This is a genomic window from Actinomycetospora sp. ABD4_176, assembly GCF_056311855.1.
This window is the reverse complement of the sequence record NZ_CM149974.1, coordinates 2,087,827-2,201,226: the sequence shown is the minus strand read 5'-3', so window position 1 is coordinate 2,201,226 and position 113,400 is coordinate 2,087,827. Positions and strand designations below refer to the sequence as shown.

Here is a 113,400-nt window from a genome sequence, read left to right as displayed (position 1 = left end):
TCGCCCTGCGCGGGCCGTCGACGTCGTACGACCTCAAGCGGGCGGTCGGGCGCTCCATCGGCTACTTCTGGCACTTCCCGCACGCACAGCTTTACTCCGAGCCGCAGCGGCTGGTCGAGCTCGGCCTGCTCGAGGCCGAGACCGAGACGGAGGGCCGGCGTCGCCGGACGTTCCGGCTCACCGACGCCGGCCTCGCCGAGCTGCGGGCGTGGCTGGCGGAGCCGACGCCCGAGCACTTCCAGATGCGCGACATCGCCGAGCTCAAGCTGTTCTTCAACGAGGTCGGCGAGACCCGGGACGTCGTGCGCCTCGCCCGCGAGCAGGTCGCCGCGCACCGCGAGCGCATCGCCGTCTACGAGGACATGCAGGCGCGCTACGCCGACCTCGACGCCGTCGCCAAGCGCATGATCACGTTGCGGCTGGGCCTGGAGATGGAGCACGCCGCGCTGCGGTTCTGGTCGTCGCTGCTCGACGAGGTGACCGAGGAGGAGTCGGCGTGAACGACGACGACCGGACGGACGACCTGGTGGCCGGCCAGCCGCGCCGGGCGCTGCGGACGGCGCTGGCGCACCTGTCCACGGTCCGCAACGACGACGGCTCGCTCGAGCTCGTCGGCGAGGTCCCGCCCGAGCTCGCCGACCCGCTGGTGCGCGCCCTCGAGCGCGTCGCCGGTGAGCTGGTGGCCGACGACGAACGCCGGGGCGCGGTGCCCCGCAGCGGCGGGCGGCTGCACGCGGATGCGTTCGTCGCCCTGCTGCTGCGGGTCACCGACACTCCGGCGGACCAGGCGTAGACCGGCCTCAGCGCTCCTCGCGGAAGTCCACGTGCCGCCCGACGCGGGCGTCGTACTTGCGCAGCACGAGCCGGTCGGGGTCGTGGCGCCGGTTCTTGCGGGTGACGTAGGTCGTCCCGGTGCCGGCGGTCGAGCGCAGCTTCACGATCGGTCGGACGTCGTTGCGGGCCACGGCTTCCCCTCCTTGTTGAACATGATTATCGTTCACTGGAACGCACGGGAGAGGAGCCGTATGCCCGAGGGACACGGGACGGGACTGACGCTGGTCACCGGCGCCGACCGCGCCGCGACGGCCGCGGTGGCGGCGGCGGTGCGCCCGCCGGGCGGAGTGCTCGTCGCCCACGACCTGCGCGCCCTGCGCGAGGGCGTGGTGCACCGCCGCCTCGTCGACGACGACGGCGCCCGCGACGAGGTGCTCGAGCTCGCCCACGGCTGTGTCGCCTGCACCCTGCGCGAGGACCTGCTCCCGCTGCTCCTGCGCCTCGCCCGCGACCCGTCCGTGCGGGACGTCGTCCTGCTGCTCGACCCCGGCATGGAGCCCGAGGCCGTCACCGAGGCGCTGCACGCGCTCGTCCCCCCGGGTGCCGGCGGGCCGCTCGCCGAGGTGCTCGCGCTGCGCGGGGTCGTCGGCGTGCTCGACGCCGTGACCTGGCTCGACGACGCCGGCGGCGACGACGCGCTGGTCGACCGCGGGCTCGGGCTCGCCGCCGACGACGAGCGCACGGTGGCCCAGATGGTGGTGGCCCAGGCCGAGCACGCCGACGTCCTCGTCGTCGCCGGTCGCTGCCCGTCGCCGTGGGACCGCGTGCGCCTCGACGCCGTCCTCGACCGCCTCGCCCCGCGCGCGGTACGCCTCACGGTGGCCGACCCGCCCGCGAGCGCCCCCGCGGTCGTGGCGGACCTCGGTGCCGAGGTCGTCGCGCGGCTCGCCGCCCTGCCCGCCGACGCCCGCCGCGGCGTACCGGACGACGCCCACGCGCCGCTGCTGCGCGGGCAGCCGCCGCTGGCGGGCGACGCCGGGGTGTCGCTGCTGCACGTCGGGCACCGCCGCCCGTTCCACCCCGAGCGCCTGCACGCCGCGGTCGACGTCCTGCTCCACGGCACGATCCGGGTCCGCGGACGGGTCTGGGTCGCGTCGCAGCCCGAGCACGTGCTGTGGCTCGAGTCCGCCGGCGGCGCGCTGCAGGTCGGGCACGCGGGACGGTGGCTGGCCGCGGACGACGGCCCCGAGGCCTGGGACGACGTCGACGACGAGCGCCGGGCCGCGGCCGCCCTGCGCTGGGACGATCGCTTCGGCGACCGCGAGCAGGCGCTCGTCGTGCTCGTCCACGACGCCGACCCCGCCGGCATCGTCGAGGCCCTCGACGCGGCGCTGCTCACCGACGCCGAGCTGGTCCGCGGGGAGGCGGCCTGGCGCCGGTTCCCCGACCCCTTCGGGCACCGGCACGCGGACCCGTGCGACGACCTGCCCGGCGGGGTGGAGAGCGAGCACGGACGTCGCGAGGGAGGGTCCCGGTGAGCGGTCCCACCACCGGCACCGTCGGGTTCACCGCCGTCTACTGCGGCAGCGACGGCTGCCCCCACCACCAGCGCCCCGCCCCGGACCGCGACGCCGTCGGGGAGGCGCTGCGCGGGACCGTGCGCCGGTGCCCGCACGGGATCCTGGTCTCGACCGCGTGCCTGACGACGGCCGCCTGCGCCCACGGCACCGCCCCGCACGGCGCGGGCGGGCTCGTCCTCGTGCAGCCCTGCGACCACACCCGCACGCCGACCGGCCCGGCCGTCGTCGCCGGCCCGCTGCACGAGCCCGCCGACGTCGACGACCTCTGCACCTGGCTCGCCGGTGGCGTCGAGCACCCGCCGCCCGAGCACCTGCGCGCGATGTAGGGCTGTGGCAGCGTCGGGGCGTGACGGACGTCCGCGAGCCGAGCGGCCCGATCGCCCCGACCGGCCCGACCGCCGCGACCGCACCGACCCGGGCCCGTGCCGGCGCGGTCGTGATGGTGCTCGTCGGGCAGTTCTCCGTGCAGTTCGGCGCGGCGGCGGCGACGGGGCTGTTCGCCCGGGTCGGGCCGGTCGGCGCGGTGTCGCTGCGGCTCGCGTTCGCAGCGCTGGCGCTCCTCGTGGTCTGCCGGCCCCGCCTGCGCGGGCGCAGCCGCCGCGACTGGGCGCTGGTCGTCGGGTTCGGCGTCGCCCTCGCGGGCATGAACACGCTGATCTACGAGGCGATCGCGCGCATCCCGCTCGGGGCGGCGGTGACGATCGAGGTGCTGGGCCCCCTGGTCCTCTCGGTGGTGGCCTCGCGTCGGGCGTCGAGCTGGCTGTGGGCAGCGCTCGCCCTGGCCGGCGTCGCGCTGCTGGGTCGCGCCGGGCTCGCGGGCCTGACGGTCACCGGGGCGCTGTTCGCGCTCGGCGCGGCGACGATGTGGGCGGCCTACATCCTCGCCTCGCAGCGCGCCGGCGGGCGCTTCGACCGCCTCGACGGGCTGGCGCTGGCGATGACCGTCGGCGCCGTGCTCACCCTCCCGGTCGGGGTCGTGGCCGGCGGCTCGGCGATGGCCGACCCGGTGGTGCTCGGGTGGGGCGCGGCCGTGGCGCTGCTGAGCTCGCTCGTGCCCTACAGCCTCGAGCTGCTCGCCCTGCGCCGCCTGCCGACCGCGGCGTTCTCGGTGCTCATGAGCCTCGCGCCCGCGATCGCCGCGACCGCCGGGTTCCTCGTGCTGGGCCAGGAGCTGACGCCCGTCTCGGCCCTGGCGATCGGGATGGTCGTGGTGGCGAGCATCGGGGCGGTGCGGCAGTCCCGGCCCGCGACCCCGGCGTAGGCGTCGCCGACCGTGCGGCTCCTCACCAGGTGTCCACGACGGGGTGGCGGGGCGGGCGGTCGTCGCCGGCGGTGTCGAGCGAGGCGAGGACCACGTCACGGGTGGCGGCGGGGTCGATGACGTCGTCGACCTCGAACACGCTCGCCACCGACAGGCCCTTGCCGCGCTCGTAGTACTCGCCGACGAGCTCGTCGAAGCGCTGGCGCCGCGCGTCCCCGGTGAGCGCCTCGAGCTCCTGGCGGTAGCCCAGGTGCACCGCGCCCTCGAGGCCCATGCCCCCGAACTCCGACGTCGGCCACGCCGCGGTGATCACCGGGCGGTGCAGGTGCCCGCCGGCCATCGCCATCGCGCCCAGCCCGTAGCCCTTGCGCAGCACGACGCACACGAGCGGGACGCGGGCGTTGGCGCCGGCGACGAACATCCGCGAGAACTTCCGCACGGTCGCCGTGCGCTCGGCGTCGGGGCCGACCATGAACCCCGGGGTGTCGCACAGCGAGACCACCGGCAGCCCGCGCGCGTCGCAGAGCTGCAGGAACCGCGCGGCCTTCTCCGCCGCGGGCGCGTCGATCGCCCCGCCGAGGTGGCGCGGGTCGTTGGCGAGCACCCCGACCGGTCGGCCGCCGATGCGGGCGAGCGCGGTGACGATGCCGACGCCGAACTCCGGGCGCAGCTCCAGCACCGTGTCGGGGTCGGCGAGGGTGTCGAGCACCGGGCGGACGTCGTAGACGCGCAGCCGGTTCTCGGGGACGGCGTGGCGCAGGGCGCGTTGGTCGTGGGGCTCCGGCGCGGCCGTGCGCGCGGTACAGAGCCCCAGGTAGCGCCGCGCGACCTCGACCGCGGCCGCCTCGTCGTCGACGAGCACGTCGAGCACGCCGTTCGGCCCCTGGACGCCCGCCGGCCCGACGTCGCCCGGCGCGACCGACCCGAGCCCGCCGCCGGCGATCATCGCCGGCCCGCCCATGCCCAGGGACAGGTCGCGGGTCCCGACGAGCAGTTCCGCGCACCCGGCCAGCGCGGCGTTGCCGGCGAAGCAGTACCCGGCGACGATCGCGACCGACGGCACCCGCCCCGACAGCCGCGCGAACAGCGCGAACGTCTCGACGTCGAGGCTCGCGACGGCCGTGGTGTCGGTGTCGCCGGGGCGCCCGCCGCCGCCCTCGGCGAACAGCACGACGGGCAGGGCGTGGTCGAGCGCGAGCCGCAGGAGCCGGTCGGTCTTGGCGTGGTTGAGCACCCCCTGGGTGCCGGCGAGCACGGTGTAGTCGTAGGCGAGGACCGCGACGCGGCGGCCGTCGACCGTGCCGGTGCCGGTGACGATGCCGTCGGCCGGGGTGCGCGCGACGAGGTCGTCGAACGCCCGCCGCCGGCGCTGCGCGGCCACCGTCAGCGCGCCGTACTCGACGAGGCTGCCGTCGTCGAGGAGGTCCGCGAGGTTCTCCCGGGCGGTGCGCCGCCCGACGTCGCGGCGCCGGGCGACGGCCTGCGGGCGCGCCTCGTCGGTGGTGCGGCGCCGGCGCTCGAGGGTCTCGGCGAGGTCGGGGCGGACGTGGTCCGGGTCGAGGGCGGCGGCGTCCTCGGCGGCCGCGGCGTCGGCGTCGCCGGGGCGCAGCACCGCGAGCACCGTGCCGGCGGTGACGTCGTCGCCGACCGCGACCCGCACGTCGTCGACCGTGCCGGCCCCCGGCGAGGCGACGACGTGCTCCATCTTCATCGCCTCGAGCACGAGCAGCGTGGCGCCGGCGCCGACGACGGTGCCCGCGGGGCGCTCGACGGCCACGACCACGCCGGCGGTGGGGGCGCGGACCGTCAGCGCGTCCTCGCCATCGGGGACGTCATCGGGGACGCCATCGGGGCCGTCGTCGGGGACGTCCCCGGCGGGCGGCGGGTCGGCGAGCTCCGCGGCGTGGCGGTCGACGAAGCCGGTGTCGAGGGCGCCGGGCTCGTACCGGTCGAGCAGCGCGGTGAGCACGCCGAGGTTGGTGGCGACGCCCGCGACGTCGAAGGCGCGCAGGGCCCGGGTGGCGCGGGCGAGGACCGTCGCGGGCCCGCCGGCGGGGTCGTGGACGACGACCTTGGCCAGCAACGAGTCGTAGCGCGGGCTGACCGTGTACCCGGACCGGCCGTGGGTCTCGACCCGGATGCCGCGCCCCGTGGGCGGCGCGAAGCGCTCCAGCGTGCCGGCCTGCGGGGTGACCGCGCCGTCGGCGCCGAGCGTCTCGGTGCAGACCCGTGCCTGTACCGCCGTGCCCCGGGACGCCGGCACCGGGTCGAGGCCGGCCGCGCGCAGGTCGGCGCCGTCGGCGAGACGCAGCTGGGCGGCGACGAGGTCGATGCCGAGCACCTCCTCGGTGACCGTGTGCTCGACCTGCAGGCGCGGGTTGACCTCGAGGAACGCCGTGGTGGCCTCGTCGGACGTCGCCCCGTCGACGAGGAACTCGACCGTCGCGAGCCCCCGCAGCCCCACCGGCGCGACGATCCGGCGCGCGGCGTCGTGCAGGCGCGCGCGCACGGCGTCGTCGAGGCCCGGCGCCGGGGCGATCTCGACGAGCTTCTGGTGGCGGCGCTGGGCGCTGCAGTCGCGGTCGCCGAGCACCACGACGTCGGTCCCGTCGCCCGCGACCTGCACCTCGACGTGCCGGGCGCGGGGTAGGAGGCGCTCGACGAGGACGGACGGGTCGCCGAAGGCCGCGGCCGCCTCGGAGGAGGCGCGGTCCAGGGCGTCGGCGAGCGCCGCGGGGTCGTCCACCGCCCGCATCCCGCGCCCGCCGCCCCCGGCGACCGCCTTGACCATGACCGCGCCGCCCGGCCCCAGACCCTCGAGGAACGCCCGCGCCCGGTCCGGCGTCGTCGCGTCCAAGACGTCGACGCCCACGGAGCGGGCGTGGTCGCGGGCGCGGGCCTTGTCGCCGCAGAGCTCGAGCACCGCGGGGGAGGGGCCGACGAAGGTGATCCCGGCGTGGGCGCAGGCCCGCGCCAGCGCCGGGTTCTCGGACAGGAACCCGTAGCCGGGGTGCAGGGCGTCCGCCCCGGACCGCCTCGCCGCGGCCACGACGCCCTCGACGTCGAGGTAGGCGGCGGGGCCGGCCCCGGGGAGCTCGACCGCGTCGTCGGCGGCGGCGACGTGACCGGTGGCGCGGTCGTCGGCGGGGGCGACCGCGACGGTGGCGACGCCCAGGTCGGCGGCCGTGGCGAGCACGCGCAGCGCCACCTCGCCCCGGTTGGCGACGAGCAGGCGGATCACGGCACGAGCCCGGGGCGTCCCACGGCCCGCGACCCTACGGCGCCGGCGGACGAGGTCTCAGCAGACGGCGAGCAGGCGGGCCCGGATCGCCGCGCCGCGCTCGGCGAACCCGCGCTGGGCGGCGGCGTACTCGGCCTTGCCCTCCGGGGTCTCGATGCGCACCGGCGCGTAGCCCTGGTCGGCGAGGTCGTAGGGCGAGGCCCGCATGTCGAGCACCCGGATGTCGCGGGCGAGGGTGAAGGCGTCGAGCAGCAGCTCGCCGGGCACGAGCGGGCCGAGCTTGTCCGCCCACTTGTAGAGGTCCATCCCGGCGTGCAGGCACCCGGGCTGCTCGAGCTCGACCTGGCGCTCCCTGGTCGGGGTGACGGCGTTGCGCGGGGCGGCGTCCGCGGTGAAGAAGCGGAAGGCGTCGTAGTGCGAGCACCGGATCCGGTGCGCCTCGACGACCGCGTCGGTACCGGCCGCGCCGAGGCGCAGCGGGACGGGGTGCCGGGTCTGCCCGTCGCGGTAGACCATGGCCCACTCGTGCAGCCCGAAGCAGCCGAGCTGGGCCGGACGCCCGGCCGTGGCGCGCAGGAGGCCGCCGACGAAGGAGATCGTCGCAGCGCGCTCGTCCCGCAGCGTCGCCTCGTCGACACGGACGCCCCGGTCGTCGCGGGTGTAGTGGCGCCAGGTGGCGCGCTCGTCGGCGTCGGCGAGCACCACCCCCGCGCCCGGGTGCCAGCGCCGCAGCCGGGACGGGCGGGTGGGGTAGTAGGTGTAGAGGAAGTCCTCGACGGGGTGCGCCTCGCCGCGCGCCTTGCGCGCCCGGTGCCCGGCGGTCAGCGCGTCCGCCCGCGCCGCGTGCGCGTCGGCCCGCGGCCGCCACTCCCGCGCGTCGAGCACCTCCGTCACGAGCCCATCCTCCCAGTGGCTGTGCCAGCGATGCGGCTTCGCTGGCACTCGACGCCAGGATCGCCACATCCTCGACGCGGCGACACGCCGTCGCGGCTGCGTCGATCCAGACCGCGTCTTGGTCGGGGTGACCGGGGTAACCGCCCGCACCGCCGTCGAAGGAGGTCACCGATGACCGAGCCCACCGATCCCGCCACCACCGTCCCCGACGCCGCACAGCTGCGGGGCGAGTCCGTCGAGGACCAGCCCGACGCCTCCGAGGTCCTGCCGTCGGGCCGGGCCCTCGAGATCGACCACGTGGTCGAGGACGACGACCGGGGCTGATCAGCGAGCCCGCCTGGCGGAGGGCGCCCCTCGCCCGTCTATGCGAGCGAAGGGGCCCTTCGGTCAGCACCAGGGGCCGCAGCACCGCCCACACCCGATCCCGCCCGGCGCGCACCCGCCGGCCGGGTGGATCCTGGTGCGCGTGAGCGAGACCAGCGCACCGACCGACGCCGTGCCCGCGGGCGGGTCCCGGGAGCCGCAGCCCGGCGACCGGGCCACGGGGCTCGGCTCGTGGCCCGGCACCGACCTGCGCGAGGCCGCGCGCACGATCGTCGGCGAGCTCCCGGGCCTGCCCCACGTCCCCGAGCTGCCCGCGCGGGGGGTCGGCGCGGACATGGTCGGGCGGACCGCCGGGCTGCTCGTCGACCTCGCCGTCGAGGTGTGGCCCTCGGGCTACCGGGTGGCGCGCCGCGCCGGCGGCGACCACCGGCGCGCCGTCGAGCTGCTCGCCCGCGACGTCGACGCCCTCGACGAGGCGCTGGGCGAGGCGGGCGTGACCCCGCCCGGCGTGAAGTGCCAGGTCGCGGGCCCGTGGACGCTCGCCGCCGGCGTCGAGCTGCGCTCCGGGCACCGCGTGCTCACCGACCGCGGCGCGCTCGCCGAGTTCGCCGCGAGCCTCGGCGAGGGTCTGCGCACCCACGTCGCCGAGCTCGCCCGGCGCACGCAGGCGCCCGTCGTCGTGCAGATCGACGAGCCGACGCTGCCCGCCGTCCTCGCCGGCTCGCTCCGAACCCCCTCGGGGTACGGGACGGTCGGCGCGGTGCCCGGCGCCGAGGTCCGCACGCTGCTCGAGGGCGCGGTCACCGCGGCCCGGCAGGCGGGCGCCGCGGAGGTCGTCGTCCACTGCTGCCACCCGACCCCGCCGCTGGCCCTCCTCCGCGCGACCGGGCCCGACGCCGTCGCCGTCGACCTGGGTGCGCTCGGCGGCGCCGATGCGCCACGAGAGGTCCTCGACGCCCTGGGCGAGCTTTGGGAGGGCGGCACGGAGCTGTGGCTCGGGATCGTGCCCTCGACCGACCCGCCGGCGGAACCCGAGCTCGCCGACCTCGCCCGCCCCGCCCTCGACCTCGCCGACCGTCTCGGCTTCGACCGCGCCCGCCTCGCCGACCGGGCCGTCGTCACCCCCGCGTGCGGCCTCGCCGGCGCGAGCCCGGGCTGGGCGCGGCGGGCCACGGGCACGACCGTTGAGCTGGCCCGGGCCTTCGCCGACCCGCCGGAGCGCTGGTGATCGGCCCGGTCCGATACTGACCGGCGTGCGGATCGGACTGGTCGGCGGCGGGTTCGCCGCCCTGCGCGGTGCCCTCGAGGCGGCGTTCGACGAGGTCGGATGGGACGGCGTCGAGATCCTCGACCTGCCCGTCGAGGTGCCCGCGGGCGGCCTGGCGCACGTCGACGTCCTGTGCCCGATGGGCAGCACGATCTCCGGCGCGCTCATGGACGCGACGACGCCGCGGATGGTCCAGCAGTTCGGCGTCGGGCTGTCGGGGGTCGACCTCGACGCCGCCGCGACGCGCGGGCTGCCGGTCGACAACGTCTCGGGCGCCGAGTCCGGCAACGCCGTCGCGGTCGCCGAGGTCGCCCTGCTGCTCCTGCTCGCGCTGCTGCGGCGCTACGAGGAGGCGCGGGCGAACGTGGCGAAGGAGCTGGTGGGCGAGCCGTCCGGGCGCACGCTGGCCGGGCGCACGGTCGGCGTGCTGGGCGTCGGCGACATCGGCGCCGAGGTCATCACCCGCCTGCGGGCCTTCGACGCCCGGCCCGTCGGGATCGGCCGCCGCCCGCGCGCCGAGACGCCGCGCGCGGCGGATCTGCTCGACGACGGGCACTACCACCGGACCGACGACCTCGTCGCCGCCCTGACCCGCTGCGACGACCTCGTCGTCGCCTGCCCCCTGACCCCGCGGACCCGCGGGATCGTCGGCGCCGGGGCCCTCGCCGCCCTGCGCCCCGGCGGCCACGTCGTCAACGTCGCCCGCGGCCCCGTCGTCGACCACGACGCCCTGCTCGCCGCCCTGCGCTCCGGGCACCTCGCCGGCGCCGGCCTCGACGTCACCTGGGTCGAGCCGATCGACCCCGACGACCCGCTGCTGGCGCAGAACGTGCTCGTCACCCCGCACGTCGGCGGCGTCACCGAGACCTCGTACGCCGGCATCGCGCGCGGCTTCGTCGCGTCGGTGGAGCGACACCTCGGTCGGGCTGACAGGGGAGCACGCCGATAGGGGTTGGCTGTCGGGGTGCCCGGCTAATCTCGGCGCTGTGACCAGCACGGACCAGACCGACGTGCCCACCGACGTGCCCACCGACGCCGCCCAGCGCCACCGCGAGCTCGCCGAGGTCGTGGCCGACCACCAGTTCCGCTACTACGTGCTCGACGCGCCGATCGTCACCGACGGGGAGTTCGACGAGCTGTTCGGCGAGCTGCAGGGGCTCGAGGAGGCGCACCCGTCGCTGGTCACGCCGGACTCGCCGACGCAGCGGGTCGGGGGCGGGTTCTCCACCGACTTCGTCGCGGTCGACCACCTCGAGCGCATGCTCTCGCTCGACAACGCGTTCACCGGCGAGGAGCTGCGCGAGTGGGTGCTGCGGGTGCAGCGCGAGCTCGACTTCCCCACCGAGGAGCTGCTCTACCTCTGCGAGCTCAAGATCGACGGGCTGGCGGTCAACCTGCTCTACGAGAACGGCCACCTCACGCGGGCCCTCACGCGCGGCGACGGGCGCACCGGCGAGGACATCACGCTGAACATGCGCACGCTCGCCGACGTGCCCACCGAGCTGACGGGCACCGACGAGTTCCCGGTGCCCGAGCTCATGGAGGTCCGCGGCGAGGTCTTCTTCCGGCTCACCGACTTCGAGGAGCTCAACGCCGGGCTGGTCGCCGCGGGCAAGCAGCCGTTCGCGAACCCCCGGAACTCGGCGGCCGGCTCGCTGCGGCAGAAGGACCCGCGGGTCACGGCGACACGGCCGCTGCGGCTCATCTGCCACGGGCTGGGCAAGCGTCGCGGCTTCACGCCCGAGCGCCAGTCGCAGGCCTACGACGCGCTCGCGGCGTGGGGCCTGCCGGTGTCGACGCACACCCGGGTGCTCCACGGCGTCGACGCGGTCATCGAGCACACCCGCTACTGGGGCGAGCACCGCCACGACGCCGAGCACGAGATCGACGGCGTCGTGGTCAAGGTCGACGACGTGGCGCTGCAGCGGCGGCTCGGGTCGACGTCGCGGGCGCCGCGGTGGGCGATCGCCTTCAAGTACCCGCCGGAGCAGGCCACCACGACGCTGCGCAACATCAGCGTCAACGTCGGGCGCACCGGGCGCGTCACGCCGTTCGCGGAGATGGACCCGGTGCTGGTCGCGGGCTCGACGGTGTCGCTCGCGACGCTGCACAACGCGGGCGAGGTCGAGCGCAAGGGCGTGCTCATCGGCGACCGGGTGATCATCCGGAAGGCCGGCGACGTCATCCCCGAGGTGCTCGGCCCCGTGGTGGAGGCGCGCACCGGCGACGAGCGCGCGTTCGTCATGCCCACCCACTGCCCGGAGTGCGGCACCGAGCTGCGCCAGATGCGCGAGGGCGACAAGGACCTGCGCTGCCCCAACGCCCGCTCGTGTCCCGCGCAGCTGCGCGAGCGCCTGTTCCACGTCGCGGGCCGGGGCGCCTTCGACATCGAGGTGCTCGGCTACGAGGCGGCCACCGCGCTGCTCGACGCGGGCGTGGTGCAGGACGAGGGCGACGTCTTCCGGCTCACCGAGGACGACCTCGTCCAGGTCGACCTCTTCCGCACCAAGGCGGGCAACGTCTCGGCGAACGGGCGCAAGCTGCTCGCCAACCTCGAGACCGCGAAGCGCCGCCCGCTGTGGAAGGTGCTGGTCGGGCTGTCGATCCGTCACGTGGGGCCCACCGCGGCCCAGGCGCTCGCGCGCCACTTCCGGTCGATCGACGCCATCGACGCGGCGAGCGAGGAGGAGCTCGCCGCCGTCGACGGCGTCGGGCCGACCATCGCCCACGCCGTGCGGGAGTGGTTCTCGGTCGACTGGCACCGCGAGGTCGTCGAGAAGTGGCGCGCGGCGGGTGTGGCGCTCGCCGAGGAGATCGACGAGTCGACGCCCCGGACGCTCGAGGGCCTGTCGATCGTGATCACGGGCTCGCTGCCGACGTTCTCGCGCGACGAGGCCAAGGAGGCGATCCTCGCCCGCGGCGGGCGCGCGGCGGGGTCGGTGTCGAAGAAGACGGCGTTCCTCGTGGTCGGCGACGAGCCGGGCTCGAAGTACGACAAGGCGGTCGCGGCCGGGGTGCCGATCCTCGACGAGGACGGGTTCCGGGTGCTGCTCGCCGAGGGCCCGGAGGCGGCGGCGGGCGCCGCGGTCGACACGTCGGTCGACGGGAACGGCGACGGGGAGGGCGGCGGGGACGGCGGAGCCTGAGAGGCCCGCGATCCCGGGGCGTGCACGGATGAGAGGCGTAGCGTCCATCTGAGAGTCCCCGCGTGCATCCGCACGTGCATCGGGCACACTCACACCGTCGGGTGACTGCGCGTACGACCGTCCGGGTGGCTCTCGCGATCCGACGGCCCTGGGGCCCGGGACGCCGTCGGCTCGCCGTTGCCCTCGTCGTGCGCAGCGTCGAAGCTGGACCCCCCGGGCACGTGACGGGGTCGGGAGAGGGAGAGGGGAGGACGCCGCGGTGCTGCAGTGCTGCCCCAACGGTGCCCGTCCCGCCGACGTCTACCCGGCGGTGCCGATGAGCCCGCGCCACCTCGCCCGCGACGCCCGCGCGGTGTCCCTGCTCGGCGTCCAGAGCCTGCACGTGCACCCCCGCGACCGCGACGGTCAGGAGAGCCTCGACCCGCGCGTCATCGGCACGGTCGTCGACACCATCCGCCGCGAGGCCCCCGATCTCGAGATCGGCGTCACGACCGCGCGGTGGGTGGAGCCCGACCCCCTCAAGCGCACCGAGATCATCGGCCAGTGGGGGCGCCTGCCGCGGCACGCCCGCCCGGACGTCGCGTCGGTGAACGTGCACGAGCGCGGCTGGCAGCGGGTCTGCGCGGCCCTCGACGCGGTGGACATCGGCGTCGAGCTGGGCGTGTGGACCACCGGCGACGCCGTGCAGCTCAAGCAGGCCGGCCTGCCGCGGGGCACGGTCCGCGTGCTCGCCGAGGTCACGGTCACCGACCCGGACACCGCCGTCGCCGAGGCCGTCCGCATCCTCAAGGCCCTCGGCCCCGTGCCCGCCCCGATCCTCCTGCACGGTGAGGAGGCGGGCGCGTGGCCGGTGCTGGAGTACGCCAAGCGCAACAACCTCGACACCCGGATCGGCTTCGAGGACACGCTCAAGGGCCCCGACGGCACGTGGCTCGCCACCGGCAACGAGGAGCTCGTGCGCTACGCGCTGGGCCATGACGTCGGCGGGCGCTACGAGCGGCGCCGCAGCGGCCCGCGCAGCGGGGGGCTGCGCTCGTCGAGCCTGTGGCCGGGCTCGCGCGCCGAGCACCGCCGCTGACCCCTCTCCGCGCGCGACCGTTCACCCTTCGCCGTTCCCGGTGCACACCGAAGGCGCCGGAATACATCACGTCACCGAATTGTCGTTCAGTTCCGAGAATGGCGCCGGAACGACACTTCCGGAGCAGCGCGCAGATACGGAGAGGCTCGTACCGTCATCCATCCCGGCCACGGCGGAAGGAGCCCACGATGACCCAGGTCATGTCCCGATTCGACGATCTGCGGACGGCCCTCGCGGGCATCGTCGTCACCCCGGACGACCCGGGCTACGACGAGGCCCGGCGGGTGTGGAACGCCGACGTCGACCGACGCCCCGCTGTCGTCGCCTACTGCGCGAGCGTGGACGACGTGGCGAGCGCGGTGCGGTTCGCTCGCCAGGAGTCGCTCGAGGTCTCGGTGCGCAGCGGCGCCCACTCCAGCTCCGGGGCGTGTGTCGGCGACGCGGGCATCGTCATCGACCTGAGCCGCATGAACGCGGTCGAGGTGGACCCGGAGGGCCGCCGCGCAACGGTGGCCGCGGGCGCCCTGCTGCGCGACGTCGATGCGGCGACGCAGATCCATGGGCTGGCGCTGCCGAGCGGGGAGATCGGGCACACCGGGATCGCGGGCATCGCCCTCGGCGGCGGGATGGGATGGCTGACCCGTCAGGGTGGGCTGACACTCGACAACCTCGTCGCGGCACAGATGGTCCTCGCCGACGGCCGGATCGTGCGCGTGGCGACGGACGAGAACCCGGACCTGTTCTGGGCGATCCGTGGCGGCGGCGGCAACTTCGGCATCGTCACGCAGTTCGAGTTCACGCTGATCCCGGTAGGACCGCAGATCGAGCTCGCGATGCTCTTCTACGGCTTGGACCAGGCAGCCGACGCCCTGCGCGTCGCCCGGAGCGTGATCCCGGACCTTCCGCCGGACGTCAGCTTCCAGACCGTCGCGATGCATGCGCCGCCGGAGCCTTTCGTCCCCGAGGAGTTCCACCTCCGGAAGGGGTTCGCACTCGTCGTCGTCGGCCTCGGTGCCGAAGAGAGCCACCGGGACGTGGTCGAGCGCGTGCGGCGGGCCCTTCCGCCGCTGTTCGAGATGGTCACCCCAATGCCGTTCACGGCGCTGCAGCAGATGTTCGATGAGGCGTACGCGTGGGGAGTGCACGCCTACGAGAAGGCGCTCTACCTCGAGACGATCTCGGATGCAGCCATCGAGGTCCTCGTGGAGCGGGCCGCCGTGATGCCCTCACCGATGTCGGTCGTGCACCTCTACACGCTCTCCGGCGCCTACTGCACGCCCGACGAGGCGGGGACCGCGTTCAGCGGCGGCCGGTCTCCCCGACTGGGGGTGTTCATCATCGGGATGACCCCGGACGCGGAGTCGCACCCGGTCGAGCGCGCGTGGGTGCGGGGTTTCTTCGACGCCCTCGCACCGCACGGGATGGGGCGGGGCGCCTACATCAACGGCATGTCAGGCGACGACGCTCACCGCGTCCCGAGCTCCTACGGCGACAAGTACGGCCGTCTCCAGCAGATCAAGGCGCAGTACGACCCGGAGAACGTCTTCCACCGGAACACGAACATCCTCCCGGCGTCCTGACCGGCCTCAGCCGGTGATCGTGGCGACGATCCCGGCCAGGTGGGACAGGCGGGCGAGCTCGGACGGCCGGAAGGCGGGGCCCCCGGGGCGGCCGACGACCACGGCGCGCTCCGGGCGGCCGAGCGGCGCGGCGGCGAGCTCGGTGTCGAGGTCGGTCCAGGCCTCGGGCACCGTGTGGCCGCCCGCGGGGTCGAGCACCGTCGCCTTGTCCAGCGGCAGCCAGGACAGCTCGGCGGCCTCGGTCTCGGGGGCGGCGTCGCTCGCCGCGACCCGGCGCACGCGCGCGCCGTCGCCGGTGCTCTCGGTGACCAGTGCCCACGCCGAGCGGAACAGCCGCGGCACGCCCTCGGCCAGCAGGGAGACGCCCTCCTCGGGGCGCGCGGCGATCGCCTCGACGAGCTCCAGCTCGCGGGTGGTGTCCAGCGCGCCCGCGAACGGCCGCACGGACTCGACGACGACCCCGTTGACCGCCTCCGCGGCCGTGATGAGCACGTCCGGCGGGCGGGAGCTCGGCATGTCGACGACGAGGTCGTCCACCGCCGATCCCGCGCCCCGCTCGACGACGTCGACGGAGAGGATGTCCGCACCCTCGGCGCCGAGTGCGGAGGCGAGTGCCCCGAGTGTGCCCGGACGGTCGGGCAGCACCACGCGCAGCAGGTAGGTCACGACCCTCCTCGACTCCGGGACCGGCGCATCCTCCCAGGCGCACCCCCGCGGGTGCGAGCAGTGATCAGGCCCGACCGCCGGGAAGCCGGTCGCGGCCGGTCCTAGACTGGGTGTTCGCGCTCCCGGGAGTCGACGCGGACCGGAGCCCGACCCCGAACGACGTGCGCACGACCCCGGAGGGACATGTCCGACATCACCCGCGACGACGTCGCCCACCTCGCCCGGCTCGCCCGGCTCGCCGTCTCCGACGCCGAGCTCGACGTGTTCTCGGGGCAGATCGACGCCATCGTCGACACGGTGTCGAAGGTCGGCGAGATCCCCGACGACGTCCCGCCGACCGCGCAGGTGGTGCCGCAGACGAACGTGCTGCGCCCGGACGAGACCGAGCCGTCGCTGCCGCGTGACGTCGCGCTCGCCGGCGCGCCGGCCGCCGAGGAGGGCCGCTTCCGCGTGCCGCGCATCCTGGGGGAGGAGCTGTGAGCGGGGCGAGCGGAGCGACGGGGCGTCCTGCCGAGCTGATCGATCTCGACGCCGCCGAGCTCGCCCGCCGCATCCACGCCCGCGAGGTCTCCTCGGTCGAGGTCACCCGGGCGCACCTCGAGCGCATCGAGGCCGTGGACGGTCCCGCCCAGAGCGGCGTGCACGCCTTCCTGCACGTCGACGCCGAGGGCGCGCTCGCCGCCGCCGAGGCCGCCGACCGCGCCATCGCCGACGGCACGCCCGCCTCGTCGCTGGCCGGGGTGCCGATCGCGCTCAAGGACAACCTCACCACGACGGACATGCCGACCACGTGCGCGTCGCGGATCCTCGAGGGCTGGCGCCCGCCGTACGACGCGACCGTCGTGGCCCGGCTGCGCGCCGCGGGGCTGGTGCCGCTGGGCAAGACCAACCTCGACGAGTTCGCCATGGGCAGCTCGACCGAGAACTCGGCGTTCGGGCCCAGCCGCAACCCGTGGGACCTCACGCGCATCCCCGGCGGCTCGGGCGGCGGGTCGTCGTCGGCGGTCGCCGCCGGCGAGGCGCCGCTCGCGCTCGGCTCGGACACCGGCGGCTCGATCCGCCAGCCCGGCGCGGTCACCGGCACCGTCGGGGTCAAGCCGACCTACGGCACGGTCTCGCGCTACGGGCTCGTCGCGTTCTCGTCGTCGCTGGACCAGATCGGCCCGTGTGCGCGCTCGGTGCTCGACGCCGCGCTGCTGCACGAGGTCATCGGCGGGCAGGACAGGAACGACCAGACCTCGGTGAGCGCGCCGCTGCCGCCCGTCGTCGAGGCCGCGCAGGCGGGCGCCCGCGGCGACCTCGCCGGGGTGCGGGTCGGCGTCGTCACCGAGTTCTCCGGCGAGGGCTACCAGCCCGGCGTGCTCGCGGCGTTCACCGACGCCGTGCGGGTGCTCGGGGAGCTGGGCGCCGAGGTCGTCGAGGTCTCGTGCCCGTCGTTCGCCTACGCGCTGCCCGCGTACTACCTCATCGCCCCCAGCGAGGCGTCGTCCAACCTCGCCCGCTTCGACGCCATGCGCTACGGCCTGCGGGTCGGCGACGACGGCGAGCACGCGAGCGACGAGGTCATGTCGCTGACGCGCGAGGCCGGCTTCGGCGCCGAGGTGAAGCGCCGCATCATGATCGGCACCCACGCGCTGTCGGCCGGCTCGTACGACGCGCTCTACGGCAAGGCCCAGAAGGCGCGCACGCTGATCGTCCGCGACTTCACCGCCGCGTTCGAGACCTGCGACGTGCTCATCTCGCCGACGACGCCGACCACCGCGTTCCCCATCGGCGAGCGCGCGGACGACCCGCTGGCGATGTACCTCGCCGACCTCTGCACGATCCCGTCGAACCTCGCGGGCAACGCGGCGCTGTCGGTGCCGTGCGGGCGCTCGGCGGACGACGGCCTGCCCGTCGGCCTGCAGGTCATGGCCCCGGCGCTCGCCGACGACCGTGCCTACCGGGTGGCCGCCGCCTACGAGGTCGCCCGTGCCTCGTCGTCAGGCGGGAGCGACACCGCCCCCCGCATCCCGGAACTGCGTGCCCTGGAGACGTCGCGATGACGGCTGTGACCACCCCTGGCGTCGAGTCCGCCCCCTACACCGTGGAGGAGGTCTGCGAGCACTTCGACCCCGTCCTGGGTCTCGAGGTGCACGTGGAGCTCAACACCGCGACCAAGATGTTCTGCGGCTGCGCCAACCGCTTCGGCGCCGAGCCGAACACCAACGTCTGCCCGGTGTGCCTCGGCCTGCCCGGCTCGCTGCCGCGGGTCAACGGCACGGCCGTCGAGTCCGCCATCAAGATCGGTCTGGCGCTGAACTGCCGAGTCCGGGAGCGCTCCGGGTTCGCCCGGAAGAACTACTTCTACCCGGACATGCCGAAGAACTTCCAGATCTCCCAGTACGAGGACCCGATCGTCTTCGACGGGTACCTCGACGTGCCGCTCGACGACGGCTCGACGTGGCGGGTGGAGATCGAGCGCGCGCACATGGAGGAGGACACCGGCAAGTCCCTGCACATCGGCGGGGCCACCGGGCGCATCCACGGCGCGGACCACTCGCTGCTCGACTACAACCGCTCCGGCGTCCCGCTCATCGAGATCGTCACCAAGCCGATCACCGGGGCCGGCGTGCGGGCCCCCGAGGTCGCGCGGGCCTACGTGACGGCCCTGCGCGACGTGCTGCGCGGGCTCGGTGTCTCCGACGTCCGCATGGACCAGGGCTCGATGCGCTGCGACGCGAACGTCTCGCTCATGCCCACGGGCACCTCGACGTTCGGCACCCGCACCGAGACGAAGAACGTCAACTCGCTGCGGTCGGTGGAGCGTGCCGTGCGCTACGAGATGGGCCGCCACGCCGGCGTGCTGCTCTCGGGCGGGTCGATCCGCCAGGAGACGCGGCACTTCGACGAGCAGTCCGGCACGACGTCGCCCGGCCGCCCGAAGGAGACGTTCGCCGACTACCGGTTCTTCCCCGAGCCCGACCTCCCGCCGCTCGAGCCGTCGCGCGACTGGGTGGAGACGCTGCGCGCGGCCCTGCCCGAGCGCCCGTGGGAGCGCCGCGCCCGCATCCAGACCGAGTGGGGCCTGTCCGACGAGGAGCTGCGTGACCTCGTCAACGCCGACGCGCTCGACCTCGTCGCCGACACCGTCGACGCCGGCGCGCCGCCGGAGTCCGCCCGCTCGTGGTGGGTGTCCTACCTCGCGCAGCAGGCGAACGCCGCCGGCGTGACGCTACCCGAGCTCGCGATCACGCCCGCGCAGGTCGCGCGGGTGGTGGCGCTCGTCGCCGAGGGCACGCTGACCAACAAGCTGGCGCGCCAGGTCGTCGACGGGGTGCTGGCCGGCGAGGGCGAGCCCGACGACGTGGTGGCCGGGCGGGGTCTCGCCGTCGTCAGCGACGAGAGCGCGCTGACCACCGCGGTCGACGAGGCGCTCGCCGCGCAGCCCGACATCGCCGAGAAGATCCGCGCGGGCAAGACGAAGGCCGCGGGCGCCATCGTCGGGGCCGTGATGAAGGCCACCCGCGGGCAGGCCGATGCGGCTCGCGTGCAGGAGCTGGTGCTCGAGCGCTGTCGCTGAGGTGACCCGCCCCGGATCTCGATCATGTTTTCCGTGATCTACCCGTAACCCGGACGAGTTCCCTCCGTTGGGGGATTCAGGGAGCAGCGTGTAGCGGCTCCTCGACCGGGCGTCACCGTGGCTCGCAGTGCTGCGACCGTCCGGTCCATCCCCCGAGACCGAACGATGGACAGGAGGGTCCGCATGGGTGCACACCGTGCCCGTCAGACCAGCACGGTCGGCAAGGTCGCCGGCCGGGGCGCACTGACCGCTGCCGCCGCGCTCGCCCTGACCGGCGGGACGGCGTCGCTCGCCTTCGCCGACGAGGCCCCGAGCTGGGACAACACGTCGAGCACGGTCACGGACGTCGTGTCCGGCTCCGCCGACAGCGTCGCGGAGCTGCCCGAGACCGACGTCCCGACCACCGTCAAGGGCGGCGAGGAGCTCGTGGGCGGCCACGCCTCCGAGGTCCAGCACGGGGTGAACCGCATCGCCTCGGCGGGGACCTCCGACCTGCAGACCCACCTCAACGACGCCGGCGTCCCGGTCGGCAGCTCCCTCACCGACGGCGAGCAGGAGCTCTCCGGCTCCGTCTCCGAGGTCACCGGCCAGGTGCACGACGCCACCGGCGCCGGCGCGGCCGAGCTCGACGAGGCCCTCGCCCAGGGCTCGAGCGTGCTCTCCTTCGGCTGAGCGCACCCCGCCCGGTCCGCTCCCCAGACCGGGCGAGCCTGCGGCCCCGTTCCTCCGGACTCCCACCCGGAGGAGCGGGGCCGCGGTGCGTCCGGGTGGTGTCAGCGGAGTGGCTCCGCAGACGTTGAGTGTCCGTATCGCCACTCCGTCACCGGTCGGACCGGCTATTCCGCCCCGCTCGCGCCGCCCGACGGCGGCCGGATGCGCACGACACGGTCGTCGGTCGGCGTGACGGGCCCGCCGCCGCCCTTGTTGGCCGTGGTGAACCAGATGAGGCCGTCGGAGGCGACGTCCGTGGCCGTGATGCGCCCGTAGGTGCCGGCCAGGACCGACTGCGGGGTGCCGACGAACGAGCCCTGCGGCGTGGGACGCAAGACGAACATCGCGCTCGCGCCCTCCAGCCCGACGACGAGCGTGCCCGGCAGCGCCGCGCACCCGGCCACCCCGGGCCGCTCCGGCCACGTCCAGGCCGGCGCGGTCGCCGCACCCGGCCCGGGGGCCTCGCCCGGGCGGACCGCGAGGAGGACGTCGCGGGGACCGGCGCGGTCGGTCACCCAGCTGACGCCCGTCGCCGGGTCGGCGCACACGTCGCCGGGCGCGTGCAGCCCGCTGCCGACGATCGGCGAGCCGGGGGTCGGCGTGCCCGGCGCGGGGCGCCCGAACGGGTCGATGCGCAGGAGCTTGCCCGCGAGCGAGGTCGGTGAGGCGGCCGCGGCCCGGTCGCCGCCGTCCCCGGTCGCGACCAGCAGGGTGCCGTCGGGCTCGACGCCGACCGCGCCCCGGTTGCCCGACTCCCCGCGCGGGATGCCGCCCAGCACGGTCTTCGGGACGTCGCCGGGCGCGATGCGCACGACCGCGTTGCTGCCGCCGGTGGTGGCGTAGGCGTAGAGGAGCTGGTCCTCGGCGTAGGTGGGGGAGAGCGCGAGGCCGGTGAGCCCGCCGCCCCCGGCGGCGTCGACGGGGACGGTCGCGACCGGTTCCGGCGGCTCGTCGGGCGCGACGCGCAGGATGCGCCCGGTGGTGCGCTCGGCGACCAGCGCCGCCTGACCACCCGGCAGGGTCACGACGGCCGACAGCGGCGCGAGGCAGGTGGCGACGACCTGCGGGTCCGGGTCGACGCACGGCGGCGGCACGGACGGCCCGCCGGAGTTCGGGGCGGGGGTGGGCTCGCCGGTCTCGGGCAGCTGGGGCTGCGGGGCCCGCTCGGCGCCGAGGTCCGGGCGCTCGCGCCACGGGGCCTGCCCGGCGTCCGGGAACTGGGCGCACCCGGCCAGCAGAGCGGCCAGCACCGCCAGGGTCGCGAGGATCCTCGCGCGGGCGACGGTCACGGGCACGGGTGGACACAGTAGGCGTCCGCGGCTGTGCCGGCCGTGAGACGGGGTGCCCCGCGGTGGACTACCCTCCGCGCACCGTGGCCCAGGAACCCGTGACCGTCCTCGTCCCGCACGCCGAGGGCGAGGAGGCGCTCGCCGACATCGAGGGCCTCGAGCTCGTGCGCTACGACGAGCAGGCCGAGTCGCTGCCCGACGCCGCCGACCGCGCCGCCGTGCTGATCCCCGGCTTCCTGGCCACCACGGATGCGCTGAAGCTCGTGGAGCGGTGCCCGCGGCTGGGGCTGGTGCAGCTGCTCTCGGCCGGCGCGGAGATGTGGGTCGGGCGCCTGCCCGAGGGCGTGCAGCTCTCCGACTGCCAGGGCGCGCACGGCGGCGTCACCGCCGAGTGGGTGCTCGCCGCGACGCTCGCGGTGCTGCGCGAGATCCCGCCCTTCGTCCGCGCGCAGGACGAGGGCCGCTGGGACCAGCACATCACCGACACGCTCACCGGCAAGCGCGTCCTGCTCGTCGGCGCGGGCGACCTCGCCGACCAGACGGCCCGCCGCCTCGAGACCTTCGACGTCGCCGCGATCACGCGCGTCGGCCGGCGCGCCCGTGACGGGGTGCACGCGACCTCCGAGCTGCCCGACCTCCTGGGTGACCACGACGTCGTCGTGCTCCTCGTCCCGCTGACCGACGAGACGCGCGGGCTCGTGGACGCCGACTTCCTCGCGGCCATGCCCGACGGCGCGCTGCTGGTCAACGCCGCACGCGGGCCGGTGGTGGACACCGACGCCCTGCTCGCGGAGCTGCGTGCCGAGCGCCTGCGCGCGGCCGTCGACGTCGTCGACCCCGAGCCCCTGCCCGCCGACCACCCGCTCTGGTCGGCGCCGAACCTGCTCATCACCCCGCACGTGGGCGGCAGCGTCCCCGGGCACCTGGAGCGCGCCTACCGCGTCGTGCGCACCCAGCTCCAGGCCGTCGCCCGCGGCGAGGACCCGCCGAACCTGGTGGTCGACGGCTACTAGCCCCCGCGTGCCCAGCTGACGGCCGAGAGGTCCCCGAGCAGGGAGCGGGGGGCCGAGGCGAGGGTGTCGGCGAAGGCGGCGACCGCCGCCGCCCGCGGTCGAGCGGGGTCGTGGTGCAGCCGCACGTGCCGGGCGACCGTGGGCCGCAGCGGCACCGCGCGCAGCCCGGCGAACGCGATGAGCGGCAGGACGAGACCCGGCACCGCCGTGAGGCCCAGGCCCGCGCCGACCAGGCCCGCGACGGCGGCGACGTTCTGCGCCTCGTGGACGCTGCCGGGCACCGCGCCCGCGTCCTGCAGGGCGCGCTCCACGGGCGCCCGGATGCTGCTGCGCGGACCGAACACCACCAGGGGTTCGCCGTCGAGCTCCGCCCAGTCCACCGCGTCCCGCTCGGCCAGGTGGTGGGCGGGGTGGGCGGCGAGCACGAACCGGTCGCGGCACAGCGGGGTCCCGTCGCGGGGACCGGTCACGCCCGTGTGCACGGTGACCGCCAGGTCGACCTCGCCGCGCGCCAGCAGCTCGGCCACGGTGTCGGCGAGCCCGTCGCTGACCCGGACGTCGACGTCGGGGTGGCGGCGACGGTGGGCGGCGATCACCGGCGGCAGGAGGATGGCCGCGACCGACGGGAGGGCCGCCACGGTCACGGTGCCCCGGGTACCGGCGAGGTAGCCCTCGAGGTGGTGCAGGCCCGCGTCGAGGTCGTCGACGAGGCGCCGGACGACCGGCAGGAGGGCGCGCCCCTGGTCGCTGGGCGCGACGCGGCGGGTGGTGCGCACGAACACCGGGGTGCGCAGCCGGCGTTCGGCCTCGGCGACCGTGCGGCTGACCGCCGACTGCGTGGTGCCGAGACGCTCGGCGGCCGCGGTGAAGCCGCCCGTGTCGGCGACCGCGACGAGTGCCCGCAGGTGGTGGATGCCGAGATCGAGCACGGCCGCCCGCCCCCATCCTTGCGTCGAGCGCATGAATCTATGCGGTATTGATGGTAGATGGAGGTGAAGTACCTGCGAACACTGTCGTGCGCACCACTCCCCGACGCGGAGGCGCACCGATGCTCGCTGCTCTCGGCTTCCTGACGATCGGCCTGATCCTCGTCCTGCTCCTGTGGAGCCGGACCGCGGCCGTCGTCGCGCTCGTCGGGGTGCCGCTCGTGGCCGCCCTGGTCGCGGGCTTCTCGCCCGGGGAGGTCGGCGACTTCGTCGGCGACGGCCTCGAGGGCGTCGTCGGCGTGGCGACCATGTTCGTCTTCGCCATCGTCTTCTTCGGCGTCATGCGCGACGCCGGGCTCTTCGACCCGATCATCCGGCGTCTCGTGGGCGCGGCGGGCAGCGCCCCGGTCGGGGTGTGCGTGGCGACGACCGCGCTGGCCTGCGTCGTCCACCTCGACGGCGCCGGCGCGACGACCTTCCTCATCGCCGTGCCGGCGATGCTGCCGGTCTACGACCGGCTCGGCATGAGCCGCCTCGTCCTCACCACCTGTGTCGGGCTCGGGGCCGGGGTGATGAACCTGCTGCCCTGGGGCGGGCCCACCGCCCGGGCCGCCACGGTGGTGCAGGCCGACGCGACCGATCTGTGGGTGCCGCTGATCCCGGCCCAGATCGCGGGCATCGTGGCCGCGCTGGGTGTCGCGGCGCTGCTGGGCGCACGGGAGCGCCGCCGCCTGTCCGCCACCGGCTCCTCCGCGCCGCCGGCGGACGACGTCACGCGCGAGCGGGCCGTCGACGACGACGCCGGCGGCGACGCGCCCGCCGGGCTCTCCGAGGGCGGCGCCGGACCGACCGGTGACGGCGCGTCCCGGGTGGCCGGGGAACCGACCGCGACGGTCGGCCTGGCCACGGCCGAGCGCGACACCGCCGAGGAGGACCTCACACGCCCGCGGCTGCGCTGGGTCAACGCCGGGCTGACGCTGCTGGTGCTGGTCGCCCTCGTCCTGGGCCTCGCCTCGCCGGAGACGGTGTTCCTCGCCGCCGCGGTGCTCGCCCTGGTCGTCAACTACCGCGGCCTGCACGCGCAGACCGCCCGGATCCAGGCCCACGCCCAGGGCGCGATGCTGATGGCGACGACCCTGCTGGCGGCCGGTGTGCTCCTCGGGGTGCTCGACGGCACGGGGATGGTGACCGCGATGGCCGGCACCCTCGCCGGGGCGGTGCCCGGCTGGCTCGCGCCCGCCCTCCCGCTCGTGGTCGGCGTGCTCGGCGTGCCGCTGAGCCTGCTCTTCGGGCCCGACGCCTACTACTTCGGCGTCCTGCCGGTGCTCGTGGAGGTAGGCAACCAGGTCGGGGTGAACGGTCTCGACCTGGCCCGGGCCTCGCTGCTGGGCGAGGAGACCGTCGGCTTCCCGATCAGCCCGCTCACCGGCGCGTTCTACCTGCTCGTCGGGCTCGGCGGGGTCGAGATCGGACGGCACATCCGGTCGCTCATCGGCTGGGCCTGGCTGGTCTCGCTCGTCATGCTCGTCGTCGCCGCCCTCACCGGTGCGGTGGCCCTCTGGTGAGCGACGGGACACTGCGCCTCGGCGCGGGTGCGGGCTACGCCGGCGACCGGATCGACCCCGCCGTCGACCTCGCCCGGCGCGGCCGGCTCGACCACCTGGTGTTCGAGTGCCTCGGTGAGCGGACCATCGCGGCCGCCCACGCCCGGCGCGCGAGCAGCGGCGAGCCGGGGGCCGGGGTCGACCCGCTGTGGGCCCGCCGGGTGCGCGCCGTGCTCGGGCCCTGCCGCGCGGCGGGCACGAGGATCGTCAGCAACGCCGGTGCGGCCGACCCGCCCGCGGCCGCCGACCTCACCCGGGCGGTGGCCCGCGAGCTCGGCCTGCCCGGAGTCCGGGTCGCCGCCGTGACGGGGGACGACGTCCTCGACGCGGCCCGTCGCGTCGACCCGGAGGTGTGGGAGACGGGGCGGAAGCTCTCGGAGCACCCCGAGGAGCTGGTCGCCGCGAACGCCTACCTGGGCGCGGAGCCGATCGTGCAGGCGCTCGAGGAGGGGGCGGACGTCGTCGTCGCCGGCCGGGTGGCCGACCCGGCGCTGTACCTCGGTCCGATCGTCCACGCGTTCGGGTGGTCGTGGACCGACGACCCCGCGCTGCTGGGACGTGGCACGGCCGTCGGGCACCTGCTCGAGTGCGCCGGGCAGCTCACCGGCGGGTACTTCGCCGACCCGGTGACGAAGCCCGTCCCGCGGCTGGCCGAGCTCGGCTTCCCGTGGGCGGAGGTGGCGGCCGACGGGTCGGCGGTGCTGGGCAAGCTGCCCGGCACCGGTGGCCGCCTCGACGTCGACACCGCCACCGAGCAGCTGCTCTACGAGGTCGGCGACCCCGCCGCCTACGTGACACCGGACGTCGTCGCGGACTTCTCGGGGGTCCGCTTCGACCAGCTCGGACCCGATCGCGTGCGGGTCTCCGGCGCCGCGGGGACAGCGCGCCCGGATGCCCTCAAGGTCACCCTCGGCTTCCGCGGCGGCTGGGAGGGCGAGGGGCAGATCACCTACGCCGGACCCCGGGCGATGGACCGCGCGCGCCTCGCGGCCGACGTCGTCGTGTCCCGGCTCGCCGCCGTGCACGGCATCGACGGGGAGGACGTCCACATCGAGTACATCGGGGCGGGCGCGGCGTTCCGTGGTCTCGCCGAGGTCCGCGACCCGCTCGAGGTGCGGCTGCGGGTGGCCGCCCGCACCGACGACCCCGACGCCGCCGACGCGGTGGGCTGGGAGGTGGAGTCGCTGTACACGAACGGCCCGGCCGGCGGTGGTGGCGCACGTCGAGGGACCCGCGAGGTGGTGACCGTCCGCTCGTGCCTGCTCGGCCGCGGCGAGGTCCGGCCCGAGGTCACGGTGGGGGAGACCTGAGGATGCTCGTCGACGACATCGCGCACGTCCGGGCCGGCGACAAGGGCGACACGCTCATCCTCGCCCTGCGCCCCCGCGAGCCGGGTGGACTCGCCCGGCTCCTGGACCTCGTGACCCCCGAGCGCGTCGCCCGGCACTTCGCGGGCGTGCTGACCGGGCCCGTCGAGCGCCGGGAGGTGACGGCGGCGGGCGCGCTCGTGCTCGTGCTGCCGGGGGCGCTGGGCGGCGGGGTCACCGGTTCGCCCACGCTGGACGGGCACGGCAAGACCCTCGGCTACCACCTGCTCGCGATGTCCGTCGACGACCCGGGCTGAGGACCGGGGCAGGACGGGTCAGATGCTGCGGACCGCGCCCGTCGCGCCCGAGGTCACGAGCCTGGCGTAGGCACGCAGCGCGCTGGTGAGGTTGCGGTGGCGCTCGACGGCGGGCTGCCAGGGGCGCTCGGAGGCCTCCATCTTCGCGCGGCGCTCGGCGAGCACCTCGTCGTCGACCAGCAGCTCGATGCGCCGGCCGTCGACGTCGAGGAGGATCTCGTCGCCGTCGGCCACCAGCCCGATCGCCCCGCCGGCCGCGGCCTCGGGGGAGACGTGGCCGACGCTGATGCCGGACGACCCGCCCGAGAACCGACCGTCGGTGACCAGCGCGCACACCGCGCCGAGGCCCGCGCCCTTGAGGAACGCGGTCGGGTGCAGCATCTCCTGCATCCCGGGCCCGCCCGACGGCCCCTCGTACCGCACGACGAGCACGTCACCGGGCTGCACCTGCTTGCCGAGGATGACCGAGACGGCCTCCTCCTGGCTCTCGACCACGCGCGCGGGGCCCCGGAAGAACCGCCCGTCCTCGGGCAGACCCGCGCTCTTGATCACCGCGCCGTCGGGGGAGAGGTTGCCGCGCAGCACCGCGAGCCCCCCGTCGGCCGAGAACGCGTGCTCGGCGTCGCGGATCACGCCCGCGGCGGCGTCGGTGTCGAGCGAGGACCAGCGGTTGGTCGTCGAGAAGGGCTCCACGGTGCGCACCCCACCGGGCGCGGCGTGGAACAGCTCGAGCGCCTGCGGCGACGGCCGGCCGCCGCGGATGTCCCAGCGCCCCAGCCACTCGGAGAGCGACGGCGCGTGCACCGCGTGGACGTCGCGGTGCAGCAGCCCGGCGCGGTCGAGCTCGCCGAGGATCGCGGGAATGCCGCCGGCGCGGTGCACGTCCTCCATGTGGTGGTCCGAGTTCGGCGCGACCTTCGCCACGCACGGGACCCGGCGGCTGACCGCGTCGATGTCGGCGAGCGAGAAGTCCAGGTCGGCCTCGTGGGCGGCGGCGAGGATGTGCAGGACGGTGTTGGTCGAGCCGCCCATCGCGACGTCGAGCGCCATCGCGTTCTCGAACGCGTGCTTCGAGGCGACCTGGCGCGGCAGCACCGAGTCGTCGTCCTGCTCGTAGTACCGGCGGGCGAGGTCGACGACCGTGCGGCCGGCCTGCAGGAAGAGCTCGCGGCGCGCGGCGTGCGTCGCCAGCGTCGAGCCGTTGCCCGGCAGGGAGAGGCCGAGGGCCTCGGTGAGGCAGTTCATCGAGTTGGCGGTGAACATGCCCGAGCAGGACCCGCACGTCGGGCACGCGGAGCGCTCGACCTCGGTCAGGCCCTCGTCGCTGACCTGGACCGACGCCGATGCGGAGATCGCGGTGATGAGGTCGGTCGGCGCCTGCGCCACACCGTCGACCACCACGGCCTTGCCGGCCTCCATCGGCCCGCCCGACACGAACACCGTCGGGATGTCGAGCCGCATCGCGGCGTTGAGCATGCCCGGGGTGATCTTGTCGCAGTTCGAGATGCACACCAGCGCGTCGACGGCGTGGCCCTGCACCATGTGCTCGACCGCGTCGGCGATCACCTCGCGGCTGGGCAGCGAGTGCAGCATCCCGCCGTGGCCCATCGCGATGCCGTCGTCCACCGCGATCGTGTGGAACTCGCGCGCGATCCCGCCGGCCTCGCGCACCGCGCCCGCCACCAGCTCGCCCAGCTCCTTGAGATGCACGTGCCCGGGCACGAACTGGGTGTAGGAGTTGGCGATCGCGACGAGCGGCTTGCCGAAGTCGGAGTCGGTGAGGCCGGTGGCGCGCCAGAGGGCCCGTGCCCCGGCGGCGTTGCGGCCCTGGGTGGTGACACGCGAGCGCAGCGGCGGCACGGCTGACCTCTCAGGGGTGGATCAGGGGTGGATCAAGCGGTGGGCTGCCGGCGAGGCTACGCCCGCTCGTCGGGCGCCTCGGCGGGGTCCGGGTCGGCACCCCGCTCAGCACCGTGCCCACCGTCCTGCCCACCGCGCTGCCCACCGCTCTCCTCCGCCTGCCGCTCGCGCAGCCGGGCGATGCGCAGGCGGGTGGCCTCCAGCTCGCGCTCGCGGTCGCGCGCCTCCGCGACCTCCTCCGGGGTCGGCATGTCGATGCGCCCGCCGCTCGCCGCGGCGACCCGGCCCAGGTCGCGCGTGCGGACGCCCACCAGCGCGACCTCGTCCTCGTCGCGGCCCTCGTCGCGGCGCACGGCGCGCACCCAGCCACGGTCGACGACCCGCAGCGTCGCCACCTCGTCCCACCCGACACGGCGCGTGCCCCACACGAGCAGCACCCGCAGCGCCTCGCCGTCGACGACCGTCCGCGTGCGCAGCAGCCAGCCGGCGATCACGAGCGGGACCAGGAACACCAGGAACCAGGCGGCGCCCTGGAACGCGATGGGGGAGAGCCCGAGGGCGACGAAGCCGACGGCGACCAGCGCCGGCAACGGCACCGGACGGAAGGTCGCGGGCGCCGTCGGTGCGGTCGGTGCCGTCGGTGCGGGCTGCGCGGTCTGCGGCGCCGCGTCCCTCGTCGCCTCGGTGGTCTCCTCGCTCGTCACACGTCGATGGTGCCACCGGCGCAGCAGGGGGACCCGGTTTGACGACCCGTCGACCGGCCACCTACTCTCGCCGTCGTGATCCAGCGGCGAATTCTCGTACTCCCGGGGCGCGTCAGCGCCTGACGGGCCGACGAGCCCGCCGCGAGAACTGCTGACGCGCCTGCCCTCTCCGCCTCGAGGCGGTGGGGGCTTTTTCATGTCCGGCTCCTGTGACGCACCCGGCGACCCTCCCGAGGCAGACACCCGATGACCCAAGCCAGACCCACCCCGGCCCCCGGCACCTCGGGGCCGGTGGCGAACGGCGCCGCGCGGCGACCCGCACCGCGTGCCGGCGCCCCGACCGAGCAGCAGGACACCGTGCTGCAGACCCCCGTGGCGCCGGACGCGCCGCGTCCCACCCGCGTCGACCCCGAGCCCGCGACGGGCGCGCAGTCGCTGGTCCGCGCGCTCGAGGCCGTCGGCTGCGACGTCGTGTTCGGCATCCCGGGCGGGGCGATCCTCCCGGCCTACGACCCGCTGTTCGACTCGCGGCTCGTGCGCCACATCCTCGTGCGCCACGAGCAGGGCGCGGGCCACGCCGCCACCGGCTACGCCCAGGCGACGGGCCGCGTCGGCGTCTGCATCGCGACCTCCGGGCCGGGCGCGACCAACCTCGTCACCCCGCTCGCGGACGCGATGCTCGACTCGGTGCCGCTCGTCGCGATCACCGGGCAGGTGGGCCGCAAGCTCATCGGGACCGACGCGTTCCAGGAAGCCGACATCTGCGGCATCACGATGCCGATCACCAAGCACAACATGCTGGTCACCGACGCCGCCGACATCCCCCGGGCGATCGCCGAGGCGTTCCACATCGCCGCCACCGGGCGTCCCGGCCCGGTGCTGGTGGACCTGCCCAAGGACGTCCTGCAGGCGCAGACCACCTTCAGCTGGCCGGTCGAGACCCGGCTGCCCGGCTACCGGCCGACCACCCGGCCGCACAGCAAGCAGATCCGGGAGGCCGCCCGCCTGATCGGCGAGGCGCGTCGTCCCGTCCTCTACGTCGGCGGCGGTGTGATCAAGGCCGAGGCCTCCACCGAACTCCTCGACCTCGCCGACGAGACCGGCGCGCCCGTGGTCACCACCCTCATGGCCCGCGGCGCCTTCCCCGACGGCCACCGCCAGAACCTGGGGATGCCGGGCATGCACGGCACCGTCGCCGCCGTGGCGGCGATGCAGAAGGCCGACCTGCTCATCGCGCTCGGCGCCCGCTTCGACGACCGGGTCACCGGTGACCTGTCGACGTTCGCCCAGGGTGCGAAGATCATCCACGCGGACATCGACCCGGCCGAGATCGGCAAGAACCGCACCGCCGACGTCCCGATCGTCGGCGACGCCCGCGAGGTCGTCACCGAGCTGACCGCCGCGCTGCGCAGCTCCGCGGTCGACCGCGACACCCGTCACGAGCAGCTGCGCGGGTGGTGGGAGCAGCTTGAGACCTGGCGGCAGACCTTCCCGCTCGGCTACGACGACCCGGCCGACGGGACGCTCTCGCCCGAGTACGTCATCGAGCGGATCGGCGCCATCGCCGGCCCCGACGCCATCTACGCGGCGGGCGTGGGCCAGCACCAGATGTGGGCCGCGCAGTTCATCGCCTACGAGAAGCCCCGCACGTGGCTCAACTCCGGCGGCGCCGGGACCATGGGCTACGGCGTGCCGGCGGCGATGGGCGCGAAGGTCGGCTGCCCCGACACCACCGTGTGGTGCATCGACGGCGACGGCTGCTTCCAGATGACCAACCAGGAGCTCGCCACCTGCGCGATCGAGGGCATCCCGATCAAGGTCGCGGTCATCAACAACGGCAACCTCGGCATGGTCCGCCAGTGGCAGACCCTGTTCTACGACGAGCGCTACTCCAACACCGAGCTCGGCACGCACAAGCACCGCGTGCCCGACTTCGTCCTGCTCGCGCAGGCGCTCGGTTGCGAGGGGCTGCGCTGCGAGTCGCGCGACGACGTCGACCGCGTGATCAACCAGGCCATGGAGATCACCGACCGGCCCGTCGTCATCGACTTCACCGTCGGTGCCGACGCGCAGGTCTGGCCGATGGTCGCGGCCGGCACCGGCAACGACCAGATCATGGCCGCCCGCGACATCCGCCCGCTGTTCGACGACCCGGAGACCGGTGGATTCCGACGAGGTGACCGCGTGACCACGACCCACACGCTCTCGGTGCTCGTCGAGGACAAGCCCGGTGTGCTCGCGCGCATCTCCGGGCTGTTCTCCCGGCGCGGCTACAACATCCAGTCGCTCGCCGTGGGCCCCACCGAGGAGGAGGGGATCTCGCGCATGACGATCTGCGTCACCGTCGACGACTTCCCCCTCGAGCAGGTCACCAAGCAGCTCAACAAGCTCGTGCACGTCATCAAGATCGTCGAGCTGGAGCCGGCCTCGTCGGTGCAGCGGGAGCTCGTGATGATGAAGGTCCGCGCGGACGCCCACGTGCGCTCGCAGGTCCTCGAGGTCACGCAGATGTTCCGGGCGAAGGTCGTCGACGTCTCGCCGGAGGCGGTCACCGTCGAGGCGACCGGCACCGAGGACAAGCTCGATGCGCTGCGCCGGATGCTCGAGCCCTACGGCATCCGCGAGATCGTCCAGTCGGGGATGGTGGCGCTCTCCCGTGGCCCGCGCTCCATCGCCGCGCACCACCGATAAGTTCTGCTCAGTACGCATTCCCGGAAGGAAGTAGTCCCGCATCATGAGTGCCGCCACCGGCCCCACGTCCACTGGATCGGCCGAGGTCTTCTACGACGACGACGCCGACCTCTCGATCATCCAGGGGCGCAAGGTCGCCGTCATCGGCTACGGCAGCCAGGGCCACGCCCACGCGCTGTCGCTGCGCGACTCGGGCGTCGACGTGCGGGTGGGCCTGCCGGAGTCGTCGAAGAGCCGCGCCGCGGTCCAGGAGGAGGGCCTGCGGGTCGTCACGCCGGCCGAGGCGGCCGCCGAGGCCGACCTGATCATGATCCTGGCCCCGGACACCAAGCAGCGGTTCATCTACGCCGACGACATCGCGCCCAACCTCGAGTCGGGCAACGCGATCTTCTTCGGGCACGGCTTCAACATCCGCTACGACCTCATCCAGCCGCCGAAGGACATCGACGTGGCCATGGTCGCGCCGAAGGGCCCGGGGCACCTGGTGCGCCGCCAGTTCGTCGACGGCAAGGGCGTGCCGTGCCTCATCGCGGTCGAGCAGGACGCGACGGGCGGCGCCCAGGCGCTCGCGCTCTCCTACGCCGCGGCCATCGGCGGCGCGCGCGCCGGCGTCATCAGGACGACGTTCACCGAGGAGACCGAGACCGACCTCTTCGGCGAGCAGGCCGTGCTCTGCGGCGGCACGTCGGCGCTGGTCCAGGCCGGGTTCGAGACGCTGGTCGAGGCCGGCTACCAGCCCGAGATCGCCTACTTCGAGTGCCTCCACGAGCTCAAGCTGATCGTGGACCTCATGTACGAGAACGGCATCTGGGGCCAGCGGTACTCGATCAGCGACACCGCCGAGTACGGCGACCTCACCCGCGGCCCGCGCATCGTCAACAGCGCCGTCAAGGACGAGATGCGCAAGATCCTGGGCGAGATCCAGGACGGCACCTTCGCCCGCGAGTGGGTGGCCGAGGACGACGCCGGCCGCCCGAACTTCACCAAGCTCGAGGACGAGGGCAAGGCCCACCAGATCGAGCAGGTCGGCGCCAAGCTCCGCGGCCTCATGCCCTGGATGGCGCGCCCGACGAGCTGAGGCTCGCCGAGTCCGGAGCGAACGGGTATCTCGCCGCTTCTACGCGCGCGAAGTCCCCGTTCGCTCCGGGTCGGGGTCCCCGGGTTCGGCCTGTGAACCGGTTCACGAGCGGTCGGTATGGTCCCGGTGAGTGCGGGACAGTGACCCGCGAGCACGTCGGGGTGCGCCCGCGGAGCAGATGCGACGGTCGTCGGCGTGCCCGTCCCAGCCGCCGATCTCCGGGAGCGAACGCATCGTGACCACCGCCGCCAGCAAGCCCGTCGTCCTGATGGCCGAGAAGCTCGCGCCGTCGACGCTGGAGGTGTTCGGCGACGAGGTCGAGATCCGCTCGGTCGACGGCACCGACCGGGCGGCCCTGCTCGAGGCCGTGGCCGACGCCGACGCGCTGCTGGTGCGGTCGGCGACGCAGGTCGACGCCGAGGTCTTCGACGCCGCGAAGCACCTGAAGATCGTGGGGCGCGCCGGCGTCGGGCTCGACAACGTCGAGGTGCCCGCGGCCACGTCCCACGGCGTCATGGTCGTCAACGCGCCGACGTCGAACATCGTCTCCGCCGCCGAGCACGCGATCGCGCTGCTGCTGGCCACCGCCCGCCACATCCCGCAGGCCGACGCGAGCCTGCGGGCCGGCAAGTGGGAGCGCAGCAAGCTCTCCGGCGTCGAGATCCAGGGCAAGACGGTCGGCGTCATCGGCCTGGGCAAGATCGGGCAGCTGGTCGCGTCGCGCATCGCTGCGTTCGGCACGCACGTCATCGCCTACGACCCGTACCTGCCGCAGGCCCGCGCCGGCCAGCTCGGCATCGAGCTCGTCGAGCTGGACGAGCTGCTCGCCCGCGCCGACATGATGACGATCCACCTGCCGAAGACGCCCGAGACGCAGGGCCTCATCGGCAAGGAGGCGCTGGCCAGGACCAAGCGCGGGGTGATCATCGTCAACGCGGCGCGCGGCGGGCTGGTCGACGAGGACGCGCTGGCCGAGGCCGTGCGCTCCGGCCACGTCGCCGGTGCCGGCATCGACGTCTACGTCACCGAGCCGACGACGTCCTCGCCGCTGTTCGAACTGCCGCAGGTCACCGTCACCCCGCACCTCGGCGCCTCCACCACCGAGGCCCAGGACCGGGCGGGCACCGACGTCGCACACTCCGTGCTCGCCGGGCTGCGCGGCGACTTCGTGCCCGACGCGGTGAACGTCTCGGGCGGCGCGGTCGGCGAGGAGGTCCGGCCGTGGCTGGGCATCACCCAGAAGCTGGGCACCCTGCTGTCCGATCTCGTCGGCGCGCCGGGCGAGCTGCAGGTGCTGGTGCGCGGCGAGCTCGCCCACGAGGACGTCTCGGTGCTCTCGCTCGCGGCGCTGCGCGGGGTGTTCGGCGAGGTCGTCGACGAGCCCGTCACGTTCGTCAACGCCCCGGCGCTCGCCGAGGAGCGGGGCGTCGGCGTCACCATCGAGACGGCCACCGAGAGCCCCAACCACCGCAGCATGGTCACCCTGCGGGCCGTGCGCGACGACGGCGAGGCCGTGACCGTGTCCGGCACGCTCACCGGCGAGGACCTCGTCGAGAAGCTCGTCGAGATCAACGGCCGCAGCTTCGACCTGCGCGCCGAGGGCCACGTCCTGCTCTTCGAGTACTCCGACCGTCCGGGCGCGATGGGCACCGTCGGGACCAAGCTGGGCGAGTCGGACGTCAACATCGAGGCCGCGCAGCTCTCGCAGCTGCGCGACCGCTCGTCGTCGATCATGCTGCTGCGCGTCGACCGGTTCGTGGCCCCCGAGGTGCTGGAGCCGATCGGCAGCACCCTCGAGGCGCGCACGACGCGGCTGATCAGCTTCGGGTGATCACTCGGGTGATCACGTTGCTCCCGGCGGAGGAGCGGTCCCGCCGCCCAAACTCCGCCGGGCGCAGCAACCCCGACCGAGGGCGGATTCCTACGATTCGGCGATCCGGTTCCGTGATCGACCGACACGCCTAGTAGTCTCCGCGGGTCGGCCCCGGTCACCCCGTCGCGGGGCGACCCGCTCGTGGAGGTTGGTGCGGATGCGACTCGCGGTGGTGCCCGGCGACGGCATCGGACCCGAGGTCATCGGCGAAGCGCTCAAGGTGCTCGACGAGGTCGCCCCGTCGGTCGAGACGACCCAGTACGACCTCGGTGCCGCGCGGTGGCACTCCACCGGGGAGCTGCTGCCGGAGTCCGTCCTGTCGGAGCTGCGCGAGCACGACGCGATCCTGCTCGGCGCGGTCGGCGACCCCTCGGTGCCCAGCGGGATCCTCGAGCGCGGGCTGCTGCTGCGCCTGCGCTTCGAGCTCGACCACCACGTCAACCTGCGCCCCGCCCGGCTCTACCCGGGCGTGCGCGGGCCGCTGGCGGGCAACGCCGAGATCGACCTCGTCGTCGTGCGCGAGGGCACCGAGGGCCCGTACGCGGGCACCGGCGGGCTGCTGCGCAAGGACACGCCGCAGGAGATCGCGACCGAGGTCAGCGTCAACACGGCGTTCGGCGTCGAGCGGGTCGTGCGCGACGCCTTCGCCCGCGCCGCGGCCCGCCCGCGCCGCAAGCTGACGCTGGTGCACAAGACCAACGTGCTGACCCACGCCGGGTCGCTGTGGTCGCGCGTGGTCGAGGAGGTCTCGCTCGAGCACCCCGACGTCTCGGTGGACTACCAGCACGTCGACTCGACGACGATCCACCTGGTCACCGACCCGTCCCGCTACGACGTGATCGTCACCGACAACCTGTTCGGCGACATCCTCACCGACCTCGCGGCGGCGGTGACCGGCGGCATCGGGCTCGCCGCGTCGGGCAACCTCGACGTCTCGCGGGCCAACCCGAGCATGTTCGAGCCGGTGCACGGCTCGGCGCCCGACATCGCGGGCAAGGGCATCGCCGACCCGACCGCGGCGATCCTCTCGGTGGCGCTGCTGCTCGACCACCTCGGCGAGCCCGAGCTGGCGCGCCGCGTCGAGGCGGCCGTGGCCTTCGACCTCGCCACCCGCGACCACGCGAACCCCGGCGGCACCCACGCGGTCGGCGACCGCCTCGCCGCCCTCGTGTCCTCGGCCGCGGGCACCCGCACCCCGGCGTAGAGACGCACCGGCCGGTGCGAGCGATGCGGCATTGCTGGCGTCTGACGCCCGGATCGCCACATCCTCGATGACGACACGCCGATGGCAGCTGGTCGTCGCCGTCACGGAGGCGGCCTGCGGTCTCGCTGCCGCGGCGTACTCCGTCGTGCTCGGCCTGACGAGCGAGGGTCCCGACCGCACGGCTCTCGACCGCGCGTTCCCGTACGTGCTCGCCGCTGCCGCGCTCGGCGTGCTCTGGACGATGGCGTGGCGCAGCCTGCGCCGTGCTCGCTTTTTGCGACATGATCGATGTGACGATCCTGGCGTTGAACGCCAGCGACGCCGCATCGCTGGCACACCCCGTGTGCCACCGCCCGAGCCGGTGCGCCCGGAGCTGTCGGCGCAGGGGCGGGCGGAGCTGGAGCGCGTGGTCGGGGCGCTCGCCGGCGCCGGGGTGCTCGGACCCCGGGTGCCGGCTCTCGAGGACCTCGTCGAGGGCGTCGCCGACGCCGGGGAGCCGGTGACCGCGGGCTCGGTGCTCGGCGCCGTGGGGGAGGCGGACTTCTGGCACCCCGGGTTCCGCGCCGAGGACCACCTCGCGCCCCTCGCCTTCCACGACGGCCACGTGGAGCAGTTCCCCGACACCCTGGGGAGCAGGTCGACGACCTCGCCCGGCTCGTCGGCGACGCGCTGACCGTGCGCCTCGAGCACGTCGAGGTCACCGACGAGGGCCGCCACCGCCTGCGCCTGCGCCTCGGCGACGCCGTCGAGGCCCTCGAGTACCCCGGCCACCCGACGTACCTCAGCACCGTCGTGCACGTCGCCGTCGCCCGCGCGGCCCGGGGCGCCGGCACACGGCTCGCCGGGCTCTGGGACGACCAGGGCGTGTGGCTCGTCGTGCCGCGCGCGGGCCTCGAGGAGCTGAACCGCGGCGCCCCCCACCACGAGCGCTGGGGCTGGGTCGACGAGGAGGAGCCGGTGGCCGCGGGCGCGCCACGAGCGCGCGGGTGACACGGGCGGCGGGATAGGGTCCGGCGCCGTGCGCCTCGCCCGGATCGCCCACGCCGACGGAGTCTCGTTCGCGGCCCTGCAGTCGCCGACCACGGCCGGCGGTGAGCCCGAGGGCGGCGACGTGTGCGCCGAGATCGCCGAGCACCCCTTCGGCGACCCCACCTTCACCGGGCGCACCTGGCCGCTGGCCGACGTCCGGCTGCTCGCGCCGATCCTGCCGACCAAGGTCGTCTGCATCGGCAAGAACTACGCCGACCACGTCAGCGAGATGGGCGGCGAGACTCCGCCCGCGCCCCTGATCTTCATGAAGCCCTCGACCACCGTCATCGGCCCGGGCCTGGCGATCCAGATGCCGCCGGACTCGCAGCGCGTCGACTACGAGGGCGAGCTGGCCGTCGTCATCGGCATGCCGTGCCGCGACGTCCCCGAGGCCCGCGCCCGCGACGTCGTGCTCGGCTACACCGTGGCCAACGACGTCACCGCCCGCGACCTGCAGCAGGCCGACGGGCAGTGGACCCGCGCGAAGGGCTACGACTCGTTCTGCCCCCTCGGGCCGTGGATCGAGACGACCATCGACCCGGGCGACCTCGCGATCCGCACCGAGCTCGACGGCGAGGTGCGCCAGGAGTCGCGCACCCACCTGCTGCTCCACCCCGTCGAGGAGCTTATCGCCTACATCTCGCGGGTCATGACGCTGCTGCCCGGCGACGTGATCCTCACCGGCACCCCGGCCGGCGTCGGGCCGATGAGCGCGGGCCAGCAGGTCAGCGTCACCGTCGAGGGCATCGGCACCCTGACCAACCCGGTCCAGGCGCGGTAGGGCCCCGTACCCTGGGCGGGACCGATCCAGGGAAGGGGTACGCGCAGGTGGCGCAGGAGTCGGGGCCGGAGCCGGACTGGGTGTCGCGGATGGCCGACGAGGTGATCGAGGCCGCCGCGCGACGGAGTCCGGGACAGAAGATCGTGTGCGCGTCGGGGCTGAGCCCCTCGGGGCCGATCCACCTGGGCAACCTCCGCGAGGTCATGACCCCGCACCTGGTCGCCGACGAGATCCGCCGCCGTGGTCACGACTGCGAGCACCTGATCTCGTGGGACGACTACGACCGCTTCCGCCGCGTCCCCGCCGGCATCGACCCGTCGTGGGACGAGCACATCGGCAAGCCGCTCTCGGAGGTCCCCGCGCCGACCGGCAGCCCGTACGCGAACTGGGCCGAGCACTTCAAGGCCCCGATGATCGCCGCGCTCGCCGACCTCGGCGTGGAGTTCCGCGGCATCAGCCAGACCGAGATGTACACCTCGGGCGCCTACCGCGACCAGGTCCTGCTCGCGATGCGCGAGCGGCGGGAGATCGACGGCATCCTCGGCCGGTTCCGGACGAAGAAGAAGGACGGTCCGGAGGGGCGCGCGAACGACGACGAGGACGACGCCGGCCAGGACGGGGCGGGTGGTCGCGAGTACTACCCGTTCAAGCCGTACTGCGGCGGCTGCGGGCGCGACGACACGACGATCACCGCGTACGACGACGACACCACGGCGATGACCTACACCTGCGCGTGCGGGTTCTCCGAGACGGTGGCGCTGCGCGAGTTCACCCGTGGCAAACTCGTCTGGAAGGTCGACTGGCCCATGCGCTGGGCCTACGAGGGCGTGCACTTCGAGCCGTCGGGCGTCGACCACTCCTCGCCCGGCTCGTCGTACCAGGTCGGCGGGCTGATCGTGGACGAGGTGTTCGGCGGCGAGGCGCCGATCGGCCCGATGTACGCCTTCGTCGGGATCACGGGCCAGGCGAAGATGTCCAGCTCGCGGGGCTCGGTGCCCACGCCGGGGGACGCCCTGGAGATCCTCGAGGTCCCGGTGCTGCGGTGGCTGTTCGCCCGCCGCCGGCCCAACCAGGCGATCAAGGTCGCGTTCGACCAGGAGATCCACCGCCTCTACGACGAGTGGGACGCGCTCGAGCGCAAGGTCGCGGCGGGTACCGCGGGCGGCATCGAGACCACCGGCCACGTCCGGGCCGTCAGCACCGCCGAGCGCGGGCTCCCGCGCACCGAGCAGCCCGTCGCGTACCGGACGCTGGCGTCCGTGATCGACGTGACCGCGGGCGACGCGACCCAGCTCGAGCGCATCCTCGCCGGCCTCGGCGCAAGCCTCGACGGCGCCCGCCCGCGCCTCGACCGCGCCGCGCAATGGGTCGAGGGCTACATGCCCGACGACGCCCACACGCGCCTGCGCGACGAGCCGGATACCGAGCTGCTCGTCGCGCTCGACGAGCAGGACCGCGAGGCCGTCGCCATGCTGCGCGACCACCTCACCGACGACTGGTCGCTCGACGGCCTGACGACGCTGGTCTACGGCGTGCCGAAGAAGCAGGCCGGGCTGCCGCTGGACGTCAAGCCCACCGACGAGCTCAAGGCCGCCCAGCGCCGGTTCTTCGTCGTCGTCTACCGGCTGCTGGTCGGCGCGGAGACCGGCCCACGCCTCCCGACGCTGCTGCTCGCCGCCGGCCCCGAGCGCGTCCGGCACCTGCTGGCGGTCTGACCGCTAGCTGAACAGCCCGCCCAGCACCCCGCCGCTGCCCGACTGCTGGCCACTGCCGTGGCCGCCGAGCGCACCGGTCGGCGGCTCCTCGCTGGGCTGGACGATGACGAAGCCGCGGCCCTGGAAGCCCATGGTGTAGGCCTCGCCCGTGGTGCGGCCGAGCAGGGTGCCGAGGCCGAGCTGGTCGGCGCGGTGCACGCCGACCTGCAGGCCCGCCGACCACGCGACCGCCGCCTGGGGGTCGGCGTAGGTCGGCTGGTCGACGTCGAGGACGACCGGCGAGCCCTTGCACGTGATGGCCAGCCGGCCCTGCCCGCTGAACACGCAGTTGAACAGGCCCGAGCCCGACATCGACGCGGCGCCCTGCACCATCTGGATGTCGTAGGACAGCGTCGGCTCGAACGCGAGCACGTTCGCGCCGTTGATCGACAGGGCGTCCTGCGGGCCCTCGAGGTCGATGAGGTGCACGTCGGCGGCCGCGTCGGCGAGGAACACGTCGCCGCGCCCGCTGACCTTCATCAGCGGCACGCCCTCGCCGGTGAGCTGTTGCTTGAGGAACCGCCCGATGCCCCCGGAGCCCTTGGCCTCGAAGTGCACCTGGCCCTGGAACGCGACCATCGAGCCCTGCCGGGCCAGGCACTCGCCGTTGAGCTCGATCTTGAGCATCTTCGAGTTCTGCAGGCGCAGACCCGGCTGCGCGGACTCCTGCTCCTGGTTCTCCGGGGCGAACAGGTTGCTGCGCATCGGGTCTCCTCGTGACGCTCGGTGCTCGATCGGCCGAGAACGCGCCGAGATCATCCCCTCGGCGAACACGCACCGTCAACGAGCACGGGTTGAACGGAGTTCCCCGTCGGGCTCACCGGGGAGACGCGAAGGCGACGACGTTGTCGACGTACGACCGCGTCTCCCGGTCGAACGCGCCGCCGCAGGTGACCAGCCTCAGGGCGGGGCGGCCGTCGCCCGCGCCGTAGACCCGCCCGGTCGGGAACTCGTCCTTGCCGAAGCGCTCCACGGAGTCGACGACGAAGTGCGCCACGCTGCCGTCGCTGCGCGGGACGTCGATCGCGTCCCCCGGGCGCAGGTCGCGCGCCCGGGCGAACACGCCCGGCCCCTGCCACGAGTCGACGTGCCCGACGAGCACCGCCGGTCCCGGCGCGCCGGGAGCCGCGCCGCCGGTGAACCAGCCGACCTCCTGCGGACCGGCCGGCGCCTGCAGCGCGCCCGCACCGTCGACGGCGAGGTCGACGAGGTGGTCGACGTCCACGCCCGCGGCCGGCACGGACAGCCCGACCGGTCGCGGCAGCGACCGCTGCGCGGCGGGGAGGGCGATCACCGGCATCGGCTCGGCGAGGGGGGCCGCCGCGGCCGGATCGGACGCGAGCCCGCCGAGGCCCGCCGGGACGCCGCCGCTGGGGGTGCGGCGCGTGCGCCGGCCGGGCCTGGAGGGTGTAGACGCCGGGCGTGGCCGTCAGGTAGCCGGTCAGGCCCCGGTAGGAGACCCCGGACGCCACCGTGGTCTGCGGCATCCCCGGCCCCTGCGCGTACATGTCCACCGCGCCGGTGGAGGGGGAGAGGTGCGCGACGCGCAGCAGCCCCTGGCCGCTCGGGGCGGCCTGCGTCGTCGGCGTCGGACTCAGCGACACGACGCCGGCCTGCGCGGCGAGACCCGTGCCGCCGACACCGAGCGCCGTCGTGACGAGCGCGAGGGCCGCGGTGCCCGCGCGGCGCCCGATGAGGTGCCCCGTTCGTGGTGCCATGCCGCCGTCCCCTGCTGCTCGCCGTGCCCATGGCCGTGTCCCGACGCGCATCGTTCGGCCAACCGGGCTAACTGGTTCGCTAGAACGAGACGACGTGGGTCACAACGAGCAGTGCCGAGCGAGGGTGCGCGCCGCGGGGCACGATCACCGCGTGACCTCTCTCCCGCTGGACGGTGTCCTGGTGGTGGCCTGCGAGCAGGCCGTGGCCGCGCCGCTCGCGACGCGCCACCTCGCCGACCTCGGCGCCCGCGTGATCAAGGTCGAGCGGCCGGGGCGCGGCGACTTCGCCCGCGACTACGACACCGTCGTCGGTGGCCTGTCCAGCCACTTCGTCTGGCTGAACCGGGGCAAGGAGAGCGTCACGCTCGACCTCAAGGGCCCCGACGCGCTCGCCGCCCTGCACCGGATGCTCGCCCGCGCCGACGTGTTCGTGCAGAACGTCGCTCCCGGTGCCGCGGAGCGTCTGGGGCTCGGCGCCGCGGAGCTCTGCCGGGAGCACCCGCGCCTCGTGCACTGCAGCATCTCGGGGTACGGCTCGTCGGGCCCGTACCGCGACGCGAAGGCCTACGACCTGCTCATCCAGGCCGAGACGGGCCTGGTGACGATGACCGGCACTCCCGAGCACCCGGCCAAGGCGGGCATCCCGGCCGCCGACATCGGGGCCGGCATGTACGCCTTCTCCGGCATCCTCGCCGCCCTCTACGAGCGGGAACGCACCGGCGAGGGCGCGGCGCTGGAGGTCAGCCTCTTCGACGCGCTGAGCGAGTGGATGGGCTTCCCGCTGACCTACGCAGCCGGTGCCGGTCACGCGCCCCGTCGCGCGGGCACCTCCCACCCCGCCATCGCGCCGTACGGGACGTTCGCCGCGGGCGACGGCACCGAGGTCGTCCTGGCGATCCAGAACGAGCGGGAGTGGGCGCGCTTCTGCGCCGAGGTCCTCGGCGACGAGGGCCTCGCGACCGACGACCGCTTCGCCACCGGCTCGGCGCGCCTCGAGCACCGCGACGAGCTGCACGCGGCCATCGACGCCGTGCTGGGCCGGCTCGACGGCGCGGAGGTCGTCGCACGCCTCGCCGGCGCCGGCATCGCGCACGCCCGCCGGCGGGACCTCGTCGGCGACGACGGCGTCCTCGCCCACCCCCAGCACGCCGCCCGCGACCGCTGGCGCACCGTCGGCTCGCCGGTGGGCGAGGTGCCGGCGCTGGTGCCGCCGATCGGGCTCGCCGGCCGGGAGCTGCGGATGGGCGCGGTCCCCGACGTCGGCGAGCACACCGACGCGGTCCTTTCCGAGTTCCGGGAGACCTGAGCCGCGCTGTTGCCCCGCCCCACCCGCGTGCGCTTCCCTGCCTGACCATGGCCGCTCCCTCGCGCCGCAGCATCTTCGCGGCGAGCTTCGTCGGCACGTCGATCGAGTGGTACGACTACTACATCTTCGGCACCGCCGCGGCGCTGGTGTTCGGGAGCCTCTTCTTCCCGCAGTTCTCCGCGGTGGCGGGCACGCTCGCGGCGTTCGCCACCTTCGCCGTCGGGTTCGTCGCGCGCCCCCTCGGGGCGGCGGTCATCGGGCACTTCGGCGACCGCATCGGCCGCAAGGCCATGCTCGTGCTGACGCTGCTGCTCACCGGCGGGGCGACCGCGCTCATCGGCGTGCTCCCGACCTACGCGGCGATCGGCATCGCGGCCCCGCTGCTGCTCGTCCTGCTGCGCCTCCTGCAGGGCTTCGGGGTCGGCGGGGAGTGGGGCGGCGCCGTCCTCATCGCCACCGAGCACGCCTCGAGCCGCCGGCGCGCGGTCTACGGCAGCTTCGCGCAGTTCGGCGTGCCGATCGGCGTGCTCACCTCGAACCTCGCCTTCCTCGCCGTCGCCGGGCTGTCCGACGAGGCGTTCCGCTCGTGGGGCTGGCGCATCCCGTTCCTGCTCTCGGTCGTGCTCGTCGTCGTCGGCTTCGTCGTGCGCAGCCGGCTGCAGGACGCGCCGGAGTTCGAACAGGTCAAGCAGCGCCGCGAGACGAGCACGGTGCCGGTCGCCGACCTCGTGCGGCGCCACCCCAAGGTGCTGGCGCTGGCGAGCCTCGTCTCGATCGCACCGCCGGCGGTCGGCTACACCGTCATCGTCTACATGCTGAGCTACGGCACGACGGCGCTCGACTACGAGCGCACGACGCTGTTGACGCTGATCATGCTGTCGACGGTCGTGTGGGTGGCGACGATCGTGGCGGCGGCGATGCTGTCCGACCGGTTCGGCTCGCGCCGGGTCTTCGTCGTCGGCGCGCTGACGGCCGTCGCCTGGCCGCTGCCGATGTTCGCGCTGGTCAACACGGGGTCGGCGGCCCTCGCCGGGCTCGCGTTCGCGGTCGCGGCGATCGTCCAGGGCATCATGGCCGGCGCCCAGGGCGGCCTGTTCGCCGAGATCTTCCCGGTGCGCGTGCGCTACAGCGGCATCTCCATCGCCTACCAGGTCGGCGGCATGGTCGGCGGGGCCGTGACGCCGCTCGTCGCCACCGCCCTGTTCGGCGCCACCGGCTCGTCGACGCCGATCGCGCTCTACGTCACCGCGCTCTCGCTGCTCAGCCTCGTCGCGGTGTTCGGGCTGCGCGAGGGGTCGGCCCGCTCGGCGACGACGCCCGACGAGGTGCCGGCCGGCTGACCCCCGCGCCCGTCAGACCCCCGCGGCGGGGGCGGCGGGGGCGATCGCGACGGCCAGCGCCAGGTCGTCGGAGCGCGCGGCGGCGTCCCCGTTGACGGCCCCCTCGGTCATCTCGACCGCGAGGACCTCCTCGGCGATGGTGCCGGCGTGGGCGCGCACGGCGTCAGCGACGTCGGCGCGCTCGGCGGCCCAGGTCAGCACGATGCGGTCCGAGACCTCGAGCCCGCGGGTCTTGCGCGCCTCCTGCACGACGCGCACGACGTCGCGCGCGAGGCCCGCGGCGCGCAGCTCGTCGGTGAGCTCGGTGTCGAGGCCGACCGACAGGCCACCCTCCGAACGGACCGCCCAGCCCTCGCGGGGCGTCTCCTCGACGACGATCTCGTCGCCGGAGAGCGCGATCTCCGCGCCGTCGACGACGACCGTCAGCGTCCCGTCGACCGGGGCGTCGGTGGAGGCCTTGACCGCCTCGGCGACGATCGGGGTCTGCTTGCCGAAGCGCTTGCCCAGCGCCCGGAAGTTCGGCTTCACGGTGACCTCGACGAGGTCGGACCCCGCCGCCTCGACGCGCCCGACGTTGAGCTCCTCGGCGATCTCGGCGAGCAGCCCCCTGCCCTCGTCGTCGGAGCCCAGGTCGGCGAACCCGGGCGCGGCCACCACCGCGCGCGACAGCGGCTGGCGCGTGCGCACCCCGCTGGCGGCGCGGGTCGACCGGCCCAGCTCGACGATCCGCGCCACGAGGGCCATGCGCTCCGCGAGCACCGGGTCGATCGCCGCCTCGTCGACGACCGGCCAGTCGGCGAGGTGCACCGAGTCGGGCGCGCCCTCGACGACGTCGCCCTGCAGCCGCGTCCAGAGGTGGTCGGTGGTGAAGGGGATGAACGGCGCCATGAGCCGCGAGAGCGTCTCGACGCAGCGGTGCAGCGTCGCGAGCGCCGTCGTGTCGCCCTGCCAGAAGCGCCGGCGCGAGCGGCGGACGTACCAGTTCGACAGCCCGTCGACGAACGACGAGATCGCGCGGCCGGCGCTCGAGGAGTCGAAGTCGTCGAGGGCGCGGGTGACCTCGCGGACGCAGGTCGCCAGCTCGCCGAGCACCCAGCGGTCCATGGGGTGGTCCGACGCCACCGGCTCGCCGGTCGGCCGCCACCCCGAGGCGTTCGCGTAGGTGACCAGGAACGACGCGGTGTTCCAGTACGTCAGGAGGATCTTGCGGACGATCTCGCGCAGCGCCTCGTGCCCGACGCGCCGGTCGACCCACGGCGAGCCCTGGGCGAGCATCAGCCACCGCACGGCGTCGGCGCCGTGGGACTCGAAGAGCTCGAACGGGTCGAGCACGTTGCCCAGGTGCTTCGACATCTTGCGGCCCTGCTCGTCGAGCAGCAGCCCCAGGCACACGACGTTCTCGTAGGACGACCGGTCGAACACCAGCGTCCCCACGGCCATCAGCGAGTAGAACCAGCCGCGGGTCTGGTCGATCGCCTCGCAGATGTACTGCGCGGGGTAGGCCGCCGCGAAGTCGGCCTCGTGGTGGTGCGGTGCGCCCCACTGGGCGAACGGCATCGCGCCCGAGTCGTACCAGACGTCGATGACGTCGGTGACGCGGCGCATCGTGCCGGTCCCGCTCGGCGCCGGGAAGGTCACGTCGTCGACGTAGGGGCGGTGCGGGTCGAGCTCGGAGAGGTCCTCGCCGGCCCACGACGACAGCTCGGCCAGCGAGCCGACGCACACCATCTCCGCCGGGTCGGCGTCGTTGCGCCAGATCGGCAGCGGCGTGCCCCAGTAGCGGTTGCGCGAGAGCGCCCAGTCGACGTTGTTCTCGAGCCATGCGCCGTAGCGCCCGTGCTTGATGTGCGGCGGGTACCAGGTGGTCCGCTCGTTCTCCTCGACCAGGCGGTCGCGCACCGCGGTGGTGCGGATGAACCACGAGGGCAGCGCGTAGTAGATCAGCGGCGTGTGGCAGCGCCAGCAGTGCGGGTAGGAGTGCTCGTAGGACTCCGAGCGCCACAGCACGCCCCGGGCCCGCAGCTCCTCGACCAGCGTCGGGTCGGCGCCCTTGAAGAACATGCCGCCGACGAGCGGGACGTCGGCGGCGAAGTGCCCGTCCGGCCCGATCGGGTTGACCATCTCGAGGCCCTCGGCCTTGGCGACGAGGTGGTCCTCCGCCCCGAAGGCGGGCGCCATGTGCACCAGCCCGGTGCCGGCGTCGGTGGTGACGTGGTCGCCGTGCACGACGCGGTGGGCGTCACCGAAGCGCTCGTCGGGGATCAGGTCGAGCGGGCGGCGGTAGTGGCTGCCGAGCAGGTCGGCGCCGGTGAGCCGGTCGGTGACCTGCGCGTCCTCGCCCAGCACCCCCAGGAGGTCCTCGGCGACGACGAGGTCGTCCCCGTCGGCGGTGGTCGCGCGGACGTAGACGATGTCGCGCGCGACGGCCACGGCGGTGTTCGACGGGAGCGTCCAGGGCGTCGTTGTCCAGACCAGCAGGTCGGCGCCGGCCCAGACGCCGTCGGTGAGCGGGAAGCGCACGTAGACCGAGGGGTCGACGTCGTCCTCGTAGCCCAGCGCCACCTCGTGGTCCGAGAGCGGCGTCTCGTCGCGGGGGCAGTAGGGCGTCACGCGGTGGTCCTCGACGAGCAGCCCGTCGTCGAAGATCTTCTTGAGCGACCACCAGACGCTCTCGACGTAGCGCGGCGCCATGGTCAGGTAGGCCTCGTCGAGGTCGACCCAGTAGCCCATGCGCTCGGTCATCGCGGCGAAGGCCGAGACGTTGCGCAGCGCCGACTCGCGGCAGGCGGCGTTGAACTCGGCGATGCCGTAGGTCTCGATGTCGCCCTTGCCGGTGAAGCCGAGCTCCTTCTCGACGGCGAGCTCCACCGGCAGGCCGTGGCAGTCCCAACCCGCGCGGCGCGGCACGTGGTAGCCGCGCATGGTCTTGAACCGCGGGAAGAGGTCCTTGAACGCGCGGGCCTCGACGTGGTGGGTGCCGGGCTGGCCGTTGGCGGTCGGCGGTCCCTCGTAGAAGATCCACGGCTCACCGCCGGCGGTGCGCTCGAGGCTGCGCCGGAACACGTCACGGTCGGCCCAGCGGGTCAGGACCTCGCGCTCGATCGCGGGCAGGTCCACGCTCGCGGGCAGGGGTGCGAACGCGGGCTGCCCCGCGGCGGTGGACGGCTGAGAGCTCACGTCTCGATCTTCCTCGTCGTGCGGTGGCCCAACCCGGCCAGGCTACCGGGCAGGGCACGGCGGCCCGCGGGCCGCGGGCCCGGGGCGTCAGCGGGGGGTGTCGAACCGGGCGGCGGCGATGTCCTAGACTGGTCCAGGTCGTCGGGCAGGACGTGCTGCGTCACGCTCGGTGATCGCCATGGGGTATGGTGTAATTGGCAACACGGCTGATTCTGGTTCAGTTGTTCTAGGTTCGAGTCCTGGTACCCCAGCTGCGAGCGGTGGCGGACCGTGATCTAGAGTCGTCGCCGTTCTCCTAGGGCCCCGTCGTCTAGCGGCCTAGGACGCCGCCCTCTCAAGGCGGTAGCGGGGGTTCGAATCCCCTCGGGGCTACTTCCACGGACGCGGTGCACCGGTTCCCGGTGCGCCGCGTTCGTCGTCTCCGGGGAGTGCTGCCGTGTCGTCCACCTACGTCCTCGTCCACGGCGCGTTCGCCAACGCCTCGCACTGGGGCCCGGTCTCCCGTGCCCTGGCGCTCGCCGGCCACCGGGCCGTGGCCGTCGACCTGCCCGGGCACGGGCTCGACGCCCGCCCCGGGGGCATGGCCGGCCTGTCGACCCCCGACGACGTCGCCGCGGTGGTCGGCGTCGTCCGCGCCGCCCGCGAGCACGGGCCCGTCGTGCTCGTCGGTCACAGCCGCGGCGGGATGACGGTGACGGCCGTGGCCAACGCGGTACCCGAGCTGCTCGACCACGTCGTCTACGTCTCGGCGTGGTGCTGCGTCGACGCCGGCCCGTCGACCTACCTCGCCGACACCGGGCCGTCGGCCCTCGACCGGATCGCCCCCGGCCTCATGACCGCCGACCCCGCCGAGGTCGGCGAGCTGCGGGTCGACCTGCACACCCACGACCCGGCGGCCCTCGACGCGCTCCAGGACGCGCTGCTCGCCGACGGCACGCGGGCCGAGCTGCTCGCGCTGCTCGCGGCGATGGACGTGCGCGAGGCCCTCGCGATCGACGAGGACCTCGTGCGCGTCGACCCGGAGCGCTGGGGCCCGCTCCCGCACACCTACGTGCGCCTGTCCGAGGACCGCGCGCTGTCGCCGGCGCTGCAGGACCGGTTCGTCCGCGAGGCCGACGCCGCGCTCCCGGTGCCCTTCGCTGTCGTCGACGTGCCCGCCTCGCACGCGGGAGTCCAGCTGCACCCCGCGCCGCTGGTGGAGGTGCTCACGGGCCTGTCGTCGAGCTGAGGTCGGGCCGCCGCTCGGGCGGCTCGGCCCACCGGATCAGCGCGACGGCGCCGACGACGAGCACCCCGCCCGCGACCTGCGTCGCCGTCGGTTCCTGGGCCACCAGCCACCAGGCGCCGAGCACGGCGAAGAGCACCTCGCTCAGCCCGACGAACGACGCCAGCCGCGAGCCGAGCCGCCCCACCGCGGCGATCCCGGTGAGGTAGGCCAGCGCCGTCGACAGGGCCGCGACGAGCAGGACACCGACCCACCACGGAGCGCCCCACCCGCCGAGGTCGATGGGCGCGGTCGTCGCGGTCAGCGGCAGCAGGCCGACGAGCCCGAGCAGCGCGACGACCACGCTGCCGACGACCGCCCCGCCCGCGGTGAGCACCAGGGCGGGCGGGCCCTCGGCCCCGCCGGCGTCGGCCGAGAGCCGGAAGTACGCCGCCAGGCACACCGCCGCGCCCAGGCCCCACAGGACGCCGACGACGTCGACCTCCGCCCCGCGCGCGACGTCGAGGACGAGCACGAGGCCCGCCACGGCCAGCGCGGCGCCCGCCAGCGTCAGGGGCCGGGGGCGGACGGCGGTGCGCGCCCACGTCCAGGCGAGCAGCAGGACCGGCGCGGTGTACTCGATGAGCAGGGCGACGCCGACCGACAGGTGCCCGACGGCGCTGAAGTAGCAGACCTGCGCGCCGGCCAGCGGGACGAGCCCGTAGACCACCACGGCCCGCCCGTGCCCGGCGCGCGGCCGCCACCCGCGGGCCAGGAGGAGCGCCAGCGGCACGGCGAGGAGGACCGCCGCGCCCGCCAGTCGGGCGAGCGCCACCGCCGGCGGCGACCACCCGACCGCGATCAGCGACGCCGCGAACGGCCCGGCCAGCCCGAAGGAGAAGCCCGAGAGCAGCGCGATCGCGAGTCCGGACGCGGTGCGGGGCGTCGGCCGCGCCTCCGGGTGCCCCACGAACGGTGATCAGAGCAGGCCGCGGGACGGACGGACAAGCGGCTCAGCCGGCCCGGCCACCGAGGTGCCGGGCGAAGTGCGCCTCCATGGCGCGGTAGAGCCGGAACCGGTTCTCGACGTTGGCGAAGCCGTGGCCCTCGTCGTCGGCGACCAGGTACTCCACCGGCACGCCGCGGTCCCGCAGCGACGTCACGATGTTGTCCGACTCGGCCTGCACCACGCGGGCGTCGTTGGCGCCCTGGGCGACGAGCAGCGGCGTGCGGATCCGGTCGACCATCGTGATCGGCGAGCGGGCGAGCATGTCGGCCTCCTGCTCAGCGACCGCCGGGTCGCCGACGTAGCGGTACCAGTTGTTGATCAGGGTGGGGCGCGCGAACTCCGGCAGCGTGCGCATGAAGTTCGCGAGGTCGGAGATGCCCACGTAGTCGACCGCGGCGGCGAAGAAGTCGGGGGTGACGGTGACGCCGACCAGCGCGGCGTAGCCCCCGTAGGACCCGCCGTAGATGCCGATGCGGTCCGGGTCGGCGAAGCCCTCGGTGACGGCCCAGCGGGCGGCGTCGATCAGGTCGTCGTGCATGGCCCCGGCGAGCTCGCCGATCGCCGCGGTGAGGTGGCGGCGCCCGTAGCCGGAGGACCCCCGGAAGTTGACCTGCAGGACGGCGTAGCCGCGATTGGCGAGGAACTGCACCTCGGGGTTGTAGCCCCAGCTGTCGTTCGCCCACGGCCCGCCGTGCACCATCAGCACCAGCGGCAGGTCCTCGAGTGGCACGCCCACCGGCAGCGTCAGGAACGCCGGCAGCTCCAGGCCGTCGCGGGCCGGGAACCGGACCGGGGTCATCGGGGCCAGCTCGTCGGGCGCGATGTGGGTGAACGACCGGAACAGCAGCCGGCTCTCACCGGTCGTCCGGTCGAGCAGCCAGGTCGCGCCGGGCGCGCGGTCGTGGAGGAAGCTCGCGACCCACCACCGCTCGGCGTCGTCCGACGACACCGAGTGCAGCGCGCCGTCGGACAGCGCGGCGAGCGCGCCGAACACGTCCGCGTACGCCGGGTCGAGGAGCTCGACACGCGGGCGGTCGCCGACGAACCGGGCGGCGATGACCTCGTGGGTGCGCGCGCTCTCGATCACGGTGGCCGGGAGGAGCGGCGACATCGCGCCCATGATGTCGAGGCTCTGGCCCTCGACGGCCGCGACGACGGTCTGCCGGCCGGTCGCGTGGTCGACGCGCACGAGCCGCAGGTCGTCGCTGTCCTGGTAGAGGCCGAGCAGCAGGCCCGTCCCGTCCGGGGTCACGAGCTGCGGGTACACGCTGAGCGGGTGCTCGGGGCCGCCGACCCTGAGCAGCAGGCGGCTCTCCTCGGGGCCGTCGACCGCGGAGAACTCCCAGTCGCCGCCGTCGGTGAGCTCGGCGAGGAACGCCGGGCGGCCCTCGCGGTCGAGGAGGTAGGTGCGGCGCGGCGAGGGGTGCTCGAGGTGCAGGGTGGTCTCGCCCGTGGCGACGTCGACGCGGAAGGCGTCGAACACCATCGGCCGCTGGTTCATGGAGACGAGGACCTGCCCGGGGGACGACGGCAGGGGCTCCACGGCGACGACCCGCGAGCCGGCCGGCAGGGGCGTCAGGTCGACGGCGGGCTCGTCCGGCGCGGTCAGGTCCACGCGGTGGAGGTGCCAGTCCTCGTTGCCGTCGGTGTCCTGCAGGTACAGCAGCCAGCGGGGGTCGTCGGTCCAGTGGTACTGCATGACGCCGCGACGCGCGTCATGCGTGACGCACACGGCGTCGGCGTGCTCCTCGTGGATCCCGCGGACCCAGACCTGCAGCCGCCCGTGGCGCGGGGCGAGGTAGGCGATCCGCGTGCCGTCGGGCGACACGGTCGCGTGCGCGAACTCGGGGTCGGCGAAGAAGTCCTCGACGTCGATGAGGCGCGGGCGGGACTGCGTGGGTGTGCTCATGGCGACCAGTCCAGTCCGTGCCGTCGCGGCACACTCAAGCCCGCGTGCCCGCCGTCACCCGGGACCTCGCCCGACCTCAGCCCAGCCCGCGGAACCCCGTGACCTCGAGCCCCGCCCCGGCGCCCGCCTCGAGCAGGCTGTCGGCGAGGTACTGGCCCGACGAGCGCTCGCAGTGCAGCAGATAGGAGCGCACGCCGGCAGTGCCCGAGGCGGCAGCTCCGCTGCGCTGCGCGCCGCGGTCGTCGCGGACGACGTCGGTGACCACGGCCGCGACCGACGTCCGCAGCGCGGTGCCGTCGGGCGTCACGGTGTCGGCGAGGTCGATCGCGCAGACGCCGGCGAGGACGCGCGGCGCGGCGGCGCCCTCGAGGCGGACGAGGGCGCGGCCGTGGGTGAGGTCGAGGACCGAGGTGAAATCGCCGGTGCCGGCGAGCAGCTCCTCGAGCGACGCCACGAGGGCCGCACCCGTGCCCGGCGCGCCGAGCACCAGCCACTCCCCGGGCCCGGCGCCCACGATCAGCACGCCGTCACCGCCGAGGTCGACCCGCCCCGTGCGGCCGTACCGCACCCCGAGGGCCCGCCGCGCGGCGCCGTCGAACGGGGCGCGCACGGCCACCTTGGCCAGCGGCGTCTCGTCCGACAGCGTCAGCGGCCCGACGGCCACCGTCGCGTCGACCTCCCAACCGTGCCGGACGGTCGGCGCAGCCGCCGCGATCGGGCTGCGCGCGATCGGGCTCCGCGCGACGGCGGTCGGCCCAGCTGTGTCAGCCACGGAGCCTCGCCCCCTCGGGGTCGACGTGGACGGGGTGGGTGACCTCGGCGGTGACGTCGCGGCCGTCGGGCAGCCGGACGGTGACGCGCGTGCCGACCTCGGCGAGCTCGCGGTCGAGCTGGGCCAGCCCGATCGACCGGCCGAGGGTGGGGGACATCCGGCTGGAGGTCACCCGGCCGGCGATGCCACCGGCGCGGTCGAGGATCTGGCTGGCCTCGGGCGGGACCACCGTCGCGTCGAGCGGGCGCAGCCCGACCAGGCGCGGGGCGGTGTCGCGCTCGCGCTGCCAGCGCAGCTCGGGCAGCCCGACGAAGTCGTCCTTGTCGAGCTTGATCAGCCCGTCGAGCCCGGCGCTGAAGCCCTGGGTGAGCCCGTCGGTGTCCTGCCCGACGATGGCGTGGCCCTTCTCCAGGCGCAGGATGCGCTGGGCCTCCACCCCGAACGGCCGCACGCCGAGGTCGGCGCCCGTGGCCATCAGCTGCTCCCAGACGTGCAGGCCGTGGCCCGCCGGCACGTGGACCTCGTAGGACAGCTCGCCGGTGAACCCGATGCGCCACAGCACGCAGTCGTCGACGCCGGCGACGCGCCCGGTGCGGACCTGCATGTAGCCGAACCGCTCGGGGTCGAGGTCCACCTCGGTGAGCCGGCCCAGCAGCGCGCGGGAGCGGGGGCCGGCGATGTTGATGCTGGCGTAGGCCGTGGTCACGGGCGTGACGTGGACGCGCCACTCGGGGTGGGCGGTCTGCAGCCAGTTCTCGACCCACTCCCACACCGTCGCCGCGCCCGAGGACGTGGTGGACATGAGGTAGTGGTCCTCGCCGAGCCGGCCGGTGACGCCGTCGTCCATGACGACCCCGTCCTCGGCGCACATGACCCCGTAGCGCACCTTGCCGACGCCGAGCTTCGACCACCTGTTGACGTAGAGCAGCTCGAGCAGCGACGCGACGTCGGGGCCGCGCAGGTCGAGCTTGCCGATCGGCGTGACGTCGATGATCCCGACGCCGGTCCGCACGGCGGTGACCTCGCCGGCCGGGTCGCCGTAGTGCTCGGGGCGGATCCACTGCCCGGCGATCAGCGGCACCGCGCCGTGGCGCTCGTGCCAGGGCTGCATCGGCGAGTAGCGCACCGGCTCGTGGCTGCGCCCGGCCAGCGCCCCCAGGGTCACCGGCGCCCACATCGGGCGCCACGTGGTCGTGCCGGTCTCGGCGATCGTGCGGCCGGTCGCGGCGGCGAGCACCGCGACCGTGTTGACCGTCTCGAGCTTGCCCTGGGCCGGGCCCATCGTCGCCGTCGTGTAGCGCTTGACCAGCTCGACGGAGTCGTAGCCCTCGGCCGCGGCGGTGGTGATGTCCTTGGCGGAGACGTCCTCGGAGAAGTCGACGAACCCGCCGGTGCCGGCGCTGAACAGCTCGGGGTGGTCGGCGACGGGCAGCGTGGGGACCGCGACGGCCGCACCCGCGCTCCGGCCGGCCCGCCGTGCCGCCTCGCGGCCCACGGCGCCGGCGTGCTCGACCAGCGCGTCCACGTCGCCGTCGCCGACGATCCCGCCGGCGGCCAGCACGTTCTCCGGCATCCGCGTCGGGTCCGGCACGAAGCGCGCGGCGCGCGGCTCGTAGACCGGGCGGTCCCCGGACTGGTTGAGCAGCGACGTCGGCGCGGTCCACCCGACGGCGGTGACGAGCAGGTCGGCCTCGACGCGGCGTCCGTCGCCGAGCTCGACGACCCGCAGCCCCGAGCGCCCGTGGGCGGCGCGCACCGACTCGCCGCGCCGGGCGTCGACGACGTCGGCCACCTCGACCCCGGCGGACTCGAGGTCACCGACGGCGGCGTCGCCCTCGGGGTTGGCCGTGAGCACGACCGCCCGCCGTCCGGGGCGTACGGCGTGGAGGTTCACCAGGCGCCGGACCGCGGTGGAGAGCACGACGCCGGGCAGGTCGTTGCCGGCGAAGACGTAGGGCCGCTCCACCAGCCCCGGCGCCACCACGAGCACGCCCGCGCGGGCCTTGACCAGCCGCTCGTCGACCCCGGGGATGCCGCGGGCGACGATCGGGATCCAGTTGTCGTCGAAGCGGGCGCCGACGACCGCGTCGGTGAGCACCTCGATCGCGGGCTCGGCGGCGACCTGCGCGCGCAGCTCGGCCAGGCGCGCGAGCTCGGCCGGCCCGCCCCAGCGCAGGTGCCCGCCGAGCTGGTGCTCCTCCTCGACGAGCATCACGGTGGCACCGGACCGGGCGGCGGTGACGGCGGCGGCCATGCCGGCCGGACCACCGCCTGCGACGACGACGTCGGGGTGGGCGTAACGCTTGTCGTAGACCCCGGGCGCGGTGTCCGGCGGCACCTCGCCGGCGTGCACGAACGTGCGCAGCACCTTCTCGTAGGCCGGCCAGAGCACCTCGGGCTTGATGAAGGTCTTGTAGTAGAAGCCGGTGGCGAGGAACCGGCTCGCGAGCCCGTTGACCGCGCGGACGTCGAAGCGCAGGGACGGCCACGTGTTCTGCGAACGCACGTCCATGCCCTCGGCGAGCAGCCGGTGCGCGCCGCGGACGTTGGGCTCGTCGCCGACCTGCACCATGGCGCCGGGGTCGAGGTAGTTCGCGGTCAGCAGGCCGCGCGGGCGGTGGTACTTGTAGCTGCGGGAGAACACGCGCTCGCCGGCCGCCGCCAGGGCCGAGACGATCGTGTCGCCGGGGTGGCCGGTGTACGGGGTGCCGTTCCAGCGGAAGCCCACCGTGCGCCGGCGGTCGATGACCTCGCCGGCCCGCGGCGGGAGGCGCTCGGCGTCCGAGCGGTCGGTCGCCCGGGTGCGCCGGGGCGTGGGCAGCAGGCTCATCGGGCGGCCCCCGGCGTCGCGGTGCCCGCGGTGCCCGTCGTACCCGTCGTACCCGTCGCCGCGTCCCGGACCGTCCGGACCTCGTGGGTGAGCGTGTGCCGCTCGACCGACAGGTACCGGCGGCACCCCGCGCGGTGGTACCAGGTCTCGGTCGACCAGCCGCACGGGTTCGCGTGGACGTGGAGGTAGTGGCGCCATTCTTCGGGCGTCACGGTCGCGGGGTCCGGGCGCGAGCCGGCCTCGCCGACGAACCGGAACTCGGTCGCGTTGCGGGGCCCGCACCAGGGGCAGGGGAGCAGCATCATGTCTCGGTCACCTCGGCAGGGATCGCGGGGCGGGGAGCGGGGCGGGTGGGCCTCAGTGATGCTCAGTGGCCCACGGCGGCCGCCCCCTTCTCGCCGACGAGCCGCCCGTCGCCGAAGCGGTCGAGGCCGAAGGCGGAGATGATCTCGGGCGGCTTGCCGTGCGCGAGGCACGCGGCCATCGCCTCCCCGGACACCGGGCCGGCCTTGAAGCCGTAGGTGCCCCAGCCGACGTCGACGTAGAAGCCCTCGACCGGCGTCGGGCCCATGATCGGCGAGTAGTCCGGGGTCATGTCGCAGAGCCCGGCCCACTGGCGCAGCAGCCGCATCCGGTGCAGCGCGGGCATGAGCTCGAGGACGTGCCCCGCGATGCCCTCGGCGAACTCCAGCGACCCGCGCATCGAGTACGACGCGAACGGGTCGACGCTCGCGCCGAACACCAGCTCGCCCCGGTCGGTCTGCGACACGTAGACGTGCAGGGTCCCCGAGACCACGACGGTGTCGAGGAACGGGCGCACCGGCTCGGTGACCGCGGCCTGCAGCGGCGAGGTCTGCACCGGCATGGACACCCCGGCCATGTCGGAGATCAGGCTGGCCCAGCCGGCGGTGGCGTTGAGCACCACCGGGGTCGCGATCCGCCCGCGGTTCGTCTGCACGCCGGTGACCCGGCCGCGCTCGACGTCGATGCCGGTGACCTCGGTCTGCTGGTGGATGTGCACCCCGTGCGCGTCCGCGCCGCGCGCGTAGCCCCACACCACGGCGTCGTGGCGCACGATCCCGCCCGGCGGGTGGTAGAGCGCTCCGAGGATCGGGTATCGGGTCTCCTCGCTCGTGTCGAGGTAGGGCACCAGCTCGGAGATGCGGTCCGGCCCGATCACCTCGGAGTCGACGCCCTGGAGCTTGTTGACCTCGGTGCGCCAGTGCATGGTCCGCAGCGAGGCGTCGTTGTGGGCGAGGGTGAGGTGCCCGCGCTGGGAGAACATGACGTTGTAGTTCAGGTCCGCGGCGAGGTGCTCGTAGAGCTTCACCGACCGGTCGTAGAACCGCACGCCCTCGGGGGTGAGGTAGTTCGAGCGCAGGATCGCGGTGTTGCGCCCCGAGCCGCCCGAGCCGATGTAGGCGCGGTCGAGCACGGCGACGTTGCGCATGCCGTGGTCGCGGGCCAGGTAGTAGGCGGTGGCCAGGCCGTGCACCCCGCCGCCGATGATCACTGCGTCGTAACTTCCGCGCAGCTCCCGCTCGTGCCAGGCGCGCGGCCACTCCTCGCGGACGAGGCCGTGGCGCAGCAGGCTCCACGCCGAGTAGCCGCGCAGGCGTCCGGGCCGGTGCCCGTTGCCGTTCGTGCTGGTCACCGGGGCGTCCTCCTCGACGGTTCGGTGCGTCTCACGCCTGGGTCAGGTAGCGCCGCACTTCCCAGTCGGACACCGAGGCGTGGTAGTCGTCGAACTCCTGCTGCTTGACCGCGGCGAAGTAGTCGACGAAGTCGCCGCCCGAGGTCTTGCCCAACGCCGCGCGCAGGACGTCGTCGGCGACGAGCTCCTCGACCGCGCGGTCGAGGGTCTTGGGCAGGTGCTTGATGCCGCGGGCGCGGACCTCGTCGGTGCTGAGCGTGAACAGGTTGTCGTCGGTGCAGGTGCCGGGGTCGATCTCCCGGTCGATGCCGTCGAGGCCCGCGGCGAGCAGCACGGTGGCGGCCAGGTAGGGGTTGGCCGACCCGTCGACACCGCGGTGCTCGACGCGCCCGCCCTCGGGCACGCGCAGCATCACCGAGCGGTTGTTGCCCCCGTAGGCCACGTAGGCCGGCGCCCACGTCGATCCCGACGTCGGGGCGCCGACGCCGATGCGCTTGTAGGAGTTGACGGTCGGGCAGATGATCCCGGCCGACGCGCGGCCGTGCTCGATCAGCCCGCCGACGTAGTGGTAGCCGGTGCGCGACATGCCGAGCGTGTCGGCGTCGTCGGCGAAGAGGGCCCGGCCGTCCTGCGTCCAGAGGCTCTGGTGGATGTGCATGCCGTTGCCGGTGAGGTGGGACAGCGGCTTGGGCATGAACGTCGCGACCATGCCGGCGTCGTACGCCAGCATGTGGATCATGTAGCGGAAGAAGATGGCGCGGTCGGCCGTGGTCAGGGCGTCCGCGTAGTGCCAGTTGTTCTCGAACTGGCCGTTGCCGTCCTCGTGGTCGTTGGCGTAGTTGCCCCACTCGAGGGCGTTGAGGTGCCGCGACACCGTGGAGAGGTGGTCCCACATGCGCGTCAGGCCCTTGACCTCGTAGCAGGGCTTGTCCGCGGTGTCGTGCGGGTCGGCGGGCTCGAGGCCGCCGTCCGCGCGCCGGCGCAGCAGGCTGTACTCCAGCTCGGTGCCGGTGTTGAACACCCAGCCGCGCTTGTCGGCGAGCTCGGAGAGCTGCCGGCGCAGGATCACCCGCGGCGCGTAGGGCCACGGCTTGCCGTCGACGTGCGGGTCGCAGTGCAGCACCGCGACGCCCGGCTTCCACGGCAGCTTCGTGTACGACGCCGGGTCGGGGACCGCGAGCACGTCCGGGTCGGCGGGCGACTGCCCGAGGTCGCCGGCGGCGAAGCCCGCGAACCCCGCGCCCCCGTCCATGAGCAGGTCGAACGACGAGGACGGGACCGCCTTCGCGCAGGGCTTGCCGTGCAGGTCCACGAACATCGCCAGGAAGAACTCGATGCCGTCCGCCTCGGCGCGCTCCCGCAGCTCGTCGCGCGTGTCGCCCATGCCGCCTCCCGGAGTCGTGACGGCCGACGACCGTGTCGGTCCCTCGGTGTCCCGTCCCGCGGCGGTCGCGTCGACCGCTCCCGCCCGAACAAGGTCTGGACCGAGAACCATTCACGCCGGCGCCGACGGGTGTCAACCCCGTCACACGCGCCACGGCGTCGCGGGACGCCGGGCTCCCTCTCGTCCGGACACGCACGGTGACGCGCGGGGTAGCCTCCGGGCATGGTCCGGCAGGTCTCCTCCACCACGCTGGCCCAGGCCGTGGCGGACCACCTGCGCATGCGCATCCATCGCGGCGACGTCAGCCCGGGCGAGCGCCTGCCCGCCGAGCGCGAGCTCGCCGAGCAGCTCGGCGTGGCGCGGATCAGCCTGCGCGAGGCGATCCGCCAGCTCCGCGAGGACGGCTACGTCGAGGTCCGCCGCGGCTCCACCGGCGGCACCTACGTCACCGAGCTGCACCGCCCCGCCGAGGCGTGGCGGGCCCGGATGCGGGCCCAGGCCGGCGAGATGGACGACATCATCGACTTCCGGATCGCCCTGGAGACCGAGACCGCGGCGCTGGCCGCGCGGCGGCACACGGCCGTTGGGCTGGCCCCGGTCCGCGAGGCGGTGCTCGCGCTCCACGACGTCATCGGGCGCACGGCGTTCCGCCAGGCCGACTCCCGCTTCCACGTCGCCCTCGCCCGCGCCGCGGGCAACGAGCGCCTGGCCGTCGCGGTCGAGACGGCGCGCGGTGAGTTGTTCAGCCCCCGCGACCTCCTGCCGTTCCGCGAGCCGGTCGAGGAGACGCTGCGCGACCACCGGGCGATCTACGAGGCGGTCGCGGCGGGGGACGCGGCGGCGGCGTCGTCGGCGATGCGCGCGCACCTGGAGGGGACGCGGCGGCAACTGAGGATCATCGTGTTCGGCGCCGAGGACGGGGCGGACGACGTGGCGTGGAGCCAGGTCTGACGGCGGACCGCGTCCAGTCGGCTTGACGCAGGCTTGACACGGTGTGGCGTGGGTCTCCTATCGTTGCCCCGTCCATGGTCCCTCCACCGGACCAATGCACGGCCCGTACCAGCGACCGCACGACGTCGTGACGCTCGCGTGGACCGTCCGAGGTGACGGTGCCGCCCCCGCCCCGACCGCTCGCCGGTGCGCGCGAACGGAGGCACGCAGATGGCAAGCCTCGACGACCGGATCGCGACGCTGTTGCGTCGTGACCGGCTCCTCGCGATCGGGAGCACCGTCGCCATGTGGGTGGTGCTGGTGTTCGTCTTCGTCGCCGCCGCCCCGACGGTGCCCGGCCCCGCGCTGCTCGTGGTGCTCGGCGTCGCGATGGTGGCGCTCGGGGGCCTCAACACCGCCTCGGCGATCGCGCTGATCCGCCGCTACCGGCTGGCGAAGGAGCAGGTCTACCGCCCCGACATCGAGAACCTCGACGCCATCCGGGCGGCCAGGCGCGGGAGCGCGTCGTGAGCGCGCCGGGCGGGCAGCGGGAGACCCGCGAGCACTACGAACCGCCGAAGCAGTCGGTCCGTGGGCAGCTGCTCGACGCCGTCGTCGTCCTCGCCCTGATCTTCGTAACCCTGTTCGCCACGACCTACCTGACCGAGTCGGCGGACACGACGACCCCGCCCGCCCGCCCGCTGGCCGAGCTGCCGTTGACCCCGGGCGAGCGCGAGCAGTACCAGAAGATGATCGACACCGGGGTCGCCGACCTCGAGACGATCACCGCCGGCGTCGAGGCCAACCAGCCCAGCGACGACAAGTACACGATCGACGTCCTGGCGCTGGTGGGCACCGCGGCCCTGCTCGCGGCCTACCTCGCGTTCGTCTACCGCGTGTCGTTCCGCGAGTACCGCGAGGTCGTGGAGGAGAGGTTCGGTGCGCGCACGCCCGAGCACGACGGGGAACCGGGAGGGACGTCATGAGCACGGTGGCCGTGGTCGAGCTCGTCGCGTGGGTGGCGAGCGGGCTCCTCGCGTTCTGGCTGGTCGCCGACATGCTGCGGACGGGTCGCCAGCACGACGAGTCGACGCTGGTCAACGCCCCGGACCCGCTCGACGACCCACCGGTCGCCGGTGACGGCACGGGGGTGAGGTCGGCATGAGCGCCACCGAGGACCGGTCCACGACGCCGGCCACCACCACCACCGCCGCCCCCGCCGCCGGCCCGCCCACCACCGAGCGCCCGGCCCTGCGCCGGGTTCTCGCCCCGATGCACATCTGGGCGCTGGGCGTGGGCATCGTGCTCGTCGGCGAGTTCATGGGCTGGAACTTCGCCGTCGAGAAGGGCGGGATGTACGGCGCGCTGGTCGCCTGCTGGGTGGTCGGCCTGCTCTACACCTGCATCGTCATGATCAACTCCGAGGTGACCTCGGCGATCCCCGCCGCCGGCGGGCAGTACGCCCAGGCCAAGCACACGATCGGGCCGCTCATGGCGTTCAACGTCGGCCTGTACCTGACGCTGGCGTACACCATGCTCGAGGCCGCCAACGCCAACGTGCTGAGCTCGCTGCTCACCGCCCTGTCCGGGCTGCTGGGCAGCGAGCAGGAGCTCTCGCCCTACCCGTTCGCGGTGCTCGCGATCCTCGCGCTGGCCTTCCTCAACTACCGCGGCGTGTTCGCGTCGCTGACGCTCAACCTCGTCATCACCGGCTTCGCCTTCGCGACGATCCTCGTGCTGTTCATCGGCCTGCGGGCCTGGTCGCCGACGGCCGAGCTGGACCTCGCGGGCCTCGCGGGCGACGCGACGAACGCGCTGCCCTACGGCTGGATCGGCGTCATCGCCGCCTTCCAGTTCGGCATGTGGTTCTACCTCGGCATCGAGGGCACGGCCCAGGCCGCCGAGGAGTGCCGGTCGGCGCCGCGGTCGGTGCCGCTGGGCAGCCTCGCGGGGATCATGACGCTGATCATCGCGGCGTCGCTGACCTGGTTCGTCTGCGCCGGCGTCCTGCCCTGGCACTACCTGGGCACGGCGATCACCCCGTTGTTCGACGCCGCGCTCGTCTCCGGGCAGGACGTCCTCGTGGTGCTCCTGCTGCTGGGGACGCTGTGCGCGACGCTCGCGTCGGCCAACGGGTGCATCAACGACGCCTCGCGGGCGTGGTTCTCCATGGGCCGCGACCGCTACCTGCCCGAGTGGTTCGGCGCCGTGCACCCGCGGTACCACACGCCGTTCCGGGCGATCGTGTTCCTCGTGCCGGTGGCGATCGCGTTCGCGCTGCTCCCGGTGGTGCTCGACGAGCCGACGCTGCTCTCGACGGTGATCACGTTCTCGATCCTGTCGGGGCTGCTGATGTACAGCTTCATGGGCCCGAGCTTCATGCGGTTCCGCAAGCTGTGGCCGCTCGGCACGATCGCGCGCGCCTACACGCTGCCGCTGCACCCGGCACCGGCGATCGCCCTCGTCGCGCTCTCGGCGACGGTCTTCTTCGCGACGTTCCTCGGGTACGGCATCGCCCTGCTCTCGATCCTGGCGTTCTACCTGCTCGCCTCGATCTGGTTCGTGGTGCGCCGCTACAAGTTCGTCCGCCGCGGCGCGCAGTTCACCGCGGACCTGCCCCGGCCGCAGGGGTACTGACGGTGTCGCCGACGACGGCCGGCGTGCTGGTGGTGCTCGTGGCGGCGGCGGTCGCGCTGACCGTGCTGCACCGCGGGGCGCGCCGGGCCGACGCCGCGCAGCGCGCGCAGCTGTTCGACGCGGTCTTGCCGCTGCTCGACGACGCGCGCCTGTCCGGTGACCATGGGCGGGGCTACCCGGAGCTCACGGGGAGCTGGGAGGGCCGCCCGGTGCGGCTGCGGGCACTGGTCGACACGCTGGCCCTGCGCAAGCTGCCGGTGCTGTGGGTGGAGATCGTCGGAGAGCGCCCGCTGGAGGTCGCGGGCACCGTCAACGTCCTGCTTCGCCCGCAGGGCTGCGAGGTGTTCTCGCCCGACGCCGGCTTCCCCCACGAGCTCGAGGCGCCCCCGGGCGTCCCGCGACCGTCGCGGGTCTCGTGCTCCGGGCGGGACCGGGCGCCGTCGCCCGCGGCGCTGGCCCGCGGCCTCGCGCCATCGGCCGAGCTCCTGGCGGACCCCGTCACCAAGGAGCTGAGCATCGGCCGGCGCGGGGTCCGGGTCGTCCTGCGCGTCGCCGAGGGCGACCAGGCGAGCTACCGCACCACCCGCCGCGCGGTCTTCGACCGGCCGCGGGCCGACGCCGCGGCGGTGCGCCGGGCCCTCGACGTCCTCACGGCGGTGGGCGACGCGGTGGGGGACCGGGAGCCGGCGGGGACGGCTCCGGGGACTGCTCAGGGGACGGTGGCGTGATGCGCGTGCGTCCGTGGCTGGTGCTCCTCGTCGCCGTCGTCCTGCCCGGCATGGGGCACGTCCTGGCTCGCCTGCCCGTCCGCGGCCTGATGTTCGCCTTCTACACGCTGCTGCTCGGCGTGATCACGTGGCAGCTCACGACCCCGGAGACGTCCCTGGTCGGCCGCCTGGCCGGAGGCCTGTTCGTCTACGCGGTGAGCGTGCTCGACGCCTACACGTGGGCGTCGCGCCGGGCCGGCTCGGGAACGTCGGCGGGGACGGCGGCGGGGTAGGCGTCCGGTGGTCGACGTTTCGTGGCGGGCAACGTAGTTTCTCCTGAGGACCCTCGGCTCGATCCGGTCCTCCCCTCCGACGCAGGAAGGCGCAGCCCCATGTGCGGCATCATCGGTCTCCACCTCCGCGACCCCGCGCTGCACCCCATGCTGGGGCGCCTGCTCGACGACATGCTCTGCGGCGTCTCGGAGCGCGGGCCCGACTCGGTGGGCATCGCCGTCTACGGCGACGAGGAGCGCATCCCGCCGGGCCACGCGGCCGTGTCGGTGCTGCGGGCCCCCGGTGACCTCGCGGCGACCGTCGGCGGGCTGCTGCCGGGCACGCCCGCGGTCGGCGCGCAGGCGGCGGGGGACACAACGGTGCTCACCGCACCGGTCGCCGTCGACGCGCTCATCGCCGCGGTGTCCGCGGCCGCGCCGGACGCGCTGGTCGTCGGCAGCGGCACCGACCTCGTCGTCTACAAGGGCGCGGGCCACCCGCAGGATCTCGCCCGCACCTACGGGCTGCGCGACGTCACCGGCTGGCAGGGTCTCGCCCACACCCGCATGGCCACGGAGTCGGCGATCAACCCGGAGGGCTGCCACCCGTACTCGGTCGGCGCCGACCAGTGCCTCGTGCACAACGGCTCGTTCTCCAACCACGCGACCATCCGCCGTGAGCTGCGGCGCCAGGGGGTCGCCTTCGACTCGGAGAACGACTCCGAGGTCGGCGCGCGGTTCGTCGCGGCGTGCCTCGCCGAGGGCGACGACCTCGAGAAGGCGCTGCTGCGCCTCGGGGAGACGTTCGACGGCTTCTACACGCTGCTCGTCACCACCGCCGACGGGTTCGCGGTGGTCCGCGACGAGATCGCCTGCAAGCCCGCGGTGATCGCCGAGCACCCGCGCTGGGTGGCCATGGCCTCAGAGTTCCGGGCGCTGGCCGACCTGCCCGGCATCGACGAGGCCAGGATCTTCGAGCCCGACCCCGGCACGGTGTACACGTGGCAGCGCTGAGCCGCGCCGAGGCCGAGGCCCGCGAGCCGGCTGCGCACACCGCGCACACCGTGACGGTCGATCTCGCCACCGCGACCGTGCGGCAGCTCAACGCCGAGCTCCACCGGCCCTCCGCGACGTCCTACGAGGTGCTCCACCCGCAGGGCGCGCACTCGATCGCGGCCGGCGTCCACGACGAGATCGACGTGCACGTCCGCGGGCACGCCGGCTACTTCTGCGCCGGGATGAACCAGCTGGCGCACGTCGTGGTCGACGGCTCGGCGGGCAACGGCGTCGCCGAGAACATGATGTCCGGAACGGTGCGGGTCCGCGGGGACGCGTCGCAGTCGGCCGGCGCCACCGGGCGCGGCGGGCTGCTGGTCGTCGAGGGCTCGGCGTCGATGCGCTGCGGCATCTCGATGAAGGGCATCGACATCGTCGTGGGCGGGTCGGTCGGCCCGATGAGCGCGTTCATGGCCCAGGCGGGGCGGATGGTCGTGTGCGGCGACGCCGGCGACGGGCTGGGCGACTCGATCTACGAGGCCCGGCTCTACGTGCGCGGGTCGGTGGGCGCCCTCGGCGCGGACTGCGTCGAGAAGGAGGTGCGCGACGAGCACCGCGCCGAGCTCGCCGAGCTGCTCGACGCCGCCGGGTTCGACCACGACCCGGGCGGGTTCCGCCGCTACGGCTCGGCCCGCGGCCTCTACCACTTCACCAGCGAGCACTCGGGGACGTACTAGATGAAGGATCCCTCGGAGCGGGGCCTGCGCGAGTCGGCGACGTTCGACCGCGCCTCCATCGCCGCGATCCAGCACGCCGCGCGCACCGGCGTCTACGACATCCGCGGGTGGGGCGCCAAGCGGGCGGTGCCGCACTTCGACGACCTGCTCTTCCTCGGCGCGTCGATGTCGCGCTACCCGCTCGAGGGCTACCGCGAGCGCTGCGACACCGACGTCGTGCTCGGCGACCGCCACGCGACGCGGCCGTTGCACCTCGACATCCCCGTGACCATCGCCGGCATGAGCTTCGGCGCGCTCTCGGCGCAGGCCAAGGAGGCGCTGGGCCGGGGTGCCTCCGAGGTCGGGACGTCGACCACCACCGGTGACGGCGGCATGACCGACGAGGAGCGCGGCGAGTCGAAGACGCTCGTCTACCAGCTGCTGCCCAGCCGGTACGGGATGAACCCCGACCACCTGCGGGCCGCCGACGCCATCGAGGTGGTCCTCGGGCAGGGCGCCAAGCCGGGCGGCGGCGGGATGCTGCTCGGACAGAAGATCTCCGACCGGGTCGCCGAGATGCGCACGCTCCCGCCGGGGATCGACCAGCGCAGCGCCTGCCGGCACCCGGACTGGACCGGCCCCGACGACCTGACCATCAAGATCGGTGAGCTGCGCGAGATCACCGACTGGGAGAAGCCGATCTACGTCAAGGTCGGCGCGACCCGCACGTACTACGACGTCAAGCTGGCCGTGGCCGCCGGCGCGGACGTCGTGGTGGTCGACGGGATGCAGGGCGGCACGGCGGCCACCCAGGAGGTGTTCATCGAGCACGTCGGCATTCCGATCCTCGCGGCCATCCCGCAGGCGGTGCAGGCCCTGAGCGAGCTCGGGATGCACCGCAAGGTCCAGCTGATCGTCTCCGGCGGCATCCGCACGGGTGCGGACGTCGCGAAGGCGATGGCGCTGGGCGCGGACGCCGTCGCGATCGGGACCGCGGCGCTCATCGCGCTGGGCGACAACGACCCGCAGTACGCCGAGGAGTACGAGGCGCTCGGCTCGGCGGCCGGGTACTACGACGACTTCCAGGACGGCCGCGACCCCGCCGGGATCACCACGCAGGACGCGGAGCTCGCGAGCCGTCTCGACCCCGTCGAGGGCGGGCGCCGCGTCGCCAACTACCTGCGCGTGCTGACCATGGAGGCCCAGACGCTCGCCCGGGCCTGCGGGAAGGCCCACGTCCAGCACCTCGAGCCCGAGGACCTCGTGGCGCTCACCATCGAGGCCGCCGCGATGGCCCGGGTGCCGCTGGCGGGCACGTCGTGGATCCCCGGCGTCCGGGAGCTGACGGCGGCGTGCGGCACCCCGATACGCTGACCTGATGGGGCGACCGGAGGGTCCGGCCGCGCGCGAGGTCGACACCCCGGCCGACCACCACGGCCGGCTGGAACGGGCCATCGCCGCGCGCGTGCGCGAGCTGCGCCGCCTCGACGGGCGCACGGTCGCCGAGCTCGCGGCCCGCGCCGGGATGTCGAAGGCGACGCTCTCGAAGATCGAGAACGCGCAGATCTCGAGCAGCCTCACGAGCCTCGCCCGCCTCGCCGAGGCGCTCGAGGTCCCCGTCTCGTCGTTCTTCCGCGACGCCGACGGCCCCGGGGACGCGGTGCACACGCCGGCCGGCGCGGGCGCGCGGATCGTGGCGCGCGGGACGCGGGTCGGGCACGACTACACGCTGCTGGGCGGCCTGCGCGGCCCGCACCAGCGGATGGAGGCGCACCTCGTGCACCTCACCGAGTCCAGCGAGGTGTTCCCGCTGTTCCAGCACCCGGGCACCGAGCTGCTGTACATGCTGGAGGGCTCGATGGTCTACGGGCACGGCTCGGCGAGCTACACGCTCCACCCGGGCGACGCGCTGCAGCTCGACGGGGAGGGCGCGCACGGGCCCCGCGAGCTGTTGACGCTGCCCATCCGCTTCCTGTCGGTGGTGGCACACTCGCACCCCGAGGGCAGCTCGCACGACACCGCCCACGAGGCGGGACGCGCCTGATGTCGCGGGTGGTGAGCGCGCGCCGCGAGGTCGCCGCGCCGGCGGCGACGATCTTCGAGCTGATCGCCGACCCGGCGCGCCAGCCGCTGTGGGACGGCAACGAGAACCTCGCCGAGGCCGCCGAGGGCCAGCGCGTCCGGGCCGTCGGCGACGTCTTCCGCGTGCGGCTGACGATGGGGGAGGTGCGGGAGAACCACGTCGTCGAGTTCGACGAGGGCCGCCTCCTCGCCTGGCGTCCCGCCGAGCCGGGCTCGGAGCCGCCCGGGCACCTGTGGCGCTGGGAGCTCGAGCCGCTGGGGGAGGGGAGGACGGCGGTGACGCACACCTACGACTGGACGCAGCTGACCGACGAGGACCGCTTCCGCCGCGCCCGCGCGACGACGAGCGAGCGGTTGCAGGCGTCGCTGGACCGGCTCGCCGCGCTGGCCGAGGGCTGCTGACGGGTCAGCGCCGCGGACGCCGGAGCCGGGCCACGAGAGGGCGCCAGGCCCCGGTGCACCACAGCGCCCAGGCGACGAGGACCGGCTGGTAGAGCAGGCGCACGGCCCGCTCCCGGTCGGTGTCGAGCCCGAAGGCGGAGCGCCCCTCGACGTACTGGGCGACGTTGCCCGGGAAGATCGCGACGAAGAACGCCGCGACGACGAGGCCGACGACGACGCGCCGCCGGGCGAGCACCAGGAGCGCCAGCCCGAGGACGATCTCGACCACCCCGGACACGACCACGACGAGGTCGGCGTCGGCGGGGAACCACGACGGCACCTGCGCCCGGAACGCCACCCGGGCGACCGTGAGGTGCGCGGTCCCGGCGCCGATCAGCGCGAGACCGAGCACGACGCGGGCGACGGTGCGCAGGACCGCGCCGGCGCGGGACCCGGCGCTCACGGCGACCGGAGCACGTCGAGGAGCGCCGCCGTCACCACCCGGAGCTCCTCCTCGTCCCACCGCTCGGCGAGGCGCGCGTCGATGTCGGCGACGATGCGCATCCCGACCTCCCGGAGGCGGGCGCCCTCCTCGGTGACGTGCAGCTCGGCGGTGCGCCCGCGCCCGGGGTCGGTGCCGCGGGCGACGGCGCCGCGCTGCTCCAGGGCGGTCAGCGTGGCCTGCATGCTCTGCGGGGTGACGCCCGCACGCCGTGCGAGCTCGCTGTAGGACAGCCCCGGGTGCGGGGCGAGGTGGCCGAGCGCTGAGACGTGCCGCAGCGCGATCCCCTCTGCCCGCAGGCCCTCCTCGACCTGCTCGCGGACGCGGCGTCCGAGGGCCATGAGCAGGAAGGCGGGGCTGGTCGGCGGCTCCCCGGACGTCACGGCGAGCACCCTACTGGCCGAGGTTCCAGCCTGGCTGTAACCTGTTTCAGGCAGGCTGCAGCACGGCGATGGTGAGAGGTGTCCGTGGACGTCCAGATCGTGCTCTTCGACGGCTTCGACCCCCTCGACGTGCTCGGGCCCTACGAGGTCCTGCACCTCGGCGGCGGGCTCGCGGGTGGCGCGGTGAGCGTCGAGCTCGTCAGCGCCGAGGGGGCGCGCGCCGTGCCGAGCGGGCTGCCCGCGGTGACGCTGACGGCGTCGGCGCGGCTCGACCCGGCGGCCGCCGACCTCGTCGTCGTGCCCGGCGCCGCGGGCTCGCTGTCGCTCGACCCGACGGAGGAGGGGAGCGTGGCGTCGCTGCTCGCCCGCGCGGGCTCCGGGCCGCTGGGCCCGGCGCTGCGCGAGGCCGTCGAGCGCCCGGACACCGTCGTCGCCACGGTCTGCGGCGGGTCGCTGCTGGTCGCGTGGGGCGGGCTCGCCGACGGCCGTCCGCTCGTCACGCACAACCGGGGCCGGGACCTCGAGGGCACCGCCGCGCGCCCGGTGGAGGCGCGGGTCGTCGACGACGGCGACCTCGTCAGCGCCGGCAACGTCACCTGCGGTCTCGACCTGGCCCTGTACCTGCTCGAGCGGGACCTCGGCCCGCAGGTCGCGCACGCCGTCGAGCAGGTCATCCGCCTCGAGCGGCGCGGGACGGTGTGGCGGTCGGCCGCGTGAGCGCCGTGCTGCTCTCCGTCCACGTCCTGGCGGCCATCGTGGCGATCGGGCCCGTCTGCGTGGCGGCCAGCATGTTCCCGCCCGAGGCGCGCCGGGCCCTCGGCGAGCACCCCGGGGCGACGGCGCGGCTGCCCGTGCTCGCCCGCATCTGCCGGACCTACGCCCTCGTCGGCATCGCCGTGCCGGTGTTCGGGCTCGCGACGGCGTCGTCGATGGGCGTGCTCACCGAGCCGTGGGTGCTGGTGTCGATCGTGCTCACCGCGGCGGCGGCGGGGGTGCTCGCGGGGATGGTCCTGCCCCGCCGGCGGGCGCTGCTGGAAGGCGCCGGCCCGCGCGACGCCCTCGTGGCGTCGACCGCCCGGCTCGCCGCCGTCACCGGCGTGTTCAACCTGCTGTGGGCGGTGGTGACGGTGCTGATGATCGTGCGGCCCGGCTCGAGCACGGGGGTGTGAGCGTGCCGCCGCGGATCGCCGCGACCGTCGAGCTCGTCAGCCTCGTGGTCCTGCTCGCGAACCTCGTGACGGTGCGCCTCGACGGCGTCGCCGCGCTCGTCGGCCCCGTCCACGGCTGCGCGTACCTGGCGGTGATCGCCCTCGTGGTGGCCCGGTCGGGATGGCGGTCGCGCGCGGCGGCGTCGTCCCTCGTGCCCGGGGTCGGCGGTTGGGTCGCGTGCGTGGTCCTGGAGAGGCCCGCGGTCGGCGCCGACTGACCCGCACGAGCGGTGATCGCTCCCGGTGCTCCTCCGGGGCGATGTGGTCGACCCGCCGGAGCACCCGCGCCGATCATGACGATGGCGAGAACACCGCCCACACGCGGCCCGGCTCGTCGACCGGGCGCACGTCCAGCTCGTAGCCGTACCGCCGCGCGATCACCGCGGCCTCGTCGCTGTTGACGCTGCGGATCGTCAGCCCGACCTTCTGGTCGCGCAGCACCCGCCCCGCCAGCGCCTGGTCCAGCCGGCCCATCTCGAACCCGGCCGCCCACAGCTCGGCGTCGGCCGTGCCCTCCCGCGTGCCCTCGCGCATCCCGCGACCTCCTCCATATCCGGCGCGCTCCAAGTGTTGACCCTGCGGAACGCGGCTGTCTACAGTCATCGCCGTCAGATATATTAGTTGGCTACGATGAGGATCGCGGATGACGATCACAGTCGCCCCCGCGGCCCGGGCGCTCGACCGGACGCTCGCCGAGGCCGACCCCGAGGTGCACGCGCAGGTGCAGCACGAGGTCCGCCGGCAGGACCGGACGCTCGAGATGATCGCGAGCGAGAACGTCGCGCCGCTCGCGGTCCGCCAGGCGCAGGGCTCCGTCCTGACCAACAAGTACGCCGAGGGCTACCCCGGCCGGCGCTACTACGGCGGCTGCGAGCACGTCGACGTGATCGAGCAGCTCGCGATCGACCGGGTCTGCGCCCTGTTCGGCGCGCAGTACGCCAACGTGCAGCCGCACTCGGGCGCGCAGGCCAACGCCGCGGTGATGGCGGCGCTGCTCGAGCCGGGCGACACGATCCTCGGGCTCGCGCTCGCCCACGGCGGCCACCTCACCCACGGCATGCACCTGAACTTCTCGGGGCGCCTCTACGACGTCGCGGCCTACCACGTGCGCGCCGAGGACCAGCGCGTCGACATGGACGAGGTCCGCCGGCTCGCCCACGAGCGGCGCCCGAAGCTGATCGTCGCCGGCTGGTCGGCCTACCCGCGCCGGCTCGACTTCGCGGCGTTCCGCGCGATCGCCGACGAGGTCGGCGCCTACCTCATGGTCGACATGGCGCACTTCGCCGGACTCGTCGCCGCGGGGCTGCACCCGTCGCCGGTGCCGCACGCGCACGTCGTCACCTCGACGACGCACAAGACCCTCGGCGGCCCCCGCGGCGGCATCATCCTCGCCGGCGACCGCGAGCTCGCGAAGAAGCTGAACTCGAGCGTCTTCCCCGGTCAGCAGGGCGGCCCGCTCGAGCACGTCGTCGCGGCCAAGGCCGTCGCGTTCAAGCTCGCCGGCGAGCCGGAGTTCGCGCAGCGCCAGGAGCGCACGCTCGCCGGCGCCCGCCTGCTCGCCGAGCGCCTGCTGGCCGAGCCCGGCCTCGGGGTCGTCTCCGGCGGCACCGACGTCCACCTCGTGCTGGTCGACCTGCGCGAGGCCGAGCTCGACGGGAAGCAGGCCGAGGAGCGCCTGCGCCGCGTCGGGATCACGGTCAACCGCAACGCGGTCCCCTTCGACCCCCGCCCGCCGATGGTCAGCTCCGGCGTCCGCATCGGCACCGCCGCGCTCGCCGCCCGCGGGTTCGACACCGACGACTTCCGCGAGGCCGCCGACGTCGTCGCCCTCGCCCTGCGCCCGCAGGTCACCGACTCCGAGATCGACGCGCTCGCGCAGCGGGTCGCCGCCCTCGCCGCCCGCCACCGGATCGAGACGGAGACGCCGGCATGACCGCAGGCACCCCCGCAGGCACCACAGCAGCACCGAAGCCCCCGGGCGCCGACCTGCCCGAGCACCCCGACCACCTCTGGCGCGACGCCGAGCCGAAGAAGGCCTACGACGTCGTCATCGTCGGCGGCGGGGGCCACGGTCTCGCCACCGCGCACTACCTCGCGAAGCTCGGCATCACGAACGTCGCCGTGCTCGAGAAGGGCTGGCTCGCGGGCGGCAACATGGCCCGCAACACCACCCTCATCCGCTCGAACTACCTCTGGGACGAGTCCGCCGGCATCTACGAGCGAGCGCTGCAGCTCTGGGAGGGGCTCGAGGAGGACCTCGACTACCCGATCCTGTTCAGCCAGCGCGGCGTGCTCAACCTCGCGCACACCGAGCAGGACGTCCGCGACTCGGTACGCCGCGTCGAGGCCAACAAGCTCAACGGCATCGACGCCGAGTGGCTCGGGCCCGACGAGGTCGCGAAGGTCTGCCCGATCGTCAACGTCTCCTCGGACATCCGCTACCCGGTGCAGGGCGCGACGTTCCAGCCGCGGGCGGGCATCGCCAAGCACGACTACGTCGCCTGGGGCTTCGCCCGCCGCGCGAGCGAGGCCGGGATCGACATCATCCAGGACTGCGAGGTCACCGGCTTCGTCACCGACTCCGAGCGCGTCAGCGGCGTGCGCACCACCCGCGGCACCATCGCCGCCGGCACCGTCGCCCTCTGCGCCGCCGGGCACACGTCGACGCTGCTGGACATGCTCGGCGTCCGCGCGCCGCTGCAGTCGCACCCGCTGCAGGCCCTGGTCTCCGAGCTCCTCGAGCCCGTGCACCCGACGATCGTCATGTCGAACGCGGTGCACGTGTACGTCTCGCAGGCCCACAAGGGCGAGCTGGTCATGGGCGCCGGCGTCGACAGCTACAACGGCTACGGCCAGCGCGGCGCGTTCCACGTCATCGAGCGCCAGATGGCCGCGGCCGTCGAGCTCTTCCCGGTCTTCGCCCGCGCGCACCTGCTGCGCAGCTGGGCCGGGATCGTCGACGTCACCCCGGACGCGAGCCCGATCATCGGGCACACGCCCTACGAGAACGTCTTCCTCAACTGCGGCTGGGGCACCGGCGGCTTCAAGGCCACCCCGGGGCTGGGGTGGGCGTTCGCCGACACCCTCGCCCACGGCCGCCCCCACCCCCTCGTCGCGCCGTTCGGCCTCGACCGCTTCGTCACCGGTGCCCTCGTCGACGAGCACGGCGCCGCCGCCGTGGCCCACTGAGCCGGATCCCTGGGAGAACCCGTGCAACTCATCACCTGTCCCTGGTGCGGCCCCCGCGAGGAGGTCGAGTTCTCCTACGGCGGTCAGGCCGGGGTCGCCTACCCCGAGCACCCCGCCTCGCTGACCGACGAGCAGTGGGCGCACTTCGTCTTCTTCCGCGACAACCCCAAGGGGCCGTTCAGCGAGCGGTGGAGCCACAGCGCGGGCTGCCGCCGCTGGTTCACCGCCGTCCGCGACACCCGCACCTACCGCTTCCTCGGCAACCCGGAGCTGACCTCATGAGCCGCGTCGACGGATACGGCCGCATCGACCGCAGCCGCACGGTCACCGTGACCGTCGACGGCACCGCGTACGCCGGGCACCCCGGCGACACGGTCGCGTCGGTGCTGCTCGCCCACGACGCGCGGCCGCAGAACAGCAGCGTGAAGTACGGCCGGCCCCGCGGGATCGGCGCGGCGTGGACCGAGGACCCGGTCGGGCTCGTCCAGGTCGAGGAGCCCTTCCCCGAGCCGATGCTGCTGGCCGCGACGGTCGAGGCCACCGACGGTCTGGTCGTGCGCGGGGTCAACGGGCAGGGCCGGCTCGCCGAGGTCCCCGACACCGCCCGCTACGACCGCAGGCACACCCACTGCGACGTGCTCGTCGTCGGCGCCGGGCCCGCCGGGCTCGTCGCCGCCCGCGCCGCCGCCCGCGCCGGGCGGAGCGTCGTCCTCGTCGACGACCGCCCCGCCGCCGGCGGCACGCTGACCGGCACCGAGACGATCGACGGCCGGCCGTCACTGGACTTCGTCGCCGACACGGTCGCCGAGCTCGCCGCCCTGGGCGTCGTCCACCTGCAGCGGACCACCGCGTTCGGGCACTACGACGACGGCTTCGTCCTCGCCCTCGAGCGCCGCGGCGAGTCGGCGCGGACCCGCCAGCGCGTGCACCGCATCCGCGCCGGGCGCGTCGTGGTCGCCGCGGGCGCCATCGAGCGCCCCATCGCGTTCGAGGACAACGACCGCCCCGGCGTCATGCTGGCCGCGAGCGCGCGGGACCTCCTGCACCGCCACGGCGTGCTCGCCGGCCGCGAGGTCGTCGTGTTCACCAGCGACGACGCCGCCTACACCGCCGCGGCCGACCTGGCCGACGCGGGCGCGCGCGTCCGGGTCCTCGACGCCCGCGAGCGGGCGCCGCAGGCCGGGCGGCGACGCTGCGAGGAGCGCGGCGTCCCGGTCGAGACCGGCACGCTCGTGCACGGGACCCGCGGGGAGGACCGCGTCACCGCGGCCCTCGTCGGTGACGAGCGCCGCGAGGTCCCCTGCGACCTGTTGCTGGTCAGCGGCGGCTGGAACCCGGCCGCGCACCTGGCGAGCCACGTCGGCGGCTCGCTCGCGTACGACCCGGTCATCGGCGCGTTCCGGCCCGCCGCGCTGCCGCCGGGCGTCACCGTCGTCGGCGCGGCCAACGGCACGTTCGCCCTGGTCGACGTCCTGCGCGAGGCCGGCGGCCCCGAGGCGCCCGTCGCGCCCGCCGAGGAGTGGCCGGAGCCGACACTCGTGCTCTGGCGCACCCCCGGCGACCCCGCCCGGCAGTTCGTCGACATCGCGCGCGACGCCACCGTGGCCGACGTCGAGCGGGCGGTCGGGGCCGGCATGACCCACCCCGAGCACGTCAAGCGGTACACGACCATCGGCACCGCGCACGACCAGGGCAAGACGTCCGGCGTCATCGCGCTCGGGATCATCGCCGAGCTCACCGGGCGGCCGATCCAGGAGGTCGGCACCACCACCGCCCGGCCGCCGTACACGCCGGTCGCGTTCGCCGCCCTCGCGGGCCGGGAGCGCGGCGACCTGTTCGACCCGGTGCGCACCACCGCGCTGCACGCCTGGCACGTGGCCGCGGGCGCCGAGTTCGAGGACGTCGGGCAGTGGCGGCGCGCCCGGCACTACCCGCAGGTCGGCGAGGACATGACCGCCGCCGTGTTGCGCGAGTGCGCCGCGGTGCGCACCTCCGTCGGGATGATGGACGCCTCGACCCTGGGCAAGATCGACGTCCGGGGCCCCGACGCGCCGGTGCTGCTCGACCGGCTCTACACGAACATGATGTCGAGCCTCAAGGTCGGGCGCGTCCGCTACGGCGTCGTGTGCGGCGCCGACGGCATGGTGGTCGACGACGGCACGGTGCTGCGCCTCGCCGCGGACCGCTACCTCGTCACGACCACCACCGGCAACGCCGCCGCCGTCCTCGACCGGATGGAGGAGTGGCTCCAGACCGAGTGGCCGGACCTGCGGGTGCGGCTGACCTCGGTGACCGAGCAGTGGTCGATCGCCGCCGTCGCGGGCCCGCGCTCGCGCGACGTCATCGGCGCGGTCTTCCCCGACGTGGACGTGTCCGCCGAGGGCTTCGGCTTCATGACCTGGCAGGACACCTCGCTCGACGGCGTGTCGGTGCGGCTCGCACGCATCTCGTTCTCCGGCGAGCTGGCCTTCGAGGTCACCGTCAGCTCCTGGTACGCGCCGGCGCTGTGGGAGCGGCTCGTCGAGGCCGGGGCGCCGTACGGGATCACGCCCTACGGCACCGAGACCATGCACGTCCTGCGGGCCGAGAAGGGCTACCCGATCATCGGGCAGGACACCGACGGCACCGTCTCGCCCCACGACCTCGGCATGGCCTGGGCGGTGTCGACGAAGAAGGACGACTTCGTCGGCAAGCGGTCGTACGCCCGCGCGGAGAACCGCAACCCGTTGCGCAAGCAGCTGGTCTCCCTGCTGCCCACCGACGGCGCCACGAAGCTGCCCGAGGGCTCGCAGATCGTGGCGCACTGCGACGACGGCCGGCTGCCCCCGGCGCCCGTGCCGATGCTCGGGCACGTCACGTCCAGCTACCACAGCGCCGCGCTCGCCCGGCCCTTCGCGCTCGCCCTGGTCAAGGGCGGGCGGGAGCGCCTCGGCGAGGTCGTGCACGTGCCCGTCGGCGACGAGCTGGTGGCTGCCCGCATCGGCGAGTCGGTGCTCGTCGACCCCGAAGGAGCCCGCAGAGATGGCTGATCGCACCCTCACCCCGACCCACCCGCTGGCCGACCGCCGGTGCCTCCTGGCCGCGGTCGCCGACGAGACCGCCGGCGCGGTCCGCCTCGAGCTCGAGGCGCCCGTCGCCGCCGTCGACCTGCGTCTCGACCCCCGTGGCACCGGGCCGGCGGCGATCGCGGCCGCCCTCGGGGTGGAGCTGCCCTCCGCGCCCGACACGTGGACCGCGCACCCCACCGGCACCGCGCTGCGCCTCGGGCCCGACGAGTGGCTGCTGACCAGCACCGCCGTCCAGCCCGAGGACTGGGAGTTCCACGTCGACGAGGTCGCCGCCGCCCACGGCGGCATGGCGGTCGACGTGTCCGCCCAGCGCACGAGCCTGCGGGTGCGGGGCGCGGCCCGGGAGCTGCTCTCGTTCGGCTGCGCGCTCGACCTGCGCCCCGCCGCGTTCCCGCGGGGCCGCTGCGCCCAGACCCTCCTCGGTCAGTCCGGGGTGCTGCTCGTCGCGCACGACGTCGACGACCTGCAGATCCTCGTCCGCCCCTCCTTCGCCGCGTACGTCGCCGACCTCCTGGTCGACGCCGCCGCCGAGCTCGTCCCGTAACCCGTCTCGCCCGAGTCCTGGAGACGCCATGAGCAGCACCCCCCGCGTCGTCGTCATCGGGGCCGGCATCGTCGGCGCCAACCTCGCCGACGAGCTCACCGCCCGCGGCTGGACCGACGTCACGGTCCTCGACCAGGGGCCGCTGCCGCTGGCCGGCGGCTCGACCTCGCACGCCCCCGGCCTGGTGTTCCAGACCAACGCGTCGAAGACGATGAGCGAGTTCGCCTCGTACACCGTCGAGAAGTTCCTCGGCCTGGGCAGTGTCCTCGGCGGCGGGGACGGCACCTGGTGCTTCAACCAGGTCGGCGGGCTCGAGGTCGCGACGACCCCCGAGCGGCTCGCCGACCTGCACCGCAAGCAGGGCTGGGCCACCGCCCGCGGCATCCCGGCCGAGGTCGTCGACGTCGACGCGTGCGTCCGGCTGCACCCGCTCATCGACCCCTCGCGGATCCTCGGCGGCCTGCACACCCCGACCGACGGGCTCGCGAAGGCCGCCCGCGCCGTCACGGCGCTGATGCGGCGGGCGGGGTCGCGGGGCGCGGTGTTCCGCGGCTCGACGCGGGTCACGGGCGTCGCGCAGCAGGGCGGGCGGGTCACCGGCGTCGAGACCGACCAGGGCCTCGTGCCGGCCGACGTCGTCGTGTCCTGCGCCGGGTTCTGGGGCCAGGCGATCGGCGACATGGTCGGGATGCGCGTGCCGCTGCTGCCGCTCGCGCACCAGTACGTGGTCACCGGCCAGGTGCCCGACCTCGTCGGCCGCAACGACGAGGCGGTCGAGGCGCGGCTGCCGATCCTGCGCCACCAGGACCAGGACCTCTACTACCGCGAGCACCACGACCGCATCGGCATCGGCTCCTACGCCCACCGCCCGATGCCGGTCTCGCTCGCCGAGCTGCCCGAGACCGACGACGTCACCGAGGCCCGCCAGCCCTCGATGCTGCCGTTCACCGAGGACGACTTCGCGCCGCAGTGGGAACAGAGCCGCCTGCTGCTGCCCTCGCTGCACGACGCGAAGGTCGACTCGGGCTTCAACGGCGTCTTCTCCTTCACCCCCGACGGCGGGCCGCTGATCGGCGAGTCCCCGGACGTCAAGGGCTTCTGGATCGCCGAGGCCGTGTGGGTCACGCACTCCGCGGGCGTGGCGCGCAGCGTCGCCCAGCTGCTCGTCGACGGGCGCAGCCAGATCGACCTGCACGGCTGCTCGGTGCACCGCTTCGACGAGTTCGCGCTCGCCGACGACTACGTGCGCGAGACCTCGCAGCAGAACTTCGTCGAGATCTACGACATCGTGCACCCGCTGCAGCCGCGCCTCTCGCCCCGCGAGGTGCGCACCAGCCCCTTCCACGCCCGGCAGACCGACCTGGGCGCGGTGTTCGGAGAGTCGCACGGCTGGGAGCGCCCGCACTGGTACGAGGCCAACGCGCCGCTGGTCGCGGAGCTGCCGCCGGAGTGGGCGCCGCCGTCGCGCGACGCCTGGTCGGCCCGCTTCCACTCGCCGATCGCGGCGGTCGAGGCGTGGAAGACGCGCACCGCCGTGGCCCTCTACGACATGACCCCGCTGACGCGGATCGAGGTCTCCGGGCGCGGGGCGCTCGCGTTCCTCGACCGGCTCACCACCGGGAAGATGGACAAGTCCGTCGGCGCGGTGACCTACACGCTCGCCCTCGACGAGGCCGGCGGCATCCGCAGCGACCTCACCGTCGCCCGGCTCGGCGAGGACCTCTTCCAGGTCGGCGCCAACGGCCCCCTCGACGTCCACCTCCTCGAGCAGGCGGCGGCCGGCGAGCCCGACGTCACCGTCCGCGACATCACCGGCGGCACGTGCTGCATCGGGGTTTGGGGCCCGCTCGCCCGCGACCTCGTCGCGCCGCTGACCTCGGCGGACCTGTCGCACGAGGGCCTGAAGTACTTCCGCGCCACACGCGCGGTGATCGGCGGCGTGCCGGTGACCGCGATGCGGCTGTCGTACGTCGGCGAGCTCGGCTGGGAGATCTACACGTCGGCCGAGTACGGGCAGCGGCTCTGGGACGTGCTGTGGCGCGCCGGGCAGCCCCTCGGTGTGGTCGCGGCCGGGCGAGCGGCGTTCAACAGCCTGCGCCTGGAGAAGGGCTACCGCAGCTGGGGCGCCGACATGACGACCGAGCACAGCCCGTACGAGGCGGGCGTCGGCTTCGCCGTGCGGCCGTCGACGAAGGGCGACTTCGTGGGCCGCGAGGCCGTCACGGCGCCGGGCGCGCAGGACGTCACGCGGTCCCTGACCTGCCTGACCGTCGACGACGGGCGCAGCGTCGTGCTGGGCCACGAGCCGGTCCTCGTCGACGGGGCGCCCGCGGGCTACGTGACGTCGGCGGCGTTCGGCCACACGGTGGGCCGGCCCGTCGCCTACGCGTGGCTGCCGGCGGGACTCGCGCCCGGGACACCCGTAGAGATCTCCTACTTCGGGCATCCCGTCCGCGCGACGGTCGCCAGCGAGCCGCTGGTCGACCCGGAGATGGCGCGGATCCGGCGCTGAAGACAGCGGCGGGCGGAGACGCGTCAGCGGACGACCCCGTGGGAGGCCCCGTGGGAGACATGGTGCGCAGCCGAACGGTCGACCAGGTCGTGGAGTCCTTCGCGACCCCGAGCGCCGGCCCGGGCGGCCGGGCGGACGCTCGGGCCGGTGCCGCCCTCCACGCCGCGATCGGGGCCGCGTTCGTGGCCCGGGCCGCGGCCTCGGTCGGCGGGCGCGCGGGGGAGACGGCCGACGAGCTGCAGGAAGCCGCGCTGGCGCTCGCCGAGGGGGAGGCGAGCGCCGCGCCGGCCGAGGCCGCCCGCGCGGCGGTGCGCGTCCTCGAGGTCGCCGAGCGCGCCCTGACCCTCGCCGAGACCCTGCGTCCCGTCGGCGACCGTGCCGCGGCCACCGACGTCGCCACCGCCGCCGAGGCGCTGCGCGCGGCGGTGGGCACGGCGCGCGTCGAGGTCGAGGTGCACCTGGTCGCGGTCACCGACCCGGCCGACCGCGAGGAGCTGCTCCTCGCGATCGACCCCGTCGACGACGTCGTCCTGCGCGCCGCGAAGCTCACCGCCGTGGTCCGGGAGCAGATCCACCGCTGAGGCCTCCGTGCGTGATCTTCTGAGCCATGGCTCAGAAGATCACGCACGTCGGCGTGCCTCAGATGACCGCGCGGATCGCCTTCTCGAAGCCCAGCACGTGCTGGCGGGCGCGGCGGGCGGCGACGTCGGCCTCGCCGTCGGCGATGGTGCGCAGCAGGCCGGCGTGCTCCTCGACGTGCGAGACGAAGTCGTTCATGCGGTCGAGGAACAGGCAGAAGATGCGCGTCGCGAGGTTGTCGTAGCGCACGAGGGTGTCCTCGAGGTGTGGGTTGCCCGCGGCGCTGTAGATCGCGCGGTGCACCCGCATGTCCCAGCGCATCAGCTCGTCGCGGGTCAGCGACGGCACGTCGAGCGCCTCGGTGGCGTCGGCGAGGGCGCGCAGGTCCGCCCGCACCGCCTCGCTCGCGCTCTCGGCCGCCCGGCGCGCGGCCAGGGGCTCGAGCTGCACACGGATGTCGGAGATGTAGGCCAGGTCGGTGATGTCGACGGCGGTGGCGAACGTGCCGCGGCGCGAGTAGGAGATGACCAGCCGGTCGACCTCGAGCCGCTTGAGCGCCTCGCGGACCGGCGTGCGGCCGACCCCCAGGGACTCCACCAGCGCGACCTCGTCGATCGGGGCCATCGGGGGGATGTCCAGCATGATCAGCTTGTCCTGGATCGCCTGGTAGGCGCGCTCGGACAGCGACAGCGGGGGGCTCGACTCCTGCTCGTCCGGGAGAACCGTCACGACCGGAGCCTACAACAGATGGAGCAGCTCTTCTCACATCCGTGCTGTATTGATATACTAGTCCAACATCAATTGCTCTCTCTGCGCCCCAGGGGTGACCGTGGCCATCTCGGTGTTCGACCTGTTCAAGGTGGGGATCGGCCCGTCCAGCTCGCACACAGTGGGGCCGATGCGGGCGGCGTTCCTCTTCGTCTCGCGCCTGCACGACACCGACCGGCTCCACCGCGTCGCGGGTGTCCGCGCCGAGCTGTTCGGCTCGCTCGGGGCCACCGGTCACGGGCACGGCAGCGTGGGCGCCGTCGTGCTGGGCCTGTGCGGGGAGCAGCCCCACCTCGTCGACCCGGTGGAGGCCGAGCCACTCGTCGCCGCGGCGCGGGCGGAGGGCCGGATCGCGCTCGGCGCGAAGCACCCGGTCGCGTTCTCGGTCGCCGACGACGTCGTGCTCCACCGCACGAAGCGCCTGCCGTTCCACAGCAACGGCATGGTGTTCACGGCGTTCGACGGCGACGGGGCCGAGCTCGCGCGCCGCGAGTACTACTCGGTGGGCGGCGGGTTCGTCCTCGACGAGGACGAGACCGGCGGGCCCGTGCTGCGCGAGGACGCGACGCCCGAGTGCCATCCCTTCACCAGCGGCGACGAGCTCGTCGCGATCGCCCGGTCGCACGGCCTGCGCATCAGCGACGTCGTCCTCGCCAACGAGGCGTCGTGGCGCCCGGAGCCGGAGACGCGGGCGGGCCTGCTGCACCTGTGGTCGGTGATGCGCGAGTGCGTCGAGCGCGGCTGCCGCACCGAGGGCGTGCTGCCCGGGGGCCTGCGGGTGCGACGGCGCGCGCCGGGCCTGCGCCGCCGCCTCGACGAGGAGGGCGCGGGCTGTACGGACATGGACCGCGTGACGCTCGACGCGCTCGCGGTCAACGAGGAGAACGCCGCGGGTGGGCGGGTCGTCACCGCGCCGACCAACGGAGCGGCCGGGATCGTGCCCGCGGTGCTGCACCACGCGGCCCGCTCGCTGCGGGGGTTCGACGACGACGCCGCCGTGCGCTTCCTGCTCACCGCCGGCGCGGTCGGCCTGCTGTTCAAGCGGAACGCGTCGATCTCGGGGGCCGAGGTCGGGTGCCAGGGCGAGGTCGGGTCGGCGTGCTCGATGGCCGCGGCGGGCTTCGCGGAGCTGCTCGGCGGCACGCCCGAGCAGGTCGAGAACGCCGCCGAGATCGGCATCGAGCACAACCTGGGCCTGACCTGCGACCCCGTCGGCGGGCTCGTGCAGATCCCCTGCATCGAGCGCAACGCCGTGGCGTCGGTCAAGGCCATCACCGCCGCGCGCATGGCCGTGCGCGGCGACGGCGTCCACCACGTCTCGCTGGACAAGGCGATCCGGACGATGCGGGAGACGGGCGCCGACATGAAGGTCAAGTACAAGGAGACGGCCCGCGGCGGGCTCGCTCTCACCGTCGTGGAGTGCTGAGGAGCGCCGCGTGACCGACCCGTCCGGCTCGTCCGACTCGTTCGTCCTGACCCTGAGCTGCCCGAACCGCACGGGCATCGTGCGCGCGGTCTCGAGCCACCTCGCCGCGCACGGCGCCGACATCGTCGAGCACCAGCAGTTCGACGACCCCGTCAGCGGCCGCCTCTTCCTGCGCACGCGCGTGGCCGCACCGGCCGGCACGGACCTCGACACCGTCGCGACGGACTTCGCCCCGGTCGCCGAGGCGTTCGCCATGGACCACGCGTTCCACCGGCCGGCCGCGCCGCGGGTCCTCGTCATGGTCTCGACGTCCGGGCACTGCCTCAACGACCTGCTCTTCCGCTGGCGCTCGGGCAGCCTCGGCGCCGAGCTCGTCGGCGTCGTCAGCAACCACGAGACGCTGCGGCCGATGGCCGAGTCGGCGGGCCTGCCCTACGTCCACGTGCCGGTGACGCCGGCGACGAAGCCCGACGCCGAGGCCGAGATGCTGCGGATCGTCGACGAGCTCGACGTGGAGCTCGTGGTGCTCGCCCGCTACATGCAGGTGCTCTCCGACCGCACCTGCGCCGCGCTGCGGGGGCGCGCGATCAACATCCACCACTCGTTCCTGCCCGGCTTCGCGGGCGCCAAGCCCTACCACCAGGCCTACGACCGCGGGGTGAAGTTCGTCGGCGCCACCGCGCACTACGTCACCGCCGACCTCGACGAGGGCCCGATCATCGAGCAGGAGGTCGTGCGCATCGACCACTCCTACGACCCGCGGGCCCTGCAGACCGTGGGCCGCGACGCCGAGGCGCTGGCGCTCTCCCGCGCGGTGCGCTGGCACTGCGAGCGCCGGGTGCTCGTCGACGGCCACCGCACGGTGGTGTTCCGCTGAGCCGCGCCTACTCCCCGCGGTGGCCGAGCTTCCCCGACAGCTCCGCCGCGCCCTCGCGCAGGTCGGCGACGATGGCCCGGGCGCGGCGGCGGGGCAGGCGGTAGACCGGGCCGGTGGCCGAGAGCGCCGCGGCGACGGTGCCGTCGGCCGCGGACACCGGTACCGCGACGGCGTGCATGCCGACCTCGAGCTCCTCGTACGAGCGGGCGTGGCCCTCGTCGAGGACCCGTGCCAGCTCGGTGCGCAGGGCGACGACCTCGGTGATGGTGTCGTCGGTGTACCGCGCGAGACGCCGGCGCAGCACCGCGCGGCGCTCGTCCTCGGGCGCCCAGGCGAGCAGGACCTTGCCGGCGGCGGTGGCGTGCAGGGGGCTGCGGCGCCCCACCCAGTTCTGCGAGGCGATCGCCGCGGTGCCGAACTCCTGCGCGACCGTGATGGCGGCCTCGCCGTCGGTCACCGCGAGGTTCACCGTCTCGCCGAGCGCCTCGGCGAGGCGCTGGCAGACCGGCTGGCCGAGGCGGGCCAGGTCGAGCCGCCCGGTCGTCGCGGCCGCCAGCCGCACGATGCCGAAGCTCAGCGTGTATTTGCCGCGGTCGGAGAGCTGCTCGAGCAGGTGGCGGTGCGACAGCGCGGCGACGAGTCGTGAGGCGGTGGACTTGTGCACGTCGAGCCCCTCGGCGATCTCCGTGATGCCGAGCTCGCCCCGCGCGGCCACCATCTCGAGGATGGTGACCGCGCGGTCGACGGACTGGACCGCGGAGGCGCCGGTGCCCGAGGTGCTCATGAGTGGACCGTGGTGACCGCGACGGTCAGTCCGCGGTGTCCTTCTCGATGGCGCGCGCGAGCTCGGCCAGCAGGCCGGGCAGGCGCGCCGCGCAGCGCGGGCAGACGCAGTCGCTGCCGTGCACGGCCAGCGCGTCGGCCACGGCGAAGGCGTCGCGGTAGCGGGTCGCGCCGACCTCGGTCCCGGACGGGTCGCGGTCCTCGGGCGTGATGGACATCGGTCTCTCCTGCGTGCGTGCCAGCGTGGGGGAGGGTTGCGGACGGTCGGTGCGGGCGGTCAGCCGACCCGCTGCCGGACCCAGTCGTGGAACTCGGCGATGTGGTGCTCGCTGGGGACGAGGACGCCGCCGCGGGCGTAGGAGCGCGAGTCCATGGAGACCTGGCAGCGCTCGCAGGCGTCGAAGTCCTGCAGGTTGACGCGGTGGAAGAGCTCCACCGACCGGTCGATGTCCGCCCCGGAGTCGACGACCTCGGGCAGGTAGAGCCAGTCGCAGCGCACCAGCGTGCGGTCCGCGGCGAGCGGGAACATCCGGTGGAACACGACGTGGTCGGGCACGAGGTTGATGAACACCTGCGGGCGCACGGTGATCGCGTAGTAGCGCCGGTCCTGGTCCTCCGCGACACCGGGGATGCGCTCGAGGCCCGCGGAGCCGTCGACGGTGAACCCGGCGACGTCCTCGCCGAACGCGGCGCCGTGCCCGACGAAGTACTGGGCGGCGAGCCCGTCGGCGAACTCGGGCAGCACCTCGGTGAGCTCGGGGTGGATCGTCGCGCAGTGGTAGCACTCCATGAAGTTCTCGACGATCTGCTTCCAGTTCGCCTTCACGTCGTAGGAGATGCGCCGGCCCAGCTTCAGGTCCGCCACCTGGTACCCGACGATCGCGTCGGGCGCGCCGAGCCGGGCGGCCACGTCGCCGACGACGGTGTCCTCGAACGACGGCGGCTCCTCGGCCAGGCAGAGCCACACGTAGCCGAGCCACTCCCGCACGTGGACGCGGTGCAGCCCGTAGGAGACCTTGTCCACGTCCGGCATGTTGCCGAGGTTGGGGGCGGCGACGAGCTTGCCGTCGAGCCCGTAGGTCCACGCGTGGTACGGGCACTGGAAGGACCGGCGGACCGCGCCCTTCTCCTCGGTGCAGATGCGGGCGCCGCGGTGGCGGCAGACGTTGAGGTAGGCGTTCACCGACCCGTCCCGGCCGCGCGCGACGATCACGCTCTCGCGCCCGATCTGCACCGTCTCGAAGGAGCCGGGCGTCGGGATGTCGGCGGCGAGGACCGCGCAGAACCAGCCCGTCTCGAAGACGAGGGCCTGCTCGGCCGCGAAGATCGTCGGGTCGGTGTAGTACCGGCCCGGGAGGGTGCCGCGCAGGCTCGCCGGCAGCTCCGGCGACGCGATCGCCGGTGCGATCTCTCCGGTCGTCATGGGTCCGTGCTCCTCGAGGGGTGCGCCTGCAGGTGGGGGGTCGGGCCGACGGCCTGACGCCGACTCTCCGGTGAGTTGCGCAATGAGAAACACGGTTCGCGATGCGCAACGACACGGTCCGCGATCCGGAGGTCGGCTGTCAAGGGTCCGGAGCCCGGGAGCACCCGCACGCCCGCGACGGGTCCGCGTCGATGGGGGCTTGACATGCGACGTCGGCTCTCCCACGGTCATGAGTTGCGCATGAAGAAGAGCTGTTCTGTTATGCGCAACTCTTCACTCCAGATCGTGGGGTGTCCCTTCCACCGGTCCGTCCCCGACGCGGGGGAGCGGTCCGACGTCGAGGCCCACGAGGAGGCCGCGCATGCAGACCATCACGATCGTCGGCGGGTCGGTGGCGGGGGTCCGCTCCGCGGAGGCGCTGCGTGCCGCCGGCTACGAGGGGCGCCTGCTGCTGGTCGGCGACGACCCGCACCGGCCCTACGACCGTCCCCCGCTGTCCAAGGCGTTCCTCGCCGGCGGCGTCGACGAGGACGCGATCGCGCTGCTCGACGACGCCGAGGTGGCCGAGCTCGCCCTGGAGATGCGGCTCGGGGTCCGCGCGACACGCCTCGACCCCGCCGGCGGGGCCGTGGAGCTCGCCGACGGCACCGCGGTCGCCACCGACGGCGTCGTCGTCGCCACCGGGGGGCGTGCCCGGCGCCTGCCGGGCACCGGGGGCATCGCGGGCGTGCACACCCTGCGGACCCTCGACGACGCCCGTGACCTGCGCGCGGAGCTGCGGGCCGGGTCGCCGCGGGTGGTGGTCGTCGGCGGCGGGTTCATCGGGGCGGAGGTCGCGTCGACCTGCCGGGCGATGGGCCTCGACGTCACCGTCCTCGACGGGCTGCCGCTGCCGCTGGCCCCCGTCCTCGGGCCCCGCATCGCCCGCCACTGCGTCGACCTGCACGCCGAGCACGGCACCGACCTGCGCCCCGGCGCCGCGGTGTCCGGGTTCGCGACCGCCCCCGCCGCGGACGGCCCCCGCGTCGTCGGGGTGGAGCTCGGCGACGGCACGACCCTCCCGGCCGACGTCGTCGTGGTGGGCATCGGCATCGCCCCGAACACCGAGTGGCTCGACGGGTCGGGTCTGGCCGTCGCGAACGGCGTGGTCACCGACGCCGGCATGGTCACCGGGCGGCCGAACGTCGTGGCCGTCGGCGACGTCGCGCGGTGGGGCCCGGGGGCGACGGGGCGGCGCCACGAGCACTGGACCAGTGCGGGCGAGCAGGCCGCCGTCGCGGCCGCCAACCTCCTCGCGGGCCGCACCGGGGCGACGTTCCGGCCCACGGGCTACGTGTGGTCCGAGCAGTACGGGCGCATGCTGCAGCTCGCCGGGCACCCGTCGGCCTCCGACCAGGTCGACGTCGTCGACGGCGAGCCGGGCGCCGGCCGCTTCGTCGCGCGCTACGTGGACGGCGACGGCGTCACGACCGGCGTGTTCGGGATGGACGACCCGCGCACGTTCGGCCGGGTACGCCGCAGCGAGCTGCGCCGGCGCGCCGCGGCGGCGTAGGAGCTACCCCTCCTCGCGCGGCGGCTCCAGGGGCACGCCGTGCTCGTCGCGCGCGGGCGGCGGGAGGTCGGCGCTCGAGGTCAGGGGCGCGGCGCCGGCCAGCGGCCGGCCCGCGGACTCGGTGAGGAACAGGACGCTGACGACGCCGACCACCCCCGCCGCGACGAGGTAGTAGCCGGGCCAGTCGAGGTTGCCGGTGGCCGTCGTCGCCGCGGCGATGACGGTCGGCGCGGTGCCGGCGAAGAGCGACACCGAGACGTTGAAGGTCAGCGCGAGCCCGCCGTAGCGCACCAGGGTGGGGAAGAGCGCGGGCAGCGTGGACGGCGCGACCGCGGCGAAGCAGACGAGGCACGCCCCGATGAGCAGCAGGCCCCCGAGCTGCCCGACGAGGCCCTGGCGCAGCAGCCACACGGCGGGCAGGCCGCCGACGACGAGCGCGATGCTGCCGGCCATGAGGATCGGGCGGCGCCCCACGCGGTCGGAGAGGCGACCGAGCGAGGTGACGACGGCGAGCATCGCGACCATGACGACCACCTGCAGCGCCGTCGAGGTCGCCGTCTCCGCGCCGGTCTCGCCGTACTCGGCGAGCGTGCTCGTCAGGTAGGTCGGGATGTAGTTGGTGAGCACGTAGTTCGTGATGTTCCAGGCCACGACGATGCCGCCGGCGACCAGGAGCGCGCGGCGGTAGCGCACGCGCAGGATCTGCAGCGCCCGGCGCAGCGGCATGGTCGCGAGCGCGGGGGAGCGCTCCATGAGCTGCCGGAACGCCGGGGTGTCCTCGAGACGCAGGCGCAGGTAGATGCCCACGACGCCCAGCGGGAGGGCGAACAGGAACGGCAGGCGCCAGCCCCAGGCGAGCAGGTCGTCGTCGGGCAGCAGGGCGATGACGGCCGCGCTGACGCCGGCGCCGAGCGTGTAGCCGGTGAGCGTGCCGAACTCCAGCCAGCTGCCGAACAGGCCGCGGCGCCGGTCCGGGGAGTACTCGGCGACCATCGTCAGCGCGCCCGTGTACTCCCCGCCGGCGGAGAAGCCCTGCAGCATGCGCATGACGAGGACGAGGACCGGCGCGGCGGCCCCGATCGCCCCGTGGCCGGGGATGAGGCCCAGCAGGACGGTGGCGCCCGCCATGAGCACCACCGTCGCCGAGAGGACGCGGGTGCGCCCGACGCGGTCGCCCAGCGGCCCGAAGAACAGCCCGCCGAGGGGGCGCATGACGAAGGCCGCGGCGAAGGCGCCGAGGGTGTACACGGCGGCCCAGGGGCCGGCGTCGGGGAAGAACACCCGGGAGAGCACGACCGCCAGGTAGGAGTAGATCCCGAAGTCGTACCACTCGGCGACGTTGCCGACGGCCGCCGCGGCCGTCGCCCGGCGCAGCGTGTACTCGCCCTCGACCGCCCGCGCGGCGCCACGGCGTCGCGGTGGCGGGTGCTGGGACACGGTGACGCTCCTCGGGCCGGCGGCGGCGGAGGGGCTCGGCCCGGCGCGCAGTGTGGCAGTCCGGCCACGCCGCGAACCTCACGCCACTGACATATGAGACGTGTATCAGTAACACACGCTTTCGGCAACGGAAACACTCGCGACGTCGGCCACAACCCTTGACGGCGGACGTCGCGGGCCTCAGGCTACGTGTTGCGGATGACAGGACGCGATGCGCACAGCGCAACAGGAGTCGAAATGATCTACGTGGGCGAGCTGGCCGACATCCCGGTGGGGGAGTCGGTGCGGGTGCAGGGCTCGGTGGCCATCGCCGTCTTCAACGCGGACGGCGAGCTCTACGCCATCGACGACACCTGCACCCACCAGGACGCGTCGCTGTCCGACGGCTGGCTCGAGGGCTGCGCGGTGGAGTGCCCGCTCCACGCCGCGTGCTTCGACCTGCGGACGGGGCAGCCGAGCGGGCCGCCGGCCAAGAAGCCGGTGCGGACCCACCGGGTGACCGTCGACGACGGCCTCGTCTGGGTCGAGGAGACCGTCCGCGTCGAGGAGCGGGAGCTGGCCCGGGCCGAGTGACCGGTCGTCGCCGGCCGCTCCGATTCAGCCCGCGGCGGCCGGCGCCGGAGCCGGCAGCGTCGCGCGGACGCGGGCGGCGCCCTCGACCATCGCGCGCAGCTTCGCCGTCGCGACGCCGAGAGGCAGGTTCCGCAGCCCGCAGTCCGGGTTGACCAGCAGCCGCTCGGCCGGCACCAGGTCCAGGGCGCGCCGGATACGGGTGGCGACGAGCTCCGGGCTCTCGACGACGTGGCTCTTCACGTCGATCACCCCCAGCCCGATGTCGCGGTCCCACCCGGAGCGCTCGATGACGGGCAGGTCCTCGTCGCCCTTGCGCGCGAACTCCAGGACGAGCTGGTCGACCCGCGCGTCGAGCACCGCGGGGAACAGGAAGTCGTAGTGCCCCTCCCACAGCGGGCGCGCGTAGCGGTTGCCGTAACAGACGTGCAGCGCCCACGGGACGTCGACCTCGCGGGTGACGATGTTGATGGCCTCCACCGCGAGGCCCACCTGGTCCGGGTAGCCGGCGAGGAACGGCTCGTCGATCTGGAGCAGCTCGGCGCCCGCCTCCCGCAGGGCGTGCGCCACCCCGGCGAGCACCCCGGCCAGCGACCGCACGAGGTCGGCCGGGTCGGCGTGCGCGTGGTCGGTGACGCGCCGCGAGAGCGAGAACGGCCCGGTGAAGGAGAACTTGACCGGCCGGTCGGTGCGCGCACGGGTGAACGCGAGGTCGGCGTCGAGCCCGAGCCCGCGACCGGTCGACGGTGGCGCCGGGGTCGTGCGGACCTCGGCGTCGTAGTAGTCGTGGTAGAAGTCCTTGCCGGTCACGGGGATGTGGATCCCGGGGATGCGGGCCAGCAGGTGATCGACGTCGTTGTCTCGGCGCAGCTCCCCGTCGGAGACGATGTCGATCCCCGCGAGCTCCTGGTCCTTGATCGCGGCCGTGACGGCGCAGTCGTGGACCGCCTCGAGCTGGGTGCGGCTCATCCGGGCGCGGAAGAAGTCCGTCTTGAGCCGCTCGAGCCACTCCGGGACCGGCCACGAGCCGACGACGGTGGTGGGCAGCAGGGGGAGTCCGGTGGTCGGCATCAGTCACGCACCTGGGCGGTCATCGTCACGATGTTCGTGCCGGCGCGGTGGGCGAACGGGGCGTAGGTGACGTCGACGCCCCGCCGGCGTCCGAGGTGGGCGAGCAGCGGCCCGTTGACCCAGTTCACCACCGAGCCGTCGTACTTGCCGGGGCCGCGGAACCCCGTCCGGTAGGCCCCGACGTCGCGGACGAACAGGTCGTGGCAGACGAGCCGGCCGTAGGGGTGCAGCAGGCCGATGGTCTCGGTGAAGCTCGCGACGGCCCCGTTGCTGACGTGCATCCGCAGGTCGGCGCCCGACTCGAGCAGCGGCCGCAGGGCCTCGCCGTTGACCGTCGGGGACAGGTCGTAGAGGTCGAGCCCGGCGAGCCCGACGTAGCGCTCCGCGAGCCGGACCGCCGCCCACGTCCGGCGCCAGAAGTCGACGGCGGCCGCCGTGTCCGGGAACCGGCCCGGCTGCGCCTCCGCGAGCAGCGCCGGGCCGAGGCGCAGCAGGGTCGCCACCAGGCCCGCGAGCTCCTCGGTGCGCACTCCGACGAGCGCGGCCAGCTCCGTGGCGGCCTCGGCGGGCAGGAACGCCCGCGACTCCACGAGGTACGTGCGCCCGCCGAGCTGGGCGACCTCGTCGGAGGGCAGGTTGTCGTAGACGTTCGAGATGTAGATCAGGAACACCTTGAACTGCAGGAACCCCAGCACCTCGCGCGGCGAGGTGGCGTCGGTGACGAAGGAGCTGACGTGCTCGGCGTGGTCGGCGACGGTCGCGCGGGCCCGGGCGAGGACGTGCGGGGAGTAGTCGCACATGAGGTAGTGCAGGCGCCGGTAGTACCCGCGACCGTGGTGGGCGTCGAGCTCGCGCAGCTCGTCGAGGAAGACCCGCGCCTGGTGCCCGTCGCCGACACCGATCTCGACCACGTACAGCTCGGGCGGCAGCGCGCCCCGGTCGGCGAGCCCGTCCCACACCGCGAAGAGCTCGGCGAGCACGGCCCGCACCGCGTCGCGGTTGCGGGCGTCGCTCTCGCCGCCCGGCAGCGCCTGCTCGTAGGCCTGCCCGGTCGCGGACTCCCACAGGTCGAGCGCCGACCAGTACAGGGCGTTGAAGTCCCAGATGCAGCTGCGCCGGGTCGGGCCCCAGCCCTCGAGGACGACGTCGCCGCCGTCCGTACCGACCGTGCCGTCCGTTCCCACCGTGCCCTCCGCGTGGGCGCGCAGGACCTCGCGGGTGGCGTCGCGCAGCGCGGTCTCCCCGCCGCGGCGCACGTCGACCGCGATCTCGAGGTCGTCGTCGCGAACGCCCTCGGGCACCGGACCGTGCGGCGGCGTCCCCGGCGGGGCGGTGCCGTCGGTCGGCAGGATCGGGCGGACCTCCACCACGCCGCGGAAGTTGTGGCGGTACTGCACCCAGTCGCAGACCACCCGGACGCGGGCCAGGTCCGTCGGGCTCTCCGACAGCGCGTCCACCACCGGGCCGATCGACTCGGCGACGCTGACCGGCGCGCTGCTGCGCAGCCGGGCGTGCGGGCGGAAGTCCACGAGCATGGCGTGCCTCCTCGGCGGGCCCGCGTCCGGTCGCGTCCCCTCCCGGCATCGTGAGGCGCGTCACGCCACCCGGTCATCGTCGTCGTCGACAGGAATGGGGGCCGCGTTCCTGTGCTCGAGCACGAGGACGCCGTGCCCGGCGCGCGGGGAGGATCGGGGCAGTTCCCGCGAGCACCCGGAGGCCCGATGGACACCGGCCCGGTCGACGTCGACGGGATGCGCGCGACGCTCGCGCGGCTCGGGGGCGCCGTGAGCGTCGAGGTGACGCCCCGCGAGCGCGGCGCCCTCGACGAGGTCGCCGACCTGCTCCCGCCCGGCACCCCCGTCTACGTCACCTTCCTCGCGAACGTGGGGTTCGACCGGGTGCTCGCGACCGCGCGGCGCGCCCGCGAGCTCGGCCTGCGTCCCGTGGTGCACCTCGCGGTCCGCGCCGTGCCGGACCTCGACGCCCTCGACCGCACCCTCGGGCAGCTGGTCGACGCCGGGGTCCGTGACCTGCTGCTCGTCGCCGGCTCGGTCGACCCGGTGGGGTCGATCGACAACACCCTGCAGGTCCTCGAGTCGGCGGAGCTGGCGCGGCGGGCGTTCGCGGGCATCGGCGTCGCCGGGCACCCGGAGGGCAACCCGGGCGTCGACGAGCGCGCCGTCGACGACGCCCTCGTGCGCAAGAACAAGATCGCGGCGGAGTCGGGGCTGCCGCTGCACGTCGTCACCCAGTTCACCTTCGCGGCCGAGCCGATCGTGGCCTGGGAGCGCCGGGCCCGCGAGGCCGGCAACACGCTGCCCGTGCACGTGGGCCTGCCCGGCCTGACCTCGCCCGCGACCCTGCTGCGCTTCGGGCTCGCGTGCGGGGTCGGCCCCTCGCTGGCGGTGCTGCGCAAGCAGAGCGGCAGCGTGCTCCGGCTCGCGACCCAGACCTACCGGCCGGACGCGACCCTCGCCGGGATCGCCCGCGCGGCTGCCGCGGACCCGGACAGCCGCTTCGCGGGCGTCCACCTCTTCCCGTTCGGTGCCGTGGAGCGCACGGCGCGCTGGGCGGCGGCGCTGCGGGAGGGGCGGGTCGAGGTCGGCGACGACGGCACGCTCGCGGTCGGCGAGTAGCCGGGGACCGGGTCCGGCAGGCTCTCCGGCGTGACCGTCCTGTCCCGCCGCGCCCTCAACCGGGCGACGCTGGCCCGCCAGCTCCTGCTCGAGCGGTCGGCGCTCGGCGTGCTCGACGCCGTCGTCCACCTCGGCGGCCTGCAGGCCCAGGAGCCGCAGGAGCCCTACACGGGCCTGTGGTCGCGGCTCGCCGGCTTCGACCCCGCCGAGCTCTCGGACCACGTGGCCGAGCGCCGCGCGGTGCGCACCCACCTCATGCGCCGCACCGTGCACCTCGTCGCCGCCGACGACGCGCTGGCCTGGCGGTCACGGCACGACGCGATGCTGCGCCAGCGGATGCTCGGGGTGTACCGGCAGGAGCTCGCGGCCGTCGACCTCGACGAGCTCGCCGCCGCGGGCGCGCCGCTCGTCGCCGACGAGCCCCGCACCCTGCCCGACGTGGGCCGCGCGCTCGCGGACACGTGGCCGGACGTGCCCCCGCGCGTGCTCGGCGAGGCGCTGAGCACGCTCGTGCCGGTGGTGCAGGTGCCGCCGCGCGGGCTCTGGGGGCAGGCCGGGCCGGCGCGGTGCCTGCTCGTCGCGACCTGGCTCGGGCGGCCCGTGGACCCACCGGCCGCCGCGGGCACGGACGATCGATGGTCGGACCCTGCAAGCAGGTCCTCCGACCCGGTGGGGGAGGCGCTGGTGCTGCGCTACCTCGCCGCGTACGGGCCGGCGGCGTCGGCCGACCTGCGCGCCTGGTAGGGGCTCGCCGGGCTGCCGGCCGCCGTCGCGGCGGTCCGCGACCGCCTGGTGAGCTTCCGCGACGAGCGCGGTCGCGAGCTGCTCGACCTCCCCGAAGCGCCCCGGCCCGACCCCGACACCCCGGCGCCCGTGCGCTTCCTGCCCGCCTTCGACAACGCGGTGCTGGGCTACGACGACCGCACGCGGATCATCGACGACGCCGACCGCGGCCTGTCGGTGGCGGGTGAGCGCGTCGTGCTCGTCGACGGCCGGGTCGCGGCGCGCTGGACCGTCGCCGACGGCACGGTCGACGTGACGCCCCTGCGCCGCTTCACCCGCGCCGACCGGACCGCGGTCGCCGAGGAGGGCCGGGAGCTGGCGGGCTTCCTGTCGGGTGGCGCGCACCGGCGGGTGCGGGTGGCGGCGTCGCCGGGGTAGGCCTGGTGATCACCAGGACGAGGCGCACCTCGGGAGGCGCGGCGGGGTGCACCAGGTCCTCCTGATCAGCTCCGGCCCGCGCCCCACCACGCCAGCCCGGCGGCCAGCGCGTCCTCGGCGAACGCGCCGGGGAGGTCGGAGCCGAGGCGGTCGGCGGCGACCGCGCGCAGCCGCTGCCCGCCGAAGGCCGCCGCGAGCGCCGCGGCGGTGGCGACGAGCGCGCCGGGCCCGCCCTCGCGGCCGTCGCGCCGTGCCGCGGCCCCGGCGCCGCCCGCGGCGAGGGCGAGGCGGGGCGCGAGGCCCGGCGCGGCGGTGCGGGGCGGGACGGCGGGGTGCTTGTCGCCCGACGCCTCGGCCAGGGCGGCGAGGGTGGCCCCGCCCCGCCCGACCCTGCTGCCGAGCACGCCGGCCGCGCCGCGGTCGCCCGGGCGCGCCCGCCACGCCAGCGCCGCCGAGCCGAACGTGCTGCGCGCCCCGTTCGCGGCGCCGAGCGCGGCCGCGCGCAGCAGCGAGCCCGCCGTCGCCGGCCGCGGTGCGCGCTCGGGGTGCTCGGTGCGCTCGCGCTCGTCGGCGCGGAAGGTGGCGGCGAGCGTCGCGTGGGTGGCGACGCCGTAGGCGAGGTGCGGGACGACGTCGGCGGCCCAGTCCGCGGAGCCCCAACGGCGGGGGTCGGTGAGGCCGAGGCGCGCGGTCGGCAGGTCCGACGCGACCATCGCGGCGGCACCGAGCAGCGGCGCGCCGATCACGGCGGGAAGGCGGACCCCCGCGCTGCGCAGCGCACCGGCCGCAGCTCCGACCACCACCCCGGTCGCGGTCCCGGCGAGCCCGCCGAGCCCCTCGAGGCGGTGCTGCCGCTCGCGGCGCCCGCCCGGGATCGCCACGTCGGCCTGCTCGGCGAGCGCCGACACCGTCGCGGTCGGCATGCCGCTCGCGGGCCGGGCGCGCAGCGCCATGTCGGCCTGGGTGGTGACGTTGAGCGCGGTGGTGCCCGCGGCGCCGGCGGCGCTGCCGCGGAGGATTCCGGTCACGAGGGAGGTCACGGCGAGCGGACTACCCGGCCACGACGCGCGGGACGCCGGTGAGCGGTCGCTGAGAGCCACACCGACGGGTGCGGAGCTCTGGTGCTCCGATCGGACCAAGGACGACACGGCCGACCGGCGCTCACCGTGCCCCGGCGTCCGCCCGTCTCGCTCGTCCACCCGCCCTTCTCAGGAGCGGCGGGTCCCGACCGTCCGCGCCCCTACGGTCACGGCTCGTGTCGAAGAGGACGAGACGTGCGCTGTGGACCGCGGTCGCGGTCGTCGCCCTCGTGGGGCCGGCGGCGGTCCTCGTCGGCCGGAACGGGATCGAGGCCGGCGAGCTGATGGACCTCGCGGTGGTCCTCTCGGGGCTGGTCGCGGCGGTCCTCATGGTGATCACGACGGTCGGGGCCTCGCGCCTGCGCTCACTGACCACCGCGCTCGGGATCGACCGGGTGATGAGCGGGCACCGGTGGCTCGGCGTGGCCGCGGTGGCGCTGGTGGCCGGTCACCTCGGCCTCGCGGTGGTCGAGCGCCCGACGCTGCTCGACCCCTTCGCGGCCTCGCTGGGCATCCAGTTCGGCTTCGCCGCCTTCGCCGGGATGCTGCTGCTCGCGGGTGCCGCGTCGTGGGGCCGGCGGCGGGGCACGCGCTACGAGTGGTGGGCGCGCCTGCACGTCGTCGCGGCCGCACTCGCGCTCCTGCTCGCCGGCCTGCACGTGTTCTGGCTCGGTGACCTGCTCGCCGACCCGGTGATGCGCGTCGTGCTGTCCGCGCTGGCCCTCCTGCTGCTCGCCGTGCTGGCGCGCCGGTGGGTGTGGCGGCCGCTGTTCAGCCGGCGCGGCGCGTACGTCGTCTACGGCGTGCGCCACGAGGGCCCGGAGGTGGCGACGCTCGCCCTCACGCCGGTCTTCCGGCGCCGCGGCCTGCGCTTCGCCCCCGGACAGTTCGTGTGGTTGCGCCTGCACCGGCGCGCCGTGGGCGTGCAGGAGCACCCGTTCACCATCGCCTCGAGCGCCGAGCTCACCGACCGCCTCGAGCTGACCGTCCGCGCCACCGGCGACTTCACCCGCGCGCTGGCCCGGATGGAGCCCGGCTGCAAGGTCTGGCTCGACGGCCCGCACGGCAGCTTCACCCCGGAGGCGCCGGACCGCGCGGCCGGCCCCACCGGGCTCGTGCTCGTCGCGGGCGGCGTCGGGATCACGCCGATGATGAGCATGCTGCGCACGCTCGCCGAGCGCGGCGACCGCCGCCTGCACCGCCTCGTGCTCGCCGAGCGGCCCGACCAGCCGCTGTTCGGGCCCGAGCTCGAGGTGCTGGCGCGCCGCCTCGACCTCGATGTCCTGCGCACCGCGGGCCGGCGGGTCGACGCCGACCTGCTCGCCGAGGTGCTCCCGCGCGCCCGCGGCCGCCTCGAGTACTACGTGTGCGGGCCGCCGTCGCTGCTCTCGGGCACCCTCGCGGCGCTCGACCAGCTCGGCGTGCCGCCGGCGCGCATCCACAGCGAGCAGTTCGGGTGGACCGGCGCGCTGCCGGTCGCGCCGGTGGCCCCGCCGGCCGGGGCGCACCCCGCGCCCCGCACCGGCGACGTCCCCGCGCCCCGCCGGACGCGCAGCGGCGGGACCGCGCCCGCGGGTTCGCCGGCCGACCGGCTCCCGACCCACCCGTCCTTCCCCCTCCCGCGGATCGACGAGGACGGGTGGGCCGGGCGGGGCACGGTGGCGTCCGGCTCCTCCGGCTCCTCCGGCTCCTCCGGCGCTGGGCGGTCGTGACCGGCCGCCGGGCGGCGCGGGACCGCCGTGACCGGGCCCCCGGACGCCCGACCGACGCGCCGGTCCGCCCGCCCCGTCCGGCACCCCGGTCGCCGACACAGGGCGACGTCTCGACGTGACGTCGTCCCCCCGCCGTTTCGCCTGCTCGACGCCCGGCAATTCGCCGGGTGATCCGGCGACCACGGCCCGTCAACCCACGTCGGCGTCCGATCGCCGGCGGCACGACGCCGAGGGAGTCTCCTGGTGCTCGACGAACGAGAGCAACGCATCCTGGCCGACATCGAGCGGCAGATCGAGGTCAGCGATCCCGGGCTGGCGCGCCTCGCCCGGACGAAGGACGAGCGTCGCTCGTACTGGCGGGCGGTGGCCGTGCTGGTGCTCGGCGTCCTGCTCGGGCTGGGCCTGGCCGCCCTGGGCCCGGTCGGTCACGGCCTCCTGCTCATCCTGACCTCGGCGGTCCCGCTGGCCCTGTGGCACTGGCGCCGGCCGGGGTCGGTCAGCCCCGCATCCGGACGCCCGCCGCGGGTCTGACCGGGCTCGAGCTCAGCGGGCCGCGACCAGACCCTCGAGCTGCCGGGCCGCCGCGAGCAGGGCGTCCGCCCACCGCGCCCCGGGCCGGCGGCCGATCCGGTCGACCGGACCCGACACCGAGACGGCGGCGATCACCACGCCGGTGACGTCGCGGACGGGCGCCGACACGCTGGCCACGCCCGCCTCGCGCTCGGCGACGCTCTGGGCCCACCCGCGCCGGCGGACCTCGTCGAGCACCGACTCGGGGAACGCGGTCCGGTCGCGTGACCAGGCCGCCAGGATCTTGGCGCCCGAGCCCGCGGCCATCGACACGCGCACGCCGACCGGCACCGTGTCGCGCAGCCCGCTCGTCGGCTCCGCGGCGGCGACGCACACGCGCGCGGTGGGGTCGAGGCCGTCGCGGCGGTAGAGCTGCACGCTCTCGCCGGTGAGATCGCGCAGCTGCGGCAGGACCTCCTCCGCGGCCGTGAGCAGCGGGTCGCCGTGGCCGTGGGCGAGCTCGCCCAGCGCGGGCCCGGGGCGCCAGCGGCCGTCGGGGTCGCGCGCCAGCAGCCGGTGGGTCTCCAGGCCGACCGCGAGCCGGTGGGCGGTCGCGCGGGGGAGGCCGGTGCGCTCGCAGAGCTCGCCGAGGGTGCACGGGGTGGCCGCGGCCGCCCGGAGGACGACCACCGCCTTGTCGAGCACGCCGATACCGCTACCCTGTCCCACGGGACGACATCGTAGTCCCAAGATGTGGGAAGACCCAGGCGCGGGAACGGCACGGCGGCGCGACGCAGGAGCGCTGGGGTGCCGTCTCCTCGTCGCCGGGATCGAGGAGGCGACGAAGTGGGACGCACGCTCGCGGAGAAGGTCTGGGACCAGCACGTGGTCCGGAAAGGTGAGGGCGGGAACAACGGGGAGCCCGACCTCCTCTACATCGACCTCCACCTCGTCCACGAGGTCACGAGCCCGCAGGCGTTCGACGGCCTGCGCCTGGCCGGCCGGCGCGTGCGCCGCCCCGACCTGACGCTCGCGACCGAGGACCACAACGTCCCCACCAAGGACCTCCACCTGCCCATCGCCGACGAGACCTCGGCGACCCAGGTGTCGACGCTGCGGCGCAACTGCGAGGACTTCGGGGTGCGCCTGTTCCCCATGGGCACGCAGGACCAGGGGATCGTCCACATGATCGGCCCGGAGCAGGGCCTGACGCAGCCGGGGACGACGGTGGTCTGCGGCGACTCGCACACCTCCACCCACGGCGCGTTCGGCGCGCTCGCCTTCGGGATCGGCACCTCCGAGGTCGAGCACGTCCTCGCCACCCAGACGCTGCCGCTGCGGCCGTTCAGGACGATGGCGATCGAGGTCTCCGGGACGCTGCGCCCGGGCGTGACCAGTAAGGACGTCATCCTCGCGGTCATCGCCCAGATCGGCACCGGCGGCGGCGCGGGCTACGTGCTCGAGTACCGCGGCGAGGCCGTGCGGCAGATGTCGATGGAAGCCCGCATGACCATGTGCAACATGTCGATCGAGGCGGGCGCGCGCGCCGGCATGATCGCGCCGGACGAGACCACCTTCGCCTACCTGCGCGACCGTCCCCACGCCCCGAAGGGCGAGCAGTGGGACGCCGCCGTCGCGGCCTGGCGCGAGCTGCGCACCGACGACGACGCCGCGTTCGACGCGGTCGTGCACGTCGACGCGGACGCGCTGACCCCGTTCGTCACCTGGGGCACCAACCCCGGTCAGGGCCTGCCGCTGGCCGAGTCGGTCCCGGACCCGGCGACGATGGGCGACGACGACGCGGCCGCGACGCGCAAGGCGCTGGAGTACATGGGTCTGGAGCCCGGCACGCGGCTGCGCGACGTCGCCGTCGACGTGGTCTTCCTCGGCTCGTGCACCAACGCGCGCATCGAGGACCTGCGGGCGGCCGCGGAGATCCTCCGCGACCACCAGGTCGCCGACTCGGTGCAGATGCTCGTGGTCCCCGGCTCGATGCGGGTCAAGGCACAGGCCGAGGCCGAGGGCCTGGACGTCGTGTTCACCGAGGCGGGCGCCGAGTGGCGCTCCGCGGGCTGCTCGATGTGCCTCGGCATGAACCCCGACCAGCTCTCCCCGGGCCAGCGGTGCGCGTCGACGTCGAACCGCAACTTCCAGGGCCGGCAGGGCAAGGGCGGGCGCACGCACCTCGTCTCGCCGCTGGTGGCCGCGGCCACCGCGGTGCGCGGCACGCTCTCCTCGCCCGAGGACCTCACCGGCGACCGGGCCGGCACCACCACGCTGCAGCCCGCCTGAGGAAGGACCGGAGATGGACGCCTTCACCACCCATACCGGCATCGGCACGCCGCTGCGCATGTCGAACGTCGACACCGACCAGATCATCCCGGCCGTCTACCTCAAGCGCGTGACGCGCACGGGGTTCGAGGACGGCCTGTTCGCCTCCTGGCGCGCCGACCCGTCGTTCGTGCTCAACACCGAGCCCTTCTCGCGGGGCTCCGTGCTGGTCGCGGGCTCGGACTTCGGCACCGGGTCGTCGCGCGAGCACGCCGTCTGGGCGCTCCTGGACTACGGCTTCCGCGTCGTGGTCTCGTCGCGCTTCGGTGAGATCTTCAAGGGCAACTCGTCGAAGGCCGGCCTGCTCGCGGCGACGGTGGAGCAGTCCGACGTCGAGCTGCTCTGGAAGAAGATCGAGCAGCGGCCGGGCCTGGAGCTGACCGTCGACCTCGAGGCCTGCACGATCACCGCCGACGACCTCACCGTGCGCTTCACCGTCGACGAGTACACCCGCTGGCGGCTGCTCGAGGGCCTCGACGACATCGACCTGACGCTGCGCCACGCCGAGGACATCGACGTGTACGAGGCCGGGCGGCCGGCGCACAAGCCGACGACCCTCGCTACTTAGGGTCGCCTAAGTCGCAGGGGTAGGGTCGGAGGCATGGCTGCTCCGGAGACCCCGACCCGTACCCCGCGCGCCCGTGGGGGCGCCGGCCACCGGCTGCGCGTGCTGCGCTCCGAGCGGCTCACCCCGCACCTGGTGCGCGTGGAGCTCGGCGGGCCCGGCCTCGACGGGATCGTCGGCAACGGCTTCACCGACTCCTACGTCAAGCTCGCCTTCCCGCGCCCCGGCGTCGCGTACCCGACGCCGTTCGACGTGGCGGCCATCCGCGAGGCGATGCCCCGCGAGGACTGGCCGATCGTGCGGACCTACACCGTCCGCGCCCTCGACCACGCCGCCGGCGAGATGGTCATCGACTTCGTCGTCCACGGCGACACCGGCGTCGCCGGCCCGTGGGCGCTCGCCGCGACCCCGGGCGACGAGATCACGCTGATGGGGCCGGGCGGGGCCTACGCGCCCTCGCCGGATGCCGACGCGCACGTGCTCGTCGGCGACGAGGCGGCGCTGCCGGCCATCGCCGCGGCCCTCGAGCGCGTCGCCCCCGGGGTGCCGGTGCACGCGTACGTGCAGGTCGACGGCCCCGAGGACGAGCTCCCGCTCCCGACGCCCGGTGACATCACCCTGCGCTGGCTGCACCGCGACGCGGGCGAGGACCTCGTCGCGACCGTCCGCGCCGCCGCCTGGCCCGCCGGCACCGTCCACGCCTTCGTGCACGGCGAGACCGGCGACGTGAAGGCCCTGCGCGGCCACCTGCTCGAGGAGCGCGGGCTCGACCGCGCGTGGCTGTCGATCTCCGGCTACTGGCGCCGCGGCGCCGACGAGGACACGTTCCAGGCCGAGAAGCGGGCCGAGGTGCGCTGACTCACGAGCGCGGAGGCGCACCTGGCCCCACGGACACCATCGTCGCCTCCGACGGCACGCCGCGGTCGTCGACGAGGAAGAGCATGTAGGGCCCCGGCGGAGTGAGCGCCGGGTTCTCGGGCACGTGCACCGACACCCCGCCGGCGACGGGGCTGACGTCCAGGGCCACCGAGCGCATGTCGGTGGTGGTCACGTGCGTCGCCGTCGACGCCTTGATCAGCCGGGCGGCGCGGACGTGCCCGGCGTCCGGGGTCGGGATGGTCGCGGTCTCGTCGCGGGCCAGGGTCGGCGGTGCCTCGGTGATCGCCGGGCGCGCCCCCCGGAACAGGTAGGGCGGGCTGTAGATCTCGATGCGCTGCTCGAAGGTGCCGGGGACGAGGTTCTGCTCGTCGTCGAACAGGGGATCGGAGCCGGCGGTGAGCACGCGGCCGTCGGGCAGCAGCAGCGCCTCGGTGTGGTAGTCGCGGCCGACGGCCGGGTCGGCGGCGGGGGCCAGTTCGCCGGTGTCGGGGTGGAGCAGGCGGGCGACGTGGTTGTTGCTGCCGCCCTTGCCCCGGTAGTCCCGCGAGCCGCCCGAGATCAGCAGGGTGTCGTCGGGCAGGTCGACGAGGTTCGGGTAGCGCACGCCCTCGGGCAGCGCCGGGCCGGGCGTGAAGTGCGGCGCCGGGTCGGTGAGGTCGAGGTAGTCGATGCGCCCGGTGGAGCGGGGGCTCTCGCCGACCCCACCGCCGCCCACCACGGCCATCCGCTGGTCGTTGACGGGCCCGATGAACGCCGAGCCCGCCGTCTCGAGCAGGTCGGGGTCGCGCAGGCCCGGGATCACGGTGAAGGCGCCGGTGTCGAGGTCCCAGAGGCCGGGCTCGCGGCCCCGGTCGGCGGGGCCGTAGCCCGCGTTGGCGCCGGTGTAGACCATCCGCCCGGCGCGGTCGGTCTCGAAGATCGCCGGGTAGGTCGGGAAGTAGTGCTGCAGGTCCTTGCGCTCGGTGAAGGCGTTCGTCGTCGGGTCGAAGACCTCGGTCTGCCCGGCGAGGACCTCGCCGACCCCGTCGAGCCCGGCGGTGGTCAGCACCCGGCCGTCGGACATCGGCGTCAGGGTCGCGTACCAGCGGTGGAACTCCATGTCCGAGACGCGCGACCACGTCTCGCCGACCGGGTCGAACGTGTAGGCCTGGTCCGTGCCCTGGTAGTCCTGCTTGCGCAGGGTCATCGCCTGGCCCTGCCCGTAGACGTTGCGCGCGACGTCGGGTGGCAGGCCCTCGACCTGGTACTTCTCGGGGTTCGGGGTCACCGCGGCGGGGCCGGGGTCCACGGCCTCGACGAAGACCTGCTCCTCCGACGCGGTCACGGTCGTGCGCCGGCCCTGCCCGGTCTTCTGCGCGGGGTCGAGGCGGACCTCCTGCGTCGCGCGGTAGCGCAGCCCGGTGGGGCCGACGAAGACGGTGCCCTGCGGGAGCACCCGCGGGGCGTTCGGGTCCTCGTTCTTGACGGTCATCGCGCCCGCGGCGTTGGTCACCGCGCCATCGAGCTTCTCGTAGCGCTGGGTGCCGCCGGCGACGAGCAGGCGCCCGTCGGGCAGCGTCGTCTGGCCGCCGCAGAACATGTCGTCGGGGACGGGGATCATGCGCGTCGCCCCAGTGGCCGGGTCGTAGAGCAGGCTCTTGAGCGCCCGCGTCGCGAACATGTCCTCCTTGTTGCCCGACCCGGCGATCAGCAGGACCTTGCCCGACGACAGCAGCGCCGCGTGGATCGCGTTGACCCGGCTCTCCTCGGGGACGTCGACGACGTCCCAGTGGCCGTACTGCCGCACGTACTCCGGGCTGTTGATCAGCTGCTCGTGGCGCCACTCGCTGATGTAGGACCACGCCGGCGGGACGTTGACGCCGAGGAGGACGACCGCCGCGACGACGACGAGGACGACCTGTCGGACGCGCCGGGAGTTCGACGGACGCACCGGGGCGGGCTCCTGCGGGCTCGGGGGCACGGGGGAGGGGCTGGGGGCGCGCCGACGTTAACCCAGGTCGGAGGGCCCTCCACGGGCGCCCCGATCCCTCCCCGTCCGTGCTGCGCTGACCGTTTCGTCCTGCGACGGAGATCTCGTCGGGGGCGGGCTCAGACCCCGGCGTCGCGCACGTAGTCGGCCGCGACGAGGTCGCCGGCGGGGGTGGACGACAGGACCCAGACGCTGCCCTTGCGGCACGGCGGGTCGGTGAGGTCGCGCTCGGAGACCGGCGGTTCGTCGGCCGCGGCGGCGAGCGCGCGCACGAGGTGCGGGATGCCGTCGCCCTGGGCGCACACCGCGGCAGTGGCCTCGCCGGCGACGAGCTTCGCGAGCGTCGCCCGCGCCGGGCCGTCGTCGCGGGCCACCGCGCCGTCGCCGAGCTCGGGCGCGTCCTGCACGGTCAGCCCGGTGGCCTCCGCGTAGGGCGCGAGGGTCTGCCGGCACCGGGTCTTCGGCACCGCGTGCAGCACCTCCACCCCGAACCGCGCGAGCAGCGCGGCCAGGTGCTGCGCCTGCACGCGGCCCTCGTCGACGAGGGGGCGCTCGCTGTCCGGGCCCTCCCACTCGGCGCGCTTGCCGGCGAGCGCGTGGCGCACGAGCAGCAGGGTGCGCAGCTCCGCCGGGCGCGCGGTGAAGGTGTCGAGCACCTCGCGGTCGGACGGGTAGCTCAGGAGCGCCGACGCCGCCGCGGGCGGGAGCCAGCGCAGCTCGTCGGTCTCGTCGCCTGGATCGAACCGCCCCGCGCCGGCCCGCGCCGCCCAGAACTCGACGACCTTCTCCTCGCCACCCACCGGGTAGCGCACCGTGCGCAGGTGCCGGCCCAGCACCGCGGCGAACCCGGTCTCCTCGGCGAGCTCGCGGACCGCGGCGTCCGCCCGCGTCTCGCCGGGGTCGACCTTGCCCTTCGGCAGGCTCCAGTCCCGGTGGTGCGGGCGGTGGACGACGGCCACCTCGACGCCGCCGGCGGCGGGGTCGGGCGCGGGACGCCAGAGGACGGCACCGGCGGCGTGAACGGTCATCGGGTCGACCTCCGCTCCGCTTCGTCTCCCCGGACGGTCACTTGTCTCCCTGCCGGCGCGCGAGCAGCTGCACCTGGTGGTCGCAGACGGCCATCCCCTCGTGGTCCTGCCCGGACGCGACCGGCCAGGGATCCCAGGAGCCGTCGGGCTGGAGGACCCAGCAGCGGGTCGACGGGGCCGTCGCGGAGTCCAGCACGTGGTCGAGCTGCGCGGCCAGGCGCGGGTCGGTGACCGGGACGAGCAGCTCGACGCGGCGGTCGAGGTTGCGGTGCATCATGTCGGCGCTGCCGATCCAGTGCTCGTCGGCGCCCACGAAGTGGAAGATCCGCGAGTGCTCGAGGAAGCGCCCGAGCACCGAGCGCACCCGGATGTTCTCGGAGAGCCCGGGCACCCCCGCCCGCAGGGAGCACAGGCCGCGCACGACGAGGTCGACGGGCACCCCGGCCGCCGAGGCGCGGTAGAGCGCGTCGATGACCTGCTCGTCGACCAGCCCGTTGACCTTGATCCGGACACCGGCGCGCTCCCCGCGCTCGGCCCGCTCGCGCTCGCCGTCGATCCGCTCGACGACGCCGCGGCGCAGCCCGTAGGGCGCGACGAGCAGCTTGCGGTACGCGGTGCGCCGGGCGTAGCCGGTGAGCACGTTGAACAGGTCGGTGAGGTCGGCCGCGACCGTCTCGTCGGCGGTGAACACGCCCATGTCCTCGTAGAGCCGGGCGGTCTTCGGGTTGTAGTTGCCGGTGCCCAGGTGGCAGTACCGCTTGATCGTCGAGCCCTCCTGGCGCACGACGAGCACCGCCTTGCAGTGGGTCTTGAGCCCGACGAGGCCGTAGACGACGTGCACGCCCGCGCGCTCCAGCGCGCGGGCCCAGCCGATGTTGGCGCGCTCGTCGAACCGCGCCTTGATCTCCACGACGGCCACCACCTGCTTGCCCGCCTCGGCGGCGTCGATCAGTGACTCGACGATCGGGGAGTCGCCGGAGGTGCGGTAGAGCGTCTGCTTGATCGCGAGCACCTTGGGGTCGGCCGCGGCCTGCTCGATGAAGCGGTGGACGCTCGTGGAGAACGAGTCGTAGGGGTGGTGCACGAGCACGTCGCCCTCGCGCAGCGTCGCGAACACGCTCTTCGGCGTCTCGCCCTCGCTGAACGCGGGGTGGGTGGCCGGCACGAAGACCGGGTCCTTGAGCTCGGGGCGGTTGAGGCCCTGCAGCTCCATGAGCGCCGAGAGGTCCAGCAGGCCCGGCACCTTGACGACGTCGTGCGGGTCGACGTCGAGCTCGCGCAGCAGCAGCTCGAGCATGTGCTCGCTCATGGTGTCGGTGATCTCGAGGCGCACCGGCGGGCCGAAGCGCCGCCGGGCCAGCTCCCGCTCGAGGGCCTGGAGCAGGTCCTCGTCGCGGTCCTCCTCGACCTCGAGGTCGGCGTTGCGCGTCACGCGGAAGACGTGGTGCTCGGTGACCCGCATGCCTTCGAAGAGCTGGTCGAGGTTCTCGGCGATGAGGTCCTCGATGGGCAGGAACCAGGCCTGGCGGTCGTTGCCGCCGACCCCGTCGTCCTCGGCGCCGGGATCGGGGTCGCGGCCCACCCGCACCAGGCGCGGCACGTTGTTCGGCACCTTCACGCGCGCGAAGTGCTCGGTGCCGGTCTCGGGGTCGTGCACGGCGACCGCGAGGTTCAGCGACTGGTTGGAGATGTAGGGGAACGGGTGGGCGGGGTCGACGGCCAGCGGGGTGAGCACCGGGAAGACCTGGCGGGCGAACCAGTCCGACAGCCGCGGGCGGGCGGCCTCGGTGACCTGCGACCAGTCGATGATGTGGATGCCGGCCTCGCCGAGCGCCGGGTCGACCTCGTCGAGGAAGACCCGCGCGTGCTTGTGCGCGAGCTCCTGGGTGCGGGCGGAGATGCGGGCCAGCTGCTCGCGCGGGGTGAGGCCGTCGGCGCCGCGCACGGCGAGCCCGGCCTGGTCGCGGCGCTTCAGGCCGGCCACGCGGACCATGTAGAACTCGTCGAGGTTCGACGCGAAGATCGCCAGGAACTTCGCCCGTTCGAGCAGCGGCTGGCTGGGGTCCTCGGCCAGCGCCAGCACCCGCGCGTTGAACTCCAGCCACGACAGCTCGCGGCTGTCGTACCGGTCCGGGGGCAGGTCGGCGGCGGCCGCCGGGCCCGCGGTCGGCGCGGCCGGGGCGCCCGGCGTGCGGCGCACGCTGCGGCCGGTCTCGTCGGCGGGGGCGGGCGGGCGGGGGCCGGTGCGGTCGGCGGCGTCGGTGTGCGCGCCGTCCGCCTCCCGCTCGGGGGCCTCGTGCGCGCCGTGGGTCTCGTCGGCCGACCCGGGAGCGGCCGTGGACGTCGCGGAGGAGGCGGGATGGCTCACGTCGTCCGATGGTGCCCGAGGCCGGGGGAAGCCGCGAGCGACCGCGACACGGGCGACACCCCACCGGGCACGCCCGGCCAGTCCGTCGTGTCGGGCCCCGCGCCGAGGGCGAGCGCGCGGGCGAGGTCGGCCACGGTGTCGACGTCGCCGCGCAGCCCCGGCCATTCGCCGTCGAGGGCCATCGCGCCGGACCGGGCGTGCGCCCACGCCGAGCCGGGACCGAAGCGGGGGCGCAGCGGGCGGCCGGGGGCCGCGACCAGCATCGTCGTGCCCGTCCCGGCGTGGTCCGCGACGAAGGCCGCCCGGGCCCCGCCGGCGAACAGCGCCGCCGCGCGGGCCAGCGCCTCGTCGAGCTCCTCGGGCCGCAGGGCCGGCAGGTCGGCCTGCAGGGCGGCGACGGCGCGGGCACCGGCCCCGCGCAGGTGCGCCGCGCCGCGCAGCACCGCGGCGTTGAGGCCGCCGCCCTCGTCGTGGACGAGCTCGCCGTCGGCACCGAGCCGGTCGGCGGGCTCGGCGGTGACGACGACGAGCCGGCCGACACGGTGTGCGGCGCGGGCGGCGCGCAGGGTGTCGCGGGCCAAGGCGAGCGCGAGGGCGCGGTGGGCCCGCTCGCGGTCGGCGTCGTCGCCGGGGAGGTCGGCCACCGCCGGCGCGAGACGAGACTTGGCGCGGCTCAGCTCCTTGACCGGCACCACCAGGTCGACCGCGACGTCCACGGCCCCAGTCTGCCCCCGATCGGCGCAGCGGGGACGGAGCGAGTGACGGTGGCGGGTCTCGCTGGACCGCTCGCCGGGCCCGGGAGAGACTGCGCGCGTCGGGACGGAGTCCTCCATGCCCGAACGGACCGCGAGGCGGAGGTGGCGAGCCGGTGGCACGGGCGCGCGAGAAGGGCGGGCCGTGGGTGGCCCTGGCCGCCGTCATCTTCTATCCGCTCACGCTGCTGCTCGCCCGGCGCCGCATGGAGGGCCTCGAGCACGTGCCCGCGCAGGGCCCGGCCCTGCTCGTCTGCAACCACGTGTCGTACCTCGACCCGGTGTACACCGCGGTCTTCGTGCACCGCGCCAAGCGCGTGCCGCGCTTCCTCGCGAAGGCGTCGCTGTGGAAGGTCCCGGTCCTCGGTCGGGTGCTCAGCGGCAGCCGCCAGATCCCGGTGAGCCGGGGCTCCGCCGAGGCCGGGGCCAGCCTCGAGGCGGCGCGCGCGTCGTTCGACGACGACGGCGTCGTGGTGATCTACCCCGAGGGCACGATCACCCGCGACGAGTCCGGCTGGCCGATGGCGGCCCGGTCCGGCGCCGCGCGGCTGGCGATGCAGCGCGAGGGCGTCCCGGTGGTGCCGGTGGTGCACTGGGGCACGCTGTCGGTCTACGACCACTACGGCCGACGCTTCCGGCCCTCGCCCCGCAAGACGGTCACCGTGCGGGCGGGCGCGCCGATCCCCATGGACGACCTGCGCGCGCGCATCCGAGACGCCGAGCCCGGGCGCGAGCGCAGCGCGGAGGTCGCGGCGCTGCGCGAGGCCACCGACCGCATGATGACCGCGGTGCGCGAGCTGCTCGGCGAGGTCCGCGGCGAGCCCGTGCCGGCGCCCGTGCGCGGCGCGCGAGGCAGCGAGAAGTGAGCAGCGAGAAGTGAGTACCGCGCCCCCCGACGGCGTCGCGCCCCTGCGGCGGTTCGCGGTGCTCGGCGCCGGGTCCTGGGGCACCACGTTCGCCAAGGTCCTGGCCGACGCCGGCACACCGGTGACGCTGTGGGCGCGCCGCGCCGAGGTCGCCGCGGCGGTCAACCGGGAGCACCGCAACCCCGAGTACCTGCCCGAAGTGACGCTGCCCGCCGAGCTCGCGGCCACCGCCGACGCCGACGAGGCGCTCGCCGGCGCCGAGGCCGTCGTGCTGGCCCTGCCCGCCCAGCGGCTGCGCGAGAACCTCGAGCACTGGCGCCCGCACCTGCCCGAGGGCGTGACGCTGGTCAGCCTCGCCAAGGGCGTCGAGCGCGGCACGCTGCTGCGGATGAGCGAGGTGATCCGCCAGGTCAGCGACGCCGGCGCCGACCGCGTCGCCGTGGTGTCGGGGCCCAACCTCGCGGGCGAGATCGCGGCCGAGCAGCCCACCGCCACCGTCGTCGCGTGCCCCGACCACGACCGCGCGGTCGCCGTGCAGCACGCCTGCTCGACCGGCTACTTCAAGCCCTACACCAACACCGACGTCGTGGGCTGCGAGCTCGGCGGGGCGTGCAAGAACGTCATCGCGCTCGCCTGCGGCACCGCGGCGGGCCTCGGCTACGGCGACAACACGATGGCCTCGCTGATCACCCGCGGGCTCGCCGAGATCTCGCGGCTGGCGGTCGCGCTGGGCGCGGAGCCGCTGACGCTCGCCGGTCTCGCGGGCATGGGCGACCTGGTCGCGACCTGCTCGTCGCCGCTGTCGCGCAACCGCCGCTTCGGTGAGGCGCTGGGCCGCGGGATGAGCGTGACCGAGGCCGAGGAGGCCAACCACGGGCAGGTCGCCGAGGGTGTGAAGTCGTGCGACGCGATCAGCGAGCTGGCCCGCCGCCACGGTGTCGACACCCCGATCGTGGACGCGGTGCGGCGGGTGTGCGACGGCGAGGTGTCGGCCAAGGAGGTCGGCGACGAGCTCATCAACCGGGAGCTCAAGGTCGAGTGACGGAGGGCCCGGGTCGAGCCCCCACCCCGCACGTTTGCGGGTACCGGGCCCGGGAACACTGATCGCGATGGACGTGCTGCAGCGCATGGGACCGCGGACGGCGCCGGCGACGGCGGTGGCGCCGCTGGAGCTCTGCGCGCTCGCCACCACCGAGAACGCCGCGACGCTGCGCCGCCGTTTCCGCTGCTGGGTCGCCGAGATCACCGATCTGGACACCGCCGACGACCTCGCGCTCGCGGTGTACGAGGCGCTCGCGAACGTCGTCGACCACGCCTACGCCGACCGGGGCGCCCCGGGCCTGATGACGCTGTGGTCGGCCGTGTCCTGCCCGCTGCTGACCGGGCGCGACCTCGTCGTCACCGTCGTGGACGAGGGTGCCTGGCGCCCGAGCACGAGCCCGGGCTGGCGGGGCCGCGGGCTGCCGCTGATGCGCGAGCTCATGCACGCGACGGCCGTGCTGCCCGGCGAGCACGGCACCACGGTGCAGCTGCGCCGCCGCGTGCCGGTGCCCGACCGCGACCGCACCGCAGCCCTGGTCTAGCCCTGGTCTAGCCCTGATCCGAGGTCGTCGACCCGGGATCGGGCGGCCGCTACGGCATCGTGGTCCCGGGCGCGGGCACGTGCGCCGGGACAGGGGTGTCCGCCGGCAGCGCCGGACAGGTCGTGACCTCGGCGACCCGCGTCTCCAGACGCACCACCCCGGCCCAGCGGTCGTCCCCGGCCGCGACGGCGTCGCCGTCGCCGGGCGGGCCGGTGCGGACCTTCACGCTGGCCTCGTCGAGGTCGACCGCGACGACCGAGGTCGCCGCCATCTCCTTGCGGCTCGGCGCCTCCGCGTGGTCCTCCTGGCCCGGCGCGACCTGGGCCACGAGCGCGCGCAGGGCGGCCAGGGCCTCGTCGGGGTCGGTGACGCGGCGGGCTCGACCCCGTACGACGGCGCTGCGGTAGTTCGCGGAGTGGCTGAACCAGCGGCGGGCGTAGACCAGCCCGTCGATCAGCGTGACCGTGACGCACACCGGCTCGTCGCCGCGCAGGCTCGCCGCGCCGCTCGACCCGTGCAGGTAGAGCGTCTCGCCGACCCGGGCGTGGAGGGTGGGCAGCACGACGGGCTCGCCGTCGACGACGCGGCCGAGGTGCGCGACCAGGGCCTCGTCGAGCACGGCGTGCAGCTCGGCGCGGTCGTCGCGCTGGCGGTCGCGGTGGCGGCGGACCCGCGAGCGGTCGGTGGGGGAGAGCGGTGGAGCGGTCACGCCGTCCATCGTCGCCCCGGAGGTGGCATCCGGCCCAGGAGGCGAGCCGTCGCTCCCCAGGGGTCCGGCTCGCCCGACCCGGCGACGTGCCGGGGGTCCGTCGGGAAGGATCGGGCGCGTGGCCGAGTCGGAGCCCCTGACCTACGGGCGGTACCTGCACCTCGACGCGCTGCTCGGCGCGCAGCACCCGCTCTCGCGCCCCGAGGCGCACGACGAGCTGCTGTTCATCGTCCAGCACCAGACCTCGGAGCTGTGGCTCAAGCTCGCGCTCCACGAGCTCACCGGCGCGTGCGACGACCTGGCCCGCGACGACCTCCCGCTCGCCCTCAAGCGCCTGGCCCGCGTCAAGCACGTTCAGAAACAGCTCATCGAGCAGTGGTCGGTGCTCGCGACGCTCACGCCGAGCGAGTACCAGCAGTTCCGGGGGTTCCTCGGCTCGTCGTCGGGGTTCCAGAGCTACCAGTACCGGGCGGTCGAGTTCCTGCTCGGCGCCAAGGACCCGGCGATGATCGAGGTGCTGGGCACCGACGAGGCCGCGCGGGCCCTGCTCACCGCGGCGCTGGAGCGGCCCAGCCTCTACGACGAGTTCCTGCGCCTGCTCGCCCGCCGGGGCCACCCGGTGCCCGCCGACGTGCTCGAGCGCGACGTCCGCGCGGCCCACCAGGAGGACCCGCGGCTGGTCGAGGTGTTCCGCGCGGTCTACGACGACCCGGAGCACCACTGGGACGTCTACGAGGCCTGCGAGGAGCTCGTCGACGTCGAGGACAACCTGCAGCTCTGGCGCTTCCGGCACCTCAAGACCGTCGAGCGCACCATCGGCTCCAGCACCGGCACGGGCGGGACGACCGGCGCCTCGTTCCTGCGCCGCGTCCTCGACCTGACGTTCTTCCCCGAGCTCTACGCCGTGCGGACCGCGCTCTAGCTGCGCGTACGCTCCACCGCCATGACGGGGCAGGGGTGGGGTCAGCGCCCTCGTGTGGTGGTGCTGTTCGGGGGCCGCAGCAGCGAGCACCGGATCAGCTGTCTGTCGGCCGGCAGCGTGCTCGCGCACCTCGACCGGGAGCGCTACGACGTCGTCCCGGTCGGCATCACGCCCGCGGGCGCCTGGGTCCTCGGACCGTCCGACCCCGCCGAGCTGCGCCTGCGCGGCCGCGAGCTGCCCGAGGTGACCTCCGGGCGCCCGGTGGCCCTGCCCGCCGACACCCGCCGCGAGCTCGTCGCCCTCGACGACGGCGAGTCGCTGGGTCGCGTCGACGTCGTCGTGCCGGTGCTGCACGGCCCCGGGGGCGAGGACGGCACCGTCCAGGGCCTGCTCGAGTCGGCCGGCGTGCCCTACGTCGGGGCCGGGGTGCTGGCGAGCGCGGCGTCGATGGACAAGGACGTCACCAAGCGCCTGCTGCGCGACGCGGGGCTGGCGGTCGGCGACGCCGTCGTGCTGACCCCGGACCGCGCGGACCTCACCGACGCCGAGCGCGAGCGCCTGGGCCTGCCGGTGTTCGTCAAGCCGGCGCGTGCCGGGTCGTCGGTGGGCATCACCCGCGTCGCCGCGTGGGGCGAGCTCGACGCCGCGATCGCCACGGCGCGCGCCGAGGACCCGAAGGTGCTGGTCGAGGCCGCGATCGTCGGGCGCGAGATCGAGTGCGGCGTGCTGGAGCACCCCGACGGCCGGGTCGAGGCGAGCGTGCCGGCGGAGATCCGCGTCGTCGGTGGCGACGCGGGCTGGTACGACTTCGACACGAAGTACCTCGACGACGCCTGCGAGCTCGACGTGCCCGCGAAGCTCGACGACGACGTCGCCGACGCCGTGCGGACCAGGGCGGTCGAGGTGTTCCGGACCATGGGCGTCGAGGGCCTGGCCCGGGTCGACTTCTTCCTCACCGGCGACGGGCGCCTGCTGGTCAACGAGCTCAACACCATGCCCGGGTTCACGGCGACCTCGCTGTACCCGCGGATGTGGGCGACGGCGGGCGTCGACTACCCGGCGCTGCTCACCACGCTCGTCGAGACCGCGCTCAGCGGCTCACGAGCGAGATCTTGACGCCACGGGAGACGTCCTGGAGCGGGGCGGTGCCGACGCCGTCGGGCACCGTGAGCCCGACGTAGACCGCGCGGTCGGTGGTCACCCACGTGCCGCTGCCCGGGACGCCGTCCTCGACCTCGACCCAGTCGACGCCGTTGACGACGGTCATCGAGCCGCCGCCGGACAGGGCCGCCGGCCGCGGCAGGCCGCAGCGCAGGACGACCGGCGCGCCACCCTCCTCGCCGCCCCACGCCACCGTCGCCGGCGGCGCCGGGTCGGCGAGCACGCGGCGCGCCAGCATCCCCTGCTCGGTGGCCATCTCGCCGGGCAGGCCGGAGAGCAGGCGCGAGCAGTCGGCGCTCGCGGCGGCGGGCGTCGCGACGGCGGGCACGCCCAGGCGCACGGTGTCGGCGTCGGGCACCGGCTCGCGCACCAGCACGAGCGACATCACGAACACCCCGGCCACCACGAGCACGGGCACCGTCAGCACGAGCACCACCAGGACGCGAGGGAGCCGGCGCGCCACCTCGGGCGCGCTGCGCAGGACCACGCTCAGTCGGTCGAGACGACGGGGCAGGTGAGCGTGCGGGTGATTCCGGGAACCTTCTGCACCGCGCCGACGACATCCCGCCCGAGCGTGTCGACGTCAGCGGCCTCCGCGGTGACGATGACGTCGTAGGGTCCGGTGACGTCCTGCGCCCGGGTGACACCGTCGATGCCGGCCACGTCCGAGGCGACCGCGGCGGCACGACCCACCTCGGTCTGGATCAGGATGTAGGCCTGGACCACGAACGTGCCTCCTCGGGGGAACGGGCCGGCGGTGACGTCGGCCAGGGTGGCAGGGAAGGTACCGCAGGGAGACGAGGGGTGAGCCGGACGGCGAACGGGCGCGGGGGACACGGACGAACCGGCGGGTCCACCCGACGGAGCGCGAGCGCGCCGGGCGGCGCTGGGGCCGCCCGGTCGGTGCCGGCTGCCGCGGACACGGCCGCGGAGCTCGGCGAGTTCGGTGTGATCGACCGCATCACCGGTGACCGCTTCCAGCCCGAGCCCACGCTGCTGGGTCCCGGCGACGACGCGGCGGTGGTCGCGGCCCCGGACTCCCGCGTGGTCGCGACGGTGGACACGCTGGTCGAGGGCGTGCACTTCCGGTTCGACTGGTCCGCGCCCGAGCAGGTGGGGCGCAAGGCGGTCGCCGCGAACCTGGCCGACATCGCCGCGATGGGCGCGGTCCCGACGGCCCTGCTGCTCTCACTGGCCTGCCCCGGGACGACGAGCACCGAGGTCCTCGACGGCCTCGCGGCCGGGGTGTGGGACGCCGCGGCGGACGCGGGGATCGGCGTGGTCGGGGGCGACACCGTGTCCGCCGACACCATGGTGGTCTCGATCACGGCACTGGGTGATCTCGAGGGCCGGACGCCCGTGACGCGCTCGGGTGCGCGCCCGGGCGACGTGGTCGCGGTGCGCGGCGAGCTCGGGTGGTCGGCGGCCGGGATGGCGGTCCTCCGCCGCGGGTTCCGCTCGCCGGTGGCGATGGTCGCCGCCCACCGGACGCCCCGCCCGCCGTGGCGCGAGGGCCCGGTGGCCGCGCGGGCCGGGGCGACGTCGATGATCGACACCTCGGACGGCCTGCTCGCGGACCTCGGTCACGTCGCGGCCGCCTCGCGGGTGCACGTCGACCTGTCCTCGCGCCTGCTGCCCGTGGCCGACAAGCTGCGCGACGTGGCCTCGGCGCTCGGTGGCGACCCGCTGACCTGGGCGCTGACGGGCGGCGAGGACCACGCGCTCGTCGCCACCTTCCCCAGCGAGGACCACGTGCCCGACGGCTGGGTGGCGTGCGGGCAGATCCGCGCCGGCACCGGCGTCACCGTCGACGCCGACCGCTGGGGCGGCGCCGGCGACCCGGGCTGGCGGCACTGGCGCTGACATCTATGTGAGCACTTTCCGGGCCTATAGGCCCGGAAAGTGCTCACATCACCAGCTCAGCCCATCTCCGGCGGCCGGACGCCGCGGATGGAGGCGTCGACGAGCTGGATGGGGTGGAGCATCGGCAGCTCGCCGTCCAGGTACTTCCGGATCTGCAGCAGGCACCCCGGGTTCGCGGTGACGAGCACGTCGGCGCCGGTGCCCTTGATGTTGTCGGCCTTGCGCCGCCCGAGATCCCCCGCGGCCTGCGGCTGGAGCATGTTGTAGATCCCCGCCGACCCGCAGCAGATCTCCGCCTCGGGCAGCTCGACGAGCTCGACGCCGGGGATCGCGCGCAGCACCCGGCGCGGCTCGGTGCGGATCTTCTGGGCGTGCCCGAGGTGACAGGCGTCGTGGTACACGACCGTCGCCTCGACCGGGTGCCGGCGCGCCCGCGGGTCGGCGAGGGTCTCGTCGACGACCTCGGAGATGTCGCGCACCTTGGCCGCGAACGCCCGCGCCCGCTCCGCCCACGCGGGGTCGTCGGCGAGCAGCTCGCCGTACTCCTTCATCGACGACCCGCAGCCGGCGACGTTCGTGGCGATCGTGTCGACCTGCGCGCGCTCGAAGGTCGCGATGAGCTTCTTCGCCCGCGCGATCGCCTCCTCCTCGCGCCCCGCGTGCAGCCCGAGCGCCCCGCAGCACGTCTGCTCGCGCGGGGCGATGACGTCCCAGCCCTCCGCGGCGAGCACGCGCACGGTCGCCTCGTTGACCGGGTGGAAGAACACGTCCTGCACGCAGCCGGTGAGCAGCCCGACCCGGCCGCGCCGGGTACCGACCGCCGGCGTGCGCGCCGGGATGCGCGCGAACGCCTCGCGCACGCTCACCGGCGGCAGC

At 74.7% G+C, this 113,400-nt stretch carries 106 protein-coding genes, 2 tRNA genes and 3 pseudogenes (2 of these 111 cut by a window edge); 72 read left to right on the top strand and 39 right to left on the bottom strand.

Features of this window, described 5'->3' with window-relative positions; translation table 11 throughout:
* A protein-coding gene (locus ACYX4T_RS10750) for a PadR family transcriptional regulator (protein ID WP_476014507.1) crosses the window boundary here: on the top strand, positions 1-500 show its 3' portion. Its footprint begins 46 nt before the window's first position; the window shows 500 of its 546 coding nt (coding positions 47-546); the start codon falls outside the window, past its left edge; it ends in the stop codon at positions 498-500.
* Positions 497-793, top strand: coding sequence for a hypothetical protein (locus ACYX4T_RS10745; RefSeq protein ID WP_476014506.1), 297 nt, complete (start codon positions 497-499; stop codon positions 791-793). Before ACYX4T_RS10750 ends, ACYX4T_RS10745 begins: the two co-directional genes overlap by 4 nt.
* A gap of 7 nt (positions 794-800) precedes the next feature.
* Here the strand turns inward: ACYX4T_RS10745 and rpmG are convergent, their stop codons facing one another.
* Positions 801-965, bottom strand: a complete 165-nt coding sequence (gene rpmG, locus ACYX4T_RS10740; RefSeq protein ID WP_116706453.1) for a 50S ribosomal protein L33 — start codon at positions 963-965, stop codon at positions 801-803.
* A 60-nt stretch (positions 966-1,025) separates the two neighbouring features.
* Between rpmG and mrf the strand changes: the two genes are divergently transcribed.
* The 3 genes from mrf to ACYX4T_RS10725 are packed head-to-tail and all read left to right on the top strand — an operon-like array spanning position 1,026 to position 3,615.
* The gene (gene mrf, locus ACYX4T_RS10735) at positions 1,026-2,312 is read left to right on the top strand and encodes a ribosome hibernation factor-recruiting GTPase MRF (protein WP_476014505.1); all 1,287 of its coding nucleotides are present in this window, start codon (positions 1,026-1,028) and stop codon (positions 2,310-2,312) included.
* Positions 2,309-2,680 (top strand): hypothetical protein, encoded by a 372-nt coding sequence (locus ACYX4T_RS10730; RefSeq protein ID WP_476014504.1) that lies wholly within the window; start codon positions 2,309-2,311, stop codon positions 2,678-2,680. The genes mrf and ACYX4T_RS10730 overlap by 4 nt, the downstream gene beginning before the upstream one ends.
* Before the next feature lie 20 nt (positions 2,681-2,700).
* Positions 2,701-3,615: an EamA family transporter gene (locus ACYX4T_RS10725; RefSeq protein ID WP_476014503.1), complete on the top strand. Its 915-nt coding sequence runs from the start codon at positions 2,701-2,703 to the stop codon at positions 3,613-3,615.
* 22 nt (positions 3,616-3,637) lie between these two features.
* On the opposite strand, the gene ACYX4T_RS10720 is transcribed toward ACYX4T_RS10725, so the two are convergent.
* Together ACYX4T_RS10720 and ACYX4T_RS10715 are read right to left on the bottom strand one after the other, a co-directional pair.
* Positions 3,638-6,856, bottom strand: a complete 3,219-nt coding sequence (locus ACYX4T_RS10720) for an acetyl-CoA carboxylase family protein (protein ID WP_476014502.1) — start codon at positions 6,854-6,856, stop codon at positions 3,638-3,640.
* Between the two features lie 57 nt (positions 6,857-6,913).
* Entirely contained in the window at positions 6,914-7,750 is an 837-nt protein-coding gene (locus tag ACYX4T_RS10715) for a 3-methyladenine DNA glycosylase (RefSeq protein ID WP_476014501.1), read from the bottom strand.
* A 171-nt stretch (positions 7,751-7,921) separates the two neighbouring features.
* On the opposite strand from ACYX4T_RS10715, the gene ACYX4T_RS10710 reads away from it, so the two are divergent.
* From ACYX4T_RS10710 to ACYX4T_RS10685, 6 genes are all read left to right on the top strand, one after another.
* Positions 7,922-8,074: a hypothetical protein gene (locus ACYX4T_RS10710; RefSeq protein ID WP_476014500.1), complete on the top strand. Its 153-nt coding sequence runs from the start codon at positions 7,922-7,924 to the stop codon at positions 8,072-8,074.
* A gap of 142 nt (positions 8,075-8,216) precedes the next feature.
* Complete coding sequence (locus ACYX4T_RS10705) at positions 8,217-9,302, top strand: methionine synthase (RefSeq protein WP_476014499.1); 1,086 nt, start codon at positions 8,217-8,219, stop codon at positions 9,300-9,302.
* A gap of 25 nt (positions 9,303-9,327) precedes the next feature.
* Entirely contained in the window at positions 9,328-10,290 is a 963-nt protein-coding gene (locus tag ACYX4T_RS10700; RefSeq protein WP_476014498.1) for an NAD(P)-dependent oxidoreductase, read from the top strand.
* A gap of 37 nt (positions 10,291-10,327) precedes the next feature.
* Entirely contained in the window at positions 10,328-12,487 is a 2,160-nt protein-coding gene (ligA, locus tag ACYX4T_RS10695) for an NAD-dependent DNA ligase LigA (protein ID WP_476014497.1), read from the top strand.
* A 259-nt stretch (positions 12,488-12,746) separates the two neighbouring features.
* Entirely contained in the window at positions 12,747-13,565 is an 819-nt protein-coding gene (locus ACYX4T_RS10690; protein ID WP_476014496.1) for a 3-keto-5-aminohexanoate cleavage protein, read from the top strand.
* Between the two features lie 200 nt (positions 13,566-13,765).
* Positions 13,766-15,145, top strand: coding sequence for an FAD-binding oxidoreductase (locus tag ACYX4T_RS10685; RefSeq protein WP_476014495.1), 1,380 nt, complete (start codon positions 13,766-13,768; stop codon positions 15,143-15,145).
* Positions 15,146-15,151: 6 nt separating this feature from the next.
* On the opposite strand, the gene ACYX4T_RS10680 is transcribed toward ACYX4T_RS10685, so the two are convergent.
* Positions 15,152-15,811 carry an ACT domain-containing protein gene (locus tag ACYX4T_RS10680; RefSeq protein ID WP_476014494.1) on the bottom strand — a complete coding sequence of 220 codons (660 nt, stop codon included), beginning with the start codon at positions 15,809-15,811 and terminating at the stop codon, positions 15,152-15,154.
* 183 nt (positions 15,812-15,994) lie between these two features.
* Here ACYX4T_RS10680 and gatC point away from each other — a divergent pair, with 183 nt between their 5' ends.
* From gatC to ACYX4T_RS10660, 4 genes are all read left to right on the top strand, one after another.
* A complete protein-coding gene (gene gatC, locus ACYX4T_RS10675; RefSeq protein WP_274232120.1) occupies positions 15,995-16,291 on the top strand; it encodes an Asp-tRNA(Asn)/Glu-tRNA(Gln) amidotransferase subunit GatC in 297 nt (98 codons plus the stop codon).
* A complete protein-coding gene (gene gatA, locus ACYX4T_RS10670) occupies positions 16,288-17,856 on the top strand; it encodes an Asp-tRNA(Asn)/Glu-tRNA(Gln) amidotransferase subunit GatA (RefSeq protein WP_476014493.1) in 1,569 nt (522 codons plus the stop codon). Before gatC ends, gatA begins: the two co-directional genes overlap by 4 nt.
* A complete protein-coding gene (gatB, locus tag ACYX4T_RS10665; protein WP_476014492.1) occupies positions 17,853-19,373 on the top strand; it encodes an Asp-tRNA(Asn)/Glu-tRNA(Gln) amidotransferase subunit GatB in 1,521 nt (506 codons plus the stop codon). The genes gatA and gatB overlap by 4 nt, the downstream gene beginning before the upstream one ends.
* A gap of 183 nt (positions 19,374-19,556) precedes the next feature.
* Positions 19,557-20,045, top strand: a complete 489-nt coding sequence (locus ACYX4T_RS10660) for a hypothetical protein (RefSeq protein ID WP_476014491.1) — start codon at positions 19,557-19,559, stop codon at positions 20,043-20,045.
* 164 nt (positions 20,046-20,209) lie between these two features.
* Here the strand turns inward: ACYX4T_RS10660 and ACYX4T_RS10655 are convergent, their stop codons facing one another.
* A complete protein-coding gene (locus tag ACYX4T_RS10655) occupies positions 20,210-21,379 on the bottom strand; it encodes a PQQ-dependent sugar dehydrogenase (RefSeq protein ID WP_476014490.1) in 1,170 nt (389 codons plus the stop codon).
* Positions 21,380-21,456: 77 nt separating this feature from the next.
* Here ACYX4T_RS10655 and ACYX4T_RS10650 point away from each other — a divergent pair, with 77 nt between their 5' ends.
* A complete protein-coding gene (locus tag ACYX4T_RS10650; RefSeq protein WP_476014489.1) occupies positions 21,457-22,386 on the top strand; it encodes a 2-hydroxyacid dehydrogenase in 930 nt (309 codons plus the stop codon).
* Here ACYX4T_RS10650 and ACYX4T_RS10645 read toward each other — a convergent pair.
* Positions 22,383-23,348 carry a LysR family transcriptional regulator gene (locus ACYX4T_RS10645; protein WP_476014488.1) on the bottom strand — a complete coding sequence of 322 codons (966 nt, stop codon included), beginning with the start codon at positions 23,346-23,348 and terminating at the stop codon, positions 22,383-22,385. The two genes, ACYX4T_RS10650 and ACYX4T_RS10645, sit on opposite strands and share 4 nt — an antisense overlap.
* Positions 23,349-23,434: 86 nt before the next feature.
* Here ACYX4T_RS10645 and ACYX4T_RS10640 point away from each other — a divergent pair, with 86 nt between their 5' ends.
* Genes ACYX4T_RS10640 through ACYX4T_RS10630 form a run of 3 tightly spaced genes read left to right on the top strand, consistent with a single transcriptional unit; the run spans position 23,435 to position 26,540 of the window.
* Complete coding sequence (locus ACYX4T_RS10640) at positions 23,435-24,877, top strand: CitMHS family transporter (RefSeq protein ID WP_476014487.1); 1,443 nt, start codon at positions 23,435-23,437, stop codon at positions 24,875-24,877.
* Positions 24,874-26,226 carry an acyclic terpene utilization AtuA family protein gene (locus tag ACYX4T_RS10635; protein WP_476014486.1) on the top strand — a complete coding sequence of 451 codons (1,353 nt, stop codon included), beginning with the start codon at positions 24,874-24,876 and terminating at the stop codon, positions 26,224-26,226. Before ACYX4T_RS10640 ends, ACYX4T_RS10635 begins: the two co-directional genes overlap by 4 nt.
* 2 nt (positions 26,227-26,228) lie before the next feature.
* Positions 26,229-26,540, top strand: a complete 312-nt coding sequence (locus ACYX4T_RS10630; RefSeq protein ID WP_476014485.1) for an AtuA-related protein — start codon at positions 26,229-26,231, stop codon at positions 26,538-26,540.
* 18 nt (positions 26,541-26,558) lie between these two features.
* On the opposite strand, the gene ilvD is transcribed toward ACYX4T_RS10630, so the two are convergent.
* Positions 26,559-28,400 (bottom strand): dihydroxy-acid dehydratase, encoded by a 1,842-nt coding sequence (ilvD, locus tag ACYX4T_RS10625; RefSeq protein WP_476014484.1) that lies wholly within the window; start codon positions 28,398-28,400, stop codon positions 26,559-26,561.
* Positions 28,401-28,456: 56 nt separating this feature from the next.
* Positions 28,457-29,104, bottom strand: a complete 648-nt coding sequence (locus tag ACYX4T_RS10620; protein ID WP_476014483.1) for a PH domain-containing protein — start codon at positions 29,102-29,104, stop codon at positions 28,457-28,459.
* A 246-nt stretch (positions 29,105-29,350) separates the two neighbouring features.
* Between ACYX4T_RS10620 and ACYX4T_RS10615 the strand changes: the two are divergent.
* From ACYX4T_RS10615 to lysS, 9 genes and pseudogenes are all read left to right on the top strand, one after another.
* Positions 29,351-31,261 (top strand): annotated as a pseudogene (locus tag ACYX4T_RS10615) (acetolactate synthase large subunit); the annotation flags it as partial.
* A gap of 27 nt (positions 31,262-31,288) precedes the next feature.
* Positions 31,289-31,795, top strand: coding sequence for an acetolactate synthase small subunit (gene ilvN / locus ACYX4T_RS10610; protein ID WP_476015238.1), 507 nt, complete (start codon positions 31,289-31,291; stop codon positions 31,793-31,795).
* A gap of 43 nt (positions 31,796-31,838) precedes the next feature.
* Positions 31,839-32,873, top strand: coding sequence for a ketol-acid reductoisomerase (ilvC, locus tag ACYX4T_RS10605; RefSeq protein ID WP_476014482.1), 1,035 nt, complete (start codon positions 31,839-31,841; stop codon positions 32,871-32,873).
* Between the two features lie 268 nt (positions 32,874-33,141).
* On the top strand, positions 33,142-34,704 hold the full coding sequence (gene serA / locus ACYX4T_RS10600) for a phosphoglycerate dehydrogenase (protein WP_476015237.1): 1,563 nt from the start codon (positions 33,142-33,144) through the stop codon (positions 34,702-34,704).
* Positions 34,705-34,903: 199 nt separating this feature from the next.
* Complete coding sequence (locus tag ACYX4T_RS10595) at positions 34,904-35,950, top strand: 3-isopropylmalate dehydrogenase (RefSeq protein WP_274203484.1); 1,047 nt, start codon at positions 34,904-34,906, stop codon at positions 35,948-35,950.
* A gap of 67 nt (positions 35,951-36,017) precedes the next feature.
* Positions 36,018-36,623: a hypothetical protein gene (locus tag ACYX4T_RS10590; protein ID WP_476014481.1), complete on the top strand. Its 606-nt coding sequence runs from the start codon at positions 36,018-36,020 to the stop codon at positions 36,621-36,623.
* A gap of 2 nt (positions 36,624-36,625) precedes the next feature.
* Positions 36,626-36,940 carry a hypothetical protein gene (locus ACYX4T_RS10585; protein WP_476014480.1) on the top strand — a complete coding sequence of 105 codons (315 nt, stop codon included), beginning with the start codon at positions 36,626-36,628 and terminating at the stop codon, positions 36,938-36,940.
* Positions 36,941-36,968: 28 nt separating this feature from the next.
* Entirely contained in the window at positions 36,969-37,760 is a 792-nt protein-coding gene (locus tag ACYX4T_RS10580) for a fumarylacetoacetate hydrolase family protein (protein ID WP_476014479.1), read from the top strand.
* Positions 37,761-37,807: 47 nt separating this feature from the next.
* The gene (gene lysS, locus ACYX4T_RS10575) at positions 37,808-39,475 is read left to right on the top strand and encodes a lysine--tRNA ligase (RefSeq protein ID WP_476014478.1); all 1,668 of its coding nucleotides are present in this window, start codon (positions 37,808-37,810) and stop codon (positions 39,473-39,475) included.
* Between the two features lie 3 nt (positions 39,476-39,478).
* Here the strand turns inward: lysS and ACYX4T_RS10570 are convergent, their stop codons facing one another.
* From ACYX4T_RS10570 to ACYX4T_RS10560, 3 genes and pseudogenes are all read right to left on the bottom strand, one after another.
* The gene (locus tag ACYX4T_RS10570) at positions 39,479-40,219 is read right to left on the bottom strand and encodes an AIM24 family protein (protein WP_476014477.1); all 741 of its coding nucleotides are present in this window, start codon (positions 40,217-40,219) and stop codon (positions 39,479-39,481) included.
* 112 nt (positions 40,220-40,331) lie between these two features.
* Positions 40,332-40,814, bottom strand: coding sequence for a class F sortase (locus ACYX4T_RS10565; protein WP_476014476.1), 483 nt, complete (start codon positions 40,812-40,814; stop codon positions 40,332-40,334).
* A 100-nt stretch (positions 40,815-40,914) separates the two neighbouring features.
* Positions 40,915-41,232: pseudogene (locus ACYX4T_RS10560) on the bottom strand (DUF4397 domain-containing protein); the annotation flags it as partial.
* A 151-nt stretch (positions 41,233-41,383) separates the two neighbouring features.
* Between ACYX4T_RS10560 and ACYX4T_RS10555 the strand changes: the two are divergent.
* A complete protein-coding gene (locus ACYX4T_RS10555; RefSeq protein WP_476014475.1) occupies positions 41,384-42,538 on the top strand; it encodes a CaiB/BaiF CoA transferase family protein in 1,155 nt (384 codons plus the stop codon).
* A 47-nt stretch (positions 42,539-42,585) separates the two neighbouring features.
* On the top strand, positions 42,586-43,878 hold the full coding sequence (locus ACYX4T_RS10550) for an MFS transporter (protein WP_476014474.1): 1,293 nt from the start codon (positions 42,586-42,588) through the stop codon (positions 43,876-43,878).
* Positions 43,879-43,890: 12 nt separating this feature from the next.
* Here ACYX4T_RS10550 and ileS read toward each other — a convergent pair whose 3' ends face one another.
* The gene (gene ileS / locus ACYX4T_RS10545; protein ID WP_476014473.1) at positions 43,891-47,055 is read right to left on the bottom strand and encodes an isoleucine--tRNA ligase; all 3,165 of its coding nucleotides are present in this window, start codon (positions 47,053-47,055) and stop codon (positions 43,891-43,893) included.
* 179 nt (positions 47,056-47,234) lie between these two features.
* Between ileS and ACYX4T_RS10540 the strand changes: the two genes are divergently transcribed.
* The 3 genes from ACYX4T_RS10540 to ACYX4T_RS10530 all read left to right on the top strand — a co-directional run bounded on the left by ACYX4T_RS10540 (position 47,235) and on the right by ACYX4T_RS10530 (position 48,283).
* Positions 47,235-47,306: transfer RNA gene (locus tag ACYX4T_RS10540), tRNA-Gln, on the top strand.
* 48 nt (positions 47,307-47,354) lie between these two features.
* Positions 47,355-47,427: transfer RNA gene (locus ACYX4T_RS10535), tRNA-Glu, on the top strand.
* Between the two features lie 64 nt (positions 47,428-47,491).
* A complete protein-coding gene (locus tag ACYX4T_RS10530; RefSeq protein WP_476014472.1) occupies positions 47,492-48,283 on the top strand; it encodes an alpha/beta fold hydrolase in 792 nt (263 codons plus the stop codon).
* On the opposite strand, the gene ACYX4T_RS10525 is transcribed toward ACYX4T_RS10530, so the two are convergent.
* From ACYX4T_RS10525 to glnT, 7 genes are all read right to left on the bottom strand, one after another.
* A complete protein-coding gene (locus tag ACYX4T_RS10525) occupies positions 48,261-49,229 on the bottom strand; it encodes an EamA family transporter (protein ID WP_476014471.1) in 969 nt (322 codons plus the stop codon). The genes ACYX4T_RS10530 and ACYX4T_RS10525 overlap by 23 nt on opposite strands.
* A gap of 43 nt (positions 49,230-49,272) precedes the next feature.
* Positions 49,273-51,177: a S9 family peptidase gene (locus ACYX4T_RS10520; protein ID WP_476014470.1), complete on the bottom strand. Its 1,905-nt coding sequence runs from the start codon at positions 51,175-51,177 to the stop codon at positions 49,273-49,275.
* A gap of 76 nt (positions 51,178-51,253) precedes the next feature.
* Positions 51,254-51,949, bottom strand: a complete 696-nt coding sequence (locus tag ACYX4T_RS10515) for a hypothetical protein (RefSeq protein ID WP_476014469.1) — start codon at positions 51,947-51,949, stop codon at positions 51,254-51,256.
* Positions 51,942-54,779, bottom strand: coding sequence for a 2Fe-2S iron-sulfur cluster-binding protein (locus ACYX4T_RS10510; protein ID WP_476014468.1), 2,838 nt, complete (start codon positions 54,777-54,779; stop codon positions 51,942-51,944). Before ACYX4T_RS10510 ends, ACYX4T_RS10515 begins: the two co-directional genes overlap by 8 nt.
* Entirely contained in the window at positions 54,776-55,084 is a 309-nt protein-coding gene (locus ACYX4T_RS10505; protein ID WP_476014467.1) for a sarcosine oxidase subunit delta, read from the bottom strand. Before ACYX4T_RS10505 ends, ACYX4T_RS10510 begins: the two co-directional genes overlap by 4 nt.
* Positions 55,085-55,146: 62 nt before the next feature.
* Entirely contained in the window at positions 55,147-56,433 is a 1,287-nt protein-coding gene (locus ACYX4T_RS10500) for an FAD-dependent oxidoreductase (protein ID WP_476014466.1), read from the bottom strand.
* Positions 56,434-56,464: 31 nt separating this feature from the next.
* Complete coding sequence (gene glnT / locus ACYX4T_RS10495; RefSeq protein WP_476014465.1) at positions 56,465-57,817, bottom strand: type III glutamate--ammonia ligase; 1,353 nt, start codon at positions 57,815-57,817, stop codon at positions 56,465-56,467.
* A gap of 222 nt (positions 57,818-58,039) precedes the next feature.
* Between glnT and ACYX4T_RS10490 the strand changes: the two genes are divergently transcribed.
* From ACYX4T_RS10490 to ACYX4T_RS10435, 12 genes are all read left to right on the top strand, one after another.
* A complete protein-coding gene (locus ACYX4T_RS10490) occupies positions 58,040-58,768 on the top strand; it encodes a FadR/GntR family transcriptional regulator (RefSeq protein WP_476014464.1) in 729 nt (242 codons plus the stop codon).
* Positions 58,769-58,978: 210 nt separating this feature from the next.
* A complete protein-coding gene (locus tag ACYX4T_RS10485) occupies positions 58,979-59,278 on the top strand; it encodes a hypothetical protein (protein WP_476014463.1) in 300 nt (99 codons plus the stop codon).
* Positions 59,275-59,733: a hypothetical protein gene (locus ACYX4T_RS10480; protein WP_476014462.1), complete on the top strand. Its 459-nt coding sequence runs from the start codon at positions 59,275-59,277 to the stop codon at positions 59,731-59,733. Before ACYX4T_RS10485 ends, ACYX4T_RS10480 begins: the two co-directional genes overlap by 4 nt.
* Positions 59,730-59,912: a hypothetical protein gene (locus tag ACYX4T_RS10475; RefSeq protein ID WP_476014461.1), complete on the top strand. Its 183-nt coding sequence runs from the start codon at positions 59,730-59,732 to the stop codon at positions 59,910-59,912. Before ACYX4T_RS10480 ends, ACYX4T_RS10475 begins: the two co-directional genes overlap by 4 nt.
* Positions 59,909-61,384 carry an APC family permease gene (locus ACYX4T_RS10470; protein ID WP_476014460.1) on the top strand — a complete coding sequence of 492 codons (1,476 nt, stop codon included), beginning with the start codon at positions 59,909-59,911 and terminating at the stop codon, positions 61,382-61,384. The genes ACYX4T_RS10475 and ACYX4T_RS10470 overlap by 4 nt, the downstream gene beginning before the upstream one ends.
* Positions 61,385-61,386: 2 nt before the next feature.
* On the top strand, positions 61,387-62,112 hold the full coding sequence (locus tag ACYX4T_RS10465) for a hypothetical protein (RefSeq protein WP_476014459.1): 726 nt from the start codon (positions 61,387-61,389) through the stop codon (positions 62,110-62,112).
* On the top strand, positions 62,112-62,384 hold the full coding sequence (locus ACYX4T_RS10460) for a hypothetical protein (RefSeq protein WP_476014458.1): 273 nt from the start codon (positions 62,112-62,114) through the stop codon (positions 62,382-62,384). Before ACYX4T_RS10465 ends, ACYX4T_RS10460 begins: the two co-directional genes overlap by 1 nt.
* Positions 62,385-62,483: 99 nt before the next feature.
* Positions 62,484-63,377 (top strand): class II glutamine amidotransferase domain-containing protein, encoded by an 894-nt coding sequence (locus ACYX4T_RS10455; RefSeq protein WP_476014457.1) that lies wholly within the window; start codon positions 62,484-62,486, stop codon positions 63,375-63,377.
* Complete coding sequence (locus ACYX4T_RS10450) at positions 63,365-64,096, top strand: glutamate synthase (protein WP_476014456.1); 732 nt, start codon at positions 63,365-63,367, stop codon at positions 64,094-64,096. The genes ACYX4T_RS10455 and ACYX4T_RS10450 overlap by 13 nt, the downstream gene beginning before the upstream one ends.
* A complete protein-coding gene (locus ACYX4T_RS10445) occupies positions 64,097-65,449 on the top strand; it encodes an FMN-binding glutamate synthase family protein (protein ID WP_476014455.1) in 1,353 nt (450 codons plus the stop codon).
* Positions 65,450-65,453: 4 nt separating this feature from the next.
* Positions 65,454-66,119, top strand: coding sequence for a helix-turn-helix domain-containing protein (locus ACYX4T_RS10440; protein WP_476014454.1), 666 nt, complete (start codon positions 65,454-65,456; stop codon positions 66,117-66,119).
* Positions 66,119-66,559 (top strand): SRPBCC family protein, encoded by a 441-nt coding sequence (locus ACYX4T_RS10435; protein ID WP_476014453.1) that lies wholly within the window; start codon positions 66,119-66,121, stop codon positions 66,557-66,559. Before ACYX4T_RS10440 ends, ACYX4T_RS10435 begins: the two co-directional genes overlap by 1 nt.
* Positions 66,560-66,563: 4 nt before the next feature.
* Here ACYX4T_RS10435 and ACYX4T_RS10430 read toward each other — a convergent pair whose 3' ends face one another.
* The gene (locus ACYX4T_RS10430; protein WP_476014452.1) at positions 66,564-67,001 is read right to left on the bottom strand and encodes a DoxX family protein; all 438 of its coding nucleotides are present in this window, start codon (positions 66,999-67,001) and stop codon (positions 66,564-66,566) included.
* A complete protein-coding gene (locus ACYX4T_RS10425) occupies positions 66,998-67,423 on the bottom strand; it encodes a MarR family winged helix-turn-helix transcriptional regulator (RefSeq protein ID WP_476014451.1) in 426 nt (141 codons plus the stop codon). The genes ACYX4T_RS10430 and ACYX4T_RS10425 overlap by 4 nt, the downstream gene beginning before the upstream one ends.
* An 84-nt stretch (positions 67,424-67,507) precedes the next feature.
* On the opposite strand from ACYX4T_RS10425, the gene ACYX4T_RS10420 reads away from it, so the two are divergent.
* From ACYX4T_RS10420 to ACYX4T_RS10410, 3 genes are read left to right on the top strand one after another with little or no spacing between them, the layout of a single operon-like run.
* Positions 67,508-68,140 carry a DJ-1/PfpI family protein gene (locus tag ACYX4T_RS10420; RefSeq protein ID WP_476014450.1) on the top strand — a complete coding sequence of 211 codons (633 nt, stop codon included), beginning with the start codon at positions 67,508-67,510 and terminating at the stop codon, positions 68,138-68,140.
* Positions 68,137-68,592: a hypothetical protein gene (locus ACYX4T_RS10415; RefSeq protein WP_476014449.1), complete on the top strand. Its 456-nt coding sequence runs from the start codon at positions 68,137-68,139 to the stop codon at positions 68,590-68,592. Before ACYX4T_RS10420 ends, ACYX4T_RS10415 begins: the two co-directional genes overlap by 4 nt.
* Positions 68,589-68,849, top strand: a complete 261-nt coding sequence (locus ACYX4T_RS10410; protein WP_476014448.1) for a DUF3817 domain-containing protein — start codon at positions 68,589-68,591, stop codon at positions 68,847-68,849. Before ACYX4T_RS10415 ends, ACYX4T_RS10410 begins: the two co-directional genes overlap by 4 nt.
* A gap of 73 nt (positions 68,850-68,922) precedes the next feature.
* On the opposite strand, the gene ACYX4T_RS10405 is transcribed toward ACYX4T_RS10410, so the two are convergent.
* A complete protein-coding gene (locus tag ACYX4T_RS10405) occupies positions 68,923-69,165 on the bottom strand; it encodes a hypothetical protein (RefSeq protein ID WP_476014447.1) in 243 nt (80 codons plus the stop codon).
* Between the two features lie 109 nt (positions 69,166-69,274).
* Here ACYX4T_RS10405 and glyA point away from each other — a divergent pair, with 109 nt between their 5' ends.
* Genes glyA through ACYX4T_RS10370 form a run of 7 tightly spaced genes read left to right on the top strand, consistent with a single transcriptional unit; the run spans position 69,275 to position 78,525 of the window.
* A complete protein-coding gene (gene glyA, locus ACYX4T_RS10400) occupies positions 69,275-70,564 on the top strand; it encodes a serine hydroxymethyltransferase (protein WP_476014446.1) in 1,290 nt (429 codons plus the stop codon).
* Positions 70,561-71,820, top strand: coding sequence for a sarcosine oxidase subunit beta family protein (locus ACYX4T_RS10395; RefSeq protein ID WP_476014445.1), 1,260 nt, complete (start codon positions 70,561-70,563; stop codon positions 71,818-71,820). Before glyA ends, ACYX4T_RS10395 begins: the two co-directional genes overlap by 4 nt.
* Positions 71,821-71,841: 21 nt before the next feature.
* On the top strand, positions 71,842-72,102 hold the full coding sequence (locus ACYX4T_RS10390) for a sarcosine oxidase subunit delta (protein WP_476014444.1): 261 nt from the start codon (positions 71,842-71,844) through the stop codon (positions 72,100-72,102).
* Positions 72,099-74,849, top strand: coding sequence for an FAD-dependent oxidoreductase (locus ACYX4T_RS10385; RefSeq protein WP_476014443.1), 2,751 nt, complete (start codon positions 72,099-72,101; stop codon positions 74,847-74,849). Before ACYX4T_RS10390 ends, ACYX4T_RS10385 begins: the two co-directional genes overlap by 4 nt.
* Positions 74,842-75,432: a sarcosine oxidase subunit gamma gene (locus tag ACYX4T_RS10380; protein ID WP_476014442.1), complete on the top strand. Its 591-nt coding sequence runs from the start codon at positions 74,842-74,844 to the stop codon at positions 75,430-75,432. Before ACYX4T_RS10385 ends, ACYX4T_RS10380 begins: the two co-directional genes overlap by 8 nt.
* Positions 75,433-75,460: 28 nt before the next feature.
* The gene (locus ACYX4T_RS10375) at positions 75,461-77,944 is read left to right on the top strand and encodes a GcvT family protein (RefSeq protein WP_476014441.1); all 2,484 of its coding nucleotides are present in this window, start codon (positions 75,461-75,463) and stop codon (positions 77,942-77,944) included.
* Positions 77,945-78,003: 59 nt separating this feature from the next.
* Positions 78,004-78,525: a cyclodeaminase/cyclohydrolase family protein gene (locus ACYX4T_RS10370; RefSeq protein WP_476015236.1), complete on the top strand. Its 522-nt coding sequence runs from the start codon at positions 78,004-78,006 to the stop codon at positions 78,523-78,525.
* Between the two features lie 58 nt (positions 78,526-78,583).
* Here ACYX4T_RS10370 and ACYX4T_RS10365 read toward each other — a convergent pair whose 3' ends face one another.
* Entirely contained in the window at positions 78,584-79,252 is a 669-nt protein-coding gene (locus tag ACYX4T_RS10365; RefSeq protein ID WP_476014440.1) for a GntR family transcriptional regulator, read from the bottom strand.
* 100 nt (positions 79,253-79,352) lie between these two features.
* Between ACYX4T_RS10365 and ACYX4T_RS10360 the strand changes: the two genes are divergently transcribed.
* Complete coding sequence (locus ACYX4T_RS10360; RefSeq protein ID WP_476014439.1) at positions 79,353-80,717, top strand: L-serine ammonia-lyase; 1,365 nt, start codon at positions 79,353-79,355, stop codon at positions 80,715-80,717.
* A 10-nt stretch (positions 80,718-80,727) separates the two neighbouring features.
* Entirely contained in the window at positions 80,728-81,594 is an 867-nt protein-coding gene (purU, locus tag ACYX4T_RS10355) for a formyltetrahydrofolate deformylase (RefSeq protein WP_476014438.1), read from the top strand.
* Between the two features lie 7 nt (positions 81,595-81,601).
* Here the strand turns inward: purU and ACYX4T_RS10350 are convergent, their stop codons facing one another.
* From ACYX4T_RS10350 to ACYX4T_RS10340, 3 genes are read right to left on the bottom strand one after another with little or no spacing between them, the layout of a single operon-like run.
* Positions 81,602-82,378, bottom strand: coding sequence for an IclR family transcriptional regulator (locus ACYX4T_RS10350; protein WP_476014437.1), 777 nt, complete (start codon positions 82,376-82,378; stop codon positions 81,602-81,604).
* 25 nt (positions 82,379-82,403) lie between these two features.
* The gene (locus tag ACYX4T_RS10345) at positions 82,404-82,595 is read right to left on the bottom strand and encodes a hypothetical protein (RefSeq protein ID WP_476014436.1); all 192 of its coding nucleotides are present in this window, start codon (positions 82,593-82,595) and stop codon (positions 82,404-82,406) included.
* Between the two features lie 59 nt (positions 82,596-82,654).
* Positions 82,655-83,800 (bottom strand): aromatic ring-hydroxylating oxygenase subunit alpha, encoded by a 1,146-nt coding sequence (locus tag ACYX4T_RS10340; protein ID WP_476014435.1) that lies wholly within the window; start codon positions 83,798-83,800, stop codon positions 82,655-82,657.
* A gap of 361 nt (positions 83,801-84,161) precedes the next feature.
* Here ACYX4T_RS10340 and ACYX4T_RS10335 point away from each other — a divergent pair, with 361 nt between their 5' ends.
* The gene (locus ACYX4T_RS10335) at positions 84,162-85,352 is read left to right on the top strand and encodes an NAD(P)/FAD-dependent oxidoreductase (protein ID WP_476014434.1); all 1,191 of its coding nucleotides are present in this window, start codon (positions 84,162-84,164) and stop codon (positions 85,350-85,352) included.
* Between the two features lie 3 nt (positions 85,353-85,355).
* Here the strand turns inward: ACYX4T_RS10335 and ACYX4T_RS10330 are convergent, their stop codons facing one another.
* A complete protein-coding gene (locus ACYX4T_RS10330) occupies positions 85,356-86,789 on the bottom strand; it encodes an MFS transporter (RefSeq protein ID WP_476014433.1) in 1,434 nt (477 codons plus the stop codon).
* A 237-nt stretch (positions 86,790-87,026) separates the two neighbouring features.
* On the opposite strand from ACYX4T_RS10330, the gene ACYX4T_RS10325 reads away from it, so the two are divergent.
* Positions 87,027-87,362 (top strand): bifunctional 3-phenylpropionate/cinnamic acid dioxygenase ferredoxin subunit, encoded by a 336-nt coding sequence (locus ACYX4T_RS10325; RefSeq protein ID WP_476014432.1) that lies wholly within the window; start codon positions 87,027-87,029, stop codon positions 87,360-87,362.
* Positions 87,363-87,386: 24 nt separating this feature from the next.
* Here ACYX4T_RS10325 and ACYX4T_RS10320 read toward each other — a convergent pair whose 3' ends face one another.
* Together ACYX4T_RS10320 and ACYX4T_RS10315 are read right to left on the bottom strand one after the other, a co-directional pair.
* On the bottom strand, positions 87,387-88,430 hold the full coding sequence (locus ACYX4T_RS10320; protein WP_476014431.1) for a uroporphyrinogen decarboxylase/cobalamine-independent methonine synthase family protein: 1,044 nt from the start codon (positions 88,428-88,430) through the stop codon (positions 87,387-87,389).
* Positions 88,430-89,965: a hypothetical protein gene (locus tag ACYX4T_RS10315; RefSeq protein ID WP_476014430.1), complete on the bottom strand. Its 1,536-nt coding sequence runs from the start codon at positions 89,963-89,965 to the stop codon at positions 88,430-88,432. The genes ACYX4T_RS10320 and ACYX4T_RS10315 overlap by 1 nt, the downstream gene beginning before the upstream one ends.
* A 186-nt stretch (positions 89,966-90,151) precedes the next feature.
* On the opposite strand from ACYX4T_RS10315, the gene ACYX4T_RS10310 reads away from it, so the two are divergent.
* Positions 90,152-91,066, top strand: coding sequence for a methylenetetrahydrofolate reductase (locus tag ACYX4T_RS10310; protein WP_476014429.1), 915 nt, complete (start codon positions 90,152-90,154; stop codon positions 91,064-91,066).
* 30 nt (positions 91,067-91,096) lie between these two features.
* A pseudogene (locus ACYX4T_RS10305) lies at positions 91,097-92,227 on the top strand (winged helix DNA-binding domain-containing protein).
* 65 nt (positions 92,228-92,292) lie between these two features.
* Here the strand turns inward: ACYX4T_RS10305 and ACYX4T_RS10300 are convergent.
* On the bottom strand, positions 92,293-93,267 hold the full coding sequence (locus tag ACYX4T_RS10300) for a hypothetical protein (RefSeq protein ID WP_476014428.1): 975 nt from the start codon (positions 93,265-93,267) through the stop codon (positions 92,293-92,295).
* A 215-nt stretch (positions 93,268-93,482) separates the two neighbouring features.
* On the opposite strand from ACYX4T_RS10300, the gene ACYX4T_RS10295 reads away from it, so the two are divergent.
* Together ACYX4T_RS10295 and ACYX4T_RS10290 are read left to right on the top strand one after the other, a co-directional pair.
* The gene (locus ACYX4T_RS10295; protein ID WP_476014427.1) at positions 93,483-95,018 is read left to right on the top strand and encodes a ferredoxin reductase family protein; all 1,536 of its coding nucleotides are present in this window, start codon (positions 93,483-93,485) and stop codon (positions 95,016-95,018) included.
* A 243-nt stretch (positions 95,019-95,261) separates the two neighbouring features.
* Positions 95,262-95,549, top strand: a complete 288-nt coding sequence (locus tag ACYX4T_RS10290; RefSeq protein WP_476014426.1) for a DUF3040 domain-containing protein — start codon at positions 95,262-95,264, stop codon at positions 95,547-95,549.
* 12 nt (positions 95,550-95,561) lie between these two features.
* On the opposite strand, the gene ACYX4T_RS10285 is transcribed toward ACYX4T_RS10290, so the two are convergent.
* Positions 95,562-96,257 carry an IclR family transcriptional regulator gene (locus ACYX4T_RS10285; RefSeq protein WP_476014425.1) on the bottom strand — a complete coding sequence of 232 codons (696 nt, stop codon included), beginning with the start codon at positions 96,255-96,257 and terminating at the stop codon, positions 95,562-95,564.
* 117 nt (positions 96,258-96,374) lie between these two features.
* Between ACYX4T_RS10285 and leuC the strand changes: the two genes are divergently transcribed.
* From leuC to ACYX4T_RS10270, 3 genes are read left to right on the top strand one after another with little or no spacing between them, the layout of a single operon-like run.
* Positions 96,375-97,820, top strand: coding sequence for a 3-isopropylmalate dehydratase large subunit (leuC, locus tag ACYX4T_RS10280; protein WP_476014424.1), 1,446 nt, complete (start codon positions 96,375-96,377; stop codon positions 97,818-97,820).
* A 13-nt stretch (positions 97,821-97,833) separates the two neighbouring features.
* A complete protein-coding gene (gene leuD / locus ACYX4T_RS10275) occupies positions 97,834-98,427 on the top strand; it encodes a 3-isopropylmalate dehydratase small subunit (RefSeq protein ID WP_476014423.1) in 594 nt (197 codons plus the stop codon).
* Between the two features lie 33 nt (positions 98,428-98,460).
* A complete protein-coding gene (locus tag ACYX4T_RS10270) occupies positions 98,461-99,282 on the top strand; it encodes a siderophore-interacting protein (protein ID WP_476014422.1) in 822 nt (273 codons plus the stop codon).
* Between the two features lies 1 nt (position 99,283).
* Here the strand turns inward: ACYX4T_RS10270 and glxA are convergent, their stop codons facing one another.
* The 4 genes from glxA to cofC form a co-directional block, all read right to left on the bottom strand.
* The gene (gene glxA / locus ACYX4T_RS10265) at positions 99,284-101,263 is read right to left on the bottom strand and encodes a radical copper oxidase GlxA (protein WP_476014421.1); all 1,980 of its coding nucleotides are present in this window, start codon (positions 101,261-101,263) and stop codon (positions 99,284-99,286) included.
* Between the two features lie 128 nt (positions 101,264-101,391).
* On the bottom strand, positions 101,392-102,300 hold the full coding sequence (locus tag ACYX4T_RS10260) for an NUDIX hydrolase (RefSeq protein WP_476014420.1): 909 nt from the start codon (positions 102,298-102,300) through the stop codon (positions 101,392-101,394).
* Between the two features lie 37 nt (positions 102,301-102,337).
* Entirely contained in the window at positions 102,338-104,668 is a 2,331-nt protein-coding gene (locus ACYX4T_RS10255) for an RNA degradosome polyphosphate kinase (protein WP_476014419.1), read from the bottom strand.
* Complete coding sequence (cofC, locus tag ACYX4T_RS10250) at positions 104,665-105,384, bottom strand: 2-phospho-L-lactate guanylyltransferase (RefSeq protein WP_476014418.1); 720 nt, start codon at positions 105,382-105,384, stop codon at positions 104,665-104,667. The genes ACYX4T_RS10255 and cofC overlap by 4 nt, the downstream gene beginning before the upstream one ends.
* A 152-nt stretch (positions 105,385-105,536) precedes the next feature.
* Here cofC and ACYX4T_RS10245 point away from each other — a divergent pair, with 152 nt between their 5' ends.
* From ACYX4T_RS10245 to ACYX4T_RS10235, 3 genes are all read left to right on the top strand, one after another.
* Positions 105,537-106,286, top strand: a complete 750-nt coding sequence (locus ACYX4T_RS10245) for a lysophospholipid acyltransferase family protein (protein ID WP_476014417.1) — start codon at positions 105,537-105,539, stop codon at positions 106,284-106,286.
* A gap of 10 nt (positions 106,287-106,296) precedes the next feature.
* Positions 106,297-107,328 carry an NAD(P)H-dependent glycerol-3-phosphate dehydrogenase gene (locus tag ACYX4T_RS10240; protein WP_476014416.1) on the top strand — a complete coding sequence of 344 codons (1,032 nt, stop codon included), beginning with the start codon at positions 106,297-106,299 and terminating at the stop codon, positions 107,326-107,328.
* Positions 107,329-107,395: 67 nt separating this feature from the next.
* Positions 107,396-107,869, top strand: a complete 474-nt coding sequence (locus ACYX4T_RS10235) for an ATP-binding protein (RefSeq protein WP_476014415.1) — start codon at positions 107,396-107,398, stop codon at positions 107,867-107,869.
* A 49-nt stretch (positions 107,870-107,918) separates the two neighbouring features.
* Here the strand turns inward: ACYX4T_RS10235 and ACYX4T_RS10230 are convergent, their stop codons facing one another.
* On the bottom strand, positions 107,919-108,587 hold the full coding sequence (locus ACYX4T_RS10230; RefSeq protein ID WP_476014414.1) for a pyridoxamine 5'-phosphate oxidase family protein: 669 nt from the start codon (positions 108,585-108,587) through the stop codon (positions 107,919-107,921).
* A 109-nt stretch (positions 108,588-108,696) separates the two neighbouring features.
* Between ACYX4T_RS10230 and ACYX4T_RS10225 the strand changes: the two genes are divergently transcribed.
* Positions 108,697-109,500, top strand: coding sequence for a tryptophan 2,3-dioxygenase (locus tag ACYX4T_RS10225; RefSeq protein ID WP_476014413.1), 804 nt, complete (start codon positions 108,697-108,699; stop codon positions 109,498-109,500).
* A 21-nt stretch (positions 109,501-109,521) separates the two neighbouring features.
* Positions 109,522-110,616 (top strand): D-alanine--D-alanine ligase family protein, encoded by a 1,095-nt coding sequence (locus tag ACYX4T_RS10220; RefSeq protein WP_476014412.1) that lies wholly within the window; start codon positions 109,522-109,524, stop codon positions 110,614-110,616.
* Here the strand turns inward: ACYX4T_RS10220 and ACYX4T_RS10215 are convergent.
* Together ACYX4T_RS10215 and ACYX4T_RS10210 are read right to left on the bottom strand one after the other, a co-directional pair.
* Positions 110,591-111,148: a DUF3515 domain-containing protein gene (locus ACYX4T_RS10215; RefSeq protein ID WP_476014411.1), complete on the bottom strand. Its 558-nt coding sequence runs from the start codon at positions 111,146-111,148 to the stop codon at positions 110,591-110,593. The two genes, ACYX4T_RS10220 and ACYX4T_RS10215, sit on opposite strands and share 26 nt — an antisense overlap.
* Positions 111,149-111,150: 2 nt before the next feature.
* Positions 111,151-111,387: an Lrp/AsnC ligand binding domain-containing protein gene (locus ACYX4T_RS10210; RefSeq protein WP_476015235.1), complete on the bottom strand. Its 237-nt coding sequence runs from the start codon at positions 111,385-111,387 to the stop codon at positions 111,151-111,153.
* Positions 111,388-111,564: 177 nt separating this feature from the next.
* Here ACYX4T_RS10210 and ACYX4T_RS10205 point away from each other — a divergent pair, with 177 nt between their 5' ends.
* The gene (locus tag ACYX4T_RS10205) at positions 111,565-112,524 is read left to right on the top strand and encodes a thiamine-phosphate kinase (RefSeq protein ID WP_476014410.1); all 960 of its coding nucleotides are present in this window, start codon (positions 111,565-111,567) and stop codon (positions 112,522-112,524) included.
* A 56-nt stretch (positions 112,525-112,580) separates the two neighbouring features.
* On the opposite strand, the gene ACYX4T_RS10200 is transcribed toward ACYX4T_RS10205, so the two are convergent.
* On the bottom strand, positions 112,581-113,400 hold the 3' portion of the coding sequence (locus ACYX4T_RS10200; RefSeq protein WP_476014409.1) for a (Fe-S)-binding protein. 593 nt of this gene lie beyond the right edge of the window; 820 of the gene's 1,413 nt are visible here — the last part of the coding sequence; its start codon lies off the right edge, out of view; its stop codon occupies positions 112,581-112,583.

What these genes read in the sequence shown, in the direction of transcription:
- mrf (WP_476014505.1), top strand. Translation starts at nt 1,026, where the DNA reads ATGCCCGAGGGACACGGGACGGGACTGACGCTGGTCACCGGCGCCGAC.
- ACYX4T_RS10710 (WP_476014500.1), top strand. Translation starts at nt 7,922, where the DNA reads ATGACCGAGCCCACCGATCCCGCCACCACCGTCCCCGACGCCGCACAG.
- ACYX4T_RS10685 (WP_476014495.1), top strand. Translation starts at nt 13,766, where the DNA reads ATGTCCCGATTCGACGATCTGCGGACGGCCCTCGCGGGCATCGTCGTC.
- gatC (WP_274232120.1), top strand. Translation starts at nt 15,995, where the DNA reads ATGTCCGACATCACCCGCGACGACGTCGCCCACCTCGCCCGGCTCGCC.
- gatB (WP_476014492.1), top strand. Translation starts at nt 17,853, where the DNA reads ATGACGGCTGTGACCACCCCTGGCGTCGAGTCCGCCCCCTACACCGTG.
- ACYX4T_RS10660 (WP_476014491.1), top strand. Translation starts at nt 19,557, where the DNA reads ATGGGTGCACACCGTGCCCGTCAGACCAGCACGGTCGGCAAGGTCGCC.
- ACYX4T_RS10645 (WP_476014488.1), bottom strand. Translation starts at nt 23,348, where the DNA reads ATGCGCTCGACGCAAGGATGGGGGCGGGCGGCCGTGCTCGATCTCGGC.
- ACYX4T_RS10640 (WP_476014487.1), top strand. Translation starts at nt 23,435, where the DNA reads ATGCTCGCTGCTCTCGGCTTCCTGACGATCGGCCTGATCCTCGTCCTG.
- ACYX4T_RS10630 (WP_476014485.1), top strand. Translation starts at nt 26,229, where the DNA reads ATGCTCGTCGACGACATCGCGCACGTCCGGGCCGGCGACAAGGGCGAC.
- ilvC (WP_476014482.1), top strand. Translation starts at nt 31,839, where the DNA reads ATGAGTGCCGCCACCGGCCCCACGTCCACTGGATCGGCCGAGGTCTTC.
- serA (WP_476015237.1), top strand. Translation starts at nt 33,142, where the DNA reads ATGGCCGAGAAGCTCGCGCCGTCGACGCTGGAGGTGTTCGGCGACGAG.
- ACYX4T_RS10595 (WP_274203484.1), top strand. Translation starts at nt 34,904, where the DNA reads ATGCGACTCGCGGTGGTGCCCGGCGACGGCATCGGACCCGAGGTCATC.
- ACYX4T_RS10590 (WP_476014481.1), top strand. Translation starts at nt 36,018, where the DNA reads ATGACGACACGCCGATGGCAGCTGGTCGTCGCCGTCACGGAGGCGGCC.
- ACYX4T_RS10570 (WP_476014477.1), bottom strand. Translation starts at nt 40,219, where the DNA reads ATGCGCAGCAACCTGTTCGCCCCGGAGAACCAGGAGCAGGAGTCCGCG.
- ACYX4T_RS10565 (WP_476014476.1), bottom strand. Translation starts at nt 40,814, where the DNA reads ATGCCGGTGATCGCCCTCCCCGCCGCGCAGCGGTCGCTGCCGCGACCG.
- ACYX4T_RS10550 (WP_476014474.1), top strand. Translation starts at nt 42,586, where the DNA reads ATGGCCGCTCCCTCGCGCCGCAGCATCTTCGCGGCGAGCTTCGTCGGC.
- ACYX4T_RS10520 (WP_476014470.1), bottom strand. Translation starts at nt 51,177, where the DNA reads ATGAGCACACCCACGCAGTCCCGCCCGCGCCTCATCGACGTCGAGGAC.
- ACYX4T_RS10510 (WP_476014468.1), bottom strand. Translation starts at nt 54,779, where the DNA reads ATGAGCCTGCTGCCCACGCCCCGGCGCACCCGGGCGACCGACCGCTCG.
- ACYX4T_RS10505 (WP_476014467.1), bottom strand. Translation starts at nt 55,084, where the DNA reads ATGATGCTGCTCCCCTGCCCCTGGTGCGGGCCCCGCAACGCGACCGAG.
- glnT (WP_476014465.1), bottom strand. Translation starts at nt 57,817, where the DNA reads ATGGGCGACACGCGCGACGAGCTGCGGGAGCGCGCCGAGGCGGACGGC.
- ACYX4T_RS10490 (WP_476014464.1), top strand. Translation starts at nt 58,040, where the DNA reads ATGGTCCGGCAGGTCTCCTCCACCACGCTGGCCCAGGCCGTGGCGGAC.
- ACYX4T_RS10485 (WP_476014463.1), top strand. Translation starts at nt 58,979, where the DNA reads ATGGCAAGCCTCGACGACCGGATCGCGACGCTGTTGCGTCGTGACCGG.
- ACYX4T_RS10475 (WP_476014461.1), top strand. Translation starts at nt 59,730, where the DNA reads ATGAGCACGGTGGCCGTGGTCGAGCTCGTCGCGTGGGTGGCGAGCGGG.
- ACYX4T_RS10470 (WP_476014460.1), top strand. Translation starts at nt 59,909, where the DNA reads ATGAGCGCCACCGAGGACCGGTCCACGACGCCGGCCACCACCACCACC.
- ACYX4T_RS10460 (WP_476014458.1), top strand. Translation starts at nt 62,112, where the DNA reads ATGCGCGTGCGTCCGTGGCTGGTGCTCCTCGTCGCCGTCGTCCTGCCC.
- ACYX4T_RS10455 (WP_476014457.1), top strand. Translation starts at nt 62,484, where the DNA reads ATGTGCGGCATCATCGGTCTCCACCTCCGCGACCCCGCGCTGCACCCC.
- ACYX4T_RS10445 (WP_476014455.1), top strand. Translation starts at nt 64,097, where the DNA reads ATGAAGGATCCCTCGGAGCGGGGCCTGCGCGAGTCGGCGACGTTCGAC.
- ACYX4T_RS10440 (WP_476014454.1), top strand. Translation starts at nt 65,454, where the DNA reads ATGGGGCGACCGGAGGGTCCGGCCGCGCGCGAGGTCGACACCCCGGCC.
- ACYX4T_RS10435 (WP_476014453.1), top strand. Translation starts at nt 66,119, where the DNA reads ATGTCGCGGGTGGTGAGCGCGCGCCGCGAGGTCGCCGCGCCGGCGGCG.
- ACYX4T_RS10405 (WP_476014447.1), bottom strand. Translation starts at nt 69,165, where the DNA reads ATGCGCGAGGGCACGCGGGAGGGCACGGCCGACGCCGAGCTGTGGGCG.
- glyA (WP_476014446.1), top strand. Translation starts at nt 69,275, where the DNA reads ATGACGATCACAGTCGCCCCCGCGGCCCGGGCGCTCGACCGGACGCTC.
- ACYX4T_RS10395 (WP_476014445.1), top strand. Translation starts at nt 70,561, where the DNA reads ATGACCGCAGGCACCCCCGCAGGCACCACAGCAGCACCGAAGCCCCCG.
- ACYX4T_RS10385 (WP_476014443.1), top strand. Translation starts at nt 72,099, where the DNA reads ATGAGCCGCGTCGACGGATACGGCCGCATCGACCGCAGCCGCACGGTC.
- ACYX4T_RS10380 (WP_476014442.1), top strand. Translation starts at nt 74,842, where the DNA reads ATGGCTGATCGCACCCTCACCCCGACCCACCCGCTGGCCGACCGCCGG.
- ACYX4T_RS10375 (WP_476014441.1), top strand. Translation starts at nt 75,461, where the DNA reads ATGAGCAGCACCCCCCGCGTCGTCGTCATCGGGGCCGGCATCGTCGGC.
- ACYX4T_RS10370 (WP_476015236.1), top strand. Translation starts at nt 78,004, where the DNA reads ATGGTGCGCAGCCGAACGGTCGACCAGGTCGTGGAGTCCTTCGCGACC.
- ACYX4T_RS10350 (WP_476014437.1), bottom strand. Translation starts at nt 82,378, where the DNA reads ATGAGCACCTCGGGCACCGGCGCCTCCGCGGTCCAGTCCGTCGACCGC.
- ACYX4T_RS10345 (WP_476014436.1), bottom strand. Translation starts at nt 82,595, where the DNA reads ATGTCCATCACGCCCGAGGACCGCGACCCGTCCGGGACCGAGGTCGGC.
- ACYX4T_RS10340 (WP_476014435.1), bottom strand. Translation starts at nt 83,800, where the DNA reads ATGACGACCGGAGAGATCGCACCGGCGATCGCGTCGCCGGAGCTGCCG.
- ACYX4T_RS10335 (WP_476014434.1), top strand. Translation starts at nt 84,162, where the DNA reads ATGCAGACCATCACGATCGTCGGCGGGTCGGTGGCGGGGGTCCGCTCC.
- ACYX4T_RS10325 (WP_476014432.1), top strand. Translation starts at nt 87,027, where the DNA reads ATGATCTACGTGGGCGAGCTGGCCGACATCCCGGTGGGGGAGTCGGTG.
- ACYX4T_RS10320 (WP_476014431.1), bottom strand. Translation starts at nt 88,430, where the DNA reads ATGCCGACCACCGGACTCCCCCTGCTGCCCACCACCGTCGTCGGCTCG.
- ACYX4T_RS10315 (WP_476014430.1), bottom strand. Translation starts at nt 89,965, where the DNA reads ATGCTCGTGGACTTCCGCCCGCACGCCCGGCTGCGCAGCAGCGCGCCG.
- ACYX4T_RS10310 (WP_476014429.1), top strand. Translation starts at nt 90,152, where the DNA reads ATGGACACCGGCCCGGTCGACGTCGACGGGATGCGCGCGACGCTCGCG.
- leuD (WP_476014423.1), top strand. Translation starts at nt 97,834, where the DNA reads ATGGACGCCTTCACCACCCATACCGGCATCGGCACGCCGCTGCGCATG.
- ACYX4T_RS10270 (WP_476014422.1), top strand. Translation starts at nt 98,461, where the DNA reads ATGGCTGCTCCGGAGACCCCGACCCGTACCCCGCGCGCCCGTGGGGGC.
- ACYX4T_RS10260 (WP_476014420.1), bottom strand. Translation starts at nt 102,300, where the DNA reads ATGACCGTTCACGCCGCCGGTGCCGTCCTCTGGCGTCCCGCGCCCGAC.
- ACYX4T_RS10235 (WP_476014415.1), top strand. Translation starts at nt 107,396, where the DNA reads ATGGACGTGCTGCAGCGCATGGGACCGCGGACGGCGCCGGCGACGGCG.
- ACYX4T_RS10230 (WP_476014414.1), bottom strand. Translation starts at nt 108,587, where the DNA reads ATGGACGGCGTGACCGCTCCACCGCTCTCCCCCACCGACCGCTCGCGG.
- ACYX4T_RS10220 (WP_476014412.1), top strand. Translation starts at nt 109,522, where the DNA reads ATGACGGGGCAGGGGTGGGGTCAGCGCCCTCGTGTGGTGGTGCTGTTC.